Origin of the sequence: Actinoplanes sp. NPDC089786, assembly GCF_040684855.1 — a bacterium.
Taxonomy (GTDB): domain Bacteria; phylum Actinomycetota; class Actinomycetes; order Mycobacteriales; family Micromonosporaceae; genus Actinoplanes.
The window spans coordinates 1-112,601 of sequence record NZ_JBFBGU010000017.1 but is presented as its reverse complement, the minus strand read 5'-3'; the positions used below and the strand labels follow the sequence as shown (position 1 = coordinate 112,601).

Sequence of the window (112,601 nt, the reverse complement as noted above, 5' to 3'; positions counted from 1 at the left end):
CTGGCCGGCACCGGTGTCTGGCTCGACGTGAGCACGGCCGCCGGCCGCACCCGCAACGAGCTGGCCATGGGCGCCGACGCCCCCGGCGCCACCGCCGCGTCCACCGGCGCCCAGCTCGAGCTGCGCATCCGCACCGCGAGCGGCGACATCGACATCCGCCGGGTCACCGACTCGACCTCCAAGCTGGCGGCCTGACCATGAGCCGCCTGACCATGAGCGGCCTGACCGTGAGCGGCCTGATCACGAGCGCTCGCCAGGACCGCGACCCGCCCGCAGCACGCCTCGGGCACCGGGTCCTGACCTCTCGCCGCGCGAGCAGGCGTCACCGGCCGGGACGCTATCCGCTGGCCCGCGGCCCGACGCTCGGGTGACCGCATCGACCGCCCGCTTCCCGTTGTCGGGGGAGCGGGCGGTCGGTCAGTCGGCCGTGCTCAGCAGGTCTTCGGGCGGGGCGCTGGGCTCGGGGGCACGCTCGGGATAGGGCGGGGGAGTGCCGCCGAACTCGGGACACCGGGCCTGATGGCTGCACCAGCCGCACAGCTTGCTCGGCTTGGCCCGGAAGTCTTTGTCTTCCTTGGCGCGCTCGATCGCCTGGGACAGCGCGACCAGCGTGCGTTCGAACCGCTCCAGCTCCTCGGCGTCGGGGCTGTAGTCGCAGACCTCCTGATCCTTCAGATAGAGCAGGCGCAGAACCCTCGGAACGACCCCGCGGGTACGCCAGAGCACGAGCGCGTAGAACTTCAGCTGGAACAGCGCCCGCCCCTCGAACGCCTCTCGTGGCGCCCCACCGGTCTTGTAGTCGACCACCCGCAGATCGCCGCCGGGCGACACGTCGAGCCGGTCGATGTATCCCCGGATCAGCAGTTGATCGTCGACCAACGTGGACACCAGCGCTTCCCGCTCGGCCGGTTCGAGCCGCGACGGGTCCTCGACCTCGAAGTAGCCGCCCAGCAGGCCCTCGGCGCTGGCGAAGAACGCTTCGAGCCGCCCATCGGCGTCAAGCGGCATTCCGTCGAGCATCGGCTCCGCAGGCGCGGCGTCGGTGGCGGTCGAGGAGGCGGCGGGGGGCTCGATCTGGTCGAACAGCGTGGCGAGCACCGGTTCCTCGTCGACCAGGCGCAGCCATTGCGGCTCGATCAGCGCGGCCGCCGCCCCGGGCGTGCGTTCCAGCGGGGGCAGGTCGAACAACCGCTCGAGCACCGCGTGCACCAGCGTTCCGCGGACCTGGTCGGGAGTGGGCTGCTCGGGCAGCCGGTCGATGGTGCGGAAGCGGAACAGCAGCGGGCACGTCTTGAAATCGGCTGCCCGCGAAGGCGACAACGACGGGCCCGCGAACGTGGTCGCAGTCCCGGAGGATTCGGTCACCGTCATGCGACAAGGCTATCGGCCGGGTATGACAGAAATTCGCGCGGCAAGGCCTTGAAAAAGGGCGACCCCGCACGCAGGTGGAGCGAAGCGACCCTCGGCGGGAGCGACGGTCTGCACCACCCACCGACCTACGACCTCAAGCACTTGATTTTGATCTTCGTCCTCTTCCGTACCATCGAACCCGTGGATGACCGAGCTGAACAGCCTCGTCGCTCCGGGCGGGTGGTTGGCCGCGTGCTGGGCATCCCGCTCTACCTGAACGCGTCCATGCTGGTGCTGGCCGTGCTGGTCACCGTGGTCTACGGCGGCTTCGTGCAGGGGTCGCTCGGTCTGCCGGGGCCGGTCAGCTACCTGGTCGGCTTCGGGTTCGTGCTGTGCCTGCTCGGGTCGGTGCTGCTGCACGAGCTCGGACACGCGCTGACCGCGCGGCGGTTCGGCATCGGGGTGCGCGGCATCACGCTGGAGCTGCTCGGCGGCTACACCGAGATGGATCGTGAGGCGCCCAGCCCGCGGGTCGACGCGCTGGTGGCGCTGGCCGGACCGGCCGTGTCGCTGATCCTCGGCGGGCTGGCCGCGCTGGCCTACCACCTGCTGCCGGACCGGACCATCGCCGGCGAGATCGCCTTCCAGCTGGCCGCCTCGAACATCCTGGTGGCGTTCTTCAACGTGCTCCCCGGCCTGCCGCTGGACGGCGGGCGGGCGCTGCGCGCGCTGGTCTGGGCCATCGTCCGCGACCGCGCCCGGGCGACCGTGGTGGCCGGCTGGGCCGGTCGTGTGATCGCGGTGGCCACCGCGGTGGCCGTGCTGGTGCTCTACCGGCTCGAATTCATCACCCTGTTCGGCATGCTGTTCATCCTGCTCGTGGTGGTCACCCTGTGGCAGGGCGCGGGGCAGTCGATCCGGCTGGCCCGGATGACGTCCCGGTTCCCGCTGGTCGACCTCGGGCGGCTGGCCCGGCCGGTGCTCGGGGTGCCGTCGGGCACGCCGCTGGCCGAGGCCGAACGGCGCGGGGCCGCGGACGAGCGCGACCGGACGGCGCTGGGCGTGGAGGACTCGTCGGGGCGGCTGGTGGCCCTGGTCGACGTGACCGCGGCGGCCAAGGTGCCGGTCGATCGACGACCGTGGGTGCCGGTCGACGACGTGGCCCGGGACGTCGGCAAGCTGACCGCGCTCAAGTCCGATCTGACCGGCGAGCAGGTGGTGCGGGCGATCCAGGCCTACCCGGGTGCGCAGTACCTGGTGGTCTCCGGGGAGGATGTGGTCGGCGTCCTGCACGTGGCCGACCTGGCCGCGGTGCTGGAGCCCCGGAGAACCGTCGCACAGGCGAAAGAGAGATCGTGACCACCCAGCACCTGGCCGAAGAGTCCGAGACCACACCGTCGCACCGGGGCCCGTTCCGGCCCGGCGACCGCGTGCAGCTCACCGACCCGAAGGGCCGGATGCACACGATCGTGCTCGAGCCGGGGAAGGCGTACCACACGCACCGCGGCGCCCTGGAGCACGACGCGTTGATCGGGCTGCCCGAGGGCAGTGTGATCAGCTCGGCCGGCGGCACGGCCTACCTGGCCCTGCGGCCGCTGCTCAGCGACTACGTGCTGTCGATGCCGCGCGGCGCGCAGGTGATCTACCCGAAGGACGCGGCCCAGATCGTCGCGATGGGCGACATCTTCCCGGGCGCCAAGGTGCTGGAGGCGGGGGCCGGGTCGGGCGCGCTGAGCTGCTCCCTGCTGCGCGCCGTCGGGGCCGGAGGTGAGCTCCACTCGTACGAGCTGCGCGACGACTTCGCGGCCATCGCCCGCAAGAACGTGGAGGCCTTCTTCGGCGGCCCACACCCCGCCTGGCACCTGCACGAAGGCGACGTGGCTTCGGCCGAGGAGACCGATTTCGACCGGATCATCCTGGACATGTTGACGCCGTGGGAGGCCCTCGACATGGTCGAGCGGTCGCTCGTGCCGGGCGGCGTCTTCATCGGGTACGTGGCCACCACCCCGCAGCTGTCGGAACTGGTCGAGGCGCTGCGCGAGCGCGGCGGCTGGACCGAGCCCCGGGCCTGGGAGTCCCTGGTCCGCGACTGGCACGCGGAGGGCCTGGCGGTGCGCCCCGACCACCGGATGGTGGCGCACACCGCGTTCCTCGTCTCGGCCCGCCGGCTCGCCCCGGGTGTGACCGCTCCGCCCCGTCGTCGCAAGCCCAGCAAGGGCGCTGAGGCGTACGCGCTGCGTAAGGCCGCCCGGGAGGCGATCGCCGCGGAACGGGACGACACCGGGGTGTGACCGTCCGGAGCGTGTCGGGTAGTTTTCCTGCCGGGGCGGAACGTGTGACAAGCGGGAGGGACCGGGTGGGCGCGATGAGTTCTCCGCCGTTCGGCGGCAGCAACGAGATGCCGGCGGTCTTCCCGGACTGGTCGCCCTACCAGGACCTCGACTCCGCCGCCCGTGCCTACCTGCGCGACCCCGAGGTGGCCCTGGACGCCCTGTTCGGCGTGCTGCGGGGCGCCGAGGTGCTGTGTTTCACGCTGGAACGCTTCGTCAACGAGGTCAACGGCGTCTGGCAGGAGGTCGTCATCTGCGACGGCAGCCGCCTGGTGCTGTGGCACGGCGAAGACGTGGCGCCCGGCGACGGCCCGGTCGGCTCGATGACCTCGTCGCTGCGGGTGGTGCCGCTCTCCACGGTCACCGAGGTGGGCTGCCGGCGGCGGCTCACCCGCACCTCGACCGGTCAGGCGCGGGTCGACAGCATCGACGTCTATCTGCTGCTCAGCTCGGTCGACGACGCGGTTCCGCCACCCGGGATGGCCGAGGAGGAGACGCGGGCGGCGCTGCGGCACGACGCGCTGCGCTTCGGCAAGACGCTCGACGACGGTGGTCCGGGCCAGATCCAGCGGCTCGAAGAGTTCTCACGCGTGGTGGCGTCGCTCGTCGGGCGCCCCACTTTGTGATGAATGAGGCTTCCGTCGCCTCTTGTAGGCCTGTGAGATTTAACCCAGCGGCCGTTCACCGGACCGAAAAACGTTCTTGCTATGGCCGGCGGGCCGCCCTAGCCGGCATCGGGGCCGGCCACTTCGACGTCGTCGGCCTGGCGCACCACGTGGATGCAGTCGCCCGGGCACTCCTTGGCCGCGTCGATCACCTCGAGGCGGAGATGGGCCGGCACGCCCGTGCGGACACCGGGGGATTGCAGCAGCTCACCGGCACTGTCCTTGACATACGCCAAGCCGTCGATGTCGAACTCGAAGACCTCGGGCGCGTACTGCACGCACAGTCCGTCGCCGGTGCAGAGGTCTTGGTCGACCCAGACCTCCAGCTGTGCGGTCTCGGTCTCGGTGGTCACCGGTCGTCCCCCCTCGGAGCAGTCCCCTCCACCGTAACCGACCGGTGTGACAAGACGTTCGGGCGGCTTGGCGCAACGATCTTGACGCGGACACCCGGGAGAGCAAAGGTCTAAATCCGCCCTTCAGCGGTTAGTGTTATCTCTCAAGACGTTCGAGCCCCCGGGGAGGTGGGACGTGGCACGTAGCGACGAGGCGTCTGGCGCCGCACGTTGGGAGAAAGAAGCCAACGATCTCTCCAGCCAGGTTGCGTTCCTGCAGGAAGAACTCGCTCTGGTACGGCGCAAGCTGACCGAAAGCCCCCGACACGTCCGGCAGCTCGAGGAACGGCTTGCGACGACGCAGGCGCAGCTGGCCCGACTGACCGAGAACAACGACCGGCTCGTGGCGACCCTCAAGGAAGCCCGGGCTCAGATCGTCACTCTCAAAGAGGAGATTGACCGCCTCGCCCAGCCGCCCAGCGGCTACGGCGTTTTCCTCGCCGCCCATGAGGACGGCACAGTCGACGTCTTCACCGGCGGCCGCAAGTTGCGCGTCGCGGTCTCGCCGAGCCTCGAGGTCGAGGAACTCAAGCGGGGCCAGGAGGTGCTCCTCAACGACGCGCTCAACGTGGTCGACGCCTTCGGCTACGAGCGGGTCGGTGAGGTCGTCCTCCTCAAGGAGGTGCTGGCCGACCCGGCCGGCGGGCCGGGTGACCGCGCGCTGGTCGTCTCGCACGCCGACGAGGAACGGATCGTGCACCTGGCCGACTCGCTGATCGGCGGCACGCTGCGCGCGGGCGACTCGCTGATGATCGAGCCGCGGTCGGCGTACGCCTACGAGCGGATCCCGAAGAGCGAGGTGGAGGAGCTCGTCCTGGAGGAGGTTCCCGACGTCGACTACACCGACATCGGTGGCCTGCACTCCCAGATCGAGCAGATCCGCGACGCCGTGGAACTGCCGTTCCTGCACGCCGAGCTGTTCCGCGAACACCAGCTCCGCCCGCCGAAGGGCATCCTGCTCTACGGCCCGCCCGGCTGCGGCAAGACGCTGATCGCCAAGGCGGTGGCCAACTCGCTGGCCAAGAAGATCGCCGAGCGCCGGGGTGAGGAGAAGCACACCAGCTACTTCCTCAACATCAAGGGCCCCGAGCTGCTCAACAAGTACGTGGGTGAGACCGAGCGGCACATCCGCCTGGTCTTCCAGCGGGCCCGGGAGAAGGCCGGCGAGGGTACGCCGGTCATCGTGTTCTTCGACGAGATGGACTCGATCTTCCGTACCCGTGGCTCCGGTGTCTCCAGCGACGTGGAGAACACGATCGTCCCCCAGCTCCTCAGCGAGATCGACGGCGTCGAGGGCCTGGAGAACGTGATCGTGATCGGCGCCTCCAACCGTGAGGACATGATCGACCCGGCCATCCTGCGGCCGGGCCGGCTCGACGTGAAGATCAAGATCGAGCGCCCGGACGCGGAGGCGGCGAAGGACATCTTCGCCAAGTACATCCTCACCGGCCTGCCGCTGAGCTCGGACGACCTGGCCGAGCACGGTGGCAACCCCGACGCGACGGTCGCGGCCATGATCGAGGCGGTCGTGCTCCGGATGTACACGGAGACCGAGGAGAACCGCTTCCTGGAGGTCACCTACGCCAACGGTGACAAGGAGGTCCTGTACTTCAAGGACTTCAACTCCGGCGCGATGATCCAGAACATCGTCGACCGCGGTAAGAAGATGGCGATCAAGGAGTTCCTCACCTCCGGCAAGAAGGGGCTGCGCCTGCAGCACCTGCTCGACAGCTGCGTCGACGAGTTCCGCGAGAACGAGGACCTGCCGAACACCACCAACCCGGACGACTGGGCCCGCATCTCCGGCAAGAAGGGCGAGCGGATCGTCTACATCCGCACGCTCGTCTCCGGCGGCAAGGGCGCCGAGGCCGGCCGCTCCATCGAGACGGCCAGCAACACCGGTCAGTACCTGTAAAATTTGTGGGGAAAGAGCGGGCGGAAGCTTCTTCCGTCCGCTTTTTTCTACGCTGAGCGCGAAATATGCTGGTCGGGCACGCAGCGTGCTTCGGCGCGCACTGCCCGGCGCGTCAAGGGAACGCGAACCGTCTAGGCTCGATACAAGGGCACGGCAATGACGGCGGGTGGAGCAGCGGCATGAGCGTTCGACGGATCATGGGCACCGAGGTCGAGTACGGCATTTCGGTCCCCGGCCAGCCCGGCGCCAACCCCATGGTCACCTCCTCGCAGGTGGTCAACGCGTACGGCGCGCGACCCGAACTGACCCGCGGCGGGCGTGCCCGCTGGGACTACGAGGAGGAGTCGCCGCTGCGTGACGCGCGCGGCTTCACCTATTCCGGCGCCGCCTACGACCCGGCCGACGCGCTCGCCGACGAAGACCTGGGCCTGGCCAACGTGATACTGACCAACGGCGCCCGCCTCTACGTCGACCACGCCCACCCGGAATACAGCACCCCGGAATGCACCAACCCGATGGACGTGGTCCGCTGGGACAAGGCCGGCGAGCGGGTGATGGCCGAGGCGTCCCGCCGGGCCGCCACCATCCCCGGCGCCCACCGCATTCAGCTCTACAAGAACAACACCGACAACAAGGGCGCGTCGTACGGCTCGCACGAGAACTACCTGATGCGCCGGCAGACCCCGTTCGCCGACATCGTGGCCCACCTGACCCCGTTCTTCGTGACCCGGCAGATCTTCACCGGCGTCGGCCGGGTCGGCCTCGGCCAGGACGGCTCGGGGTCCGGCTTCCAGATCTCCTCCCGCGCCGACTTCTTCGAGGTCGAGGTCGGGCTGGAGACCACGCTCAAGCGGCCGATCATCAACACCCGCGACGAGCCCCACTCGGACGCCGACAAGTACCGCCGGCTGCACGTGATCATCGGCGACGCCAACCTGTCCGAGATCGCCACCTACCTCAAGGTCGGCACCTCGGCGCTGGTGCTGGCCATGATCGAGGAGAAGGTGTTCACCGGCGAGCTGGGCATCGCCGACCCGGTCAGCGAGCTCAAGGCGGTCAGCCACGACCCGTCCCTGAAGCACCTGATGCGGCTGCGCGACGGCCGCCGGCTGACCGCGCTCGACCTCCAATGGGCGTATTTCGAGCGGGCCAAGGCGTTCTGCGACGAGCGGTACGGCGCCGACATCGACGACCAGACCGCCGACGTGCTGGACCGCTGGGAGGACATCCTGGACCGGCTCGGCCGCGACCCGATGACCTGCTCCGACACCCTCGACTGGGTGGCCAAGCTGCGGCTGCTCGAGGGCTACCGCGAGCGGGAGGACCTGGGCTGGTCGTCGCCCAAGCTCCAGCTGGTCGACCTCCAGTACGCCGACGTGCGCCCGGAGAAGGGCCTCTACCACCGCCTGGTGGCCCGGGGCTCGATGAAGACCCTGCTCGACGACGACGCCGTGCGGCGCGCCATGGTCGAGCCCCCCGAGGACACCCGCGCCTACTTCCGCGGCCGGTGCCTCGCCCAGTACGCGTCCGAAGTGGTCGCGGCGAGCTGGGACTCGGTGATCTTCGATGTCGGACGGGAGTCGCTCGTCCGGGTTCCGATGATGGAGCCCGAGCGCGGCACCAAGAAGCACGTCGGGGCCTTGTTCGACAAGTGCGAGAGCGCCAAGGATCTGCTCGAGGTGATCACGAGCCGGTGAGGCGTTTTGTCGTACGGGCGAGGTAGGTTTTCAACATCCCGTTGAGGCGGGCGGGAACGAAGGGGGAGTCCGATGGCAACCCGAGACACCGGCGGCCAGTCCCAGTCCGGCAAGGGCAAGAGCGACCAGGAGATCGAAGACGTCACCACCGAGGCGAACCCCGAGGTGGCCGAGCGCCACGCGGAGATCACCGAGGACGTGGACGACCTGCTCGACGAAATCGACTCCGTCCTCGAGGAAAACGCTGAAGAATTTGTGCGCGGATATGTGCAGAAAGGCGGGGAGTGATCCTTAATGTCCGATTCGTCCAAGACGGGGGACGGCGTTCGGATGTGCCGCGATTGCGGCGGGATCAAACCACTCACCGATTTCCACGCCAGCCCGAAGCGGAAAGGCGGCCGCGGTAGCTATTGCAAGGACTGCTTCAACGAGCGGTCCAAGCGGAGCTACGCGAAGCGCGTCCAGGAAAAGTTTGGACGCCAGGTTCGCGAAGGGCGAACGGTGCCAGACGGGCACCGGTACTGCCCTGACTGTGAGGCCGCGAAGCCGTTGACGGACTTTCCCCAGAGCAAGGCGGGCAGAGGCGGCTATGGCGGCTACTGCAAGCCCTGTCACAACTTTCGGGGCAAAGCAAGTGTGGAGCGTCGTGGCGGGTCGCGGGAGTACCACCTCCGGCGTCGTTATGGCATTGGTCAGGTTGACTTCGACGAGTTGCTCGCGGAGCAAGGTGGCGTGTGTGCGATCTGTGGCGCGGCCGACCCTCAACACGTCGATCACGACCATCGCACCGGCTGGGTCCGCGGGATATTGTGCTTCAACTGCAACGGCGGTCTTGGGCAGTTCCGGGACAACCAGCTGTTCCTGGCCAGCGCGATCGAGTATTTGAAGGGAACCACGTGGCAGCGGATTTTGATCCATCCGGGCGTCTACCAGATGTGTTCTTCGAGCCGGGGACGTCCTCCTTCACGCAGTTCCTGACCAAGGCCGCCCCGGAGCTGCTGCCCGGGCGGCGGCCGGTGCCGCCGCAGCTGAGTGGCGGTGATCTGGCGCCGCACGGCACCACGATCATCGCGATCCAGACCGCCGAGGGCGTCATCATGGCCGGCGACCGGCGGGCGACGATGGGCAACCTGATCGCCAGCCGCGACATCGAGAAGGTGCACCCGGCCGACGCGTACTCGCTCATCGGCATCGCCGGGACGGCCGGCATCGGCATCGAGCTGATGCGGATCTTCCAGGTCGAGCTGGAGCACTACGAGAAGACCGAGGGCACGATGCTGTCCCTCGACGGTAAGGCGAACCGGCTGGCCTCGATGATCCGCGGCAACCTCGGCGCGGCGATGCAGGGCCTGGCCGTGGTGCCGCTCTTCGCCGGGTACGACCTGACGCCCGCCGACCCGGCCAAGGCCGGCCGGATCTTCAGCTACGACGTGGCCGGCGGGCTCTACGAGGAGACCGGGTACGACGCGGTCGGCTCCGGCTCGCTGTTCGCCAAGTCGGCGCTGAAGAAGAAGTTCCGGGCCGGCGTCAGCACCGAGGACGCGATCGTGCTGGCCGTCGAGGCGCTCTACGACGCCGCCGACGACGACACCGCGACCGGCGGGCCCGACCTCACCCGCAAGATCTACCCGGTCGTGATGACGGCGACCGCCGACGGCACCCACCGCCTCACCGACACCGAGATCACCGCGGTCGCCGAGCGGGTGGTCGCGGGACGCATGGAGAACCCGGGCGGCTGACCCCGCGCCGAGACAACCGAAGAAGGAGCAGCCACCCGTGGCCATGCAGTTCTACGCATCACCCGAGCAGGTCCAGCGGGACCGCTCGGAGTACGCCCGCAAGGGCATCGCGCGGGGCCGGTCCGCCGTCGTGCTCTCGTACACCGGTGGCATCCTGCTGGTGGCCGAGAACCTGACATCGCTGCGCAAGATCAGCGAGCTGTACGACCGGATCGGATTCGCGGCCGTCGGGCGGTACAACGAGTTCGAGAGCCTGCGCCGGGCCGGTATCCGGATGGCCGACATGCTCGGGCTGTCCTACGACCGGCGCGACGTGACCGGGCGGGCGCTGGCCAACGCGTACACACAGACGCTCGGCGCCATCTTCAGCGAGACCCAGAAGCCGTACGAGGTGGAGATCTGCGTCGCGCAGGTCGGCACCTCGCCGGAGGCGGACGAGCTGTACCGGATCACCTACGACGGCTCGGTCATGGACGAGCCCGGCTTCATGGCCATGGGTGGCCAGGCCGAGGCCATCGCCGCGGTGCTGAAGGACCGGCACGACGCGTCGGCCGACGCCCCGCAGGCGCTCAAGCTGGCCGTGGAGGCCCTGGGCAGCGTCGGCGGCGAGAACGGCAACCGGCGCGAGCTCGAGGCCAAGCAGCTCGAGGTGGCGGTCCTCGACCGCGCGCGCAAGGGCCGTGCCTTCCGCCGCATCACCGGGGCGGCGCTGACGAGCCTGCTCGAGGGCGGCAAGGACGTGCCCGAGAAGGAGCCCGGCGACGCCGGCGCTCCGGCTCCCGGCGAGGACAAGCCCACGACGAGCGCCGCTTCCGAGGGCGCCGACTCCAACGATGAGTGATCGTTTCTAGACCGCTTTGGGCAAGGCCGTAGTCGCCGGTCCGTCTTCGAGAGGAGGCGGACCGGTGTGCGCTCGCTGCGAGGTCACCCGGACACGAATATGCCGACAGATTCATAACGCCGAAATAGACGGTGTAAACGTCGGTTCCGTCGCCGGGAATTCAGTCGCTGCGCCGGTGACGCGCGTCCAATGTGAGGCCCGCTCGGGCCTGCTTTCGGTGACCATCTTGCTAGCATGATCAATTGCGGCCGCCGAGGGGGAGTTCCGTGCGCGTTCTACTCACCGGGGACAGAGGTTACCTAGGAGAAGTCACCAAGCGTGAGCTCTCGCGTTGCGGCTTGGAGATTCGCGGGTGCGATGCCGGCTGGTTCGACCCGCCCGGGACGCCCGGGGAGCGGTGTGATTTCCGCGACCTGGGTGAGGGCGAGCTCCGCGGCTTCGACGCCGTTGTCCACCTGGCTGCGGTCTGCAACGACGCCTCCGGCGAGATCGTGGCGACGGCGACCGAGGAGCTGAATCATGCCGCCACAACGGAATTCGCGCGTGCCGCGCGGAACGCCGGCATCCGCTCGTTCGTGCTCGCGTCGTCGTGCAGTGTCTACGGCGCGGCTGGGGACGTCTACGCCGATGAGCACTACGCACCGGAACCGCTGACCGCCTATGGCGCGAGCAAGCTGAATGCCGAACGCGACGTGCTTGCCCTGGGCGGTCCGGAATTCGGTGCCACCGCACTACGATTCGCGACACTCTACGGCTATTCGCCGTCATTCCGGAGTGACCTCATGGTTAACCGGATGGTGAGCACGGCATGGCGATTCGGGCGGATCAACACCAGCGGCACGGGCGCCGCCATCCGGCCGATGCTGCACGTCGCCGACGCCGCGGCGGCGATCTGCGCGACCGTTGCCGGCGACCCCGCCCTGGTCACCGGCAGGATCTTCAATGTGGGCCGGCCCGGCGAGAACTTCCGGGTCTCCGATGTGGCCGACCTGGTGTCCGGCACATTTCCTGAGGCGCAGATCGTGAACGTGGGATCCGAGGACGCGCGGACGTACAGCGTCGCTTTCGATCGATTCACCACGACCTTCCCGGAATGGAGGCCCAGGTACCGTCCCGCTGACGGCGTGGCCGACGTCGCGGCCGCCTACCGGCGCGGTGACCTCGCCTTTCCCGGCGCGGATCCGGAGGGGTGGGGGACGACCGACCGAAGAGATCACCTGCTCGCCCTCGTGCGGAGCGCTCAGCTCGACGAGCACTTCAGGCGCCCGAGCCAACTCGAAACCGGCACGGAACCATTGTTGCCTCAGAGTCCGTCGGGCGAGTGAATGTGCAGGTGGCGGCCATGATCTTCGGCACGGTTACGCATCGGAACGGCGAAAGCGCGGGTTGTGACTGCCAATCACGGGTCTGGGGCGGCTAGTGTTTCGGCATGGAGCGGCGAATTTTCGGCCTGGAGACGGAGTACGGCGTCACGTGCACGTACCGGGGGCAGCGGCGGCTCTCCCCGGACGAGGTGGCCCGGTACCTGTTCCGTCGCGTGGTGTCCTGGGGCCGCAGCAGCAACGTGTTCCTCCGCAACGGTGCCCGGCTCTACCTCGACGTTGGTTCCCACCCTGAGTACGCGACGCCCGAGTGTGACTCGGTCACCGATCTGGTCGCCCACGACCGGGCCGGTGAACGGATCCTCGAGGGGCTGCTCGTCGACGCCGAGAAGCGGCTGCACGACGAGGGCATCGCGGGCGAGATCTACCTGTTCAAGAACAACACCGACTCGGCCGGCAACTCGTACGGCTGCCACGAGAACTATCTGGTCAGCCGGCACGGCGAGTTCGGCCGGCTGGCCGACGTGCTGATCCCGTTCCTGGTCACCCGCCAGCTCATCTGCGGCGCCGGCAAGGTGCTGCAGACCCCGCGGGGCGCCGTCTTCTGCCTGTCGCAGCGGGCCGAGCACATCTGGGAGGGCGTCTCCAGCGCCACCACCCGCAGCCGGCCGATCATCAACACCCGCGACGAGCCGCACGCCGACGCCGAGCGTTACCGCCGCCTGCACGTGATCGTCGGCGACTCGAACATGAACGAGGTCACCACGCTGCTCAAGGTCGGCAGCGCGGACATCGTCCTGCGCATGATCGAGGCGGGCGTGGTCATGCGCGACCTCAGCCTGGAGAACCCGATCCGGGCCATCCGCGAGGTCAGCCACGACACCACCGGCCGCCGCAAGATCCGCCTGGCCAACAACAAAGAGGTCAGCGCGCTCGAGATCCAGCAGGAATACCTGGCCAAGGCGACCGAGTTCGTCGAGCGCCGGGGCGGCGACCAGACCGCCAAGCGGGTCGTCGAGCTGTGGGGCCGGGTCCTCAACGCGATCGAGTCCGGCAACCTCGACCCGGTCTCCCGCGAGATCGACTGGGTCAGCAAGCTCAAGCTGATCGAGCGCTACCAGGCCAAGCACCAGATCCCGATGAGCCACCCGCGGATCGCCCAGCTCGACCTGGCCTACCACGACGTCCGGCGCGGCCGCGGCCTGTACGCGCTGATGGAGAAGCGTAAGCAGGTCGACCGGATCGCCAACGACCTCGAGATCTACGAGGCCAAGGAGACGCCGCCGCAGACCACGCGGGCCCGGCTCCGCGGCGAGTTCATCCGGCACGCCCAGGAGAAGCGCCGCGACTTCACCGTCGACTGGGTGCACCTCAAGCTGAACGACCAGGCTCAGCGCACCGTGCTCTGCAAGGACCCGTTCCGGGCGTACGACGAGCGCGTCGAACGTCTCATCGCCAGCATGTGATGGCGTTGTCCGAGCAGAAGAAGGCGGCCAAGCCGGAACGCACCATCGAAGACGTGATGTGGGGCCGGGTGGAACGCCGGCGCGCACGGCTCCGCGACGAGATCAAGCGGAACCGCGCCGGCGGCCACAAGGTCCCCACCTGGGTCCTGGCCGCCGTCCTGGGCGTCATCGTGGCCGGCTGGCTCTACCTGATCATCACATCCTGACGGCCGCCCGGGACCAAGCCGAAGATCCACATGCGTGATCCGCACCGTACCCCCGAATCGCTTGCCTTGGTATTGATGTTGGCCGATATTGAGGCATGGCTACCGTCGTCCCGGCGCACCGCCGCCGCGCAGTTGTCGCCAGCACCGTCGGGACCACCATCGAGTGGTACGACTTCTTCCTGTACAACACGGCCGCGTCGCTGATCTTTCCGGCACTGTTCTTCCCCAACCACGCCCCCTTCACCGGCATCCTGCTGTCCTTCGGCACGCAGTTCGTGGGGTTCGTGGCGCGGCCGGTCGGCGCGGCGATCTTCGGGCACTACGGCGACCGGATCGGCCGCAAGGCCACCCTCATCGCCACGCTGCTGCTGATGGGTGTCACGACGACGCTGATCGGCGTGCTGCCGACGTACGGGTCCATCGGGTACGCCGCGCCCGTCCTGCTCGTCCTGCTGCGCATCGGGCAGGGCATCGGCGTGGGCGGCGAATGGGGCGGCTCGGTGCTGCTGTCGATGGAATGGGGCACACCCGGCCGGCGCGGGTTCTTCGCCAGCTGGCCGCAGGTCGGTGTGCCGCTCGGACTGGTCACCTCGACCGGCGTGGTCCGGCTGACCAGCGACTGGACCGGCCCGTCCTTCGACAGCTGGGGCTGGCGGATCCCGTTCCTGCTCAGCGTGGTGCTGATCGGCATCGGCCTGTACGTGCGGTTGCGGGTGATGGAGAGCCCCGAGTTCACCGCCGTCGTCGACACCGGCGCGGTGGCCCGCCGCCCGCTGGTCGAGGTGATCCGCACCGAGTGGCGCACCATCCTCGGCTCGGCCCTGGTCCGGCTCGGCGAACAGGCGCCGTTCTACCTGTTCACCAGCTTCGTCCTGACGTACGGAACCAAGCAGTTGGGCCTGAACCGCGACGGCCTGCTCGACGACATCCTGATCGCCGCCACCATCGGCGTCATCAGCGTCCCGCTCTTCGGCCACCTCTCCGACCGCTTCGGCCGAAGACGCGTCTACGGCGTCGGCATCGTGCTGACCGGCGCCTTCGCCTTCCCGTACTTCGGGCTGCTCGACACCAAGTCGTCCGGCCTGATCCTGCTCGCGATCGTGATCTCGCTGATCTTCCACGACATGCAGTACGGGCCGCAGGCGGCGCTGATCGCCGAACGGTTCGGGGCGAACCTGCGGTACTCGGGCGCCGGGCTGGGCTATCAGCTGGCGTCGGTGATCGCGGGCGGGCCGGCGCCGCTGATCGCCACGAAGATCCTCCAGGAGACGGGATCGAGTGTCGGCATCAGCTGGTACATCGTCGGCTGCTGCGTGGCCGGGTTGCTGGCGCTGGTGTTCCTGCTGCCCCGCACGGAAGCCGCCGGGTCAACTTCAGGATCAAGTGCGTGATGTCGTCGCTGGGTGGGTGGTGCTGACCGTCGCTCCCGCCGGGGGCGGGCGCGCGACTCCAAGGCCGCGGGCGGCCAGAACAGAGCCGCGCGCCCTTCATTCTGCGTGCGCGGCCGAGCTTCTCAAGAGCGGACGTGGAAACCGTGGCGGCGTCTTGGTGGAGAGCGCATTTCGGGGCCGCGTGGCACCCCGTGCCTCTGAGCGGGCAGGACGAGCGGGGCCAGCCGGAAGCGCGCTGGCCTGGGGAAACGACGGTGTTGATCTTTAAATCGGAGTGCGCGCACCGCCGCCGCCCCCACCCCTCTGGGTGGGCAGGAATGTAGCGGATGGGTGTGACGAATCGGGGGCGTTATCCACAGGCGTGACTCGGCGTAGCGTCGGATTGTGGTGCTGATCTATCCCGAGCCGGACCTTGCTGACGAGGTTGTGCGGCTGCGTCGGTGGCGGGAGAACGACGTTGATTGCGTGCGGGCGGCGGCTGAGGACCCGCGGATCCCCGAGGGCACTACGGTGCCGCGGAACTGTTCCGAGGCGGCCGGGCTGGAGTTCGTTTGGCGGCAGTGGAGGCGGGCCGAAGGTGGGGAGGGGCTGTCACTGGCGGTGGCCGACGTCGTGACGGATCGCTCACCCGGCGCGCTGACGTTCTGGTTCTGGCGCGGGTCAGATGAGGCTGGCCGCGTGTCGGCCCGCGGCTGCGGCGGCCAGGAAATACCAAGGGTCTTCCGGGTACGGGCGGCCCATCGTCGACAACGGCACGGGGGAGGCGAGCAGCGCCTGCTCCAGGCCGTCCGTGGGGACGGGGACGATGTGGTGGCGGGTCAGGGAGGACAGGCCGGTCGAGAGGGATGCGGGCAGGTCGGCCGGGGTCACGATGTCGGCGGGGGCCAGGGCCACCCGGCCGTAGGCGGTCAGGGAATGGTGGGAGATGCCCTGGTGGCGGGCGCGGCCGTCGCCCGAGGAGATGCGCAGGGAGCCGATGGGGTGGCCGCCGAGGGTGGCTGCGGCGTTGATGGCCTCGCCGACCGCCACGCCGGAGAAGCCCCAGGGGGTGCCGGTGCCCAGGTTGCCGGGGCCCTGGGTGACGATGGCCACGTCGGCTCGCAGGACGTGGCGGGCGGCCAGCAGGCCGGTGTGCACGGTGCTCGCCTCGAGGGTGCCGCCGAAGGACTGGCCGGTGGTGATCGTGCCGGCCAGGGAAGACGCCAGGCCGTCCAGGGTTCGGGAGAACCAGGCGGGCAGGGCGCCGCCGTCGAGCATCACGTAGGCGACGCGGGCGGCGGGACGGTCGGCGTGGATGGCGGCCAGGATCGCCGGTAGCGCGGAATGCAGGTCGGCCGTGACGACGGGCAGGCCGTCCAGGGAGTCGGCCGACTCCATCAGCCCTCGGTGGGGTGAGGCCTCCTCGTCGACGCCGAGCAGGATCGGCTGCAATGGCGTGTAGCGGGCCTTGACCAGGTGGCCGGCGTCGCGGGTGGTGCCGGCCGAGACCGGGTCGGCGGGCAGGCGGTCGGGGATGGCGACGACCATCGCGTACCCGCCTGTGCCCAGGCCCATCACCAGCGCGCCCACATTGAGCAGCACCCGGTCGCCGGTCACAGGCTTTCCGACCAGTTCTGGGTACGCCAGGGCGCGAACCGTGGCGCCGTCCACGTCGACGTCCAGTTCGACGGCGCCGTGCCACGCCCGGCGGAGGGAAAGGACCGTTCCGGACCGCCAGCGCACCATGAACCGGGACTTTATAGGTCGGTGCCGCCCTCGCGATGGTTGCGTCCGGCCGCTCCGCGCGTCGGGTCGAGGAAGACGTACCGGATGCCGGGGTAGCGGTGGCGGAGGCGTTGTTCGGCGTCGTCGGAGGCGGCCTCGATCTCGGCGCCGCTGACGTTGTCGTCGAAGTCGACCTTGGCCGCGACCAGGATGTCGCCGGGCCCGAGCTGCATGGTGAGCAGGGTCGGCACGGCCGTGACGACGGGGATGGCGGCCAGGTCGTCGGCGATCTGCTGGTGCATGCGCCGCGGCACCGCCCGCCCGACCAGCAGTGACACGTTGCTGCGGGCCAGCGTGCCGGCGACCAGCAGGAGCAGCAGGCCGATGGCGATCGAGGCGACGCCGTCCCACAGTTCGGTGCCGGTGAGCTGGGCCAGGCCGATGCCGACGGCGGCCAGCACCAGGCCGATCAGCGCGGCCGAGTCCTCGAAGTAGACCGCCTTGACCGTGGTGTCCGGGGTGAGCCGGAGGAACCGGGACGGTGTCGTCTGCCAGCGTTCCGACTCGTTGCGGACCTGGCGGCGCGCCTTCAGGAAGCTCGTGCCCTCGGCGATGAAGGACACCGCGAGCACGATGTACGAGATCAGATAGTGCCCGCTGTGCTCGCCGGAGATGATCGTGGTGACGCCGTGGTAGATCGAGAAGCCGGCGCCGCCGATGAAGGTGAACAGGGCGGCGATGAAGGCCCAGACGAAGCTTTCCTTGCCGTACCCGAACGGGTGTCGCTCGTCGGCGGGCTTGCCGCCGCGCCTCAGCGCGACGTAGAGGAAGACCTCGGTGACCGTGTCGGCCAGCGAGTGGGCCGCCTCGGACAGCATGGCCGCCGAGCCCGAGACCATGCCGGCGACCAGCTTGGCGACGGCGATGACCAGGTTCGCGAGCCCGGCGACGACGACCGTGCCGACGCTCTCGCTCTGTTGTTCCTCGACGGGTGCGGCCGCGCCGGCCAGGCCGACCGGCGTCGTGTTGCTTTCTGGCACCTGATCAGCATGCCCAGGCGCGTCGCCGGATAACCGCGCCGCCTCGGGGCTGCTAGCGTCTTCTCGTGTCGCGGACCCGCACCGAGCGCCTGGTGAACCTGGTGATCTGCCTGCTGTCCACGCGACGGTTCCTGACCGCCGCGCAGATCGCCGCGACCGTCCCCGGCTACGAGCACGACGCGGACGATCCCAAGGACCACGAGGCGTTCCAGCGCAAGTTCGAGCGCGACAAGGCCGAGCTGCGTGAGCTGGGCGTTCCGCTCGAGATGGCGCGGCCGAACGCGTTCGACGACGAGATCGGCTATCGGATCGCCCACCGGGAGTACGCGCTGCCGGACATCCTGCTGGAACCGGACGAGGCCGCCGCCGTGGGCATCGCCGCCCGGCTGTGGCAACACGCCGGCCTGGCCGCGGCCGCGTCGTCCGGTCTGGCCAAGCTGCGGGCCGCCGGTGTCGAGGTCGACCCGCAGGCCACCCTGGGCGTGGAGCCGGTGGTGACGGTCGACCCGGCGTTCGGGCCGCTGACCACGGCGGCGCGCGAGCGGCGGGCGGTGACGTTCTCGTACCGCGTGCCCGAGCGGGACGAGCCGGCCACCCGGCGGGTGGAGCCGTGGGGCGTGGTGTGCTGGCAGGGGCGGTGGTACGTGGTGGGGTACGACCGGGACCGCAAGGCCTCCCGCAGCTTCCGGCTCTCCCGCATCGTCGGCAACGTGCGCCTCACCGGGCGCCCCGACGCGTACACCCCGCCCGAGAACGAAGACCTCATCCAGCACGTGTCCCGCTGGTCCGGGCCGGTGGCCCACAACGGGCGGGCGACCGTGACGGTGCGGCCGGGGCGGGCGGCGGGCCTGCGGCGCTGGGCGGTCGCGACCAGTCCCGGGCCGGACGGCGACGTGCTGACGATCCCCTACTCCGACCCGGAGCGGCTGGCCGCGCAGCTGGTCGGCTACGGCGCCGATGTGCGCGCGGACGGCCCGCCGGAGCTGCGCGAGGCGGTCATCCAGCAGCTCAAGGAGATCGTCGCGCGACACGAGCACGTGGTGCCCGCGTGATGCCACCGCAGCAGCGCGGCACGACCCCGCCCCGGGCGTCCGGCGACCGGCTGGGCCGATTGTTGAGCCTGGTGCCGTACCTGATGGCCCGGCCGGGGATCGCGATGGCCGACGCGGCCGACGAGCTGGGGATCACCGAGCCGCAGTTGCGCTCCGACCTGGAGCTGCTCTGGGTGTGCGGGCTGCCCGGCTACGGCCCGGGCGACCTGATCGACATGGTGCTGGACGGCGACCGGGTGACGATCACCCACGACGCGGGGATCGACCGGCCGCTGCGCCTCACCCAGGACGAGGCGCTCGCGCTGGTCGTCGCGTTGCGGATGCTGGCCGAGACGCCGGGTACGGGTAACCGCGACGTGATCGAGCGCGCCCTGGCCAAGATCGAGAACGCTGCCGGTGACCTGGCCGGCGCGCCCGTGTCCGTACGCCTGCCGGCCGACGCGGAACGGCTCGACCGGATCCGGGCGGCGGTCGACCGGCGCCACGCTCTGCATTTGACCTACTACACCGCGGCCCGGGACGAGACGACCGAGCGCACGGTCGACCCGATGCGCATGCTGATGGTCGGCGGCAAGGCCTACCTCGAGGCGTGGTGCCGGCGGGCCGAGGCGACCCGGATGTTCCGGATCGACCGGATCGACGCCTGGACCGAGCTGGACGAGCCGGCCCGCCCGCCGGCCGAGGCGACCCCGGCCGACGTCAGCGACGGCGTGTTCCACCCGGGGCCGGAGTTGCCGCTGATGACCATGCGGGTCGGCCGCGGCGGGCGGTGGATCACCGAGTACTACCCGGTCGAGTCGGTCCGCGAGGACGGCGACGAGTGGGTGGTCACGATGCGGGTGACCGACCTGGGCTGGGCGCAGCGGCTGCTCAGCAGCGTCGGGCCCGAGGTGACCGTGACCGGCCCGGCCGAGCTGGTCGAGCGGATCCGCGCGCAGGCGACGACGGCCCTCGACCAGTACGCGTCACCAGGCAAGTAGTCTTACGGCCGTGACGATGTGGATCCTGATCGGGGCCGGCGTCCTCGGCCTCATCATCCTGGCCGTGGTGGCCGTGCCGCTGCTCGGCAAGCTGGGCAACCTGCGCCGGGCCGGTGAGCGCCTCCAGCGCCGCCAGGCCGAGGCGATGAAACTGCAGGCCAACGCCGAGCAGCTGCAGGAAACTCTGCTCGGGATGCAGCAACGGACCGACACGATGCAGGAACGGCTGGCCCTGATCAAGGCCGGCCATGGCGAACCGACCGGCAAACACGCCTGGGTAGAACGTCCCTGACGTGCGGTTAAGGCCGAGTTGTCAGGAACTTCATCCGCACCCGGCCAATACACAGCTACCGCGACCGGTTACATCGCCGAAACCACACGTACGATGGACCCCGGCACACCCCTGACATGATCCGACCGACTGGAGTTATCCATGGGCGCCCTCAAGCCATGGCACATCATTGTCTTCGTCGTCGTCCTCGTGCTGCTGTTCGGCGCGAAGCGGCTGCCGGACGCCGCGCGCTCGCTGGGCCGGTCGCTGCGGATCATCAAGGCCGAGACCAAGGGCCTGGTGGACGACAACAACGACACCGCTGAGAAGGCGGAGCCACAACACGCCCGCGAGCCGCTGCAGCCCACTGAGATCCACGACCCGCGCCGCAACGGCCAGGGTCCGGCTCAGGCGCAGCAGCAGCCGTACGTCGACCCGGTGCAGCAGCGCACCAACGACCGCTGATCGGTCGTGGCGATCTCCCTGCGCCGTCAGGGGCCGACCAAGTTCGAGCAGGCCTCCGACGGCTCCATGACGCTCATCGAGCACGTCCGGGAGCTGCGTAACCGCCTGTTCTTCGCCTCCATCGGCATCGTCGTCGGCCTGATCGTCGGCTTCATCGTGTCGCAGTGGGTGTTCCACATCCTCGAGGGGCCGTACTGCGGCCTGGAAAGCTCGTGGATCGACGGCAAGTGCCGGTTCGTCGTGCTCGGCGCCACCGACGGTCTGGTCCTCCGGCTGAAGATCGCGCTGTGGGTCGGTCTCATCGTCGGCGCCCCGGTCTGGCTCTACCAGCTGTGGGCGTTCATCGCCCCCGGCCTGCACAAGCACGAGCGCAAGTGGGCCTACGTCTTCGTGGCGATCGCCGCACCGCTGTTCATCGGCGGCGCCGTGCTGGCCTACTTCGTCATCTCGCACAGCCTCCCGTTCATCATGGAGGCCGGTGTCATCGGCGACACCACCCAGCTCGAGGTCGGGGCCTACATCGGCTTCGTGACCAGCATGATCCTGATCTTCGGGGCGGCGTTCGAGTTCCCGCTGATCCTGCTGATGCTCAACTTCACCGGTGTGGTCAGCGCGCGCCGGCTGCTGAGCTGGTGGCGGGTCGTGGTGTTCCTGTCCTTCGGCTTCTCGGCGATCGCCACGCCCGACCCGGGCCCGTTCGGCATGACGCTGCTGGCGCTGTGCATGGTCGCGCTCTATCTGGCGGCGACCGGGGTGGCGTTCATCAACGACCGGCGCAGGGGCCGCGACAAGGAGATCTACGCCGGGCTGGACGACGACGAGACGTCGCCGCTGGAAGACGATCGCACGCCGGTCGGCGCGGCCGATCGGGTGGACGGGCCGGCCTCCGTCGAGTCTCCGGAGCCGGTGGCCAAGCCACTGCCTCTGGAGCGCCGTTTCGACGACATGACCTGACCGGTAACCTCTCTGCCTGTGACACACAACACGATCGCGGTGCTGGCCAACCCCTCTGCGGGGCGCGGCCGGCACCGCGGCTTGCTTCCCCAGGTCGTCGAGCGGCTGGGGACCAGCGGCCTGGTGGTTCAGCTGGTCGACGCGACCACGGCCGAGGAGGCCGAGAAGGCCTGCCATCGGGCCGTGGCCGAGGGCGTGGCCGCGCTGGTCGCGGTCGGCGGCGACGGGACGGTGCATCAGGCGTTGCAGGCCGTGGCCGGGCGGGACGTGCCGTTCGGCGTGGTCCCCGCCGGCACCGGCAACGACTTCGCGGCCGGCACGGGCGTACCCCTCGCGCCGTTGAAGGCGGCCGAGGCGATCGCGGCCGCACTGACCGAGAAGCGTCACCACCGCATTGATCTGGGCCGGATCGAAGGCACCGACGGCGAGGTGCGGTGGTTCGGCGCGGTGCTGGCGGCGGGCTTCGACGCGATCGTCAACGAGCGCGCCAACCGGTTGCGCTGGCCACGCGGGCCGCGGCGCTACGACATCGCGATGGTGCTGGAGATGGCGCGGCTGCGGCCCCGGGTGTACGCGCTGGAGCTGGACGGCGTCGACCGCGGCTTCGAGGGCGTGCTGGTCGCGATCGGGGTGTGCGAGAGCTACGGCGGCGGCATGCGCATCCTGCCCGGCGCCGACCCCACCGACGGGCTGCTCGACGTGGTGGTCGCCGCGCCGATGAGCCGGTTCAAGCTGGCCACGCTGCGCCCGCGCCTGATCAAGGGCACCCACGTGACCGACCCGCTGGTCACCACCTATCGCGCGCGCGAGGTGCGGATCCACGCGGACGACATCGTCGGGTACGCCGACGGCGAGCGAACTGGCCCGTTGCCGGTGACCATCACCTGCGTTCCCGGGGCCGTCCGCCTGTTGAAGTAGTTCAAGTAGGCGGTTGTCCGTCCCCGACCGTGGTGGCGGTGGGACCCCGTCCCGCGATCGGGCCATCTCAACGGCATCAAGGGGCCGATCGCCCGCGGAGCGAAGCGGAGCCATCAAGCACAGCGGGCCAGGGCCAGGCTCGCGCCGAGGCCGTTGGTGTGGCCGGGCTCGGCGGCCGGGAGGACCAGGGCGGCGCAGCCGGCCTTGACGGCGCCGGCGTCGGCCGGGGTGTCGCCGACCATCAGGGTCCGCTCCGGATCAGCGCCGAGCATGCCGCACGCGCGCAGGAAGATGGCCGGGTCGGGCTTGCAGCGGCCCACCTCGTAGGACAGCGCGAACGCGTCGACCAGCGCGTCGAGGCCCCAGGCGGCGAAATGGGGGCGGATGTCGAAACCGATGTTGCTGACCACGCCGACCCGGATGCCGGCGTCGTGCAGGGTGCGCAGCGTCGGCTCGGTGTCCGGATAGGGCAGCCAGCCGTCGGGGCCGAGCAGGCGGTCGTACAGGGCGTCGGCGAGACCCTCGACGTCGGTCTGGACGGTCGACGCCAGGCCGGTGTAGGCGGCGCGGTGACTGTGTTCGTACAGGTCGCGGTCGGCCCAGTATTCGGCCAGATGGGGTGGCACGCGGTGGGGCAGGGGACCGCCGGCGCGGCCCGCGGTGACCAGGCGGTCGGCGAGAACGGTGGCCCGGCCCCGGTCGAGCGCGGCGCCGCACGACGCGGCCGCCGCGACCACCCAGGCGACCGGGTCTTCGACCTGGGCGAGCGTGCCGTGGAAGTCGAAGAGCACGGCATCAACGGGACGATGCTCAGTTTCCGGCACGCCTCGAACCATACCGACTGCCCACGACACTCCCGCAGGCAACCATCGGGATCGCAAGCTGTCACACATACGGCCTACTGTTGAGCCATGACGAGTCCCGCGGAGCGTTACGCGGAGTCGAGACGGCGGGCGGCCCGGGTCGCCGAGTTTCCCGCGCTGGACGACTTCATGCAGGACGTCGGGTTCGACCTGGACGATTTTCAGCGCGAGGCGTGTGAGGCCCTGGAGAAGGGCAGCGGCGTGCTGGTGTGCGCGCCGACCGGCGCCGGCAAGACGGTCGTGGGCGAGTTCGCGGTGCATCTGGCGCTGAACGGCGGCGGCCGAAAGTGCTTCTACACCACCCCGATCAAGGCGCTGTCCAACCAGAAGTACCACGACCTGGTGCAGCGCTACGGCGCCGAGCGGGTCGGCCTGCTGACCGGCGACAACGCGATCAACGGGGACGCGCCCGTGGTGGTGATGACCACCGAGGTGCTGCGCAACATGCTCTATTCGGGCTCGGCCAGCCTCAACGGGCTGGCCTACGTGGTGATGGACGAGGTGCACTACCTCGCCGACCGGTTCCGGGGCGCGGTCTGGGAAGAGGTCATCATCCACCTGCCCGGCTCGGTGACCCTGGTCTCGCTGTCCGCGACGGTCAGCAACTACGAGGAGTTCGCCGACTGGCTGGTCACCGTGCGCGGCGAGACGAGGGTCATCGTCAGTGAGCACCGGCCGGTCCCGCTGTGGCAGCACGTGCTGGTCGGCAAGCGGATGTTCGACCTGTTCCACGACGCCGACGCCGCCCGCAAGCACGACGTGCACCCCGAACTGCTGCGCTACTCGCGCGAGATGCAGCGGCGGCTCGAGCTGACCGACCGCGCCGCCGGTCCGCGTGGGCGCGGCCGGCGCTGGACGCCGCCGCCACGGGCCGAGGTGATCGACCGGCTCGACCGATCGGGGCTGCTGCCCGCCATCGTCTTCATCTTCAGCCGCGCCGGCTGCGACGCTGCGGTGCAACAGTGCCTGAGCGCGGGCCTGCGGCTGACCGGCGCCGACGAGCGGGCCGAGATCCGCCGGATCGCCCAGGCCAAGGTGGCGAGCATCCCGGGCGAAGACCTGACCGTTCTGGGCTACTGGGAGTGGCTCGACGGCCTCGAACGCGGCGTCGCGGCCCACCACGCGGGCATGCTGCCGGCCTTCAAGGAGGCGGTCGAGGAGTGCTTCGTCCGCGGCCTGGTCAAGGCGGTGTTCGCCACCGAGACGCTGGCCCTGGGCATCAACATGCCGGCCCGGTGCGTGGTGCTGGAACGGCTGGTCAAGTTCAACGGCGAGGCCCACGTCGACCTCACGCCGGGGGAATACACCCAGCTCACCGGCCGGGCCGGGCGGCGTGGCATCGACGTCGAGGGCCACGCGGTGGTGCTGTGGAACCCCGATGTCGATCCACGGCACGTCGCCGGGCTGGCGTCCACCCGCACCTACCCGCTGCGGTCGTCGTTCCGCCCGTCGTACAACATGGCCGTCAACCTGGTCGGGTCGGTCGGCGCCGACAAGTCACGTGAGCTGCTGGAGTCGTCCTTCGCGCAGTTCCAGGCCGACCGGTCGGTGGTCGGGCTGGCCCGGCAGGTGCAGCGCAACGCCGAGACGATCCAGTCGTACGACCGGGACATGACCTGCCACCACGGCGACTTCGAGGAGTACTTCGCGCTGCGCGTGGCGATCGCCGACCGGGAGAAAGCGCTGGCCCGGCAGGGCACCGCCCAGCGCCGGGCGGCCGTGGCGGCCTCGCTGCAGAAGCTGCGCATCGGCGACGTGATCCGGGTGCCGCAAGGGCGCCGGGCCGGGCTGGCCGTGGTGGTCGACCCGGGCGCGGGCGGGTTCAGCGAGCCCCGGCCGCTGGTCGTCACCCAGGACCGGTGGGCCGGGCGGGTGAGCGGCGGCGAGTTCAACGGCGAGGTCGAGGTGCTCGACCGGATCCGGGTGCCACGACACTTCAACCCGCGGTCGCCGGGCGCGCGACGTGACCTGGCCGCGCTGATCGCCACCACCGGCCTCGAACGCCACGGCGACGCGCGGCGCAAACGCAACAACCCCCAGGCGGGCGCGGCCGAGGACGCCGAGATCGCGCTGCTCAAGGTGCAGATGCGGCAACATCCCTGCCACGCCTGCTCCGATCGCGAAGACCACGCGCGGGTCGCCGAGCGGCGGCACCGGCTCGACCGCGACACCGACGCGCTGCGCTCCAAGGTGGCCGGCCGCACCGGCTCGCTGGCGCGTACGTTCGACCGGGTCTGCGCCATCCTCGCCGCCCGCGGCTACCTCACCGCCGACGGCGAGGTGACCGAGGCGGGCCGGATGCTCGGCCGGATCTGGACCGAGGCCGACCTGCTCGTGGCCGAGTGCCTGCGCCGCGGCGTCTGGGAGGACCTGACCCCCGAGGAACTCGCCGGCGCCGTGTCCATGGTGCTCTACGAGTCGCGCCGGGAGAGCGACGAGCGCGTCTCGGTCCCCAAGGGAGCGACGATGGCCGCGGTCGAGGCGTGCGCCAAGCTGTGGGGTGAGATCGAGTCCGACGAGGCCGAGCACGGTCTGTCGCTGACCCGTGAGCCCGACACCGGCTTCGTCTGGCCGATCTATCGCTGGGCCAAGGGCGAGCCGCTGGCCCGGGTGCTGTCCAGCGGCTCCACCAGTTACGACTCGGAGATGCCCGCCGGTGACTTCGTACGCTGGGCGAGACAGGTCCTCGACCTGCTCACCCAGCTACGCGACGCGTCCTCCGCCTCGCCCGGCGTCCGCGACACCGCCCGCAAGGCGATCACCGCGGTCAACCGGGGCGTGCTGGCCTATCAGACGAGCTTGTAACGGCCCGCCGGCCCGCCCGCCGCGGGCCGGCACCCGGTGACTCAGCACCGGCTGCCGGATCCCTTTGAGGAGGGCCGGCCCGGTCGGGACCCCCCCGTTGACGCGACCCGCCACCGCGTACGCCCCCGGCCCGATCTGCAACTCGCCCGGACCGGCCAGGCTGCACAACCGCTGCGCGAGGTTGACGGCGCGTCCCCACACGCCGTACCCCGCGGGCGGCCAGGACGGGGTCACGAAGACCTCGCCCCACTCGACCCCCGCGTGCACCGACGGACGAACGGCGCGGCTGCCACCGGCGGCAACCAGTGCCAGCCCCGCTCGTACCGCCCGGTCGGCCTCGTCGCCGGCCGTCTCCCGCAGGCCGAAGACACACATGAACCCGTCACCCAGCACCTGCTGGATCTCACCGCCGTGCCGTTCCGCGATCGCCACCAGGTCATCCATGAGCGGTCGCACCACCTGATAGACGATCTCGGGTTCGACCGTCTCGACCAGCGCGGTGAAGCCGGTCAGATCTGCGAAGAGCACGGCGGCCTGCCGCCGGTGCCCAGAACCGTTGTGCTTGTCGTGCTCCAGTCCGACATCCACGCAGAGTCAGAGACCTGACTGTCGGCCTTGATACATCGACTTCGGACGGTGATCAAGCCGCTCCGTAGGCGCTGAAGGTGCACCAGTTGACGTAGTTGGCCGCCTCCGTTCGGTCCAGATCGGAGCGCGCGGCGTGCAGGGCCCGGGCCAGCGTCTGCCCGCCGGCGAGGTGCTCGTGGAGGGTGTACATCAGGTCGACCGCGGCCACGTCGGGCACCGCGGCGACGCTGGCCACCACGCCCGCGGTGCCCCGGGCCAGCAGCGAGCTGATGAAACCCACGACCTCGTCCCCGGCGTACGCGACATCGGCGCCGGACTGGCAGGAGGCGAGCACCAGCCGGTGCGGTGCCACCCCGCTGGTGTGCAGCTCCCGCACGGTCAGCGGGCCGTCGCTGAGCACCAGCGAGGAGAAATGCGGGTTGTCCGCGCGCAGCCAGCCGTGGCAGGCCAGGTGCACCAGGGCCGCGCCGTCGAGCAGGCGCAGCACCTCGCCGGACGTGCTCTGCGGCGGGCTCAGCGCGGTCGCCGCCGGGTACAGCTCGCGCAGCCGCAGCACCTCGGTCGTCGCGCCGGGCAGGCTCGGCCCCTCGACCAGCACCGTCGGGCCCGGTCCGCCGTTCCGGCCGGCCCGCCGGGACATCCGGTCCGCGGCGGCGGCCGTTCGAGCCCACACGCCGGCCGACGGGGCCAGCGACAGAGGCTGGTCCCACAGCGCCGACCACGGGATGCCGTGCAACTGACCGACCGGGACCACGACCAGTTCGGCGTCCGGCGGCAGGCCGAGCGGGGCCAGCAGCATCCGGCGCAGCCGGGCCACCCGGGAGTCGGCGCTGAGCCGGGCCGCGGCCAGCGACGACTCGGGCAGCTCCTGGGTCATCCGGCGCAGGGCGAAGAACAGCGTGCGGACCTGGCTCAGCACCGCCGCCACCGGGCCGAGCCGGACCAGCCGGCTGTTGCGCGGCTCGACCACCACCGCGACCAGATCGCCCTTGAGGTTCGCGTACTCGACCAGCACCCGGCCGCCCAGCTCGGACCGCAGCCGGGCCGGTCGGATCGGGCTGGTCACCGCCTGGTCGCCGGCCCGGCGCCGCCAGCTCGCCCGGCGGATCCGGTCCTCGATGGTCTTCTGCTTGGCGACCAGCGGCTCCGGCGGCGCCAGCTGCCGGTCGCCCTCGGTGGTCAGGCTCTCCAGCTCGGCGTGCAGGCCGCGCAGCTCGTCCAGGTCGTCACCGTCGGCGCCGTCCGGGGGCTCGACCGCCAGCAGCGCGGCCGCCCGGGTGCGCTCCATCCAGTCCAGCGCGCGCGGCGCCGATCCGCCCCGGACCATCACCTCGAGACCGAGCTGCCCCAGCTCGGCGCCGTGTCCCGAGGCCAGCACGCGCAGCTCGACGGAGGCCAGGGCGGTCCGGTGCCGGGCCAGATCGGAAAGACCCCTACGGCAGTACGCGAGGACGCCCGCGTCGTCGGCCCGGATCGCGGCGGCGTTCGCCCCGGCCACGCTCCCGCGCATCCGGACCAGCACCGGGCTCTTGCGGCCCAGCTCGGCGGCCCGCTCCCAGAGGCCGACCGCGTCGGTGCGACGGCCCAGGCGGGCGGCCAGCCGGCCGGCGATCACGTACGCGTCCACCGCGTACGCCCAGGTCTCCTGCTCCTCCAGGGTCCGGCAGATCCGCCGGGCCTCGCGCAGGTCGCCGCCGCCGGCCGTGCCCGCCTGCAACCGTGCCTCCACCCGGACCAGCGCCGCCCGGGCCTTCCACGCCCGCCGGCCCTGCCGGTCGAAGCTGCGCGCGGCCGCCGTGGCCGCCTCCTCGGCGCGTTCCGGGTCGCCCGCCAGCAGGGCCAGCTGAGCCACCCGCAGCTCGGCCTCGGAGCCCATCAGCGGCACGCCGTGCTGCTCGAACTCGGCGGCGGCGGCCTGCGCGGCGCCGGCCGCCTCGGGGATCAGGCGCAGGTCGATGAGCGCGTCCGCGTACTCCACGTAGTGTTCGCCCAGCGGCAGCCCGGCGGCCTCGTGCGCGCGAGCGGCCTCGTCGAAGAGCCGGATGCCCTCGCCCAGCCGACCGGCGTGCACGGTCACCCAGGCCTGCGTCTCGCTCACCATCGCCACGTGGGCCGGCCCGACACCCGGGGCGGCCCGGCCGGCGTCGGCCAGCAACCGCAGCGCGTCGGCGTGCCGGCCGTGCTGCGACTCGATCATGGCTAGGTTGTTGCCGGCCACCACGCGCAGCCGCGCCGACAGCCCGTCGTCGGCCAGCAGGCTTCGGTACGCCTCGGCCGCCGGGCCCAGCCGGCCGAGGTTCTGGTCCAGCACCGCGCGCTGGAAGGCCAGCTCGATCGCCTGGTCCGCGGCCACGATCGGCCTGGCGTGATCAAGGTCACGGGAGGCGCCGGCCATGTTGCCCAGCTCCTGATTGACCACCGACCGAGTCATCAGGACCTCGGCCAGGACGTGGTCGAGCCGGTGTCGCCGGGCCACCGTCGCGGCCTCGTCGAGCAGGCGTTTCGCCTCGGCCGCGGCGAACAGCGCGCGGTGTCCCCAGGCCTGGGCGCGCAGTGCGAGGGCCAGTGCCGCGGGCGGACCGGACCGCCGCGCCCGCCGCACGAGATCGGCTGCGACCGGGCCGTAGCGGCGGGGATCCGAAATTATTCCCTCGTGGACACGCCTGGCGTGTATCACGAGGTCGACTGGCGTCTCTACTTCTGCCAAAAGACCAACTTCCGCCGTGCGAATGACCGGGGACACGCCATGAGATTCGAGCAAGACCGCCTGGGCTACGCGTTTGAGGGGGACTATCCCGAATCCTACGGGCCGGCCGACGCCGCCCGGCTCAGGGCGACGCTGGCGCAGCAGACCGGCCAGCTCGGCGCCGGCACCGCCGCGAACGACCAGCGCCTGCTCGGCATCCTGATCGGCCGGCGCTGCGGCGACCAGGCCCGGCCCCAGCTCGAGTTCCGGGGCCGCCGCGACGGCACGGTCAGCCTGCGGGCCCGCGGCGAGGTGGTGCTGCCGTCCGAGACGTGGGCCGCCGACGAGGCGAAATCGCTGTTCGGCGACTACGAGTCCGCGCGGGACGGCTCCGGGCGTACCCGGAATGTGCTGGTGCGGCGACCCGCCGCCGCGCCCACCGACCTCGACGCCGTGGTCTCCGCCAGCGAGGCGGCCAAGCTCGCCGCCTTCCCCAACTACCTGGCCACGATGGCCGCGGTGGGCAAAGGCGTCGGCGGTCCCGAGCCCACGCCCCCGCCGCCCGAGCCGACGCCCGACCCGGCGACGGCCGGCCTGGGCACCCTGACCGGCGGCCCCGAACTGGCCGCGCCGCCGGCCCCGGACAGCGTGGCCGGGCCCGCGACTCTGCCCCGCGGGTCCGGTCACGCTCCGATCAAGGTCGCGGTGATCGACACCGGCATTCCGCGGGCGACGCGCGACGACGGCTGGCTCAACGCGGTCGAGCGGCGCGACGACAACATCGACGAGCTCGACGTCCTGCCCGCCGGGCCGGACGGGCTGCTCGACTACCAGGCCGGGCACGGCACCTTCGTGGCCGGCATCATCGCGCGGGTGGCGCCCGGGGTCGAGCTGAGCATGTACCGCGCGGCCGACACCGACGGCTTCGCCACCGACTACGACATCGCCGAGGCGATCCTGCAGGCCCATGAGGACGGTGCCCAGGTGATCAACCTGTCGCTCGGCGTACGCACCGTCGACGACCTGCCACCTCCGGCCACCGAGGCCGCCGTCCGCAGGGTGCTCGACGAGTCCGGGGGCCGGACGGTGCTGATCGCGGCCGCCGGCAACCACGGCGACCAGGCCAAGGTGTGGCCGGCCGACCTGGACGGTGTCGAGTCGGTGGCCGGGCTGACCGCGTATCTCACGCCGGCGCCGTGGTCGTCCTACGGCGACAAGGTACGTTTCTCGGCGGTGGCCGAAGGCATCCGCTCCACCTACGTGAGCGGCGTCGAGTCGCCGGTTTTCGACCCTTCGCCCGACTCCTTCGGGGCCGACGCGTGGGCATTCTGGAGCGGGACGTCGTTCGCGGCGCCCCAGATCGCCGGCGCGGTCGCGCGGATCTGCCAGGAAGAGGGCCTGGAGCCACGCGCGGCCGTCGACAGGCTGGACGACTTCGGCAAGGCGATCGCCGGGTACGGCAAGGCGATGCGGATCCTGCAGGGGCTCGGTTGATCCCGTGCACGGCTCCGGACCAAGTGATGGACCGGACGGCTGGGGGGCCGTCCGGTCCACGTCGCGGCAGAGCGGGGACGACATGGCATCAGACACATCGGACATGCACGACTGGGACCTGTCCGAGCTGGTCAAAGCGAGCATCGATCACGATGAGGACGCGTGGAACGAGCTGGTACGGAGGTTCGCCGGACTGGTCGCGTACGTCATCCGGCACTACCGGCTCTCCGCGGCCGACACCCAGGACGTCAGCCAGCTGGTCTGGCTGCGCCTGGTCGAACACCTGGGACAGATCCGGGAACCGGCCGCCCTGCCGGGCTGGCTGGCCACCACGACGCGCCACGAGTGCGAGCGATACCTGCGGGTCAACGGCCGGAGCGTGGCCGTGGACCCGATGACCATGCGGGAGGACCGGTCCGCCGCGCCGGAGGTCGACGAGATGCTGCTGGCGGTGGAGCGCCGGCAGGTGCTGCTCGACGGCCTCGGCGAACTGGCCCCTCAACAACGTGAGCTGCTGCTGATGCTGTCCGCCGACCCGCCCTACTCATACGCGGAGATCAGCCGGATCCTCGGCATCCCGATCGGCAGCATCGGGCCGACCCGCAGCCGAGTGCTCGAAAAGCTGCGTGATACAGACGCCGTGCGGGCATATCTCGAGGCGGATCGATCCGCACAGATGGGAAGGTGTCCGTGATGCCCTGGCGTAACTGGAGCGACGACGACGAGCTGATGCGCGACATCGCCGACGCGGTACGCCCGGAGCCGCTCGAGCAGCAGATCATGGCGGCCGGTCGGCTGGTCTTCGCCTACCACGTGACCGACCTGGACAAGGCGCTGGCCGCGCTGACCTACGACTCCCGGGTGGACGGTCTCGCCGCGGTCCGCGGCCCGATCTCGGGCGCCCCGCGCAGCCTGGTCTTCTCCCTCGGCGAGATCCGGGTCGAGATCGAGATCAGCGACGAGGGCATCGAGGGGCAGCTGATCCCGCCCGAGCCGGGCCGGGTGTGGCTGCTCGACGCCAGCGGCCCGGTTGCCGAGACCACCGCCGACGAGGTCGGGTGCTTCTCGTTCCCGTCGGCCCGAACCGGTCCGGTGCGGATCGAGTGCGACGTGTCCGGGCGGCGGGTCGCCACGGAGTGGATCACCGCCTGACCTGCCCGCGGCGCTGGACATGACATTCGACCCTGTACGCGCTCACCCTCAGGTGAGCGCCGTCGTCGTCCCGGAGCGGGAGGTGTGGCCGACCGGGACCGTCCGTCGTCCGTCGTCCGTCGTCCGTCGTCCGTCGATCTTCGACGTAGGCGAGGGCGTCGTCCCCGGGCGGAGACCGGTCGCGCACGACGTACTCGTAGATCGTCCGGGCGAGCGCGAGATCGGCGTCGTCCAGGTCAGCCGCGGCAACCCCGCAGCGCGGCGTCGTCGTCCTACGAGTAGGAGACGCGTCAGCGGTACCTCGCTTGCAACCGGGGCATCCACTGTGTCAGGCCACCCCCTTCGAGCCGTGGCAAATGGTGAACGTTGGGTGGCCGAAGGTGTGGTTGCGTGCCCGGGGTAGCGGGCCGTGGTCTGATGAACATTGTGGGTGACGATCTTCAGGTTGCGCGGCGGGCGGCTCTGGCCGGCGCCGCGGTCGGGATGCGCTGGTTCGCCGATCTGGCCCGGCTGCGGCAGGAGATGAAGCCCGACGGGACCGTGGTCACCGAGGCGGATCGGGCCGTTGAGGCGGAGATCCGGACGGTGCTGTCGGCGGAGCGGCCCGATGACGCCGTGCTCGGTGAAGAGGGCGGGCAGTCGGGGGACGCTGGGCGGCGGTGGATCGTCGATCCGATCGACGGGACGGCGCTGTTCGTCGCCGGGGACGATCGCTGGCTGGTGCTGGTCGCGCTGGAGGACGAGGGCGAGATCGTCGCCGGGGTCGCGGTGATTCCGGCCCAGCGGCGGGTGTTCTGGGCCGAACGTGACGGTGGCGCCTGGGAGGCGCCGCTCGATGACCTCGGGTCGGCCCGGCGGCTCGCGGTGGGGGCGGCCGCTCCAGAGATCAGCGTGAGCGTGGGCGCGGCCGAGCCGGCGGCTCCGGATGTTCGGCTCAGCGTCGTGCCGCTGCCGTCGGTCGCCGAGGTGGATGTGGCGGCGATTCCGGGGCGGCCGTGGCGGCTGCACCCGCCGCTGCTCGTGGCCCGGGGTGATCTGGATGTGGCGGTGCAGAGCAGCGGGTACATCTGGGACTTCGCGGCGACCTCGCTGATCGTGCGGGAGGCCGGCGGCTACTACCGGACGCGGGCGGGGGACACCCGGCCCGGCCGTGGTCTGTCGATCTTCGCGCGGAACCCTGAGCTGGCCGCCGAGGCCGCCACCCACCTGGCGTGAACCGCGATTTCAGAAGGCCGCGGGCCGTGATGGCGGGGGCTCGGCTGCGGTGGAGGTGGCCGGGCCGCGATGAGGTGGGCCCGGGCGAGATGAGCCGCGGTGAGGTGGGCCGTGGTGAGGAAGGCTGACGGGCTCAGGGTGACGTCGGCTTGTTGAGGACGAAGATCAGGCTGATCAGGGCGGCGATCGACAGGGCCACGCCGATGATTCCGAAGACGCGGCCGAGCAGGGCGGGGGAGAAGCCTCGGGTGCGGGCGCCCCGGCGGCTCAGGAAGATCGCGATGATGCCGAGGACGCCGCCGAAGACGCAGAACGAGGTGGGCAGGCTCAGGATGCCGAGGATCAGGGCACCGCGGTCGGCGCCGGCCACGGGGCGTCGCGCGGGCGGGGCCACGGCGATAAGGGGGAGCCAGGCGTACTCCGGTGGGAGGTCGATGAGCTGGGCCACCAGCTCCGACGTGTACGTGGCCGAGCCGACCGCCGCGACCCGGCGGTCGTAGTCGCTCAGCGCCACGTCGCCGGCGTCGAGGGCGCGGTTGAGCAGGTCGAGCACTTCGAGGCGTTCCGCGCCGGCCACCCGTTCGTCCCTCATCGGCGCGAAGGTATCGCCGCGGGAGGCCTGCCGTGGCGAGATGGGCGAAGGTCACCCTGACGGGCGCGGCGCACTCGTCAGTTACCGACTAGTTGGTAACTAGGCGCCAGGTGCCGGCAGGAGCGCGTCGGCGACGACGGCCAGGGCGATGAGAGCACCCGCCGCCCCTTAGCTACCGACTAGTTGGTAACTAAGAGGGGTGCCCGGGACGTCAGCTGTGCGGGAGCGACCTCACCCCGTCGGCGCGTGAAGGGTGATGCAGGTCCAGGCGCCGACGTGGAAGCGGTCGCCGTCGGCCAGAACGACACCTCGGCCGGGCTCCAGGGGCAGGGAGTCGTCGTTGACGTAGGTGCCGTTGGTGGAGCCGACGTCGGCGACCAGCCAGCGGCCGTCCATGTTCTGGGTGAGGATGGCGTGGCTGTGGGAGACGCCGGGGTCGTCGGCCAGGTCGATCTCGGGGTCGGTGCCCTTGGAGGCGCTCTTGCGGCCGACCCGCACCTGGGGCGGCGGCAGGCGGACGTCGCGGGTCAGGTGGTCGGTGGGGAAGACGACGCCGTCGACCGAGTTGGCGTCGAACCACGCGCGGTCGGCGGTGATGGTGACCAGCCACTCGCCGGCGGTCTGGGCGGCGGCCGCGGCGGGGGCCAGGACCGGCACCCGGCCGGTGTTCGAGTCGTAGCCGCAGTCCTCGCAGAACCGGCCCGACTCGGGCAGCGCCGCGCCGCAGTTCGGGCAGGGCGGCGTGGCCGGCGGCGCCAACGTCTGTACCGGCAGCGGCGCCGTGGCCACGCCCATACGGACGCCGCAGACGTCGCAGAAGTCGTCGGTCGACGAGTCGTGACCGCGGGGACAGATCACGAGGACGACCGTCCGACCCGCACCGTCTTGGTGGACCGGGTGTCCAGGGCCATCTCGTCGGCCGCGTCCACCCGGCGGCGCAGCCGGACCGTGCCGGTCACCGCGTCGTCGATGTCGACCACCGTGGCCAGCAGCTCGGTGGTGGCGCTGTTGCCGCTCTCGTGCGCGAGCTGCGCGGCCCGGCCCAGCTTGATGGTGGCGGTGTGCTCGTCGCCGGCCTTGCGCGCCTCCAGCCCGGCCTGGATCGCGTCGGCCAGCTCGGCCTGACCGGTGTAGTGGGCGACCTGCCGGTTGATGCGGGTGGAGAGCCCGCTGTCGCTGGTCCAGACGGCCCGGATCAGGCACTGGGCGTGCACGTCGTCGCCCTCGACCACGGACACCCGCGCGGCCAGCATCTCGTCGCCGGCCTGGCCGGGATTCACCTCGACGCTGATGTGGTAGTCGCGGCTCTCGTTGCCCCAGGCGCCGAGCGGGTAGCGGCCGGCCCGGGGACCGTCCTCGACCCGTTTGCCCGACAGGTCGACGACCGACGGCTCGACCTGCTTCACGTACCGGATCTTGGTGTTGACCGGGGTCCAGACCTTGAGCTGGACGTCGGCCGAGGTCTTGCCCATGGCGTTGGTGATCATCTGCTCGAAGGCGGCGGTGAGGTCGGTCGGCCGGGCCACGATGTCGACCGTGCCCAGCAGCGCGCCGGCGATCTTGCGCAGCTCGGCGACCTTCCAGTTGGTGCCGACGCCGCGGGAGTCGCACTGGAACTTGCCGCCGATGCTCTCCAGCACCTTCTCCAGGTAGCCGGCGTGCTCGCCGTTGTCGCCGTCGGTGAGCAGGATGGCGTGCGCGATGTCGCCGGGCCGCTGGGCGAACAGCTGCGCGGCCAGCTTGAGCCAGGCGCCCATCGCGGTGCCGCCGCTGGCCTGGAGCCGGTCGATCGAGCGGATCGCGTCGGCGCGGCTCTGCGGGCTGGACACCGCGAGCTGCCCGGGCGCGGGGAAGAGCTGCTGGGCGGTGCTGACCCCGGCGATGATCGCGAAGTGCACGCCGTCGTCGAGGCAGGTCACCGCGGCCTTGGCGGCCTGGCGCGCGGCCGCCATCCGGCCCTCGGCCTGCATCGAGCCGGACGCGTCGACGATGATCACCTCGGTCGCCCCGGTGGTCCGCCGCCCGGTCGCCGAGCCGGTCGACGTGACCGTGACGATCGCGTTCACCTCGGTCCCGCCGAGCGGGAGGAACTCGTTCTGGAACGCCTCAGCGGTGTACGCCACGCGGACCTCCCACAGGTGTCAGGGCGACGGTGATGTTGTCCGCGCCGCCACGTTCGTTCGCGAAGTCGACCAGCGCCCGTGCCGCCGCGAGCGGGCCTCCGTCGAGGCTGCCACGGACCGCGTCGGCGAAGCCGGCCGGGTCGTCGAGGTAGTTCCACAGCCCGTCGCTGCACAGGACCAGCGTCCCGGGCGCGTCGAAATCTCTCGAGCCGGAGGAGGGCCGCAACGCCGGGGCGTCCGCCCCCAGCCAGGCGGTGATGGCGTGCGCCTGCGGGCTGAGCATCGCCTTCTCCGGGTCGGCGCCCAGATCGACGGCGTGCCGCGCCCACGAGTCGTCCTGGGTGAGCTGTTCGGCCGGCCCTTCGCCGGGCACGAAATAGGCCCGGCTGTCGCCCACCCAGGCCCAGCTGACCGTGTCGCCGCGAACCGAGGCGGCCACGATCGTGCAGGCCGGCGAGTCGTGATCGGTGCCGAGCGCGTTGACGGCCTTGCCGGCGACGACGATCGCGTCAGCCGGATCGGCCGAGCTGAGCGCCTCGCCGGCGGTGCGAGCGGCGAGCAGGGAGGCCTCGTCGGCCCGTGCCGACGCGGACACCCCGTCGCAGACGACCAGATCGACGTCGGCGGCACGGGCGGAGAAGAAGAACGCGTCCTCGTTGCGGTGATGTCGTTTGCCGCGGTCGGTGACCGCCGCCCCGAGCGGCCCGGCGTCGTCCTCGGCGTGGTCGCTCTCTCGTTCCGCCATCATCCCGCAGCTCTCGCAGTATCCGTCGTCACCGACGCCGCCCCCGCAGTGGGCGCAGGTGATCAGCCGCCGCCCGCACTCCTCGCAGAACGTGGCCCCGGCCGCGCGCTCGTCGTCGCACGCGGCGCACTCGATGGTGGTCATGTCCGGGTCCTCGGGCGCGAGGCGTTGGCCAGGTCAACCAGCCGGACCCGGTCCGGGCCGTGGGTGGCCCGGGCCATCTCCCGGTACGCGGACTCCAGCGCGAACCGCAGGTCGCGTTCGCCCGCGATGCCGTCGCCCCGGCCCAGGATCGTGCCCGGCACCGGCGTGCCGGCGCCGGACACCACCAGCGCCTGTTCGAGCAGTTCCGCCCGTAGTTCGGCCACCTGCGCCGCCTCCGCCTCCAGCTTGGTGATCATCTCGGCCGCCGCGGCCAGCGCGGTGACCGCCGCGGTGGCCTGTGTGTGCGGCCGGACCAGCGCCCGCACCGCGCCGACCTGGGAACTCCGGTAGGCCGCCGAGGTGCCGGGGACGCGATGGTATGCCTCCACCGCACCGTTGCGATCACCGGTGGCCATCCGGCACCGGGCCAGCCCGGCCGAGGCGGTCGTGTAGGCCGGGTCGGTGCGGCTCACCACGTCGTAGTAGCCGGCCGCCACCTGGTGGTCGCCGGCCAGCTCGAGCGCGAGGGCCAGGGCCAGCTTGGGCGCGAGCTCGCCGGGCAGCGCCGAGAACACCTCGTCGAACCGGCGCCGGGCCAGGCCCAGGTCGCCGGAGGCCAGCCCGAGCACGCCGTCGTACCAGGCCACCCGCCAGTCCGAGGGTGACGCCGCGCCGAGCGCGTCCCGGGCCCGCTTGGCGTGCGAGAACGTGTCGAGCCCGGGGTGGTCGTGCTGGGCCGAGGCGCCCAGGTCGATCATCGCCCGCATGGCCCGCAGCTGGACCTCGATGGTGTGCGCGGGCGCCCGCCCGAGCAGGGTGAGCACCTCCTGCGGGTCGGTGACGGTGACCGAGGCGAGGAACGCGGCCGCCGGGTCGGTGATGTCGACCAGCGGCGACGGCAGGAACCGCCACTCCGGGGCGTCGCTGCGCGGGTCGGTCCGCAGCTCGCCGGTGAACAGCCGGGATGTGGCCGGACGCGGGTCGCCCCCGGCGGCCAGCACCTCGCGCAGCACCCCGAGCATCTGCTCGCTCATCTCGCCGGCGTCGGCGAACCGGGCGGTCGGGTCGCCCTGGGTGGCCCGGACCAGCAGCCGGTAGAACGACTCGTGCCGGTGGTAGACGTCGACCGAGTCGGGGGCCGGGAGGCTGGTGGCGTAGGTGCTCTGGTAGCCGCGGAAGTCGGTGGTGAGCACGGCCAGGGTGCGGCCGATGGTGAAGATGTCCGACGCCGGGCTCGGGCCCTGGGTGGCGATCTCCGGCGCCTGGTAGCCGACCGTGCCGTACAGCGCCGAGTCGAGGTCGTCCTCCTGGACCACGCCGCCCAGGTCGATCAGCTTCACCTGGTCGCCGGTCTGGATCACGTTGTCCGGCTTGAAGTCGCAGTAGATCAGGCCGCGGTCGTGCAGGTAGCCGAACGCGGGCATGATCTCCAGCAGGTACGCCAGCGCCTGCTCGACCGGCAGCGGGTCGTGCACCCCGCCGTTGGCCGCCATCCGGTCCTTGAGGATGCCCTTGAGCGACTCGCCGCCGACGTACTCCATGACGATGTAGCCGGCGCCGTCGTGCTCGACGAAGTTGTAGATCTTGACGATGTTCGGGTGTTCGACCTCGGCCAGGAACCGGCGCTCGGCCACCGCGGCCGCGAGCGCGTCGTCGTCACCGGCGTTGAGCAGGCCCTTGAGCACCACCCAGCGGTCCGAGACGTTCCGGTCGATGGCCAGGTAGATCCAGCCCAGGCCGCCGTGCGCGAGCGGACCGACCACCTCGTACTGCCCGCCGACCAGGTCGCCCTTGACCAGCTTCGGGTTGAAGTCGAAGGCCTCACCGCAGTTGGGACAGAATCCTGAGGTACGCCCGGAGCGCCCGTTCCGCCCCCGGCCGACCTCCTTGTTGCACTTGGCGCAGTACCGCTTGTTCTCGGGCACCTCGGCCGGCGACATGACCGCGGTCGACGGGTCGGCCTGGGTGATCGGGGCGATGTCGACGAGCCCGCCCCCGAAGCGCCGGCGGCGGGTTCCGGTGCGCGTGGAGATCGCCCGGGTGCTGCGGGCCGATCGGGTCGGCGTGGAGACCGGCGCAGGCGTCAGCGCATGTGCCACAGCCACAGTCGGCGCCACCGCCGGGGCCGGGGCCGGCGCGGCCAGATCGAGCGTCGGCTCCTCGACCCGCGGGGTCGGCCCGGCCGGCATCGGGATGGCCACCACCGGCGGCGGGGGCGTGGCCTCGACCCGGGCCGGCGCCATGCCACAGGTGTCGCAGTAGCCATCCATGATGGAACCCGGACAGTTGCGGAGGCACCTCACGACGCGGCCTCCCGCAACGCGTCCTGGTAGGCGTTCACCGCGGCGCGCGCCGTCTCCAGATCGCACGGCGCGGTGTAGAGCGCCTCGCGTACTCGATCAGCCGCCGGGCCCAGCGACCCGTCGAGCCCGCGCCGTTTCGCCTTGGCCTCGTACGACTCGAACCGCCCGCGCAGCTCGTTGCGTGACGACAACAGCTCGCCGGCCCGGTCGGCGGTCGTGGCGACCTCGTCCAGCCGGGCCCGCGCCCGGCGGGTCCACTCGGCCAGCCGGGGGCTGATCAGCGCCCAGTGCCCGGCCGAGGCCAGCGCGTCCACCGCCATCAGGTCGGGCCGCAGGTCGGGGCCGACGGCCACGACGAACCCGGACCCGAACCGGTCGGTCGCCCGGGCGGCCGCCTCGGCCGCGTCCCGTTCCGCCGCGTCGATCTCGGCCAGCAGCTTGTGGGCCTCGGCCAGCCGCTGCGCCAGCATCTCCTTCAGCTCGCCGGCCGACGTGCGCTCGGCGTCGGCCCGGTCGACCAGGGCCCGGATGGCGGTCAGCTCGGCCTCGTCCACGCCCAGCGGGTCGGAACCCATCGTCTGGGTGAAGTAGCGCAGCCGCCGGTCGGCCTCCTCGAGCGCGGCCAGCCCCTGCTGGTCACGGCCGATCAGCCGGCGCACGTTCTCGACCGCCGCGGCGGCGTCGGCGCTGGCCGGGAGCAGGCGCTGCCACGCGTCGCCGGCCCGGGTCACCACGTCGGCGACCGTACGGAACGCGTCCTCCATCGTCGCCAGCAGCTCGCCCGGGGAGCAGGCCCGCCGCTCCTGCCCGGCACCGAGCAGCCCGCGCTCGGCCAGCGGCACCACCGACAGCGACAGCGTGATCGACCGGCCCAGCACCTGGTGGGCGAAGGCCGGGCCGCCCTGGTCGCGCAGCACCCGCGCCTCGGTGATCGCGGTGGTCAGCTGCTTGTAGCCGTCCCAGAGCCGGGTCAGCGACTCCTTGGCCTGCGCCCACGCCGAGGCGGTCCGCCCGGTCAGGGCGCGGGCGTCGAGGTCGCGTTTGGCCACGCTGTCGTCCAGCTCGACCAGGTTTTCCGCCACCCGGGCCACGGCGGCTTCGAGACGCGCCAGCTCGGCGCGAGGATCGGTGATCATCGGTACGCGGCCCGCGGCGGCGCCGGCGCCGTCCCGAAGTCGCCCAGCCACGTGTCGTACGTCCTCTTCCATCGGCCGTCGGCCTTGTTGCGCGCCAGCACCTGGTTCACGAACCGGGTGAACTCGGGGTACTGCTTCGAGATGGCCATCGCGTACGGCTCGGAGGTGAACTTCGGTCCGACCACCTTGGCATACGGATCCTGCGCGGCCAGCCCGGCCAGGATCGTGTCGTCGGTGGAGATCGCGTCGACCTCGTTCTGCTGGAAGGCGACCAGGCAGTCGGCCCAGCCGGCCCGCCCGACCGGCTGCGGCCGCGAGCCGACCTTGGCGATGTTCTCCAGCGAGGTCGAGCCGGTGACCGCGCAGACCCGCTTGCCCCCGAGGTCTTCGATGCCCTTGGCCGTCGAACCCTTGTTGACCAGCACCTGCTGCCCGGCCTCGTAGTAGACGGCGGAGAAGTCGACCTCGGCCAGCCGCTCGCAGTTCACGGTCATGGTGTCGGCGACCAGGTCGACGGTGCCGTTCGCGGCCAGTTGCACGCGTTGGTCGTACCCGATGACCTTGATCTGGATCTTGTCGGGGTCGCCGAAGATGGCCTCGGCGATCTGCCGGCCCATGTCGACGTCGAAGCCCTCGATCCGGCCGGTGAACGGGTTGCGCGAGCTGAACAGCAGGGTGTCCTGGCTGGTGCCGAGGATCAGCCGGCCACGCTTGAAGATCTCGGCCATGTGCGTGCCGGCGGGCATCTTCCGCGGCGCCGGCAGCGCGCCGGTGGGGCGCAGGCTGGCCCGGGCGTTGCACGACTCCTCGGGGGCGGCCTGCGGGGGAGCGGACGGCTGAGCCGCGGTGGGTGGCTCGACGCGGCCGCCGTCCCGGTCGGCCGTGCAGCCCGCGGTCACCCCGAGCAGCGCGACCGCGACCACCGCGGCCAGGGTGTGGCGGCGGGTCATCGATATTCCTCCAGCCGGGCGCGCAGGCCCAGCCAGGACAGCGCGCAGATCATCAGGGCGAGCAGCGGGCCGAGCACGGTCAGCGCGCCCAGGCCCCGGCCGGCCGCGCCGACCTCGCGGGTGAACAGCGCCATCCGGTCGTCCATGGCCGCGCCGATGCCGTCGTTGATGCCCTGGAAGGCGCTCGACGCCTCGGCGCCCACGGCCAGCTTGACCGCCGCGTCGTGCTGGCCGCTGTCGTCCAGCTCGCGGACCTTGCGGTGCAGGTTGAGATATCTCCCGTGGGCGACCATGGCGTCGCGGACATGCTCTTCGGCGGAGTCGTCGCCGATCGAGCCGGCGGCCACCTCGAGCAGCCCGTACGGCCCGGTCAGCCGCTGCGAGACGGTGCCGAAGTCTTCCTCGTAGGCCCCGCCGCTGCCCCGCGCGGTCAGCGCCAGCGCCTCGTCGCCGCGCTCCCGCAGCACGAAGATCCGGGCCTTGGACAGCAGCGTCACCGGCGTCGAGCCGTCCTTCTCGGCGGTGTCCAGGTGGGCCCGCTGGGCGAACAGCACACCCGACGAGATCAGCCCCAGCACCACCAGCAGGCCGGTCGCGGCCACCAGCGGGACGTTGAAGGTGCGCTTCGTGGTGCGGCTGAGCCGCAGCTGCACGTGGAGCAGGGTGGCGAACAGCACCGCCATCAGCAGCACGTAGAACGTCACCCATACGCTGCTGCGGGCCGACGAGTACCCATCTTCGACCTCCTGCTGGGCGATCCGGAGCAACCGGTCGGCCTGCGGCTGGAGCACCTCGCGGTTCAGGGCCGAGGCCTGTGAGAGGTACGCCGAGCCGACCGGCAACCCCTGCCGGTTGTTGGCCCGGGCCGCCGCCACCAGCGCCGCGTACCGGGTCACCCCGGTGGCCAGCTCGCGCACCGTGTCGGCCGACTCGCCGCCGGCCGGGGTGCGCCGGGCCGCCGACGTCAGCGCCGTGGTGACCCGGGTCAGGTCGTCCTCGTACCGCCGGGTCAGCGCGGCCGGCTCGAGCCCGCCGCCCAGGAACGCCTGCGCCGCGGTGGTGTCGGCGTCGGCCAGCGCCGAGTAGATCGTCTCGGCCTCGGTGAGCAGTGGCTGGGCCCGCCCGCCCAGGTCGCCCGTGCCCGAGTCGGCCGAGCTTGCCGCCACCCCGGCCAGCAGCCCGGTGAGCAGACCGAGCGCCAGCAGGGCGGACAGCATGAGCTGGAGCCGCCCGGGGGAGGTGTGCCGCAACTGGGCGACGCGCGTGAACCCGGGCCGGTCCAACTGAAGCGTGGTCACGCGTCCTCCGTCATGCGCGCAATGTTATGAGACCTGAGCCACCTCCCGGATTCGAGCACAGTGGCCTCGCCGCGCCCGCGAATCCGGGAGGTGGCTAGTCCAGCTCCCGTTTGAGAAGTTTGCCGGTGGCGGTCATCGGAAGCGAATCCACGAACTGGACGATCCTCGGGTACTTGTAGCTGGCCATCTGCTCCTTGGCCCAGGCGACCAACTCGTCCTCGGTCGTGGTGGCGCCGGCGACACGGATGACGTACGCCTTGATCTCCTCGCCGTGGCTCGGGTGGGGCACCCCGATGACCGCGGCCAGCGACACCGCCTCGTGGGTCATCAGCACCTCCTCGATCTCCCGCGGGTAGACGTTGAAGCCGCCACGGATGATCATGTCCTTGGCCCGGTCGACGATGTAGTAGAAGCCGTCCTTGTCGCGCCGGCCCAGGTCGCCGCTGCGGAACCAGCCGTCCCGCATGACCTCGGCGGTCGCCTCGGGCCGGTTGTAGTAGCCGCGCATGATGTTGTGCCCGCGGATGGCCACCTCGCCGATCTCGTCCGCGGCATCGACGGTGTTCCACTCCGGGTCGATCAGCTTCACCTCGACCCCCCAGATCGGGATGCCGATGGAACCCGGGCGGGGCTCGGAGTGCGGATCCGAGAACGTCGCGACGGGAGACGTCTCGCTCAGGCCGTACCCCTCCAGGATCTGCAGCCCGAACCGGTCCTTGACCTGGTGGATGATCTCCACGGGCAGACTGGACCCGCCACTGACCGCGACCCGCATGTTCCGGGCGATCCGCTCCACGTCGACGCCGTCGGACAGGGCGTTGAGCAAACCCCAATACATGGTGGGTACGCCCGCGAAGAACGTCACCGACTCCTGCTCCAGCAGCTTGACCGCCGCGGCCGCCTCGAACCGGGGCAGCAGCACCAGGGTCGACGCGGTGGCGAAACCGGCGTTCATGTTCACCGTCGAGCCGAACGAGTGGAACAGCGGCAGCACGGCCAGATGGGTGTCGGTGCCCGGGGACGCCTGGAACAGGCGGTTGCAGGTCAGCGCGTTCAGCACGAGGTTCGAATGCGACAATTCGGCGCCTTTGGCCTGTCCCGTGGTGCCGCTGGTGTAGAGGATGACGGCCGCGTCGGACTCGTTCCTCAGCACCGTCTCGGCGAGCGGCGCCTGACCCCGCAGCGCCTGGCCCATGGTCTCGGCGCCCTCGATCGGCGACGCGGCGCCCGGGTCGGCCGTGATCAGGAAGAAGTGCTCGCAGTCGTCGGTCTGGTCGAAGCCGGCCTTGCCCTCGGCGCCCATCGGCAGCTCGGGCGTGCCCTGGAAGCAGAAGTACGCCTTGGCGTCCGAGTCGGCCAGGTGGTAGGCGATCTCACGCCCCTTGAGCAGCACGTTCAGCGGGACGACGACCGCGCCGGCCTTGAGGATGCCGTAGTAGACGACCGGGAAGAACGGCAGGTTCGGGCAGGACAGGGCCACCTTGTCGCCCGGCTGGATACCCCGGCTGACCAGCAGGCCCGCCACCTGCTTGGCGGCCGCGTCGACCTGGGCGTAGGTCAGCCGGGTCGCGCCGAGCACGACGGCGTCCCGGCCACCGAACGTCCGGGCGGAGTCCTCGAGCAGGATCGACAGGTTGAGCATGGGGTTCCCTCCCGAGCTGTGACGACCGTCTCACTTCAGCATGTCATCCGTTCCTGGGAAAGGGCTGCTCTCCCGCGGCTTCAAGGTTCCCCGCTCCAGCAGCTCGGTGGCCGCCGCGACCAGCCCGCCGTAGGCCGCCCAGGTCAGGCTCCCGCCGGTCGACACCCGCCGGACCCCCGCACCGGCCAGCTCCGGCACGCTGGGGCCGTCGTGCAGCGCCAGGACATTCACGGGTACGTCCATGGCGCTGGTCAGCCGGCGGATGTCGTCCAGGTTCGTCAGGCCCGGCGCGTAGACGCAGGTCGCCCCCGCCTCGGCGTAGGTCCGCAACCGCGCGATCGTGTCGTCCAGATCGGCGACGCCGTACAGGTGGTTCTCCGAGCGCCCGGTGAGCACCATCCCGTGCCGGGCACACACCTCGGCCGCCGCGGCGATCCGTTCCGCCGCCCGCGCCACCGGCTCGATGGCGTCGGCCGTCGGGTCGTAGTCCTCGATGGAGATCCCGCTGGCGCCGGCCTCGGCCAGCGCCTCGACCACGGCGGCCACACCCTGGGGGTCGTCGGCGTAGCCCCGCTCGGCGTCCACCGCGACCGGCACGGTGACCGCGTGGGTGAGCGCTCGGACGTGGGCGATCAGCTCGTCGGCGGTCACGCTCTGGTCCTCACGGCCGAGCGTCGCGGCGAAGCCCGAACTGGTGGTGGCCAGCGCCTTGGCCCCGAGACTCTGCAGCAGCCGGGCCGACCCGGCGTCGAACGGGTTGGGGAGCACAAACGTCCCGCTGCGGTGCAGCTCACGGAACGTGGCCCGGGCATCACTGATCATCGGCTGAGCTTACGTAGCCCGCCGCCTCCCGTCACTCGCCCGTCCGACCCGTCGATGCACGTTCTGCGATGTGATTCGCCCCCGAGCAAGCACGGTCGCGGGGATGGCACCCGGGGTCTTGCTCTGTGTTGTGCGGGGCTTTGAGCGTGGCGGGAGGCTGTGGGTTCGCGCAGAAGGGTGAGTGGGCATGGGCGTGGAGGCGTCGCCGGAGGCGAGCCGACCCTCGGCGGGAGCTGCGGTCAGCACCACCCGCCTCGCCACGACATCTTGATCTTTCTCAGGTCAGTTCGTCGAGTTTCGCGGTCAGGTCGCGGTCTGCGGCGAGGTCGGGGGCGAGCAGCGTGAGGACATCGCGGGGGGAAGCGGCACGGTCCACATAGGGCTGGGCGCCGTCGTCCGTGATCGGGGCGCCCTGGCCGCGCAGGTGGGTGATCCAGGCGGCCAGGGCTCGGATGGCGCCCGTCGCGGGACGGCCGGCGGCACGTTCGCCGCGCAGGACCGGCAGGACGCGGATCGGGATCTTCTGGGAGCCGTCGGCGGCGATCTGGGCCAGCGTGTGACGGATGCGCGGGTTGGCGAAACGCTCCAGGAGCGCGGCCCGGTAGTCGGTCAGTTCGGCCGCCGGGAGGGGGACGTGGCGGACGGCCTCGTCCCACCACTCGTCCAGCCAGGCCCGGCAGGTCGGATCGGTCACGGCGTCGGCGATCGTGGTCAGGCCTCGGGCGCTGCCGGCGTAGGCCAGCAGCGAGTGGCCGCCGTTCAGGAGCAGGAGCTTGCGCAGCTCGTGCGGGGTCACGTCGGACACGAAACGGGCGCCGGCGGCATCCCAGGCGGGGCGGCCGCGGGGGAACTCGCCCTCCAGGAGCCACTCGGTGAACGGCTCGGTCACCACCGGGACCTCGTCCGGCCGGCCGGCGGCGGCCACCGACGCGACGTCCTCGGGGGTGGTGCGCGGGGTGATGCGGTCGACCATCGTCGTCACGAACGAGACGTTGTCGCGGATCCACGGGAGCAGGGCGGGCTCGGCGGCGCTGGCGAAGTCGAGGACCACCCGGGCCGTGGCGGCGCCGTTGCCGGGCAGGTTGTCGCAGCAGACCACGGCGATCGGGCCGCCGTAGGCCAGGCGGCGGGCGTTCAGGCCGGCGACCAGGCGGCCGGGAACCGTGACCATCGGGGCGCCGGCGCGGAAGGCGGCCAGGTCGGCGCGTACGTCGGGATCGGTGTCGTCCAGGCCGCCGCCACGGCCCCGGCGGTAGGCGGCCTCGGTCACGGTCAGCGTCACCACGGACAGCTCACGGCGGGTCAGGACGGTTCGCCAGCTCGCGATGTCGTCGCCGGGATGGGCCTCGGCCACCGAACCGATCACCTCGAGCCGGTCGGCGTCGGGGCCGCGGACGATCAGGGTGTAGAGCCCGCCCTGGCCGGTCAGGGCCGTCGCCAAGGGGCGGGACCGGCCGGTGAAGGCAGCGATGCCCCAGCGGGCGGCGTCGGGCGCGGTTGCCGTGTACCAGGCCTGGTGGGCGCGGAAGAAGTTGCCTAATCCGAGGTGGGCGATGCGGACCGGCGGCCGGATGTCGCGGGCGAGGCGTTCGGCGGGCATGATCCCCATCCTGCCGGAAATCGACCGTCGGCAGGGAGGCCCGCGGTCTTGCTCGTGGCCGGCATGCGACGAAAAGGCCGTCGATCGGGAGGCGGTCTTGAGTTGCGGGCGGATCGAGCGGCGGCAACCGGACAGGTCCGCCCGCAACATCGCGCCGGGCGGGGGCGCAGGGGTCAGGCCTACCGCACAGTCTGCGCCGGAGTTGTTTCGAACGCGATAAGTTGCGCCCATGACGTTCTCGATCGTCGCGCCGGCCGCCACGTGACCCGGGTGGCCATGTGGTCGGGCCCGCGCAACGTGTCCACGGCCCTGATGCGCAGCTTCGGGGCGCGGCCGGACACGCTGGTCGTGGACGAGCCGCTGTACGCGTACTACCTGTCGGCCACCGGCCTCGACCACCCGGGCCGGGCCGACGTGCTGGCCGGCCAACCGCGGGCGTGGGCCGACGTGGCCGCGTCGCTGACCGGCCCGCTGCCGGCCGGCGTGACCGTGCACTACCAGAAGCACATGACCCACCACCTGCTGCCCGAGGTGGGCCGCGACTGGATCGGCCGGCTGTCCAACGCGTTCCTGATCCGCGACCCGGCGCATGTCGTGGCCTCCTACGCGAAGGTCCGCGGCACCCCCGACCTGGCCGATCTGGGCTATGCCCAGCAGGCCGAGATCTATCGCGCGTACGGCGGACCGGTGATCGACGCGGCCGACCTGCTGCGCGACCCGGCCGGGGTGCTCGGGCGGCTCTGCGCGGCCCTCGGCATCCCCTGGACCGAGGCGATGCTGTCCTGGCCGCCCGGCCGGCGCGACACCGACGGGGTGTGGGCGCCGCACTGGTACTCGTCCGTCGAGTCGTCGACCGGGTTCGCGCCGTACGACCCGCGCCCGGCCGACGTGCCCGCACGCCTGCGGTCGCTGGTCGCCGAGGCCATGCCCTACTACGAGGAACTGGCCGCGCACCGCCTCTAGATCACCGGCACGCCGTTCTCGGTCGCGTGGGCCCGGTAGATCGCGGCGATCCTGGACGTCAGCGGGCCTACGGCGCCGTCGCCGATCCGGCGCCCGTCGATCTCGGTGACCGCGGCGATCTCACCCATGGTGCCGGTGCAGAAGACCTCGTCGGCCGTGTACATCTCGGTCAGCGACAGGTCGCGCACCACGGCCGGGATCTCGTGGTGCGCCGCCAGGTCGAGCACCGTCTGCCGGGTGATGCCCTCCGGGCAGGCCATCGCGTACGGGGTGAGCAGCGCGCCGCCGGCCACGGCGAACAGGTGCGTGGCGTTCGTCTCGGCCACGAAACCCCGCCCGTCGAGCATCAGCGCGTCGTCCGCCCCCGCCACGTTCGCCTCGATCTTGGCCAGGATCGAATTGATCAGGTTGTTGTGGTGGATCCTGGGGTCGAGCACATCCGGGCCCGGGCGCCGGACACTGGCCGTGACCAGGCGCAGGCCGCCCGTGTCGTACACCGGCGCCTTGAACTCGGCCAGCACGATCAGCGTGCCGCCGGCCTCGTTCAGCCGCGGATCCATGCCGCTGGTCACCTTGACGCCGCGGGTGAGCGTGAGCCGCACATGCACGCCGTCGGTCATGTCGTTGGCCCCAAGGGTCTCGGCCAGGGCGGCCACGATGTCGGCGTCGGCCGGGATGTCGGTGAACCCGAGCGCCTTGGCCGACCGCCGCAGCCGGGCCAGATGCTCGTACAGCCCGAAGACCTTGCCCCGGTAGAGCCGCAGCCCCTCCCACACGGCGTCGCCGCCCTGCACCACCGAGTCGAAGGGCGAGAGGCCCGGCTCATCCCGGTGCCGCAGCACCCCGTTGACCCAGTACCGCAGTCCGGCGTTCCGCTCGTCGTACCGCTGAAGCATGATCGTCATTCTGTCAGGCCGTTGCGGACGCCGATGCGGCCTTGTCCACAGCCGGCCCGGGCCGGCCGCGGTGGCCGGTAGGCTATGGGTCATGAGCTCGGAAGCTGTCGGCAGGTACATGCCCGCGGAGGTCACGCTTGATGACCTCACCGCGATGATGGCGGCGGACGAACACCACCGGTACGAAATAAGTCCCGAAGGAGTCCTCTCGGTAATGCCGCCTCCCGGCTATGCGCACGCCATCATCGCCACGGAGCTCATGGGCTGGCTGTTGGCGGGCGGGGTGCCGGCGAAGCAGGTCGCTCAGGCGGTCGGATTGCGGATTCTGGGCCGGCACGGCGGTGTCGGCGGGCGCATTCCCGACCTGGTGGTGTGGAGCAAGGTTCAGGCTGAGGCGGTCTGGCTGCCGGTGACGGACGTGTGGCTGGTCGTCGAGATCCTGTCGCCCGGGTCGGAAGGCACCGACCTGGTGACCAAGCGCGTGGAGTACGCCGCGGCCGGCATCCCGCAGTACTGGGTGATCGACCAGGACCAGGCGCAGACCGTCACCATGCACCGCCTGGACGGTGACCACTACACCGTCCAGGCCTCGATGCCGCTTGCGTGGCTGCTCAACTCCCAGCCGGGCGAGCACGGGCTCGGCTGACCCAGGTGTACTGCGCGTCCTTGGTTGTCGGCAGGTCCGGGTAGCACGTGACCCTCCGGTCCGAGGGCATGGCGGCCAGGATGGTGCGGTGGCCCTTCCCGGTGACGGACTCACCACCACCACCACGCGCAGGTGGTTCACGGCATTCGCAAGGTCTTCTGGCGGGGCAGATTTGCGGCGGGGCGGGTGGAATGATCGCCCGGTGGATGCGGAGACTCCCGGGTGGGACGCGATTGACGGGCGGCTGGCGGAGTTCTATCCGGGGGTGGAGCCGCAGCACTACGGGACGATCATCAAGTTCGCGCTGGGTGGGCCCGACCCGCTTGACGGCATCAGCTTCTACCAGCGGGTCGAGCCGGTGCCGCACTGGCACATCGTCGGGTACGGGCTGAGTGAGCTCTACGCCAAGGAGTCGTCGGAGGCGGACCGGTCGGGGTGGGGCTTCGAGCTCACGTTCCGGGTGGCGCGCCGGCCGGACGAGACGGATCCGCCCCTGTGGGCCGCCGGTCTGCTGCAGAACCTGGCCCGCTATGTGTTCAGCAGCGGCAACTGGTTCGAGGCCGGCCACCACATGAACGCCAACGGGCCGATCCGGCAGGACCATCCGACCGCCATGACCGCGCTGGCCTTCGTCGAGGACCCCGAGCTCGGCGCCATCGACACCCCGCACGGCAGGCTTCAGTTCCTGCAGGTGGTGGGGTTGACCTCCGATGAGTACGCGGCCGCGCGCCACTGGGACACCGCCGGTGTGCTGGGACTGCTCGCCGCGCGGCAGCCGCTGCTCGTCACCGACCTCGACCGGCCGTCGCTCACCGACGACCCGGCGGCCCGCGCGGCGATCGAGGCGGGGCGCGCCCGGGACGGCTCGTCGACCGGCATGCTGATGGTCGCCGGGTTCGCCTGGAGCACCGAGGCCGACCGGGTCCGGTTGCGCTTCAGCGACGTGACGGCGCCGTCCGTGGCCGATGCCGTCCGCGATCGGCTGCCGCACGGGCGGAGTCTGACCCTGACGGCCAACGGGGCTACGGCTGTGCTCCATCCGGCGGAGACCTACGCGGCCCGGTCCGATGGTGCGGCGCTCGAGCTGGACCTGCCGCCGGGCCTGGTGGGCGCGTTGCCGGGGGCGTTGAGGCCGGGGACGCACGTGTTGCCGGACGGGCTGATCGTGGAGGTCACGCCCGAGGCTGCTCGAGCCAGTTGACGATCGGCGCGGCGCCGTCCTCGGTGGACAGTCGTCGGGCCATGGCGCGCGCGTTCTGCCGGTAGCGCGGTTCGGTGACGGCCGCCCGGATCGCGGCGGCCAGTGTCTCCGCCGGTGACGTGCCGCCTCGGGGCGGGTTGGCCAGCAGGCGGTGGGGCACGGGCGCCGGGCCGGCGCCCAGCGCGTGGACGCGTCGCGCCCAGAACGGCTGGTCGGTGTAGCGGGGGACCGCCACGGTCGGGACGCCCGCCCGCAATCCCGCCGCCGTGGTGCCCGCGCCGCCGTGGTGGACCACCGCGGCCATCCGGGGGAACAGCCACTCGTGCGGGACCTCGCCGACCTCGATCCGTGTTCGGGTGCCGGACCCGCTCGGGCGAGCGCTCTGGACCACCGCTCGCACGCCGGCCAGGCGGGCGGCTTCGATGATGAGGGCCTGATCGGTGGCGCCGTTGCTGCCGAAACCCAGGAACACCGGGGGCGGGCCGGCGTCGAGGAACTCCAGCAGGTCGGCCGGCGGCTGCCAGCCGGCGGGCATTGCGGGCCACCAATAGCCGGTGATGCTCAGCCGGGCCGGCCAGTCGTGCGGGCGCGGGACCACCACCTCGCTGAAACCGTGGAAGACGTGCGGCTTGCGCCGGGAGCGGCCGATGCGGCGGCGGGCCTTGTCATGGGGCGCCGGGGCGCCGGGGCGGCGGCCAGGGCCAGCCCGGCCAGGCGGTTTCCCCGGGGGCCGAGGCTTCGGGGCAGGCCGAGGAGCATCGGCGGGTAGGCCGCGCTCGGATGCATCGGCTGCAGGAAGGCGCCCGCGCTCGGCACGCCCAGGCGGTCGGCGATGTCGTGGCCGAACGGCGCCACCGCGTTGACCAGGATCGCGTCGACGCCCTCGGCGGCGGCGGTGAGGGCGCCCTCGGCGGCGAGGTCCATGTAGGCGGTGAGCTGCCGGAATGAGGACCCGCTCCCTTCGCCGGCGAGCAGCGGCGCGAGGTCGCCGGGCAGCTCACGCCAGGTGCAACCCGAGGCTTCGACCACGTTCCGGTACGGAGGGTTCGCCGCGATCGCCACCTCATGCCCGGCCTCGCGCAGCCGCGCGCCCAGCCCCGCCGCCGGCGCCACGTCGCCCCGCGTCCCCGGCGTGATCAGCAGAACCCGCATCGCGACACCCTCCTCCTCCGAGTTTGCGAACATCGTTCTCGAACTAGGCTAGCACCCATGACCGACGGCCCGATCTGGAAACGTCCGGAGACCTCCGCCATCGGCCGCCCGGCCGAACGCAGCCGCGCCCAGATCACCGCCGCCGCGATCACCCTCGCCGACGCCGAAGGCCTGGACGCGGTCACCATGCGCCGCGTCGCGTCCGCGATGGGCACCGGGCCCGCGTCGCTCTACCGCTACGTGAAGACCCGCGACGAACTCCTCGACCTCATGATCGACGCGGTGGCCGCCGAGTACAGACTGACGCCACCCACGCCGAATCCCCGCGCGGACGGGCCACCCGAAGAGGGGTCGCGGGCAGGGGAATCGCCTGAGGCGGAGGCGGCTCTCGGGGGGTCGGCCGAGGGGGATTGGCTCGGTGGTGTGGTCGAGGTCGCTCGTCAGACCCGGGACCTGATGGGGCGGCATCCCTGGCTGACCGTCGCGATGCCGTTGCGGCCGACGGTGGGACCGCATTCGCTCGCGCTGGTCGAGCACGTGCTGGCGACGCTGGCCGGGCATCCCGCCTCGGGGGCGACCAAACTTCAGGCCTACGCCATCCTCAACGGGGTGATCGGGCTGATCGCCCGCGCCGAACACGCCGGCCTCGGCGACCGGCAGGCCGAGCTGACCGGCTACCTGCGGCAGATCACGCGGGAGGGCGGGCACCCCCATCTGGCCGCCGCGCTGGCCGACGGCCGCGGCCCGGACGGCTTCGACGACGTCGTCACCCGCATCATGACCGGTCTGCTGGGCCCGGCCGCGTGACAGGGTCCGGCGTTCGGGCGGTCGGGGCAGGACGTGCCGTACTCGGCGGGGCAGGCATCGGCGACGATCGGATCACGTGCGGAGAATTCGCACAGTCCGATGGTGGGCTGCGCCGACAGGCCCTTACCAGTAGGTTGCCGGGCATGACGGGGCAGAGTCCATATGAGACGGTAATGGGATTCATCATCGGGCCGTGGCTGGCTCAGGCCGTACGCGCGGCCGTCGATCTTTCGCTGGCCGAACACCTCGCCGACGGGCCGAAGACGGCCGAGGAGATCGCCGAGGCGGAGGGTGCGGATCCGGCGGCGACGGCACGCTTTCTGCGTGCCTGCGCTTCGATGGGGCTGGTCGCGTACGCCGAGAAGGGTTTTGCCGGAACCGAAACGCTGGCCGTGCTGCACCGTGACGCGCCCCTGTCGCTGCGGGGGCTCGCGGCGTCCCAGTCGAGCCCGTGGGCCTGGCGCACGTGGGCGCGCATCCCCGAGGCGGTGCGCAGCGGCGAGGTGCAGACCACGCAGGCGCTGGGCATGCCGTTCTTCGACTACCTGGCCGCGAACCCGGAGGAGGGCGCGATCTTCGGCGCGGCGATGGCCAGCATGTCGGCGCCGGTCATCCAGGACGCCGTCGAGGTGATCGACGTGGCCGGCGCGACCACCGTGGTCGACGTGGGCGGCGCGCACGGAACCTTCGCGCTGGCCATGCTGGCGAAGCACCCGGGGCTCGACGGCATCGTGCTCGACCTGGGCCACGCCATCCCGGGCGCGCGGGCGGCCGCCGTGGCGCAGGGCCTCGACGACCGGTTCACCGGGGTGCCCGGCGACTTCTTCCAGGCGGTGCCGGCCGGCGACCTCATGCTGCTGAAGTTCATCCTGCACGACTGGCCCGACGACGAGTGCGTCCGCATCCTCACCAACTGCCGTGAGGCGCTGCGCCCGGGCGGGCGGGTGGTGATCACCGAGATCGCGATCGACGACCACGCGCCGGGCATCGCCGCCCTGATGGACCTGGCCATGCTCGCGTCGGCGGGCAGCCGGGAACGGACGGTGGCCGAGTTCGACGAGCTGCTGACGGCGGCCGGCCTGCGGCGGATCCGGGCCACACCGGTCCAGCCGCCGTATGTGGTGATCGAGGCGATCGCGGCCTGACGGATGCGCGTCGAGAAGACCGCCGACGGTGTCGCGGTGATGCGGGCGATCGAGCAGCACGCCCGGACGCCGCTGTTCGACGACCCGCTGTCCGGCCGGATGCTGTCCGGCTGGCCGGCGGTGATGGCCGCGCACGCGCCGCTGCGGCGGCTCTTCCTGGGGGTGATGGAGCGGATCGGGCCGGGGCTGTACGGCGCGGTGGTCTGCCGTACGCGAGCCATCGACGACCTTTGCCGGGCCGCCCTCGCCGGGGGCATCGACCAGGTGGTGATCGTCGGGGCGGGCTTCGACACCCGGCCGTACCGGATGCCCGAGCTGGCCGCCGCCCGGGTCTGGGAGTTCGACCTGCCGACCGTCCAGTCGGCCAAGCGGGCGGCGCTGCCCGCGCCCGCCGGCCACGTCACGTACACCCCGGTCGACCTGGTCTCCCCGGCGGCGGCCGAGGTGCTGGCCGGCGCCGGCCTCGGCGACGCGCCCACGCTGCTGCTCTGTGAGGCCGTGACGATGTACCTGCCGGGCGAGGCGGTGGAGCGGTTCCTCGCGTACGCCGGGAGCCTGCCGCCGGGCAGCCGCCTGATCCTCACCTACCTGCCCCGCGACGCGGCCGACGCGAACGCCGACGGCTGGTGGTCCCGCCGCCTCCGCTGGCGCAGCGCCTTCCGCCCGGACGAGATCGCCGCCCGGCTCGCCGCCCACGGCCTGACCGTGCGGGACGACTTCGGGGCCGACGAGCACCGGAGCCGCCTGCTCGCCCCGATCGGCCGTGACCTGGCCGTCTTCCCGGGCGAGCGGATCGTGGTCGCGGAGAGGTTTATCTAACGGTCGGTTGTTCCGGATGAAACCGCGGGGAAACCCCGCCTTCCTCTACTGAATCTCGTTGGCAAGCCGCCGAATGGGGCTGACGAGGTGATCGCATGCACTACGGCGTCGCGGTGATCGGTGGGGGACAGGCCGGGCTCTCGATGAGCTGGCACCTGCGCCGGGCCGGCCTGGACCACGTGGTGTTCGAGCGGGACCGGGTCGGGCACGAGTGGCGGGACCGGCGGTGGGACTCGTTCTGTCTGGTCACCCCCAACTGGCAGTGTGATCTGCCCGGGTTCCCCTATCAGGGCGACGATCCGGACGGGTTCATGCTCGGCGCCGAGGTCGTCGACCTCCTCGAGAAGTACGCCGCCGCGTTCGATCCGCCGGTCGTCGAAGGCGTGGAGGTGCGGCGCCTACGGCGTACCCGGGAAGGCGTTTTTGATCTGGTCACCTCGGACGGGTCGTGCACGGCCGATCAGGTGGTCGTCGCGACCGGGCCCTACCACCGGGCGGCCGTGCCCCGCCTCGCCGAGCGGCTGCCGAGTCGCATCGCGCAGGTGCACTCGTCGCAGTACCGCAATCCGGAGCAGCTGCCCGAGGGTGAGGTGCTGGTCGTCGGGACGGGACAGTCGGGCTGCCAGATCGCCGAGGACCTGCATCTGGCCGGGCGGCGCGTGCACCTCGCGGTGGGGAGCGCGCCACGGGCGGCCCGGCGCTACCGCGGGCGGGACACGCTGGCCTGGCTGGCCGAGATGGGGCACTACACGCGGGGGATCGACCAGTTCGGCGACGCGGACGAGGTGCGGCTGCGGGCCAACCACTACATGACCGGGCGCGACGGCGGGCGGGACATCGATCTGCGGGCGTTCGCGCGGGACGGGATGCGGCTGTACGGGCGGCTGCTCGGCGTGGACGACGGCACGGCCACCTTCGGCGACGACCTCGCCCGGCATCTGGATCACGCCGATGCGGTGGCCGACGGCATCAAGGACGCCATCGACGCCTGGATCGCCGCCTCGCACATCGAGGCGCCGCACGAGGGCCGCTACGTGCCGGTGTGGCAGCCGGGCCGGTCGCCGCGGGCGCTCGAGCTCGGGGACGTCGCGGCGGTGGTGTGGGCGACCGGGTTCCACCGGGATCACCGCTGGATCGAGGTGCCGGTCTTCGACGGGCGCGGCTACCCGACCCACGACCGCGGCGTGACCAGCGAACCGGGGCTGTACTTCCTCGGGCTGCCGTGGCAGTGGACGTGGGGGTCGGGACGGTTCGCGGGCGTGGCCCGGGACGCCGAGCACCTGACCGGCCGGATCGTCGAGACCCGCCGGCGCCGGGTCGTCGAGGACGTCTCGTGGCTGGCCGGGACGCCGACCGAGACCTACCCCAGCCTCGACTGGTGGAAAGCGGCATGAACGACGGCCATCGGCACCTCGGCGTGCTCCCGGCGTACCCCTTCTATGGCGGCCCGCCGGTGAACCCGGACGTGACCGCCCGCGCGACCATCGACGAGCTGCTGAAAGACCTTGACCGCGAGGGTACGGAACGGGCGCTGGTGTTGCCCAACTACGGCGTGCCCGACCCGGCGGTGGCGTTCGGGTTCAACGAGCTCGTGGTCGAGGCGGCGCAGCGGGACGATCGGATCCGATGTGGACTATGGGTTTCAGCCTTGGATCTCGAGAGGACCGCCGCGGCTTTGAAACTCGCCGGAGAGAAGGGTGTGCGGGCGCTCAAACTCAGCTTCCTGCTCGGTGGCAGCGTGGACGACCCCGCACTGGACGGGATCTTCGCGGCTGCTCGCCGGCACGACCTGACGATTCACATCCACACCTCGCCCGGCGCGGGCTCCGACATCGACCGGGTCGGTGAGCTGGTCGAGCGGTACGGCGACCACACCCGGATCCACCTCGTGCACTTCGGCGGGGGCATGAGCGGCCACATCAAGCTGATCGGCGGGCGCTTCTTCGACTGGATCGCGGCCGGCAAACAGGTCTACACCGACCTGTCCTGGGCCATCGGCTTCGCCCCGCGCTGGCTCGCCGCCGAGATCGACCGGCGGGGCCTCGGCCACGACCGGGTGCTCTTCGCCAGCGACGAGCCGTGGGGCTCCCATGCGGGCGAATCCGCCCTGCTCAGAGACGCGGTGGCCGGCTCGGAACTCGAGAACGCAGTCTTCACGGCCAACTTCGAACGGCTCTACGGAGGAGAAAAATGACCGACCTGACCGACCTCGAGCAGAAGTCCCTCAACGAGATCCCGCACCCGGCGCTGTCCGAAGGATCGAGCATCTACGGCGGCACCAAGGTGTTCCCCGACTACAAGGCCGAAGAGGGCCAGAGCTACTTCACGCTGGTGCACGGCATCGCGCACGAGTCCTCGGTGAGCTTCGTCGCCGTGCTCCAGGCCACCCGGGCGCTGCGCAAGGGCTTCGAGTCGGCCATCTACTTCTACGGACCGGGCTCGCTCAACGCCCTGGCCACACGCGGGTTCCCGACCACGGGCACGTCCGCGTTCCCGGGCGAGCACAACATCAACAACTCGCTGAAGACGTTCATCGCCGAGGGCGGAAAGGTCTACTGCTGCCGGTTCGGGCTGTCCCTGCACGGCGCCCGCGAGGAGGACCTGATCGAGGGCGTCATCCCCACCCACCCGCTGGACGTGCAGGACGCGCTCATCCACTACGCGCGCAAGGGCGCGATCATCAACTCGACCTACATGTTCTGATGACCCTCGACACCCCTTTGAATGTGCGGGCCGACCTGGCGGTGCGCGGTGTACGGGTGCCGACACCCGTGCGCCGCCCGGCCGGGGCGGGACCGTCCGACGACGGGCATCTGGTCATCGACGGGCGCAACGCCACCCTGCCGATCAACCCGGCCAGCCCCTACTCGATCGACCGGGGCAAGATCTGGCTGGGCGAGATCGACACCGGGCTCACCCTGGACGTCGTCCGGCGGCCCCGGTTCTACGACCTGACCACGGCCGACGGGGTGCGCTACGAGCAGATCGCCCGGTTGCACGGCAAGGATGTCCTGGCCACCACGGTGGTGCAGACCTGCATCCGGTACGCCGAGGAGCAGCGCTGCCGGTTCTGCACGATCGAGGAGTCGCTGCGGTCGGGCAGCACGATCGCCGCCAAGACGCCGGCGCAGCTGGCCGAGGTGGCCCGGGCCGCCGTGGACCTCGACGGCATCACGCAGATGGTGATGACCACCGGCACGACGGCCGGGCCGGATCGTGGCGCCCGCAACCTGGTGCGGTGTGTGCGGGCGGTGCTCGACGCCGTGCCGGGGCTGCCGATCCAGGTGCAGACCGAGCCGCCCGCGGATCTGTCGGTCATCTCGGACCTGTCGGCGGCCGGGGCGGTGTCGATCGGGATCCATGTCGAGTCGCTCGACGACGCGGTCCGGCGGAAGTGGATGCCGGGCAAGGGGTCGGTGCCGGTGGCGGAGTACTGGGCGGCCTGGGATTACGCGGTGTCGGTGTTCGGGCGTAACCAGGTGTCGACGTACCTGCTTGTCGGGCTGGGCGAAGATACCGACCAGTTGGTAACTTGGGCGGCCCGCCTGATCGCTCACGGGGTCTACCCGTTCGTGGTGCCGTATCGGCCGGTGGCCGGCGCGATGATCAAGGCGCCGGCGCCCGCGCCGTCGGTCGTCCGTGACATTTCCGACAAAGTGGCGCGGCTGCTTCGCGACGCCGGGATGCTGGGCGCCGACCAGAAGGCGGGGTGCGCGGCCTGCGGGGCGTGCGGGGTGCTGCAGGCGGCCGGCGGATGACCGATCTTGTGCCCGCCCTGCTCGGGCCCGCGTTCACGATCCTGCCGACGACGGATCGGGCGGAGTATCACGCGCTGCGGCGGCGGGTCTTCGTCGACGAGCAGGGGCTGTTCGACGGTCACGACCTGGACGACCGGGACGACGACCCGCGCACGGTGGTGCTGGTCGCGCGGTCGGCTCGCGGGGAGTTCCTCGGTGGCGTGCGCGTTGGGCCCGCTGTGGACGGGCCGGACATCGGCTGGTGGCAGGGCGGCCGGCTGGTCGTCGAGCCCGGCGCGCGAGGCGGCTCTTCAACCGGCGGCGCGGGTGGCCTCGGTTCTTTGAGTGGCGGCGCGGGTGGCCTCGGCTTCTTGAGCGGTGGCGCCGTGGGCGGCGTGGGCGCGGCGGGTGGCGTGGGCGCGGCGGGTGGCGTGGGCGCGGCGGGCGGCGGCTCGGGCGGTGTTGGCTCGGCTCTGGTGCGGGCGGCCTGCGCGTACGCGGAGAGCGCCGGCGCGTTGCGCTTCGACGCGACGGTGCAGAGAGAGAAAGAACGTTCGTTCTCTCGGCTGGGGTGGCAGGGGGTCCGGGAGATCACGGTCGCCGGGCGGCCGCACGTGCTGATGCGCTGGCCCATCGGGCGGATCGCGGCGCTCACCACGGCCACCAAGCAGGCGCTGGGACCGCTTCTACAAGGCATGACACCGCTCGGGTACGCCGGGGACGACGGCGCCCCGGTGCCGGGATCGGATCTGATCGCCGCCTGCGACGCGATCGTCCCGTCCATGGTGGAGCGTGATCCGGAGTGGGCCGGATGGTGCTCGGTACTGGTGAATGTGAACGATCTGGCGGCCATGGGCGCGTCCCCGGTGGGGCTGCTGAACGCCGTCGGCGCTCGCGACGCCGCACATGCCGCCCGGATCCTCGGGGGACTGCGCCGCGCCGCCGAGGCCTGGGGCATTCCGGTGCTGGGCGGGCACACCCAGCTCGGGGTTCCGGCCGCCCTCTCGGCGACCGCTCTTGGGCGCGCCGCGCATCCCGTCCCGGGCGGCGGCGGGCGGCCGGGGATGCGCGTCCAGCTCACCGCCGACCTGAGTGGGCGCTGGCGCCCCGGCTATCACGGCCGGCAGTGGGACTCGACCAGCCACCGGACCAGCGCCGAGCTGCGGGCGCTGCACGGCATCGTCGCCGAGCGACGGCCCGCCGCGGCCAAGGACGTCTCGATGGCCGGCATCGTCGGCACGCTCGGAATGCTGGCCGAGGCGAGCGGATGCGGTGCGGTCCTGGATGTCGCCTCGGTGCCATGCCCGGACGGCGCGACCGTGGGCGACTGGCTCACCTGCTTCCCCGGCTTCGCCATGATCACGGCAAGCGGTGGTGCCTATACGCGCTCAGAGCAGGGTGGTGGTGCCTATACGCGCTCAGAGCAGGGTGGTGGTGCCTATACGCGCTCAGAGCAGGGTGGTGGTGCCTATACGCGCTCAGAGCAAAGGGGGCTGGCGACCACTGCTGGCTGCGGCGAGCTCACGTCACGGCAAGGGGTTCGGCTGCGCTGGCCGGACGGGGAACTGACCGTCGCCCTGGAGGGCGGCGTGACCGGAATGGGGCCGGCATGACCGTCATCAGGATGGCCGCGGTTGCCGACGAGTTCGATCGGGACCTGGACGGGGACTTCGCCCGGATCGAGAAGATTGTGGAGGCGGCGCGGGCTGAGGGCGTACAGCTGCTTGCGCTGCCTGAAGCCTGTCTCGGCGGGTATCTGGCCGACCTCGACGGGGATGCGGAACAGCCGCCGGCGTTGCGCGTGGACGGGCCCGAGATCGCCCGGCTGGCCGCCGTCGCGGAGGACATGGTGGTGTGCGCGGGGTATTGCGAGGCCGACGGCGACCGGCGCTACAACAGTGTGGTGTGTGTCGGCGGCGGTGCGGTGCTCGGCAATCATCGGAAGGTGCATCAGCCGCTGCGGGAGGACGCCAGCTACGACTCGGGTGACTCGTTCGCCGCGTTCGACACGCCGGTCGGGCGGGTCGGGCTGCTGATCTGCTACGACAAGGCGTTCCCGGAGTCGGCGCGGGCGCTGGCGCTGGACGGGGCCGAGATCATCGTGTGCGTGTCGGCGTGGCCGGGCAGCCGTACCGAAGCGGCGGAAGATCTCGCCGAGGATCGCTGGACGCGGCGCTTCGATCTCTTCGACCGGGCCCGTGCGCTGGAGAACCAGGTCGTCTGGGTGTCGGCCAATCAGGCGGGCACGTTCGGCTCGCTGCGCTTCGTGTGCTCGGCGAAGATCGTCGATCCGGGCGGCGACGTGCTGGCCACCACCGGGGTCGCGGCGGGCATGGCGGTCGCCGAGGTGGACGTGACGGCGGCGCTGACCGCGGCCCGGCGCTCGATGGGTCACCTGCGCGACCGCCGGCCGGAGGCGTACTGACCGATGGTCCGGATCGCCGCGGCGGCCGCGCACTTCGGCCGCGACCTCGACCACTGCCTGGGCCGCATCGGCAAGCTGATCGGCGACGCCCGGGAGGCCGGCGCCGCGCTGCTGGTGCTGCCGGACGCGGCGATCGGCGGCTACCTGGCCGACCTGCGGCACCCGGACCCGTCGGCGTTGCCGCCGGCGCTGAAGCCCGACGACCCGATCCTGACCCAGGTCGCCGCGCTGGCCCGCGACATGGTGGTGTGCGTCGGCTACTGCGAGGCCGACGACGACCGGCGCTACAACGCGGCCGTCTGCCTGACCGGCGACGGGGTGCTCGGCCGGCACCGCAAGGTGCACCTCCCGGCGGCCGAGGTCACCGCGTACGCGCCGGGCGACACCTTCGCGGCCTTCGACACCCCGGCCGGCCGGATCGGCATGCTCATCGACTACGACAAGACGTTCCCCGAGTCGGCCCGCACCCTGGCCCTGGACGGCGCGCAGATCGTCGCCTGCCTGTCCGCCTGGCCGGCCAGCATCACCAACGCGGCGCCCAAGCTCTCCCAGGACCGCCAGTCCCGGCTGTTCGACCTCTACGACTGCGCTCGCGCCGCGGAGAACCAGATCGTGGTGGCCTCCTCCAACCAGACCGGCGCGGTCGGCGGCATGCGCTTCCTCGGACAGGCCAAGGTGGTCGGGCCGGGCGGCAACATCCTCGCCCGCACCTGGGCCAAGGCCGGCCTCGCGGTGGCCTCGCTGGACGTCGCCGAGGAGATCGCGTCCGCCCGGCGGGTGCTGTCCCACCTCACGGAGCTGCGGCGGGACGCCTACCGGTGAGGATCGCGCTGCTCACCTATTCGACCCGGCCGCGGGGCGGGGTGGTGCACACGCTGGCGCTGGCCGAGGCGCTGGCCGCGCTCGGCCAGGACGTCACGGTCTGGACGCTGGCCCGCGGTGGTGGGTTCTTCCGCCCGGTCGATCCCCGGGTACGCCTGTGCGCGGTGCCGTTCGAGGACGTGCCCGGGGAAAGCGTGGGAGAGCGGATCCTGCGGTCGATCGAGGTGCTGCGGGAAGCATTCGATCCTTCCGCGTACGACATCGTGCACGCGCAGGACTGCATCAGCGCCAACGCGGCCGGCCGGTGCGTCCGGACCATCCACCACCTGGACACCTTCACGACCCCCGAACTGGCCGCGTGCCACGAGCGGGCGATCGTCTCGCCGTACGCGCATCTCTGCGTCTCGTCGGCCGTGGCGGCCGAGGTCCGGTCGGGCTGGGGCATCTCGCCGACCGTCATCCCGAACGGGGTGGACGCCGCGCGCTTCGCCGCGGCGACTCCCTTGCCGGGGTTCTACGTTCTCGCGGTCGGAGGTATTGAGCCCCGCAAAGGCTCATGGGATCTGGTGCGCGCGTTTGCCCGGCTGTCGGATATCTCGGACCTGCGCCTGGTCTTCGCGGGTGGGGAGACCTTGTTCGACTATCGCGACTACCGCGTGGCGTTCGATCAGCTCGCGGCCGACCTGGACGTTACGCCGGAGGTGCTCGGGCCGGTCGCCCACGACGAGCTTCCCGGGCTGGTGGGGGGCGCGGCCGCGTTCGCGTTCCCGTCCACCAAGGAGGGCTTCGGGCTGGCCGCGATGGAGGCGCTCGCCGGCGGGGTGCCGGTGGTGGCGCGCGACCTGCCCGTGCTGCGGGAGGTGTTCGGGCCGGCGGTGCTCTACGGCACCGGGCCGGATTCGCTGGCCGACTCGCTGCGTACCGCGATCGTGAAGCCCGACCCGGCCCGCGCCGCCGCCGGACGCGCCCTCGCCTTCGCGCACACCTGGACCGACGCCGCCCGCCGCCACCTCGACTTCTACCGCTCCCTCTGACGGGGAGCGGCCGGCGCCGTCAACGGGGGATGACGGGGCCGGCCACGCTGGTAAAGACGCGGGCCGGGCCCCTTCTCGTTGCATGGCTGAGACCGCCGGGACGAGCGACCGGGGCGAGGGCGTGTCACTCTTGGCTGGTAGGACGACCCGGAGCAGGCGGAGGACCACTATGAGTGACGGGGCGCGCGGACGGCGGGATGCCTTCGAGTACGCGGGCGCGACGGTGGAGATGGTCGATGCCGTCACCGCGCTGGCGGCGGCCCGGGTCAACCGGGTCGAGCTGCTGCGGAACGCCAGCTGGCCCGAGCCGGTCAAGAGGGTTGAGCTGGCCGTCTTCAGCGAAGGCGAGGTGCAGGTCTTCGGCGCCGAGATCTCCACCGCGGCCGATCGGTTCACCACCGAGAAGGTGCGGAAGCTGGTGCTGGGGGCCGACCCGATCGGGGTGCTGCTGTCCAAGCGGATCGCCGAAGGGGACGTGCTGACCGCCCGGCTCGTGGACGGGGTGGGCAGCGCGGCGGTGGCCGCGTACAAGAAGCTCGGTCTTGATCGCATGCCGCAACCGGCCACCCAGCGTGAGCCGGGAACGCTGGCCGACGCCGCGGTGGGGTTGCAGGCGGCCGTGACCTACGACGAGACCGGGACGCTGGTGCGGCTGCGGGCCGAGGTGCCGCGTGACGATGTGTCGCCGGCCCACCTGCAGGCCTTCGCGGGGCTGACGCTGCAGGCGGTGATCGAGATCGCCGGACCGGACAGCCTGCGCGGGCGGCGGTACGTGCTCAGCCGGGAGAACCTGCCGGCCCAGCCCACCACCACCCAGGAGGTCACGCTCGACCAGGTCGGCGGGCTGGCGCACATCGTCGCCGAGCTGCGGCAGATCGCGGTGTCCTTCCGGCATCCGGAGGCGATGGCCCGGTGGGGGGCGCGCCGACCGCAGGGGCTGCTGATGTACGGGCCGCCCGGCACCGGCAAGACCATGTTGTCGCGGGCGCTGGCCAACGAGATCGGCGCCGACTTCCGCGAGGTCCGCACCCCGGAGATCCTGGACAAGTGGCTGGGCGGCTCGGAGCGCAACATCAAGCAGATCTTCCGGGACGCGCGGCGCTACCGCGTGCCGACGCTGATCCTGTTCGACGAGTTCGACTCGATCATCAGCTACGTCGGGTCGGGTGGCGACGCGGCCGGTCAGGCCATCAACGCGGTGGCCGGCATCTTCAAGCAGGAGATGAACGATCTGATCGAGGCCAACCCGAACGTGATCGTGGTCGCGACCACGAACTTCCCGCAGCGGGTCGACGAGTCGCTGATCCGGTCGGGCCGGTTCGACGTGAAGCTGTCCGTGCCGAAGCCGGACGAGGCGGGCCGGGCCGAGATCTTCCGCAAGATGATCCGCGGCCTGATCTCGGCGCATGAGGCGCCCGGGTTCACCATGTTCGCCGACGAACTCGACCTGGCCGAGCTGGGCCGGGCCAGCCTGGGCATGACCGGGGCCGACATCAAGGAGGTGCTGCGCCGGGTGCAGCTGTCCAAGGCGATGCAGGACGCGCGGACCGGTGGCGAGGTCGGCCCGATCACCCAGGAGGAGCTGGCCGCCTCGATCACGGAGCTGCGGGGGCCATCGGCGCCGAGCGTGTGAACGACCGCCACGGCAACAGGAAGATGCTGGTCAGGAGCACGCCGGCCATCAGGGCGAGCGCGATCCGGGTGGAGAACAGGGTGGCCAGCACGCCGCCGAGCATGATCCCGATCGGCTGGGCCACCCGCTGGCTGATCGACCAGGCCGACAGCACCCGGGACATGTAACCGTCCTCGGTGGCCCGCATCCGGAACGTCGCGAACGTCGGGTTGAACGCGCCGGCGCAGAAGATCAGCAGGAACTGCGACACGGTGATCACGAGCAGCCCGGTGGGGCCGGCCGGGGCCACGGCCAGCAGGATCATGAACAGGGTGCGGCCGACGCCGAAGCCGAGCAGCTTCGGGCGCTCCTCGGTGATCCGCCGGGCCACGAACGCGCCGAGGATCCCGCCCAGGCAGGGCACGCCTAGGGCGATGCCGTACTCCCACGGCGTCATGTGCAGCTCGCGCAGCATCAGCACGGCCAGCAGCGGCGCGGTCGCCATCACGCTGCCACCGAAGACCATCGAGTTGAGCCACAGTGCTCGCAGCGCCCGGTGGCCCAGGATGTAGCGCCAGCCGGCGGTCAGCTCGTGCAGCCTCGGGGTGGGGTGCCGCGGCGGGGGCGGCGGCTCGGGGGCGCGCAGGCGGCGGATGCCCAGCGCCGACAGCAGGAACGACACCGCGTCGGCGGCCATCGACGCGGTGGCGCCGAGGGCCGACACCAGCACGCCGCCGAGCGGGGGACCGGCGCTGTAGACGGTCCAGAGGGTCATCTCCAGCCGCGCGTTCGCCTGGCCGCGCAGGCCGGGCGGGACCAGCGCCTTGAGGTGGGCGCCGCTCGCGCTCGCGAACACGATCACCCCGACCGCCTGCACCATCGCCACGACACACAGCTGGGCGTACGTGAGTAGGCCGAACGCCGCCGCGACGGGCACGCTGAGCAGCACCACGAACCGGGTCAGATCGACGCCGATCATGATCGGCCGTTTGCGCCGGAACTCGATCCACGGCCCGAGCGGCAGGGCCAGCACCGCGCCGGCGACGCCGGACAGCGCCGACAGCAGGGACACCTGGAACACCGGCGCGGCGAGGGCGATCGTGGCGACCAGCGGCAGCGCGCCGATCGCGACGCCGCTGCCCAGTTCACTGATCGAGTACGCCGCCCACAACCGTCGGAAGTCCGGACCCAGCGCCACCGGGGCAACCTATCGCCTCGGAGATGGCGGCGGGCGACCGCGATGAGCAACTGGTCGCCGTCGGACATATCGGCCGGGACGGGACCTAGTTGAGCGCTGAACCACTCCGCGTGACGATCGCGGTGGTGTTGACTCCCGGGGGCAGCGTGCCGAACGTGCCGCCCCGGTCCCCGCCGAGCCGGGTGGCGCAGAAGGCGTCGGCCACCCGCTCCGGCGCGTGCCGGACCAGCAGCGAGCCCTGGAGCACCAGGGCCAGCCGTTCGGCGACCTGCCGGGCCTGGCTCTCCGGTGGGTTGGCCAGCAGGTCCTTCAGCCCGGCCACGGCGTCGTCCAGCCGCCGGTCGGCGCCGGCCGCCGTGGTCACCTCGGCCAGGAACGCCTCCACCGCCTCCGGCTCCTTGCGCAGCGTACGGAGCACGTCGAGGGCCTGCACGTTGCCCGAGCCCTCCCAGATCGAGTTGAGCGGCGCGTCCCGGTAGAGGCGCGGAAGGCCGGACTCCTCCACGTACCCGTTGCCGCCGAGACACTCCAGCGCCTCACCGACCACCGCGGGTTGTCGCTTGCACACCCAGAACTTGCCCACCGCCACCGCGAGCCGCCGGAACGCGTCCTCGCCCCGGTCCACCGCCCCGGCCAGCCGCATCATCAGGGTCGTGGCCGCCTCGGTCTCCAGCGCCAGGTCGGCCAGCACCGCGGTCATCAGCGGCTGCTCGATCAGCGGGCGGCCGAACGCCGACCGGTGCCGCGCGTGGTGGATCGCCTGGGTCAGCGCGGCCCGCATGCCGGCCGCCGAGCCGATCACACAGTCGAGCCGGGTGGTGGCGACCATCTCGATGATCGTGCGGACGCCCCGGCCCTCGGGCCCGACCAGCCAGCCGACCGTGTTCTCGAACTCCGGCTCGCTGCTGGCGTTGCTGCGGTTGCCCAGCTTGTCCTTGAGGCGCTGGATGCGGAAGTCGTTGCGGGCGCCGTCCGGCAGCACCCGGGGCACCAGGAAGCAGGAGAGGCCGGCCGGCGCCTGGGCCAGCACCAGGAACACGTCGGACATCGGCGCGCTGGTGAACCACTTGTGGCCCCGCAACCGCCAGGAGCCGTCGGCGGTCACCGCGGCGCGGGTGGTGTTCGCGCGGACGTCCGAGCCGCCCTGCTTCTCGGTCATGCCCATGCCGGCCAGCAGGCCGCGCTTGGTCTGCGGGGCGCGCAGGCCCGGGTCGTACTCGCGGGTGGTGAGCAGCCGGCCGTAGGCGGCGGCCAGGCTCGGCTCGTGCTGCAGGGCCGGGATCACCGCGTACGTCATCGAGATCGGGCAGGTGTGTCCGGCCTCGACCTGCGACCACGTGTAGAGGGCGGCGGCGCGGGCGGCGTGGGCGCCCTTGTTCCCCGAACCCCACGCGGCCCCGGCCAGCCCGGCCTCGACCGCGGTCCGCATCAGCTCGTGCCAGGCCGGGTGGAAGTCGACCTCGTCGACCCGGTTGCCGTAGCGGTCGTGGGTGCGCAGCTTCGGCGGGTACGCGTTCGCCTCCTCGGCCCAGCGCTGCGGCTCGGCCTCGCCGGCCCGGCGGCCCAGGGCGTGCAGGTCGTCCAGCGACCAGTCCGCGCCCTCCCGCCGTACCGAATCAAGCAGCGCGACGTCCTCCGCCACGTCGTAGTCGACCAGGGCCGGTGGCTGGTTGAACACGTCGTGAGTCACCGGGCCAGCGTAGGCACGGTGGGTGGTAATCGCTCGGGTAGGGTTTCGGCAAAGTGATCTGGGAGGAGACGTGGCCACGGTGACGCCCATCGAGGCGGGGGGCGGCGGCGCGGTCGCCGACCTGCTCGTCGAGATGGACGACGCGCGCAAACTCGCCGCCGACGTGGCCCGGCCCGACCTCGTCGAACGACTCGAACGCGCGGCCCAGCGGCTGCGCGCCGACGACGTGGCGGTGGCCGTCGTCGGCGAGTTCAAACAGGGCAAGAGCACGCTGGTCAACGCGTTGCTCCGCACCGACATCTGCCCGGTCGACTCGGACATCGTGACCGCGGTGCCGACCGTCCTGCGCTACGGCCGGACCCCGGCGGTGTCGCTCCAGCTGGCGGCGACCGACGGGCGGCTGGAGTCGGTGTCCGTACCCTTCGAGACCCTCCGCCGGCACATCACCGAGGGCACGCCGGTCGACGGCCCCGCGCCGCGCAGCGTCGAGGTCCGCCTCGACCGCCGGCTGCTCGGCGCCGGCCTCTCCATCATCGACACGCCGGGCGTGGGCGGCCTCGACTCGGCCCAGGGCAACATCACCCTCGCCGCGCTGCCGCTGGCCGGCGCCGCGCTGTTCGTCACCGACGCCGCGCAGGAGCTGACCGCGCCCGAGGTCGACTTCCTGCGCCGGGTGCTGGAACGCTGCCCGCGCGCGTTCTGCGTGGTCACCAAGACCGACCTCTACGCCGAGTGGCGGCGGATCGTCGAGATCAACCAGGGTCACCTGGCCCGCGCCGGACTCGACGTGCCGATCGTCGCGGTCTCCTCCTTCCTGCGGATGCGCGCGCAGGCCAAGGACAGCATCGAGCTCAACCGCGAGTCCGGCTTCCCGCTGCTGGTCGACCTGCTGCGCCGGGACGTGCTGGGCGCGGCCGAGGCCGACTCGCTGGCCGCCGGGCGCGCCGAGCTCGGGTTCGTGGTGGCCCAGCTCCGGGAGCGGGTCGCGGTCGAGGAGGCGGTCGCGGCCGAACCCGGTGCGGCGCCGGCCATCGCCGAGCGGTACGTCGAGAAGCGGCGCCGCGCGCAGGCCGTGCTGACCGGCGGCTCGTGGCAGACCGTGCTCGGCGACGGCATCCAGGACCTCACCGCCGACGTCGACCACGACCTGCGGGAACGTCTGCGGCTGATGGTCCGCAAGGGCGAGGAGCTGCTGGACGAGTCCGACCCACGGGACACCTGGCGCGACTTCCAGGCGTGGGCCGCGCGGGAGGCCACCGCGGCCGCCGTCGACAACCTGATGCTGCTGGTCGGCCGCACCGAACAGCTGGCGCGGGATGTCGCCGAGCGGTTCGGCATCGAATACGACAGCCTCGACGTCGACCTGCCCGCGCCCGACCAGGCCCTGCGCAAGGTCGGCGACCTCGACGTCAGCTTCCACAAGTCCGGGATGCAGCAGTTCCTCGGCGCGTTCACGGCGGCCCGCGTGACCTACGGTGGCTTCTACATGCTCGGGGCGGTCGGCGCGCTGTTCAACGTGGCCGTGGCCGCCCCGCTCGGGCTGCTGGCCGGCGTGACCCTGGGCCGGCGGCTGGTCCGGCAGGAGAAGGAGCGGCAGGTGCAACATCGGCGGGCGCAGGCCAAACAGGAGCTGCGGCGGTACGTCGACGACGTCACGTTCCACGTCGGGCGCGACTCGCGCGAGGCGGTGCGGCGGACCCAGCGGTTCCTGCGGGACGAGTTCGCGGCGCGGGCGATGGCGATCGAGCGGTCGGCGGCGGCGACGGCTGCGGCCGTACGCGAAACCGCTGCTCTTCCCGAGGACCAGCGGCAGGCCCGGGCCGCCACGCTGGCCGACCAACGCCGGCGGCTGGACGACCTGGCGCCGCGGCCCTCACATCGGGACCACCTGGCATGAGCCTGCTCGACGAGGTGCGCGGCCTGCTTGACCGGGCCTTCGCCGAGGCGACCGACCCGACGCTGAAGCGGCGGCTGTTCGACGCGCGGCGCCGGATCGACGAACCGCTGCGGGTGGCCATCGCCGGCAAGGTCAAGGCGGGCAAGTCGACCCTGCTCAACGCCCTGGTCGGCGAGGAGCTGGCGGCCACCGACGCGGGCGAGTGCACACGCATCGTCACCTGGTACGCCGACGGCCCGACGTACCAGGTCACCGCCTTTCTCAAGGACGGGCACGCCGAGCCGCGGCCGTTCAACCGGGTGCAGGGCGCGGTGCAGATCAACCTGGGCCGGCCGGCCGACGAGGTCACCCACCTCGAGGTCCGCGTGCCCAGCGCCCGCCTGCGCCGGCACACGCTGATCGACACCCCGGGCATCGCCTCGCTCTCCACCGACGTCTCGCTGCGCACGATGGCGTTCCTGGAGGCCGAGGGGGAGCGGGCCGCGCAGACCGACGCGGTGATCTACCTGCTGCGTCACATGCACGGCAGCGACGTGCGGTTCCTCGAGTCGTTCCACGGCGACGGGCTGGCCACCGGCACGCCGGTCAACGCGGTCGGGGTGCTGTCCCGGGCCGACGAGATCGGCGGCTGCCGGCTGGACGCGATGGAGGCGGCCGGCCGGGTCGCCGCCCGCTACGCCACCGACGAGCGGCTGCGCCGGCTGTGCCCGGTCGTCGTGCCGGTGGCCGGGCTGCTCGGGGCGGCCGGGGCGACGCTGCGCGAGGACGAGTTCCGGGTGCTGGCCGCGGTCGCGGCCGAGCCGATGTCCGATGTGGTGGAGCTGCTGCTGACCGCCGACCGCTTCGCGTCGTCGGCGCCGGGTCATCAGCGGGTGCTGGGCCGGCTCGGGCTCTTCGGCGTACGCCTCTCGGTCCGGCTGATCCGGGAGAACGTGGTCCGTGACGCGGCCGACCTGGCCCGCGCGCTGACCGAGCACAGCGGCATCGACAAGCTCCGCGAGGTGTTCACCGCCCAGTTCGTGGGACGCAGCGAAGTCCTCAAGGCCCGGTCCGCGCTGGCCGTGATCGATGAGTGTGTGCCCGCCGAGTCGTGGCTGGCGGCCGAGGCGGAACGGATCCGGGCCAGCGCGCACGAGTTCGTCGAGCTGCGTCTGCTGCACCTGTTGCGGTCCGGCCGGCTGGCCGGGACGGACGCCCAGCTGACCGAGCTCGACCTGCTGTTCGGCGGGGCCGGCGGCGCCGCGTCCGACCGGCTCGGGCTGCCCGCGGAGGCGCCCCCGTCCCGCGTCGCGGCGGCCGCGAAGATCGCGCTGGCGCGGTGGCAGGCGGTCGGGGAACACCCGTTCTCGGCCCGCGAGTTGCGGACGGCGGCACGCGCCGCGATGCGTACGTGCGAAGGAATCCTCGCGGCGGTCAGGTGAACTTCCGACCGTGATGGTTTGATCGACGGGTGCCCGCCCTCCCGATGTCCGTGGTCGCCACGGTCATCCGCCTCACCCGCCAGCGCAAGTTCGCCACCGCCTCGCACGGCCGCCGGGTCCTCGCCGAGCCGAAGGCCGCCTCGGCCCCGCCCCGGTCACTGACCAGGCGGTTCGACGTGTCCTCGACGCGCGACCACGGCTTCGACGTCTACCGGGTCGCGCCCCGCGGAGCGCCGCCCGGTCCGGCCGTGATCTACCTGCACGGCGGGGCGTACGTGGCCGAGATCGTCAGCCAGCACTGGTCCCTGATCGGGCACCTCGCCGCCGAGACCGGGCTGGCGGTACACGTGCCGATCTACGGCCTGGCGCCGGAGCACCACGGGCTGGAGGCGCTCGATCTCGTCACCAAGGTCATCGCCGACGTGGGTCGCTGCTATCTGGCCGGCGACTCGGCCGGCGGCGGCCTGGCCCTGATCGCCGCGCAGGCCGCGCCCGGCCGGGTGGCCGGCCTGACGCTGATGGCGCCGTGGCTCGACCTGACCATGAGTAACCCCGGCATCGACCAGGTCGAGCCGCACGACCCCTGGCTGCGCCGCGCCGGCCTGCACCCGATGGCGGCCGCCTGGGCCGGCGACGTGCCGCTCACCGACCCGCGGCTGAGCCCGATCCACGGCGACCTGGCCGGCCTGCCGCCGACCCAGATCCTGGTCGGCACCCGCGACATCACGCTGCCCGACTGCCGCCTGCTCCGCGACCGGATGCCGGCCTCGGTGCCGCTCAGCTACCACGAGGAGCCGGGCGCCATCCACGTCTATCCGTTGCTCCCGGTCTCCTCGGCCCGCGCCGGCCGTTCCGCGATCGTGTCCCACATCCGTTCGTCGTTCTCGTCCGGCGGCGACGCGCCCGGCCCCAGCCCGGCCTGATCCGGCTCAGCCGGTCGGGGTCAGCCCGGTCGAGGCGCGGAACGAGCCGTCCATCTCGAACGGCACCGACTCGTGCTCGTGCGTGACCAGCCAGCGCCCGCCGACGCGGCGCAGGCCCAGCGTCACCCGGAACCACAGGGTGAAGCCCTCGGCCGTCCCGCGCGGCACCGCGGTCAGGGAGTCGAGGCTGACAGGTCCTCCTGTTTTCTTCCCGGTTCTTTCCCGGGACGTCGAAGCGGGCCGGGCCGGTTTCGACATGCTGGGCCGAGCGAAGGAGAGAAATCATGAAGTACCTGATCCTGATCCAGTCGAACCCGCGGTCCCTGGCCGTCTGGGAGACGCTCACCGACCAGCAGCGGACCGACTTCGGCCTCGGTCACCTGCGGCTGACCGAGGAGATGCGCGAGGCCGGGGTGCTGGTGGTCAGCGAAGGGCTGGGCGACCCGGCCCTGGCCACCCAGGTCTCGGTGCGCGACGGGCGGACGATCACCTCCGACGGCCCGTACGCCGAGGTCAAGGAACATCTGGCCGGCTTCTACCTGATCGACGTGGCCGATCTCGGCGAGGCGGTGACCTGGGCCGCCAAGGCGCCGGACGCCGCGTACACCCGGGTCGAGGTTCGCCCGGTCCTCGACATGAGCACCTGGGACCTGTGACCGTCCTGCCCGACCTGCTGCGCGAGAACGCGCCGAAGGTCCTGGCGGCCGTGGTGCGCCGCTACGGCGACTTCGAGGCGTGCGAGGACGCGGTGCAGGAGGCCCTGATCGCGGCGGCCCGGCAGTGGCCGGAGACCGGTGTGCCCGAGCAGCCACGGAACTGGCTGATCACCGTGGCCGGCCGCTGGCGGGTCGTGCTGCTGCGTAACGAGACGGCCCGGCGGCGCCGCGAGGAGGCGGTAGCACCACCGGACCGCGGCGGTCCGGGCCCACCTGCTGGAGCAGGCCGGCGACCGGGGCGGCGCGCACGAGCAGTACCGGCGGGCGGCGCGGCTCACGCTCAGCCGGCCCGAGCAGCACTACCCCGAGTCGAGGGCGGCGAGGCTGCGATGACCGCGGCTCAGCTCGGGGCGTCGCCGCGGCGCATGCCGAGGGCCTCCAGGTGGCCGGCCCGATCGAGGGCGACCCGCAACGCCCAGCGGGTCGAGGCCCGGTCCACGCCGGTCAGGGCGGTGAGCGGTGTGCCCGGCGGCAGGACGGCCACGTGGTCGAGGATGTCCTCGGGGTCGGACGCGGCGATGCGGGAGCGGTAGTCGTGCCACGGGCCGCCGTCGTCGGTGGCCGCGACGTAGGTGACGTCGAGGACGAGGCCGCCGCGTGGCAGGAGCTTGGAGCCCTCCGACAGCTCGCACACCCGGAACGCGAACGACAGGCTCCGCACCGGGGTGGGCAGGACGTCCACGGTCAGGTCGTACCCGCTGCCCACCTCGACCGGCTGCGTGTCCAGCACCGCCTGCACCGCGCGGTAGGTCCACTCGACGACCGCGCCGGCGCCCGCGTGGGTCAGCTCGAAGAAGTAGGTGGCGCAGCCCCAGACCGCCTCCTTGACCGCGGACTCGCGCAGCATCGCCCCTGGTCCGAGCGTTTCCACAGTGGCGTCCATCGGCGGATGGTCCCAGCGAACGGCACGCCCGCGACGGACAGGGAATGCGACGTCAGGTGGTCACGGCGCACTTGGGGGCGATCGGCTTCCACTGGGCGCAGAACTGCTGGGCCGCCTCGGGGGACGGGAAGCCGTCCTGGAGCAGCACCCAGAAGCCGGTGCCCTGGTCGGCGAGGTCGTTGGACTGGAGGCTGTCGACCAGCTTGACCGGCATGCCGGCCGTCGCCAGCCGCTGGCGGGCCGCCTCGGCCGCGCCCTTGCCGCCGTCGTCGCCCTTGTGCGGAAAGACGTCGACCAGCGCGTACGGGCGGGCGATCGTCACCGCGGCCGGTGGGGTGGCGGCGGCCGGAGGCGGGGAGTCGCCGCGGCGGCTGCCGGGCAGCGGGATGCGGATGCCCGAGAAGGCCACCGCGGCCGTGGCGCCCAGGGCCAGCACGATGGCCACCGTGGCGGCGGCCCAGGTGGCCACCCGCGGCTTGCGGGTGCCCTTGCTGGTGGCGGTGAGCAGGGGTGGCCGGTCGGGGTCGTCGGCGTCGAGGACCTCGGCCACCACGAAGTACGGTCTCGGCGTACCCATGAAGGGCCGTGCCGGTTTGGCCGTGATCGTCACCGTCACCGACTGGCCGGGCTCGAGCCGGACCGCCGCGGGCGTCGCCGAGATGTGGCCGGCCGGCGGGTCGAGCTCGGCGTTGACGCGGACCGGTGCGGCGACCGCGCCCTCGTTGACCAGCGTCAGGTCGTAGGTGGTGCGGGCCTTGGGGCGCTCGGTCATCGTGCCGACCACCGGGATCGGGATCGCGACCGTGAGTAGGCCGGTCGCGAAGCCCGCCGGTTCGCCGGTGCCACTCTCGGTGGCCTGCACCGTGAACGGCACCATCGACGTGCTCGGCGGCTGGTCGGCGGGCGGCGCGAGGATCACCTCGACCGTTTCGGTCCGGCCGCCGGCCACCACGATGTCGGGCTGCTCGACGTACGCCCAGCCGGAGGCGCGCCCGCGCGCGACGCCGACGCGGACGGCGATCGGGGCGGCGTTCAGGTTGTGCAGTTCGACGGGGACACGCGTGGCGACGCCGGGAGCCAGGGCGACGGGCGTCGGCTGGAGGGTGAGCTCGAGGGTCACGGGAGGTGGATCACGTCATCGGGCGGGTCCACGGCCGGCGTCAGCGGCACGGGCGCCGGCTGGGCGAACGCCTCCGGGTCGCTGATCGGGACCTGGGCGGCGCCGCTGAAGTAGACGCCCTGGCCACCGGCGACCGGGACACGGCCGGTGAACGGCTGCGTGGCGGTCTGCACGCCGCCGGGCTGCTGCACGCCGCCGGGCTGGGCGCCGCCGGGCTGCGGGTGCAGCATCGGGTTGTCGGCCGCGTCCAGCGGGTTCGCGCCCATCCGGTACTCCAGGCCGTCGCTGAACCCGTCCGAGTCGCTGTCGCTGAGCCGCGCGTTCAGGCCCATCGCCTGCTCGAGGCGATCGTCGATGCCGTCCTGGTCGGTGTCGGTCTGCAGCGGCGCCAGGCTGCCGTCCATGTGACCGTCCTGGTCGGTGTCCGGCGACAGCGGGTTCAGGCCCTGGGCCAGCTCGAACGCGTCGTTGAGCTGGTCGCCGTCGGTGTCGGCCTTGCGCGCGTCGGTCTTGTGGACGATCAGTTCCTGGGCGTCGTTCAGGTTGTCGCCGTCGGTGTCGGCGCGCAGCGGGTCGAGCCCCAGCCGGCGCTCCATCGCGTCGCTCAGACCATCGCGATCGGTGTCGGCCCCACCCAGCTGCGGCGGCGCCGGCAGCGGGTCGGGAACCGGCAGGGTCTCCGGGAGTACGGACGCAGCCGCCGGAAGCACCCCGGCGTTGGGGATCGGCGTCCCGGTGCCGTCCGAGATGCCGGGCAGCACGGCGGCGAACTCGAACCGGTTGCCTGCGGTCGACTCGCGGACCCCGGCCCGGCGGTTGGCCGCCTCGACCACCTTGCCGTCGCCCAGGCTGATCGCCACGTGGGCGCCCGGCGTGCGGCCGTCGCCGGCCCGCGGCTCACGGTCGAACGAGAACAGCAACGCCCCGGGCGTGTCCTTGGCCTTGTCGACCGGAATCAGCAGACCTTTATTCTTCAGGTCGAGATATTGCGCCGTGGCGCCGTCCGGGATGGTGGTTCCGGCCTGATGCGCCGCCCACTGGGTGAATTCGGAACAGTCGAAAACGTCCGGATCGTCATCGTTCAGCTTCACCTCGGCGCCGAAGACATATCGGTCGCCTACTTGCGCTTTGGCAACTTTCAGGAACGTATCGAGAGCCGCGTTGTCGCCGCCGCCGGCCGCTCCGCCCCCGCCGCCGGCCGCCACCAGCGACTCCACCGGCGCGCCGGGACTGTCGGTGTTGGAGGCGGACACCGGGTGGCCGTACCCGGGCGTACCGGTCCAGACCCCCCGCCCGCCGCCGTCGCCGAACGAGATCGCCGCCGCCTGGGCCTCACCCTTGTGCCGCAGGTAGCGGGCGCTGTTGCCGCCGTGCGTGACCGTCCAGGGCGAGATGTCGTCACCTTTGCGCGAGACCAGGAACGCGGCCTTGGCGTTGGTCAGCGGGTCGAAGAGATCGCCCTTGCCGTTCAGATCGGGGTGGGCGCGGGCGTTGATCTGCCACAGGCCCTTGGAGTCTTCGCCGTGTGGATTGTGGGCCCGGCTGTTGCCGCCCGACTCGGCCAACGCGATCGCGGTCATCGTCGCCGCCTCGTCCGGATTGAAGCCGGCGCGGCGCGCGAAACCGTAGATCTGTTCGGCCGAGTACCTGGGCATGTGAACGAGCGTAGGAGACGTCCTCCACTCTGTATAGGACAGGCCGGGTTGCATGGCTGTACGACGATCGGATTCACCGACTCAGCCGGATGTCCGACAGAACCGGTAGCCCTATTGTTCTGATCCACTTCGCCGGTGCAAGATGTGCTCGCGGCGCGGGGGGATGTGTCGCGTGACCTGGGGGAATTGTTAATCATGCTTGCGCAGCGGCCACCCACTGTCTGGATCGATGACAGCCATGCCATCGTCCGGCGCGGAATGGCCGCCTGCCTGCAACAGGCAGATTTCGTCGTACGCGGCGAAAGCTCGACCCTTTCCCCGGCCCCGGTCACCGCCGGCCTCGACCTCCTGGTCTTCGAGTACGCCGGTCCGACGCTGCGCCGCGCCGTCCGCCTCGCCGAGGGCAAGGGCGTGCGCCTGGTCGCCACCGTCCGCGACGTCAGCGAGCAGTCGGTCCGCGAGATCGTCGACGCCGGCGTGGGCGCCGTGCTGCCCCACCGCACGCTGACGCCCGACACCCTGATCACCAGCCTGCGTGCGGTCGTCGCGGGCACCGTCGCCCTTCCGGGCGACATGCTCGCCCGCCTCCTGCTCCATGTCACCCAGACCTCCCACCTCGGCCCGACCGGCCTCAACCCGCGCGAGCGCTCGGTGCTGCGGCTGCTCGCCGACGGCCTCGACACCCGCGGCATCGCCGAAGACCTCTGCTTCTCCGAGCGCACGGTCAAGAACGTGGTGCACGACGTGCTGACCAAGTTGAACTGCCGGACCCGCGCCCAGGCGGTCGCGGTGGCCACCCGCGAGGGCGTGATCTGACCCGGTGACACGACCGGAGGATCCCTGGGCCGTCCTGGCCGACACCCTGCTCCAACGCGAGGCGCTGGTCAGCCGGCTCGCCGAGGGCCGCCCGCCGCGCGACTTCGCCGGCCTCTACGTCGGCAACGAAGAGCTGGAACGCGCGCTCGCCGCCCTGCCCGGGCTGGACGGTCCGGGCCCCGACCGGGTCACCGCGGTCCGCGCCGGCCTGGCCGCCCAGGTGGCCTCGGCCCGCGAGGCGTTCGCCACCTGGCTCGGTGGTGACTCGCGGTTCGCCGCGGTCGCGCGCACCGCCGGGCTCAGCGCGCCCGAGGCCGAGGCGCTGGCCCTGGTCGTCGCGGTCGAGCAGTCCACGGCCCGGCAGCGGCTGGTGTCCTACGTGCAAGATTCGGTGCAGCTGCCCCGGCTCACCCTCGCCACCCTCGACCGGGTCTTCGAGGACGACTCGCCGCTGAAGCCGTCCGGGCGGTTGCTCCGCGCCGGGCTGGCCCAGCTCACCGGCGACGGGGCGTGGGCGGTGCTGGCCGTGGCGGCCGCGCCCCGGCTGATCTGGCACCTGCGCGGCGACGACGCGCCCGACCCGGCCCTGCCACCGGGCACCTCGATGCGCTTCGGCCCCAACACCTGGCGCGGCCTCCTCCTCGTGCATGGCGCCGACCGCGAGAGCCGGTTGCGCGCGGTGCCGTCCGAAAACCTTCTGGTGTGTACGCCGCCCGAGAACGCCGCGGGCTGGTCGGCGGTGGTGCGCGAGGCGACGATCGGCAACCTGACCGTCGTGCTGGAACCGGCCGCGCCGCTGAGCCCGGCCGCCCGCGACGAGATCGGCAAGGCGGCCCACCTCGGGTTCGTGCTCAGCTCGCCGGGCGAGCAGCCGCTCGAAGCGGTGCCCGACCGGCCGTGGCGCGAGGTGCGGGTCGCCGACGGCGAGGCCGACGCGGACGACTGGCGGCGGGCGCTCGGTCGTGACCCCGACCCGGCCTACCGGCTGAGCCGCGAGCAGCTGCGGCTGATCTCCGCCGTCGACCCCGGCCCGGCCGCCGACGGCGTCGCCACCCGGGTGCGCCGGCTCGCCGGTGGCCACCTCGACAACGTGGCCGTCCGCATCCGGCCCCGCCGCTCCTGGGACGACCTGATCCTCCCGCCGCCCGAGGCCGAGCAGCTCCGCGAGTTGTCGGCCCGGCACCGCGGCCGCGAGACCGTCTACGGCCGGTGGAAGTTCAGCCCGCTGCCGTCGGCCGGCGTGGTCGCGTTGTTCGCCGGCCCGTCCGGCACCGGCAAGACCCTGGCCGCCGAGGTGGTGGCCGGCGACCTCGGCCTCGACCTGTACAAGGTCGACCTGTCCGCGGTGGTCAGCAAGTACATCGGCGAGACCGAGAAGAACCTCGAGCAGATCTTCGGCGCGGCCGCCGCCGGCGACCTGGTGCTCTTCTTCGACGAGGCGGACGCCCTGTTCGGCAAGCGCTCCGAGGTGAGCGACGCGCACGACCGGTACGCCAACATCGAGACCGCCTACCTGCTCCAGCGGCTGGAGACCTACGAGGGCCTGGTCGTGCTGGCCACCAACCTGCAGAAGAACATCGACCCGGCGTTCCTGCGGCGGATCGCGGTGGCCGTCGACTTCGTCCCGCCCGAAGAGGCGGAACGCCGCCAGATCTGGACCCGGGCCTTCCCGCCGACCGCGCCGGTCACCGACCTCGACGTCGACTTCCTGGCCCGCCAGTTCAAGATCACCGGCGGCGTGATCAGCAACGCGGCCCTGGGCGCGGCGTTCCTGGCCGCCGCCGAGGACAGCCCGATCACCATGCGGCACGCCGTGCTCAGCGTGAAACGGGAGTTCCAGAAACTCGGGCGCCTGCGCACCGAGAAGGAGTTCGACCGCTACTTCGACCTGGTGAATCGAGACGCCGATGCTGCATCTGCTCGATGAGACGCTGGAGGCGTTCCTGCGCAAGGTGGTGCCGCTGCCCGCCCGCGACGTGGACATCGCCTTCGACGCGCCGGACGGTGAATGGTCGGCGGCGCTGTCCTCCAAGCCGACGGTCGACCTCTACCTCTGGGACGTACGCCCCAACCTGTCCGACCGCGACTTCGGCGAGACCATCGTCGAGGCCGACGGCCGCCGCTACCGCCGCGACCCGCTGCCCCGCGTCGACTGCCGCTACCTGGTCACCGCCTGGACCAGCGAGGTGCGCGACGAACACTCGCTGCTCGGCGACGTCCTGGCCGCGCTGCTGCTCCACCCGATGATCGAGGCCGAACACCTGCACGGCCCGTTCGCCGAGGTCCGGCCCCTGCCCACCCTCAAACTCCGCAGCGGCGACGGCAGCGAGAACTCGGACTTCTGGTCGGCGCTCGGCGGCCAGCTCAAGCCCGGCCTCGACCTGGTCGTCACGGCCACGATGGACGCCGCGCTACGCGGCCCGGCCGGCCCGCCGGTCGAGGTGGTCGAGTCCCGCGCCACGTCCCTCGACGAGATCCGCCGCCTGGCCGCCGGCAACGGCTCCGGAGACTCCGCCACCCAGTGACGCCGGGCTTCGCGCCGGTTCAGCAGGTCAGGGCGGCGCGGCTGAAGGTCGCGCTGAAGGTCTCGGGCTTCGCGCCGTTTTGGGCGCGGTTCAGGACGGAGAGGCCGACCCGCACGGTGCCGGGCAGGTCGATCTGCGCGCTCCCCAGATCTGAGTACGTGGGGTTGCCCGGCTCTCGCCAGCCGGCGCTGATCCGGTCGCCCTCGCGGCGCACCTGGAGCAGGACGTGGCCGGCGTCGGTCGGCACCACGCCCTTGGTGTTCTTGAACGGCGGGCGCGGCCGGACGTGATCGCCGCCGTCGCGGTACTCGAAGGTGATCGCGCCGATGTCGCCGAAGCCGCGCTCCAACCGGACGAACGACGTCGGGCTGTTCCACACCACCAGCCCGGCGCCCTGGTAGAACTGGCCGGGCTGAACCACCACCTCGGCCTCCAGGACGAAGTCGCCGGAGTGCTCGCGCACCAACATCGGCGCGGCCGTGTGATCGGCGTAGATGTCGGCGCCGTCCGGGGCCTCCACCGTCGCCCCGCCCCCGCCGATCGCGACCGTGGCGCCGGGCTGGGTGCGCTGCCATCCCGGGTCGAGCGCGCCGCCGTCGAACTCGTCGACGAACCCGCCGCACGCGCTGGTTGTGCTGATCGGCCCGGCGGCCTGGTCGTCGCCGCCGGGGTCGTCCCGTCCGGACCCGAACCACACGATCGAGATGACGATCGCGGTGACGACCAGAACCGCGACCGCCGCCGAGACGATCACCAGGGCGCGCCGGCTCACCGGACGCGGTCCCCCCGCCTCGCCGCCCGGCGGCTTGTCGGCCGGGGGCTTGTCGGCCGGGGGAGGAGGGCCGGCGGCGAGGTCGAGGCCGGCCCGGGTGAGGAAGACCGGCGAGTCGTCGGTATTGGGCAGGTCCGGTGGCCGGGACACGACCGGCTGCCTCGCGGCGGGCACGACCTCGGTCTCCGGGGTGGTCTTGAACATCTCGGTCGGGGCGTCCGAGGGATGAACCGGCTCGGTCCGCGCGTCAAGTGGCGCCGCCTCCGGCTTCCGCGAACCGTAGGTGTTACCCGGCCGTGGCTTCGGTGTCTCCGGTCGCGGCGGCGTGGATACCGACGGAGATGCACCGAACGCACCGACCGCGGGCCCGGTGAGCGCCGCAGGCGGGGTAGGCGCAGGCGCGGCGGGTGCAGGCACGGTGGGCGCGGCGGGTGCAGGCGCGGTGGGCGTGGGCGCGGTGGGCGCGGCGGGTGCAGGCGCGGCGGGCGCGGGCGCGGCGGGTGGGACGAGACGGGTTGGCTCGGCGGTTTCTGGCTGGGGCATAGGGGTCTGGGCGGCGACCCGGGCGGCGCCCAGGGCGATGCTGTGCTCCGGGTGGGGGTCGAGGACCACGGGACGGGCGAACTCGGTGGACAGCAGCTGGGACACCAGCGGCACCCGGGCCGAGCCGCCGGACAGCAGGAACGTGCTCACCTGCTCGGCGGGGACGCCGGCCGAGCGCAGCGCCCGCCGCATCGCGCCGACCGTGTCGGACAGCGCGGGGCGGATCATCGCCTCGAACTCGGCCCGGGTCAGCCGGACCCGGGTGTGCAGCTGGGGGAGGGCCACCGGGATCAGCACCTCGGTGTCCTCGGACAGCGCCTCCTTGGCCTCGACGCAGTCGCGGCGCAGCCGGGCCAGGGCGGCCAGCACCTCGGGGTCGTCGGCGGCGCCCAGCCGGTCGGCCGGCAGCGCCGCCACGACGTGCTCGAAGACCGCCTCGTCGAAGTCCATGCCGCCGAGCTGCTCGATGCCCTCGGGCTGGCCGAGCACCTCGAAGCCGCCGGGGGTGCGCCGGAGCACCGCCGCGTCGAAGGTGCCGCCGCCCAGGTCGTACACCGCGATGATGTCGCCGTCACCCACCCGCGAGCCGGCCGCGTACTCGATCGCCGCCGCCTCGGGTTCGGTCCGCAGCGCGACCGGCGGCAGATCGGCCAGCCGGGCCGCCTGCACCAGCAGGTCACGTTTGTACGGACCCCAGTTCGCCGGGCAGGTCAGCACCATCGAGCCGGGCGGCCCGCCCTGGGTGGTGACCGCCGCCCGCAGCATGTGCTCCAGCACCCGGGCGGTCAGCGCGTGGGCCGAGAACGGCGAGCCGCCGGCCAGGATCGGCACCGGGTCGCCGATCCGCCGCTTGAACTCGCGCACCAGCCGGCCGGGCAGGCTCTCACCGCGGCGGGCGGCGGCGTCGCCGATCACGGTCGTGCCGTCCGGCGCCACGAACACCAGCGACGGCAGCTCGGCCCGGCGCGCGCCCAGGCGCAGCACCTCGACCGAGCCGTCCCGAGAGATCGCTGCGGCGGTGTGGGTGGTGCCGCAGTCGATTCCCAGCGCGTACGTCATCCGGGAACCGTGAACGATTCGAACCGGTTGATCCCGTGCTCGTCCGCGGTGTAGCCGCCGACCGCGTAGATCGTCCGGCCGATCTGCGCCACGCCCAGCCCACCCCGCTGCGGGTCGAGCTTGGGCAGCGTCGCTCCCGCGCCGTCCTTCACACACCACCAGTCGGTGTACGCGATGCCGGCCGTCTCGCCGCCGAGCAGGCACACGCCGACCCCCGGCACGTCGACGCCGACGCCGCCGTCCATCGGCGGGTCGGTCTTCTCGCCGGTCGGTTCGAGCAGCTTGCCGCCGGAGATCCGGTCGATGGTGCCGGTCTTGTCGCCCCGCTCCACGTAGCGCCCGCCGAGCAGCACGATGTCGTTGCCCTCGTGGACCGCGACCAGCCGGCGCCGGGGGTCCTGGAGCCGGCCGATCAGCGTCCACTTGCCCTTGCGCAGCGCCCAGACCTCTTCGCTCATGGTCTTGGCGTCGCGGGTGCCGCCCGCGTAGATCAGGTCTTTCCCGTCGAAGGTGGCCGCGCCGTCGACCCGGGGCTCGGGCAGCGGCACGTCGGGCAGCCAGGCCTTGCGGTCGTCGCTGAGCTTGAGCACCTGGGTCGAGCCGTTGCCCTCCCACAGGCCGCCGAGCAGGTAGAGCGTGCGGGGTGTGGCCACCAGCTGGGCGTGGGTGGTGATCCGGGGCAGTTTCGGACCCTGCGACCACTTGGCCGACTTCGGGTCGTAGATGTACGTGGTGGTCAGCTTGGTGCGGGGCTCGTCGGTCAGGGTGCCGCCGGCCACCCACACCTTGTCCTCGAACGCGGTGACGGCCGCGCCCTCCAGCGCCACCGGCAGGTCGGCCAGCTTCTTCCACCCGGCCGGTTCCGGCGGCGCGACCGACGAGGCGGCCGTGCTCGGGGCGCCCGCGGCCGGGGTCGATCCGCCCTTGTCGTCGTCGGTCTTGCGCAGCAGGAACCAGCCCACCCCGCCGATGACCAGCAGCACGGCCAGCGCCGCGGCGGAGATCGCGAGGATGCGCCCGGTGTTCCGTGGCGTGCCCGGTCCGGCCGGCGCGGCGGCCGGCGGTGGCCGGGGCGGCGGCGGTTGCGCCGGGATGAACTGGGTCGTCGGCGCCTCCGGCGACGGAGGCGGCGGCGCGGGGTTCGCGCGGTAGACCCCGGGCTGTGTGACGGTCGCGTCGACCGCGGCCTGGCCCGGGTGGTAGGCCACCGGCTGGGCGGGCCCTTGCGCTTCGGTCGGATAAGGAGCGGTGGGGTACGGGCGGCCAGGCTGATGGGGTACGGGCACCGGTGGCGCCGAGGTCACGGGCGGGGCCGAGGTCACGGGTGGAGCGGAGGCGACCGGTGGCGCGGAGGCGACCGGCCGGACCGGGGCGGCGGCCGGCATCGGCACCGGGCCACCCGCGGCCAGCGCGGCGCCGAGCGCGATGCTGTGTTCCGGGTTGCCGTCGAGCACCAGCGGCCGGCCGAACTCGGTCGACAACATCTCGCTGACCAGCGGGATCCGTGACGAACCGCCGGCCAGCAGGATCGACCGGAGCTGCCCCGCGTCGACACCGGCCGAGCGCAGCGCCCGCTTCATCGACGCCACCGTCTCGGTCAGCGCCGGGGTGATCATCTGTTCGAACTCGGACCGGTTCAACCGAACGCGGGTGTGCACCGACGGCAGCGCCACCGGGATCAGCACCTCGGTGTCGGAGGACAGGTCTTCCTTGGCCATCACACAGTCGCGCCGGAGCTGGCCGAGCGCCTCGACGACGGTCGGGTCGGCCGGGTCGAGGGCGGTCGCCATCTCGCCGAGCTGGTCGACCACGTGGGCGAGCACCGCCTCGTCGAAGTCGAACCCGCCGAGCTGTTCGATGCCGGCCGGCTCGCCGAGCAACGCGAACCCGGTTTCCGTCTTACGCAGGACGGCCGCGTCGAACGTACCCCCGCCAAGGTCGTAGACCGCGACGATCTCGCCTGGCTGGACCCGCTCCTGCGAGGCGTACTGGATCGCCGCCGCCTCGGGCTCGGAGAGCAGCCGGACCGCGCCGACCTCGGCCATCGCCATCGCCTGCTGGAGCAGCTCGCGTTTGTACGGTCCCCAGTTCGCCGGATGGGTGACGCTGATCGTGGCGGGCGGGCCCTCCTGGCTGCGGGTGACCGTCTGGTGCACGTGTTCGAGCACCCGGGCCATCAGCGCGTGGGCCGAGATCGGGGACCCGCCGACCAGCACCGGCACCGGGTCGCCGAGCCGGCGCTTGAACTCACGGGCCAGCCGCATCGGCTCGCGGGCGCCCCGGCGCTCGGCGGCGTCACCGACCAGCACCACGCCGTCGTCGCGGAGGAAGACCAGCGACGGGATCTCGGCCCGGCGGCTGCCCAGCTGCACGATCTGGGCGTGGCCGTTGACGCGCACGGCCGCCGCCGTGTACGTGGTGCCGAGATCAACGCCGAGCGAATAGGTCACGCGGAAATTAAACGGCGTCGGCGTACGGATTCCCAAGCCTGATCGCACCGCCGGGGTGTCGCCTGCACCTTCGGCTGCACCGCCGCACCTTCTTTACACATGCGTAGGCGCGGGACGCTCATCCTCGGCGGCGAGGCCCGTGAGGAGGTGCGTGCGGTGACGAGGGTCCTGATGGGCGACTTCAGCGCGCTGCACCGGCTCGGCATCGAGGCCATCCTCCGGCAGGACGGCATCGAATTGATGGACGCGGGCGACGATGTGCTCGCCCGCCTGCTGGAGGCACTACCGGACGTGATCGTGCTGGACCTCGACCGGCGCGCCACCGTTGACCTGGTACGGGAGATCGTGCACCGCTTTCCCCGGGTCAAGGTGGTCGCCTGCTCGTCGATCCGGCCGACGGTGCGGGTGTTCCCGCCGCTGCACTACGGAGAGTTCTACGAAACAGATCTTGACCCCGCGCTGCTGACCAGCGCGGTGCAGGCCTGACAACGAAGGGTGTCACCCATGGCCGCGTCGTACGGAGCCCCGGGCGTTTACATCGAGGAGCAGCCGAGCGGCTCCATGCCCATCGAGGGGGTGGGAACCGCGGTGGCGGCGTTCGTCGGCTTCACCGAGCGCTACGACGTCGAGCAGGGGGACCCCACCGACCCCGACGGCGTCAAACCGCAGCTCGTCACCAGCTGGCCGCAGTACGAGAGGGTGTACGGCGGCTTCGTCCGCGGTGCCATGCTCCCGCACGCCGTGCGCGGCTTCTTCGAGAACGGTGGCAGCGCGGCGTACATCTGCCGCATTCCGAATTCCGCCAGCAACGGCGACGGGAGCAACGGCGGCAACCCGACGCTGACCCTGCCCGCCGCGGACAACCCACAGAACCCCAGCCTGCAGATCTCCGCGCTCAACCCGGGCACCAACCTCGAGGTCGAGGTGGTCCCGCCGCCCGCGCCCGCCGAGGGTGACGGCGACGCGGGCAACGCCGCCGGCGAGTACACGCTGCGCGTCTACGAGGGCGGCCAGCTGCGCGAGGAGCTGGGCGGCCTGCAGTTCAGCGGCCGCAGCGCCCGCACCGTCGAACGCACCGTGAACGAGCGCTCCAAGCTGCTCCGCATCGAGCTCCAGCCGCTCCAGGGCGCCTCACTGGCCGAGCGCACCCCGGCCGCCGGCCGCTACGCGCTGCAGTCCCCGCCGGTCTCGGCGATCGAGGTCAGCGTCAACGACCTGGCCGGCAACGAGTCCGACCGCACCGGCTACCAGGGCCTGGCCATCGCCGAGAACGTCACCATGGTCGCGGTCCCCGACCTGGTCACCGTGGCCACCAAGGACGATGGCTCGATCGACGAGGAGATGTTCCTCGGCGCGCAGAAGCAGCTCATCGACTTCTGCGAGGCCAGCCACAGCAAGATGGCCATCCTCGACGTCCCGCCCGGTCTCAACGCGACCCGGGCCCTCGAGTGGCGCAGCCGCCTGGCCCGCGACTCGGCGTTCGGCGCGCTCTACTACCCGAACGTGGTGGTGCCGAACCCGCTGGCCCGGCCCGGCGCGACCAACGGCGAGCTCTACCTGACCGTGCCCACCTCGGGTCACGTCGCCGGCGTCTGGGCGCGCACCGACGGCGCCCGGGGCGTGTGGAAGGCGCCGGCCAACGAGGCGGTCCGGGGCATCGTCCGGCTGGAGAACGACGTCACCAGCGGCGAGCAGGACCTGCTGAACCCGGAGGGCGTCAACTGCATCCGGTCCTTCGGCAGCTACGGCACCAAGATCTGGGGCGCTCGTACGCTGGCCAAGACCGACCCGAGCTGGCGCTACATCAACGTCCGGCGGCTCTTCAACTTCATCGAGGAGTCGATCCAGCGGGGCACCCAGTGGGCCGTCTTCGAGCCCAACGACTTCGACCTGTGGCAGCGCGTCAAGCGCAACATCACCTCGTTCCTGCGCGGTCTGTGGACCCAGGGCGCGCTCGTCGGCGCCACCCCGGAGCAGGCGTTCTACGTGCTCTGCGACGCCTCCAACAACCCGCCGTCGTCGGTCGACGAGGGCAAGCTGATCGTCGAGGTCGGCATCGCGCCGGTGAAGCCCGCCGAGTTCGTGATCTTCCGGATCAGCCAGTGGCAGGGCGGCGGCTCGGCCACCGACTGAGAACCGGCGTGGACCTTTCAGCGGAAGACCTGAGTAGGAGGTAAGAGATGCCTGACCTGTTGACCACGTTCAACTTCATCCTCGAGATCGGCGGGGTGGAGATGGCGAGCTTCCGGAAGTGCTCCGGCGTCGAGTCCGAGACGGAGACGATCGAGTACAAGGAAGCCACCAAGGACGGCAAGATGATCATCCGGAAGGTTCCGGGTGCGATGAAGTGGTCCGACATCACCCTGGAGCGCCGGATCGACGAGTCCAAGGCGCTGTGGGAATGGCGCAAGCAGGTCGAGGACGGCGACGTCGACTCGGCCCGCCGGGACGGCTCCATCGTCATCAAGGACTCGATGAAGGCCGAGGTGGCCCGCTGGAACTTCGAGCGCGGCTGGGTCTCCAAGTGGACCGGCGCCGAACTCGACGCCGGCTCCAACGAGGTGGCGACCGAGAAGATCGTCATCACGCACGAGGGCCTCCACCGAGCATGAGCTTGCAGACCGAATTCCCGTTCACGCTGCCCAAGGGGTACGTGGACGAGCACGGGACGCTGCACCGCACCGGCATCATGCGGCTGGCCTGCGCGCGGGACGAGATCGAGCCGCTGCGCGACGGGCGGGTCAAGGAGAACGAGGCGTACGCGACGGTCATCGTGCTGTCCCGGGTGGTCACCGAGCTGGGCACCGTCCAGCGGGTGACCACCAAGACGATCGAGTCGCTGTTCGTCTCCGACTTCGGCTACCTGCAAGACCTCTACCGGATCGTCAACTTCCAGGACACCAGCATCCTCGACACGCTGGAGCCCGGCGCCCCTTTCCCGCCGACGTCCGTGGAGGTGGGCTAGGGCACTACGCCCACGACGAGCTGTGGCAGGAGATCGCCTTCCTGGCGTACCACCTGCACTGGGACCTCGACCGACTGCTCGACCTGGAGCACGGGGACCGCATCCGCCTGCTCCAGGAGGTCGGCGGACTGAACGAGCGCGCATGGCAAGGAGTGCAGGGTGGCTAAGGCGCACACCGTCGACCCGCCGTTCGTCGGCAAGTTCACGTTCGAGATCGACGGCACCACCATCGGCGCGTTCACCGAGGTGTCCGGGCTGTCGGTGCAGATCGACGTGGAGGAGCTGGCCGAGGGCGGGCAGAACGCGTACACGCACAAGCTGCTGGGCCGGATGAAGTGGCCCAACCTGGTCTTCAAGCGCGGCCTCACCGACACCGACGCGCTCTTCGAATGGCTGATGTCCGCGTCCGGCGAGGGCCTGACCCGCGAGGGCAACAAGGTCACCCCGCGCGACGGCAAGATCAGCGTGCTCAACGCCAAGGGCGAGCCCATGCGTACGTGGACCATCATCAGCGCCAAGCCGGTGAAGTGGAGCGGCCCGAAGCTGGCGGCGTCGTCCCGCGACCTGGCGATCGAGGAGCTGGAGGTGTGCCACAGTGGCTTCCGCTCATCGAAGTAGCGGGCGGCCGCGGCTGCTCGGCCGGGTGGTGCGGCGGCTGATCGGGCGCCGTTCGCCGGGAGTGGGTTCGGGCGGGTCCGGGCTGGGCGTCCCTGGGCGCGTCGGCGATGGGCGCGTCGGCGATGGGCGCGGCGGTGACGGGCGCGGCGGTGACCGTTCTGGAAGGGGCGGCGTTGCCGGCTCGGGCGCGCTGGGGGCCGGCGTGGTCGGCGACCTGCCGGTGCGGGTGCCGTGGGGTGTTGTTCGCTGGTGGCAGGGCATTCAGGCCCGTCGCTCGGCGGCCGCCCGAAACTCGGTGATCTTGAAACGTAGCGCGGCCGCCGCCACCTCCCCCACCCCTGCACTGGGTGGGTCGAACGTAGCGGCCGGGTACGACAATTCCGGGTCTCTGTCCACAGGAGCGGTGGCGCGGCCGCCGATCGGGGCGGCGCCGGCGATGCTGCGATCGGTTCGGCGGCGGAGTGAGCCGCTGGCGGGGTCGCCGTCCTCGGGCGGGCTTCTGCGGCGGGTTGCCACGGGAACGGGACGAGACGGCGCCGGTCGGGGGCGGCTCGGCGGGGGGTTCGAGCTGGCCGGCGCGAGTCAGATGGGTCGGGCGGCGCTGGCCACTGCGCCTTCGGCCGGACCCGAGGTGAGCCCGGGCAACGCGATGCCGATGGGTCCCAGTGGCTTCGGGCCCGGTGGTTACGGGTCGGCCGGTGGACCCGGGCCGGCGGCGATCGGCACAACCTCGCGGACTGCGGCGATCGGCGTGACTTCGCGGACCGCGGCGATCGGCGCGGCCTCAAGGACTGCCGCGATCGGCGTGACCTCGTGGACTGCGGCGGCGGGCGCGGCCTCGGCCGGCGCCGTCTCGGCGGGCGTGATCCCGGCGGGCGCAGCAGGCGCGACCCCGACGGGTGCGGCCTCGTGGGCGGATGCGATCTCGCGGGCCGGCCGGGCAGCGTCCGCAGGCGGAGCGGATTCGATCTTGAAACGTGGTGCGGCCGCCGCCACCTCCCCCACCCCTGTACTGGGTGGGCACAACGTAGGCGGTGGGTACGACGACTTTGGGCGGCTGTCCACAGGGGCGGGCTCGCGGGGCGCGTTGCGTCCGACCGGCACTGCGGGCGGCGGGAGTCCGGCGCCGATTCTGCGTCGGCCGGACGCCGCCACCACGGCCGGTGGGCCGCTGGCGGCTCGGCCTGAGGCGGGGCCGTCGGTGTCGAACCCGGATGGGGTCGCCTACCTTCGGGTGATGGGGGCGGCGCCGCTGCCACCGGGGAACGTTCCGGATCCGAGCGGGGCGGTCAGCCTGACCCCGGCGCGCCGCGCCGGGCCGCAGCCGGGCGAACGGCCCGGGCCCGGCGGCCAGGCCGGGCCCGGAGGCGGGGACTCTTCGTCGCGCGTACCTGGAAAGAGCGCAACCCCGCGCCAACGCTGGGACCGCGCGGTCGCCGATCGGCCCCTCGAAGCTCCGCGGGCCCTTCCCGCGGGACTGCATGCGATGGCCGCGGCGATCAGTGGGCGGGCGCGGCCGCCGCTGTATACGACCGGGCCGAACACCCGGAACGCGCTCAGCCAGGCGGGGGCGCTCGGCGCTACCACCGGATCGGTGATCCACCTGCATGCCGCGCCTACGCCGGGGCCGAGCGTGTCGGCCGTGCTCGCGCACGAGCTGACCCATACCCGGAGCCCGGTGCGGCGGCCGCGGTTCTTCCTCGGGGGCGGGCTGAGCTCGCTGCTGGACGACGATGAACGCGGAGCGCTCGCGGCCGGTGCGCAGAGCCTGGTCGGCAAGGGCCGGGAGGCGGCGTCGGGGCTGGTCGGGGCGGGGCGCAACGCGGTCGCGGGGGCCAAGGACACCGCGGCCGGCTATCTCGGGCAGGGGCGGCAGATGGCCGATGGGCTGATCGGGCAGGGTCGGAACGCGTTGGCCGGGGCGGGGGAGACCGCGGCCGGCATCGTCGACCAGCTTCCGGTCGGCGGGTTGGGCGGGGTCGGCGACATGGCCACCCGGGCGGCCCGCGCGGCCGTCATCGAGGCGACGTCGGGGCCGATGGCCGCGGCCACCGGGATGCTCGACGACGCGCAGGGGATGGCGTCGGGCGCGATGAACACCGCGTCGGGCTACGTGGATCAGGCGAGTGGGGCCGCGGCGGGGCTGGCGGATCAGGCGGGCGGCTACGTCGACCAGGCGTCGAACGCGGCGGGTGGCGCCGTCAACCAAGCCACCGGCGCCGTCAGCCAGGCCACCGGCGCCGTCGGCGGCAAGGCGGAGGCGCTCGACCCGGACCGGGTCGTGGAGATCGTGGAACAACGTCTGCTGCGCGAGATCGAGCGTCGCGGCGGCCGATGGGCAGGAGTGTTCTGATGACCGCACCCAGCGCGCCGGCCAAGGCGTTCCTCAAGACCGAGCAGGGCGACCAGATCGACTGCCTGTTCAACCCGGCCGAGCTGACCATCAGCAAGTCGAACACCTGGAACGCCTCGGAGAAGAAGGGCGGCAACGCCCCGGAGCTGCGCTTCCAGGGCGGGCAGTCGGGCACGCTGACGCTGACCCTGACGCTGGACACCACCGACCAGGGGTCGGACGTCACCGAGCACACCAACAAGCTGCTCGACCTGCTCAAGGTCGACCCCGCGCTGGCCGGCTCGGACCGGCAGCGGAACAAGGCGCGGCCGCCGTGGGTGGAGTTCCACTGGGGCAAGCTGCACTCGTTCAAGGCCATCGTCGAGCGGCTCCAGCTCAAGTTCACGTTCTTCGCCAGCGACGGGACGCCGTTGCGGGCCAAGGCCGACATGACGCTCAAGCAGTGGAAGGACGAGGCCGAGCGGCCGCTGCAGAACCCGACCTCGCACACGCCGACGCTGCACACCGTGCACCGGCTGGCGCACGGCGAGACGCTGGACCGGGTGGCGGCCAAGCACTACGCCGACTCGACCCGCTGGCGGCTGATCGCCGAGGCCAACAACGTGGTCGACCCGCTCACCCTGGAACCCGGCCTGCTGCTGGTGATCCCCGAGCTTCCGGTGCGCCGCCGTGCCTGAGGCGGTCAAGCGCCTCGACGGCGTGGTGCTGACGGTGGACGGGCGGCCGCTGGCGCCCGACCTCTACCCGCGCGTCACGCTGGTGCGCGTCGAGGAGTCGGTGCAGCTGCCGGACTTCTTCGCGATCCACTTCGACGACCCACACTTCGAGATCTTCGACCAGGGTACGTTCAGCATCGGCACCCGTGTGGAGATCGCCTTCCGGGCCGAGGGCGACCCGGTGGTGGTCACCACCGGCGAGATCACCGCGGTGTCGGTCGAGCCGGGCGGCGCCGGGCGGCACGAGCTGGTGCTCAACGGCTTCGACCTGACCCACCGGCTGGCCCGCGAGCCCAAGTCGCGCAGCTTCCAGAAGGTCACCGACGCCGACATCGCCTCCCGGATCGCGGGGGAGTACGGGCTGGACGCCGACGTCGACTCGACCGGCGGCGCCCACGAGTACGTGCTCCAGGCCGGTGAGACCGACTTCGCCTTCCTGCGCCGGCGGGCGGCCCGGATCGGCTTCGACGTCTGGGTCAGCGAGCGCACCTTCCACTTCAAGAAGACGCCGCGCTCGGACGCGACCCCGCCGAAGCTGCGCTACGGGCAGAACCTGTCCCGGTTCGCGGTCCGGTTCTCGGCCGCCGAGCGCAGCGACGAGGTGCAGATCCGCGGCTGGGACCACCTGGGCAAGGCGCCCATCCAGGGCCGGTCGACCGAGACCGAGCTGGGCACCGACGCGCCGGCCGCCCAGGAGATGAGCGATGCCGCGAAGCGGGCGTTCGGGCGGGTGAAGCGCAACGCCGGCCAGTTCCCGGTGGTCGACCAGGCCGAGGCGGACGCGCTGGCCAAGTCCCTGCTGCTGCGGGCGTCGGGCGAGGAGGCGGTGCTGCGCGGCGAGGCGGCCGGTGATCCGCTGATCGGGGCGGGCGCGAACATTCAGATCGAAGGCGTCGGCTCCCGCATGACCGGAAAATGGCGCGTGACCAGTGTGGAGCACACCTACGGCGCCGGCCGGCCCTATGTGACCCGCTTCGTCTGCGGCGGAAAAGAGCCCGGCGGCATATCGGAAATGTCCGGAAAGGCGAGCGGACCACAATGGTCGGGCCTGGTCATCGGCGTGGTGACCAACAACGACGACCCGGAAAAGCTCGGCCGCGTACGCGTGAAGTTCCCGACGTTGAGCGCGGACGACGAGAGCGCCTGGGCCCGGACGGCGACCCCGGGCGGCGGCAAGGAACGCGGCCTCCAGTGGCTGCCCGAGGTCGACGACGAGGTGCTGGTCGGTTTCGAGCTGAACGACCACACCCGCCCGGTGGTGCTGGGCGGCCTGTGGAACCGCACCGACGGCATCCCGGAGCCGGGCGCGGCCACCGGTGGGAAGATCGAGAAGCGTCTGCTGGTCAGCCGCAAGGACTCGCGCCTGGTCTTCGCCGACGACGACCCGGCGAGCATCACGCTCAGCCTCGGCGGCACGTCCATCCTGCTCAAGCTGGAGAAGTCCGAGTCGAACCTCACCGGCGACCAGAAGCTGGTGCTGGCCGCCACCAACATCGAGATCAAGGCGACCCAGAAGCTCGCGCTGTCCGGGGCCCAGGTCGAGATCACCGCCTCCGGACCGCTGACCCAGTCCGGCAAGCCGATCAGGTTGAACTGATGCCACAGCCCGCCGCCCGCCAGAACGACCCGGTCCTAGGGACGGACACCCACATCCTGCTCGTCCCCTCGCCGGGCGGGCCGGTCCCGACGCCCACGCCGCTGCCGTTCAGCGGGCAGCTCATGCTGCAACTGTCCACCGACGTGCTGGTCAACGGCCTGCCCGCGGCGACGCAGGGGAGCGTCGCGCAGAACCTGCCGCCGCACATCCCGCCGTCGCCGTTCAGCAAGCCGCCCACCAATCAGGGCCGGGTGATGGTCGGCTCGCCGACCGTCCTGATCAACGGCAAGCCGGCGGCCCGGATGGGCGACCAGGTGGCCACCTGCAACGACCCGGTCGACCTGCCGGTCAGTTCGATCACCGCGGGCTCGGCCGACGTGATGTGGGGGTGAGCATGCGCGAGCAGGAGTTCATCGGCAGCGGCTGGGCGTTCCCGGCCGCGATCAACCGGACCGGAACCGTCCGCCTGGTCACCGGCGTCGAGGAGATCGACGCGGCGATCCGGATGATCCTGTCCACGGTGCCGGGCGAGCGGGTGATGCGTCCCGACTTCGGCTGCTCGATGTGGGAGATGCTGTTCGCCCCGCTCACCGCGGGCACGCTGGGCCTGATCGAGCAGTACGTCCGCGAGGCCCTGGAGCGCTGGGAGCCCCGGATCACGCTGGAACAGGTGCTGGCCCAGGGCGAGCAGAACACCGGTACGGTGCACATCTCGATCGGCTACCGGGTCCGCTCCACCAACGACGTGCGCAACCTGGTGTTCCCCTTCTACACCATTCCCCACGAGGAGCCCCAGCCGTGAGCCTTCCCGCGCCCGAACTGGACGACCGCCGGTTCCAGGACATCGTCGACGAGGCGAAACGGCGGATCAACCGGCTGTGTCCGGAGTGGACCGATCACAACGTCTCCGACCCGGGGGTCGCGCTGGTCGAGCTGTTCGCCTGGATGACCGAGATGACGCTGTACCGGCTCAACCAGGTGCCGGACCGGCTCTACATCAAGTTCCTGGAGCTGGTCGGCGTCGAGCTGTTCTCGGCCGTGCCGGCCCGGGTCGACCTGATGTTCACGCTGACCGCGCCGCGCGACGAGCCGGTGCGGGTACCGGCCGGCACCCAGGTCAGCACCGAGCGCCGGGACGACGAGGAGCCGGTCGTCTTCCTCACCGACTCCGAGCTGCTGATCACCCCGCCGCAGCTGGTGGCCTGCATGACGCACACCGGCGAGCGGTACTCGGACCACTGGGAAGACCTGCGCCGCGAGGCGTCGTCGGTGCGGCTGTTCCCGAATCTGCGGGTCGACGAGGCGGTGTACTTCGGCCTCAACGACTCGGCCGCGGGCAACCTGCTGCGGCTCGAGGTGCAGACCGGTCCCGAGGGCGCCGGCGTCGACCCGCGCCGCCCGCCCCGGGTCTGGGAGGCGTGGGACGGCCAGCAGTGGGTCGACGTCCGTGTGCTCAGCGACACCACGGCCGGCTTCAACTCCAGCGGCGAGGTGACGTTGCTGCTCCCGGCCCGGCACGAGGCCCTGGCCCTCGGCGCGAAGCGGGCGTTCTGGTTGCGCTGCCGGTTGGTCCAGGCCGAGGAGGGCCAGCCCGAGTACGCCAACCCGCCGGAACTCGAGTCGCTGTCGGCGATGGCCCTGGGCGGCGCCATCCCGGCCCATCACGCCGAACCGGCCCCGGCCGAGCTGCTCGGCGCCAGCAGCGGCCGCCCCGGTCAGACCTTCCAGGTGCGCCGGGTGCCGGTGCTGCCCCGCCGCTTCGACGAGACGGTCAAGGTGGTGCTGCCGCGCCGCGACCGGCACGGCGAGCCCGAGGAGGAGGAGTGGACCGAGGTCGCCGACCTGGCCGACGCGACCGTGCACGACAAGGTCTACACCTGGTCCGGCGCGACCGGCGAGATCCGGTTCGGCCCGCGGGTGCTCGACCGCGGTGGCCGGGTCTGGCAGCACGGCGCCATCCCGCCGATCGACGCGCAGATCTACGTGACCGGCTACCGCTTCGGCGGCGGCAAGCGGGGCAACGTGGCCGCCGACCGGCTCACCGTCCTGCACACCTCGATCCCGTTCGTCGCCTCGGTCACGAACCTCGACTCGAGTGTCGGCGGGGTGGACGCGGAGAGCGTGGACAACGCGAAGATCCGCGGCCCGCTGCTGCTGCGGGGCGGCCGGCGCGCGGTCACCGCCGAGGACGTCGAGCGGCTCACCCTGGACGCCGCCCCGAACGTGGCCCGCGCCCGGTGCCTGCCGCCCTCGGCCCCGGGCGAGCCGGCGCGACTGCTGGTGGTGCCCCGGCTCGACGTACCCCCGGAGAATCTGACCCTCGACGATTTGACCATCCCCGAGGAGCTCGAGGAGCAGATCAAGGCCTACCTCGAGCCGCGTCGCCTGCTGACCATGCGGATCCGCATCGAACCGCCCCGCTACCAGGGGGTCAAGGTGGTCTCCGAGGTGCGGGCCGGTCCGGGGGTACGCCCGGAGACCGTGCGCGAGCGCGCCGAGCGGGCGCTGTACGACTACCTGAACCCGCTGACCGGCGGCCCGAGCGGTCAGGGCTGGCCGTTCGACACCGATCTGCGCCTCGGCGACGTGTACGGCGTGCTGCACGGCTCGTTCGGCGTGCAGGGTGTCGAGGCGGTGCACTTCTTCTCGGCCGACCTGCGCCGCAAGCGCACGCTCGACCAGGTGGAGCAGCGGTTGCGGCTGCTGCCCGAGGCGCTGTTCATGTCCTACGAGCACCGGGTGGTGGTGCAGCAATGACCTGGCTGGTCTCCCAGTTGCCGCGGGCCATGGCCCAGGATCCGGTGATCAGGGACTTCGTGCTGGCCTTCCAGGAGGTGGCCGACACCGTCCGCGAGCGCATCGACAGTGTCGAGTACCAGATGGACACCGGCCTGGCCAGCCCCGAGATGCTCCAGTTCCTCGGCACCTGGCTGGGCGTCGAGCTGGAGCCCACCGACCCGGTGGAGTACCGGCGCTCGATGGTCCGCGAGGTCGGCCGGCTGCTCGGCTGGCGCGGCACCCGCTACGGGGTGGAGGCGCTGCTGGAGGCGGCCACCGGCGCCCGGGTCACGGTCGTGGACGTGGGCGGCGTCTACGGCCGTAACGACAACGTGCCCGCGGAGAACCCGGTGGTGGTCGTGCAGATGGACCACACCGGGCACCTGACCGAGCGGCAGGTGCTCGGCTTCCTGCAGAGCGAGCTGCCGCTGGGCGCTCAGGTGCAGCTGGACGTGCGGTTCAAGCGTGAGGACAAGGCCCAGGGACGGGCTCGACCGGGTGGTGCGAATGGCTAGGCAGATGCCGTGTCCGGACTGCGGTTCGCCGGTGCGGCCCGAGGTCGACCAGCTGTGCCCGAACTGCGGGTATCCGCTGATGTTCCTGCGGCAGGAGGTCACCGACGAGGCGCGGGCGGTTCCGCGTACGCCGGGGGAGCCGGACGAACGCACCGGCGTGTACCGCAGCCAGACCCGGGTCGACCCCACCCCGCAGCCCGTTTACGGCGCGCCGCCGGCCGCTGGGCCCGGGACACAGTGTCCGCAGTGCGGCTACCCGAACGAGCCGGCCCGCATCCGCTGCGAGCGTTGCGGCCGTGAGCTTCGGGCCGCCCGGCCGCACGGGGTGCGGCTGGGCCCGCCACCGGCGCCGGTCAAGAAGAGCAACTGGCTTCTCATCCTGCTGATCATCCTCGGCGTCCTGGCCGTGCTGTCGATCGCCAGCGCCCTGGTGGCGTACTTCGTCTTCTGGTCCTGACGCTTTATCGGAGCGGCGTGATCACCAGTTCGGTCAGCGCGACCGGCGGTGTGGCCGCGCCGTCGGCCGACCGGGGCTTGATCAGCACGAAGTCGATGCCGCCGCGGGCCTTGGCGTCGTTCTCGGACACGGCCAGCGACGCCTCGGTGGTCCGGGACAGGTCGGCGAACCCGACCTCCATCTCCAGGGTGTTCTTGGTCAGCGGCACCACGGTCAGCCCGCCGGCCGGCGCGCCCTGGAGGAAATCGAGCAGCACCGGCACGCTGTGACACTTGGTGGCGTCGTCCGGGTTGGCCGAGGTGAGGAACCGTTTCTGGTCGGCGTCGGTGACCACCGCCACCGCGGTCGCGTTCTCGCAGCCCGGCACGGCGATCGAGCCCGGGTCGGCGCTGGACAGGAAGCCCTGGTCGCGGAAGGTGTCCGAGGCCAGCACGCCGTCTTTGGGCTTGGTCAGGTCGACCCGGCGGGGGGCCTGCTGATTCTGGCCGGCGGGCGGCGATTCCTGGCCGCCTGACGGTGGGAGCTGGGCGGGCGCCGACTCCTGCCCGCCGGCTTGCGACGGCGCGGCCGCCGAGGGCTGCGCGCCCGGCGCGCTTGATTGAGCTTGTCCCGGCGGAGGGACCACGGCCGGCTGGGTCGCGGCGGCCGGGTTCTGCGGCTGGCCGTCCTTGTCGTTGTTGCGGTTCATCAGCAGCGCCGGCACCGCGATCGCCGCGGCCAGCACCAGCACGCCCGCGGCGATGCCCGCGACCTTGCCGAACTTGGACGCGATCCGCGGCTTCTGCACGAACGAGGCCGTGCCGGTGCCCGGTGTCGCCCCCGGCAGATCGGGCGTGGCCGTGATGGTGAGCTGGCGCTGCTGCTCGCGGTTCCACGGCAGCGGCGCCTGCACGGTCAGCAGCGCCTGCGCCGACGTCCCCGGCGGCAGATCGACCCAGCCCGGCTCGAAGGTCGCGGTGACCCGCCGTTCCGGATCGGTGGCGGCCAGGTAGAGCCGCACCGGCGCGTTTCCGCCGTTCGACACCTCGACGGTGTATCGCCCGGCCCGCCCGCCGGTGACCACCTCGGGGATGGCCTTGACCGTGATCGATTCGATCGAGGCCAGCTCGACCGGCACCTCGACGCAGCGCGACACGTCATGCCGGTACTTCGACCGCACCAGCGCGCCGAGCACATAGGTGCCGGCGGGCGCGGGCGGCTGCACCGGCAGCGAGATCCGCACGGTCATCGTCCCCGACTCGGACGGCCGCAGCTTGGCCACATCGGGTTCGGTGCGGACCTGGGCCCCGTCGGGCAGCCCGAGGAACTCGACACCGTAGTGCTCGACGATGTCACTGGCATTGCGCACCGTGACATCGAAGGTCAGCGCGTCTCCCGGCGACGCCTCCGCACGATCGGGCGCCACACTGACCCGCAGCGGCAACGTCATCGCGTCAGCGTCCCAGATCCGCCACCGGCCGACAATGACCCTCCGGGCAGGCTAACGGTCCTGCCGTACAGCCGTCGGCGCGGCGGAGCAACCTTTTCCGGGGCCACGCTCGTCACTTAGGGAGATCGCCCGGTAGCCGACTTGCGTGGGTTTGGCAATTTGTCGTGTGCGCTTCGTGCGGTGATGCGGGTTGTTGGTCAGATAGGGAGGCAGTGCGTGCGGCGGCTGGTGGGCGTGGTGGGTCTCGTGATGGCTCTGGGGGCGTGTAGTCAGGCGGTGGATCCGCCTCGGGCGGTGTCGGGGTCCGCGGCGGCGCCGCGGCCGGTTGTGGCCAGTGCGCCGCCGGTGAAGCCGAGCCCGACGGTTCCGACGGATCGTCAGGTGCCGCGGTCGGGGGCGGGAACGTACGCGGTGGCGGGGGGAGACGAGCCGGCGGTCGGGACCGGGCGCACCGTGATCACGTACCGGGTGGAGGTGGAGAAGGGCATCAAGTGGGGCTCGCTGGAGAAGGTGACGCCGGCGGACTTCGCGGCGGAGATCGAGCGCGTGCTGTCCGACAAGCGGGGATGGGAGGCGGCGGCCAAACATCCGATCACGGACAAGAAGCAGGGGCTCAAGAAGGCCTCGTGGAAGTTCAAGCGGGTCAGCGGGTCGAAGTACAAGTTGCGGATCCGTCTGGCCACCCCGGACACCGCGGATCGGCTGTGTGCGGCGATCGGGTTGAACACGGCCGGTAAGTACTCGTGCAAGTTCGAGAACACGGTGGTGATCAATCTTCGGCGGTGGTTGCAGGGCGCGCCGAAATTTCCGGTGACGGTCGACGAATACCACGCGATGGTGATCAATCATGAGATGGGTCATGCGCTGGGTTTCAATCACCAGGGTTGCCCGGGGAAGGGAAAACCCGCGCCGGCGATGATGCAGCAGACCATCAAGTTGGACGGATGCAGGCCGAACGTGTGGCCGTTCGCCGCTGACGGCCGGTTCATCACCGGGCCGTGGCAGCCGAGCTGATCGCGGAGGTACTAGCCTCCGATCATGCGCAGCAGACAGGCCGGTCGCCGGGTCGATCTCGTCCTCGGCCTGCTCGTGCTGCTGGGCGTGATCACCGGCGTGGCCGGCTGGTCGATCGACGGCGACTGGCCGCTGGACCCGATCCAGGTGCACGCGGCCGCCGCGCTGGCCATCCTGCTCGTGGCGCCGTGGAAGGTCACGGTGATCCGCCGCGGTCTCGGCCGGGCCGCCCGCGCCATGCCGACCAAGGCGCTGTCGATCACGCTGGCCGTGCTGATCCTGCTCACGGTCGCGACCGGCCTGATCCACTCCACCGGCCGGCTCGAATACGTCGGCCCGCTCACCCTCATGCAGATCCACGTCGGGGCCGCGATCGGCGCGCTCCTGGCCGTACTCCTGCATTTTCTGGGCCATGCCGTCCGCCCGCGCCGCACCGACCCTGACCGCCGCGCCCTGCTCCGCCTGGCCGCCCTCGGTGCCGGCGCCGCCGCGGCCACCGCCGTCTGGGACAGCGCCGCCGCCACCGACCGCCGCTTCACCGGCTCGGTGCCCAAGTCGCAATTGCGCGTGACCTCGTGGTTCGACGACGGCATCCAGCGCCTCGACCGCGCCGCCTGGACCCTCCGCGTGGCCGGCCGCACCCTCGACCTCGACGCCGTCCGCGCCCTGCCGCACGAGAGCTTCGCCGCGACCCTCGACTGCACGAGCGGCTGGTACAGCACCCAGCAGTGGTCCGGCATCCGGCTGAGCACGCTCCTGGGCTCCGGCGAGTGGCGGAGCGTCAAGGTCACCTCGGTCACCGGCTACGCCCGCTGGTTCGCCCCCACCGACGACATCTGGCTGGTCACCGCGCTCAACGGCAGCCCGCTCTCCTACGGCCACGGCTACCCGGCCCGCATCGTCGCCCCCGGCCGCCGCGGCTTCTGGTGGGTCAAGTGGGTCACCGACATCCGGCCGTCCGCGCGCCCGCCGTGGGCCCAGTCCCCGTACCCCTTGGGCTGACGATCTTTTCCGGGTACGCGCGCCGGAAAGGTCCCGCCACCACCCTCGGCCCAGGCGCGGGGAGACCTCCGCGATGAGCGCCGGGTTGTTCCCGTCCGGTCCCTCTTGGACATTGACCCCGAGCCGCCGCGTTGTCGTCGGCGGCGGCCGAGATCCGTTCCGCCATCGGCAACGACCCGCAGCTCGTCGAGTTCGGCAACATGACCGCCACCGGCACCCTGGTCGTCTACCGGTCCGGGCCGGCCGACGCCGCCGCGCTGACCACGATCAAGCAGGTCGCCGCGCGGACCGGCACCACGGTGATCGTCGCGCCGCGCAAGGTGACGCGGGCGCAGATCGAGGCGGCCACCAAGCGGATCGAAGCCGGCGTCGGCGCCTACCAGAGCCAGGGCATCGCGGTGTCCACCTTTGGTGGTTTCGCCGCCGACTTCGACGGCGTGCAGGTCAACATCGACCCGGGCGTCTCCAAGGTGCAGGATCTGAACGCCGTCCGGAGCCGGTTCGAGGCCGACCTCGGTGTCCCGGTGCGGGTGTCGCGCGCGGCCGGCATGAACGCAGCGGGCAGGTACGACGACACGTCACCGTTCAACGCCGGCGGTCTCATGGTCTCGAACACCGGAATCTGCAGCAGCGGCTTCGGTGTCACCTCCGGCGCCAGCGTCCACCGCTACATCAGCGCTCGTCACTGCACGGCCGGTCCGTACCGCACGGACAGCGGCAGCTACAGCATGGGCGACATCTCGCTGACCGGAACGGGCTTCAACGGCTCGGCCGTGTTCAGCGCCCAGGGCTCGGCACTCGTGTTCGACGGGACCAATGCTCCGCCGTCCGTCTCCACGCGTCTGCTCACCCAGCGGGATCCGGCGCTGAGCACCGTGGGCACCCCGGTGTGCAACCAGGGGGCCAACTCCGGCCAGCGGTGCGGCACGATCGCTCAGGTCGCGCTGAACTGGAACGACGGCTTCGGCACCATCCGGGTCAACTTCGTCACGAGTCCGAGCGACGCGATCAGCGGGTTCACCAGCTACGGAATCCGCTACGCGTGATCAGCGGCTGAGCCGCTCCCGGGCCAGGGTGGCGAAGACGAGGCGGTCGGCCCATTCGCCCCGGAACAGGTAGCTCTCGACATGACGGGCCTCCTGGCGCATGCCGATCCGGGCCAGCAGCCGGGCCGACGCCTCATTGCCGGCGTGACACCGCGCGTAGACCCGGTGCAGCCCGAACTCGCCGAACCCCCGGTCCAGCAACGCCGTCGCGGCCTCGGTGGCCAGGCCTCGCCCGCCGTGGTCGGGGTGGAAGAGATACCCGAGTTCGGCCGTGCGCTCCGCCTGGCTGCGCCAGACCAGTTCGACAATTCCGATCACCCCGGCGTCACCGGCCACGGCCAAGCTCAGGCAGTCACCCTCGGCGCGCAGCGCGTCTTCCCCGGTCATCGCGATCACCGACGCCCGTGACTGTTCCCGCGTGCGGGGCTCGGCCCCGAGCATCCACCGCACGACGTCGGCGCGGCGCTGAAACGAGTGCACGTCGTCGAGATCGTCCAGAGTGACCGGACGCAGGGTGAGCCGGGCCGTGCGCAGCGGTGGAAACATCAGCTACCGCCGCCGGCGGGGGTGGCGAGCGACTCGGCCAGGTTGTTCCAGGTCTCCTCGTCGTCGGCGGTGTCGCCGTGCGGCGCGCGGAACCGGTCGAGCCCGATCGCGATCTCGGTCAGGGGATGTGGCTCGCCGTGCGTCAGCACCAGCCCCGGCGGGTCATCGTGAACACCCGCGACCAGCCGGTCATAGCGTTCGAGCGCCCCGCCCAGCACTCCCGGATGGGCGGCGAGCAGGTCGTCCACCCGCCGCGCATAGCTCCCCGCCGAGCCCCGCAACCGCCCGAACCCCGCGTCGAGCGGCTCCCCGCCCCAGACCCGCCGGGTCCGCAGACCAGTAACGGTGACAAACCACCGCCCACCGTCGACGTCTTCAAGCTCCCAGTGATGTGCCCCGAACCCGACGGCCCGATAGTTCATCGCCGCGACGCCCAGCCCCCAACGATCGGCGAGCGCCGCCCGCCACGTGGTCTCGGCCAGATCCGAGGGAGGTGTCAGCACGCGACCACGATAGGCCCGCGCCCGGCCATCACCACCCGATTTGGTCGTCCACGAGAACCCGGAGTGCTGCGCCCCGATCGCGCCACTGGCCACGACGGTTCGTGCGGTGCCGCGCCGCCCGGAAATCAAAAGACCCGGGAACAAAGGCCCGGAACACAAGAAAGGCAAGGAGACGAACTCCCTGCCACCTCTAACGTATATCGCACCCCCGGCCTTGCGGCAAGACCCCGGTGGCGGCGCAGAATCGGCGGCCGAGCCCAAGAATCGGGGGAAACGCATGTTCGATGTCATCGTGGTCGGTGGCGGCCCGACCGGCATGATGCTCGCGAGTGAACTGCGGCTGCGGGGCGCCGGGGTGCTCGTGGTGGAGAAGGATGTCGAGCCGCCGCCGTTCGTGCGGTCGCTCGGGCTGCATGTGCGCAGCATCGAGATCATGGATCAGCGGGGGCTGCTGGAGCGGTTTCTGGAGAACGGCTCGCAGCATCCGATCCGGGGGTTCTTCGCGGGCATCGACAAGCCCGCGCCCACGGGGCTGGACACCGCCCACGGCTACGTGCTCGGGATTCCGCAGACGATCACCGACCGGCTGCTGGCCGAGCATGCGATCGAGGCCGGGGCCGAGGTGCGGCGTGGCGTCGCGGTGGCGGGGCTGGAACAGGACGACGACGGCGTGACCGTGCGGTTCGAGGACGGGGCGGGGGAGCGGGCGCGGTTCGTCGTCGGGTGTGACGGCGGGCGCAGCACGGTCCGGAAGCTGCTCGGGGTCGGTTTTCCGGGTGAGCCGTCGAGGGTCGACACGCTGCTGGGCGAGATGGAGGTGACCGCCCCGGCGGAGGAGCTGGCCGAGGTGATGACCCGGGTCCGGGTGACCGAGAAGCGGTTCGGGATCGGGCCGTCGGGCCGGCCGGGGGTGTTCCGGGCGGTGGTGCCGGCTACGGGCGTGGTCGAGGACCGGGCCGCGCCGCCGACGTTCGAGGAGTTCACGGGCCAGCTGCGGGCGTACGCGGGAACCGATTTCGGCGCGCATTCACCGCGCTGGCTGTCACGCTTCGGCGACGCGACCCGGCAGGCCGAGCGTTACCGGGTGGGGCGGGTGTTCCTGGCCGGGGACGCGGCGCACGTCCACCCGCCGATCGGCGGGCAGGGGCTCAACCTGGGGATTCAGGACTCCTTCAACCTGGGGTGGAAGCTGGCGGCGGCGATCACCGGCTGGGCGCCGGACGACCTGCTGGACAGCTACGAGTCGGAGCGGCATCCGGTGGCCGCCGACGTGCTGACCAACACCCGGGCCCAGATGCAGCTGACCACCGACGAGCCGGGGCCGCGGGCGGTCCGGCGGCTGCTGGCCGAGCTGATGGACTTCGACGACGTCAACCGGTTCCTGATCGAGAAGATCACCGCGATCGGCGTCCGCTACGACCTGGGCGAGGGCCATCCGCTGCTCGGCCGGCGGCTCGCCGACCGCCGGTTGAAGCACGGGCGCCTGTTCGAGCTGCTGCGCGCCGGCCACGGGCTGCTGCTCGACCGGACCGGGCGGCTGTCGGCCGAGGGCTGGGCCGGCCGGGTCGACCATGTCGCCGAGGATCTGGATGTTCCCGCGCTCCTGCTCCGCCCGGACGGGCACGTCGCGTGGGTGGGCGAGGACCAGCCGAGCCTCGACGTCGCGCTGGCCCGATGGTTCGGCACCGCCCAGGCTCAAGAGGCGGAGGAGGGCGATCGGCGCTGGAGGAACTCGTAGACGTCCTGGGCGTCGACGCCCGGGAACGTCCCCGGGGGAAGGGCCGCCAAGAGGTGGGAGTGGACTCGGGCGCTCGGCCAGGCGTGGCCTTCCCAGGTGTCGACCAACGATGACGGTGGGCGGCGGCAGCAGGCCGGGTCGGGGCAGCGCGAGACGGTCCGGCGGGTGGTGTCGCCGCCGCGGAACCAGCGGGCGTGCTCGTACGGGGTGCCGACGGTGACCGAGAACTCGCCGGAGCGGGTCGACTCGACGTGGACCGTGCACCAGTACGTGCCGGCCGTGGTGTCGGTGAACTGGTAGAAGCTGGAGTACGGGTCTTCGGACTGGAACACCGTGCGCGACGCCCAGCGGCGGCAGATGGGCTGGCCCTCGATGGCGCCGGTCACGTCGGCCGGGAAGCGGACGTTGTCGTTCTCGTACGCCTTGTAGACGATTCCGCTCTCGTGCACCCGGGTGAAGTGCACCGGGATGCCGAAGTGGTGGGTGGCCAGGTTGGTGAAGCGGTGGGCCGCCGTCTCGTACGAGACACCGAACGCGTCCCGGAAGTCGTCGATGGCGAGCGCCCGGTCGGCCTTGGCCTCGCGCAGGAACTCGACCGCGAACTTCTCGGGCATCAGCAGCGCCGCCGCGAAGTAGTTCGCCTCGACCCGCTGGCGCAGGAAGTCACCCCAGTCGACCGGATCGTTGTGGCCGAGCACGAAGTGACCCAGTGTCTGGAGCACCACCGCCCGCGGGTCGTGGCCCTTGCCGCTGGCCACCTGGGGCAGATAGATCCGCCGGTTCCGCAGGTCGGTGACCGACCGCGTCGAGTTCGGCAGATCCGACACCCAGTGCAGCGTGAATCCGATCTGTCCGGCGATATCGAGGATCCCGCGCTGGGACAGCGGCCCGGTCGAGTGCCGCACCGATTGCAGCACATCAAAAGCGGCCTTCTCCACCGAGGCGAAGTAGTTGTCCCGTGAGCGCATCTCCGTCCGAAGGGAAGCGTTGGCCCGGCGAGCCACCTCGGGCGTCGCGCTCTGCTCGGTCAGGACCCGGGACAACTCCCGATGCAGCCCGATCAGCGATTCGAGAGCGTCGGCGGGCAGGCGGCGGCCGGCGCGAACCGTCGGCAACCCGAGCGCGCCGTAAACGGAAGATTCCTGAAAATGCGCCAGCTCGATCTCCAGGGCCGCCCGCCGGGTCGGTGCCTCGGCCCGCAGCAGATCCTGCAGCGGCACCTCCAGAGCGGTCGCCATCGATTGCAGCAGCGACAGCTTGGGCTCGCGCTTCCCGTTCTCGATCAGCGACAACTGGGACGGCGCCCGGCCCACCAGGGCGCTGAGATCGTCGAGCGTCATGCCCTTGGCCCGGCGTTGATGCCGCAGCCGCTGCCCGAGAAGTGCGAGGTCCACGAAGTTAACGCTAACAGAAGAACGTGAAATCTTCTGCTCACAAACGTCTCCACAACGCCGGCCCAACCCAGCAACAGTGGGGTTCTTACCAAGGAGGGGATCGAAACAATGACCGACGTCAGAGGCGGTACCGCAGCGGACCTCACTCGGGCCTGGGCCGGCGATCCTCGTTGGCTGGGCATCCGCCGCGACTACACCGCGCAGGACGTGGTGCGGCTCCGCGGCTCGCTCCAGGAGCGGCACACGCTCGCCGAGCGCGGCGCCGAGAGGCTCTGGGAGCTCCTGCACGACGAGGAATACGTCAACGCGCTCGGCGCCCTGACCGGCGGCCAGGCCGTCCAGATGGTGCGCGCCGGGCTCAAGGCGATCTACCTGTCCGGCTGGCAGGTGGCGGCCGACGCGAACCTGTCCGGGCACACGTACCCGGATCAGAGTCTGTATCCCGCGAACTCGGTGCCGGCGGTCGTCCGGCGGATCAACAACGCCCTGACCCGCGCCGACCAGATCGAGGTCGCGGCGGGCCGGCACGAGCGGGACTGGTTCGCGCCGATCGTGGCCGACGCCGAGGCCGGCTTCGGCGGGCCGCTGAACGCGTTCGAGCTGATGAAGGCCATGATCGCGGCCGGCGCGGCGGGCGTGCACTGGGAGGACCAGCTGGCCAGCGAGAAGAAGTGCGGTCACCTGGGCGGCAAGGTGCTGATCCCGACCCAGCAGCACATCCGCACGCTCAACGCGGCCCGCCTGGCCGCCGACGTGTGCGGTGTCCCGTCGCTGGTCATCGCCCGTACCGACGCCTTGGCCGCGGACCTGCTCACCACCGACGTCGACGAGCGCGACCAGCCCTTCCTCACCGGCGACCGCACCGCGGAGGGCTTCTTCCGGGTGCGGAGCGGGCCGGCGGCCGCGATCGCCCGCGGTGTCGCGTACGCCGACTACGCCGACCTCTTGTGGGTCGAGACCGGCAAGCCCGACCTGGAGTTCGCGCGGGAGTTCGCCGAGGCGATCCACGCCGAGCACCCGGACAAGATGCTGGCCTACAACTGCTCGCCCTCGTTCAACTGGCGTAAGAACCTGGACGACGCCACGATCGCCCGGTTCCAGAAGGAGCTCGGGGCGATGGGCTACAAGTTCCAGTTCGTCACGCTGGCCGGCTTCCACGCGCTCAACCACTCGATGTTCGAGCTGGCCCGGGGCTACGCCGAGGGCGGCATGAGCGCGTACGTGAGGCTCCAGGAGGCCGAGTTCGCCGCCGAGGCGGACGGCTACACCGCGACCAAGCACCAGGCCGAGGTCGGCACCGGCTACTTCGACGCCGTGTCCACCGCGCTCAACCCCGACAGCTCCACGACGGCGCTGTCCGGCTCGACCGAAGCGGAGCAGTTCTGATGAGCAGCGTGGAAGAGATCGTCATCACCGGCAGCACGGCCGGGCGGTACGCGGAGATCCTGACCCCCGAGGCGGTCGCCTTCGTGGTCGCGCTGGACCGGGAGTTCGGGGCGCGGCGGGTGCAACTGCTCGACCGTCGGCGCCGGCGGCGCGCCGCGCGTACCGGCGAACTCGATTTTCTGGAATCGACCAGGCACATCCGGGCCGACACGTCGTGGACGGTCGCGCCGCCGGCCGAGGACCTGCTGGACCGGCGGGTGGAGATCACCGGGCCGCCCACCGCGTCAAAAACGATCAAGGCCTTGAGCTCCGGCGCCAAGGTGTGGATGGCCGACTTCGAGGACGCCACGTCCCCGACCTGGGACAACCTGATCGAGGGGCAGCTCAATCTCCTCGACGCGATGCCGATGAACAACGAGGAACACGCCACGATCATGGTTCGGCCGAGAGGCTGGCACCTGCCCGAATGCCACATCCGGATCGGCGGCCGGGCCATCTCGGCGGCCCTGTTCGACTTCGGCCTGTACCTGTTCCACTGTGGCCGCAAGCAGATCGAGCGCGGCAGCGGCCCGTACTTCTACCTGCCCAAGCTGGAGTCGCATCTGGAGGCCCGCCTCTGGAACGACGTCTTCGTCAAGGCCCAGGAGATGCTCGGCATCCCGCGCGGCACCATCCGGGCGACCGTGCTGATCGAGACCATCACGGCCGCGTTCGAGATGGAGGAGATCCTGTACGAGCTGCGCGAGCACTCGGCGGGCCTGAACGCCGGCCGCTGGGACTACCTGTTCAGCATGATCAAGAACCGGCCGGACGTGGTGCTGGCCGAGCGTTCCCAGCTCACCATGACGGCGCCGTTCATGCGGGCGTACACCGAACTGCTCGTGGCGACCTGCCACCGGCGCGGCGCCCACGCGATCGGCGGGATGGCCGCGGTCGTGCCCAGCAAGGACCCGGTGGCGGCCAAGCGGGCGCTCAACCAGGTGCGGCAGGACAAGCGCCGCGAGGTGGGGGACGGCTTCGACGGCTCCTGGGTGGCTCATCCCGGTCTGGTCGAGACCTGCCGGGACGTGTTCGACCAGTGGCTGGGCTTCGAGCCGCACCAGATCGTCCGCCGCCGCGACGACGTGCGGGTCACCGCCGCGCAGCTGCTCGACGTGAAGCGCCAGTACGGCGGGGTGAGCGAGGTGGCGCTGCGGACCTCGGTCAGCGTGGCCGTGCGCTACATCGCGGCGTGGCTCGGCGGGCAGGGCGCGGTCGCGCTGAACGGCCTGATGGAGGACGCGGCCACCGCCGAGATCTGCCGGACCCAGCTGTGGCAGTGGGTCTCGTCGGGCACCCCCACCGACTACGGCGTGCCGATCACGGCCGGGCTGGTCACCCGGATGCTCCGCGAGGAGCTCGACGTGCTGTCGGCGACCGGCGCGCTCGACGAGGACGCGGCCCGGCGGTACGGGCAGGCCCGTACCCTGCTGACCGTGCTCGTCACCGAGCGCACGTGCACCGAGTTCCTCACCCTGCCGGCCTACCTGCGCCACCTGGGCGGGGCGACCGCCCAGGTGGCGCTGGCCGCGTAGTTACTCGAGCTCCTTGAGCGTCTTGCGGGACCCGCGCTCGTGCAGCAGGTCGAGCACCTGCTGGTAGGTCGAGGCGAACCGCTCGTTCTCGGCCAGATCGCCGAACAGGTCACGGTTCTGGATGAACGTGCGATCCAGGGCCCGCTGCTTCAACTCGGGGGCCAGCCGGTCGACCACCTCGATCGGCCGGCCCTCTTCGTCGCGGCCCTCGGCGTAGCGGGCCCACGACGCGACCACCGCGGTGGCGCGCAGGATCGGGCCGCCGGTCTCCAGGTTGTGCCGGATCACCGGGAGCAGCCACTTCGGGATGCGGTCCGAGCTCTCCGCGCACAGCCGGGCCACGGTGTCGCGGACCTGCGCGTTGGAGAAGCGCTCGATCAGCTGGTGGCGGTAGTCGTCCAGCTCGATGCCCGGCACCGGCGCCAGCGTCGGCGACGCCTCCTGCTCCATGTAGGCGAGCAGGAAGTCGGCGAACAGCGGCTCCTGGGCCACGTCGTGCACGAGGCGGTAGCCGGCCAGGTAGCCGAAGTAGCAGAGCGCCTGGTGGCTGGCGTTGAGCAGGCGGAGCTTCATCAGCTCGTACGGCTCGACGTCGTCGACCACCTGCACGCCGGCCTCCTCGAACGGCGGCCGGCCCTGGTTGAAGGTGTCCTCGAGGACCCACTGGGTGAACGGCTCGCACACCACCGGCCAGCCGTCGTCGATGCCGAACCGGCTCCGGACCAGCGCGCGGTCCTCGTCGGTGGTGACCGGCGTGATCCGGTCGACCATGCTGTTCGGGAAGGCCACGTTGTCCTCGACCCACGTCCCCAGCTCCGGGTCACGCAGCGCGGCGTACGCGACGAAGCTCCGTTGCGCGGCGTGGCCGTTGCCCTGGATGTTGTCGCAGCTCATGATCGTGAACGGCGGCGTCCCGGCCGCCTTCCTCCGGGCCAGCGCCTCGACCACCAGCCCGAACGTGGTCTTCGGCTGGTTCCCCGGCTGCAGGTCATGCTGGATGTCCGGATTGTCGGACACGAACTCCCCGGTCACGGCGTTGATGTTGTAGCCGCCCTCGGTCACCGTCAGCGACACGATCTTGATCTCGGGGGAGACCATCTTCGCGATCACGGCCTCCGGGTCCTCCGGCGCGAACAGGTACTCCTTGATCGACCCGATGACCCGCGGCTCGAGGGTGCCGTCGGGCGCCTTCACGACCAGCGTGTAGAGCCCGTCCTGGGCGTCGAGCACGTCGCGCATGCCCAGGTCGGCGGGCATCACGCCGACGCCGCAGATCGCCCAGTCGAGCGCCTTGCCCTCGTTCATCAGACGATCCAGGTACATGGCCTGATGAGCCCGGTGGAAGCCACCCACCCCGAAATGCACGATTCCGGTCTGGAGCCGGCCGCGGTCATAGCCGGGCCCGGGCACCCCCTCCGGGAGTTCGGTCAGGTTCTGCTGGGTGAGCGGTGGCATCGGGTGTCCTCCCACTGCTGCGGTGCTGGTAGGCGTCCTCCTCAGCATTGCACCAACCACCGACGGTCACCGGGAACGACCTCTCGAGATTGCCGAAAACCCCTTCCGGGTACGGGCGCAGCACGGTCCCGTCACCACCCCTGAGCTGCGGAAACCAAGCTCTCCGCGAGGCGCTTCGGGTGGTGCCGGCCGGTCCGGCCAGAATCCCGCCGCCCGAGCCCCGCCGCCGCGCACAGCCCCCCGATTCCGCCGCCTTCGCGCGCCCGCCGGACCCGCCCGGTCGCACGCATCCTCGCCACCTATTCGGTCACGCTCGAATCCGTTTGCCGCCCGTCCGCCGCCGCTCCTACCGTCCGGCCATGCCCCACCACATCGGTCGCGACTACCTGCGATCCGCCCTGTCCGTCGGCGCCGTGACGGTGGTCGACGCCCTGCCGGCCCACGCCTACGCCAACCGCCACCTGCCCTCCGCCGTCAACCTCACCGCCGAGGACGCCGCCGCCCGCGCGCCGTCGGTGCTCCCGGACCGGGCCGCCGACATCGTCGTGTACTCGACCGACGCGCACTGCACCCGCGGCCCCGACCTGGCCGCCGCCCTGGAACAGCTGGGCTACACCAACATCAGCGTCTACACCGAGGGCATCCAGCCCTGGGCCGACGCGGGGCTGCCCGTGGAGCACGCGATCACCTAGGCCGTGCTCGCCGGCCCGACCGGGGCGGCGGAGCGCTTGGCCGGGTTTGCGACACGGCCTAGGCTTCGCCTTCATGACGCAGCCCTTCACCGTCGTGTTCCGTGGGTACGACCGCCCGCAGGTCGACCAACTCCTCGCCCTGGCCGACCAGGCGCTGGCCTCCGGCAGCGAGACCGCCCACGTCACCGCCCGGTCCACGTTGAGCGACCCGATGCTGCGCGTCACCCTGCGCGGCTACGAGCGTCCCGCCGTCGAGCAGGCCATCAGCGAGCGCCTGACCCGGCTGGGCGGCCCGCTTCCCGCGCCCGCGCCCACACCGGACGACGCGTCGCTCGGCTTCACCACGGTCCTGCGCGGCTACTCCCTGCCCGAGGTCGAGCAGTTGTTCGCCCGGGTCGAGCGGGCCCTCGCCGCCGGCGACACCGCCGCCGCCCGGCAGGCCCTGAGCACGGCCGAGTTCGCGATCGTCCTGCGCGGCTACGACCGGGGCGAGGTCGACGAGGAGGTCCAGCGCCGCCTCAAGGAACTGTGACGCTCAAGGAACTGTGACGACGGTCTGCTCGGCGGCCGCGGGCCGGGCGATGAGCGTCGGGACGTCCTGGTCCGGGAAACCGTGCAGATCCAGCCCGTTGAGCGCGAGGTCGAACGAGCCGCCGATGGTCAGCCCGCCCGCGAGGCCGGCGTAGAAACTCCGCGCGAACTGGATGGCCGCCTGGTCGAGCACCTCCCGCTGCATGCCGATGACGCACGGAACGTGCTGGGCGATGGCCGTCGCCTGCTCGCGGGTGTGGCAGGCGTTGAGCACCACGCACCGCAGACCGGCCTGGAGAACGCCGAACAACCGGCTCAGGGCCGCCGGTTTCACGAACCGGCCCCGGCCGCGCTCGTCGACGACCTGGATCCCGGCCGTCGGGTGACCGTGGCCGCTGAAGTGGGCGATCACCGGCCGGTGGGCCAACATCTCGTCGTGCAGGTCGTCCAGCCGCACCGCGTCGGCCGTCTGGACCCGGAGCCGATCCCGCCCGCGGGACCGCGTGACCGCCTGACCGATCGCGCGACGTTCCTCGTCGAGGCGCAGCGGCGGCGCCCCGGCGGCGTGGGCGCTCATCAGCAGGATGACCGCCTTCTCCGGGGTCCCGTTCTTGTCGCCGAAGACGACGTCGCCCCCGATCTTCGGGCCGTTGACCAGATCGCCGGCGACGTTCACGCGGTTGAAGTACGTCTGCATGGTGCTCTCTGACGGACCGGTCCGTCAGAGACGTACATGAGCAGAAGCAGCATCAGACGCAAGGACGTCGAGGTGCGGATCAGCCGGCGGACGCTGTGGGTCGACACCACCGCGTACCCGCTGGCGCATGTCACCAAGATTCAGCCGCTCGAGGTGACGGTGAAGCGGGGCCGCCTGCTCTTCACCTACCTGAAGGACACCGGGTCCTGGCTCGTGCTGGGCGTCATCGGCCTGGTCATCCTCGGCTGTCTCGGCACCTCGGTACCGGCCGAGGTGACCACCGGCTACGGGGTGGTCCTGCTCGTCGCCCTGATCGTGATCACCGTCCGGCTGGTCCGCCGCCTTTCCTTCGGCACCCTGCACGTGCTGAGCATCGGCATCGCGGGCACCCAGCGCGCGGCGGTCCTCAGCCGCGACGGCGCGGTGATCAGCCGCCTGGCCCAGCGGGTCGTGGACGCGATCGACGACCCGGCCCTGGAGTACGCCATCCACATCGAGAACATCGAGGTCGCCGGCGACATGGTCAACGGACCGAAGGCCGGCGGCGACGTCATCTTCGGCAACAAGACCGGGGCCTGAGCCGATGCGACCGGTCATCGACGCCGCCACCGGCCTGGTGGCCCAGGCCATCACCCTGATCGCCGTCTCGACCGTGATGATGTTGCTGGTCAAGCGCTTCGTCCCGGTCCTCGGCGCGGAACTGTGGCGCTGGTACTGGACGGCCCTCACCTGGCTGATCCGGGCCCCGTTCCGCCTGATCCGGGTGCTGCTGAAGAACATCACCCATCGCCCGTGACGCTTCGTGCCATCCGGGCGACCACGGCAGTCAAGGCCCGGCCCCTGACCGGCGGCTGTCACGGGGCCCAGCCACCGTAGCCGCCCTCCTTCCAGGGCGTCGTGAAGGCAACGAGAATCAGGAACACCAGCAACCAGCCCATGGAACCCCACCAGAGCGCCCAGACACCCACTACGGAGGCGCCCAGAAAGAACGGCAACGGGCCGAACATCGCGGTGACGGTCAGGCCGTCCAGGAAGCGACGCAGCGGGCCACGCGGCGGCGGCGTCCCGATAGCGATCGCCGCGGCGAACAGCACCGGGAACACGGCTCCCACCACGAACCACACCCATCGGTCGGCCTCGGGCGGCAGGACACCGATCAGGACGGCGACAAGCACGACGAACGCCACCGCAATTCCCCATGCCCAGCGCTTGCGGCGAAGTCGCCCGACCGTCATCGGTCCAGTATGGGTTCCGCAAACTTCCGGCGGAAGAATGAGCGGATGGAGCCACCGGGGCCGCCAGAACTGCCCCCCGAGGGCGCGGATATCAATCACCACGCCGCGACTGTGCACCCTCGACGATCTTGTCCGATCTCGACCCCTGCGTCGCGGTCGATCCGCTTGTAGATGGTCCAGGCGCTGACCAGAGGTTCGTTCGGCGCCGATCGGCTACCAGGTTCACCGCGGGGACGGCTCCAAATGCCGAGCCCTCGAACAGTCGGCATGCGTTGATCAGCACTGCGTATGTCACCTTGGCGGCGAGCGCGAACTCCTCGTCGTTGATCGACAAACCCATGCCCATCCCGCCCGGGATCGCGTCCCGCGCCGTGCCGCATGGCCCAGCCGAGGCCGTGCTAATAGCGCGATAGCAGCCGCCAGGTGCTCCCCGTGTTGTTCCTTGCCGCTACGGCTGAGTCGCGCGACGAAGGACGTTGCCTGCTAAGCCCCTGGCAGGAACTGTTTCCCGTAACTCTGGGGTAGCCAGGGTGAGGTCCAGGGTGCGGCGGTGGTGAGGTTCTGGGCGTCGGTGCGG

Annotated in this window: 107 protein-coding genes and 3 pseudogenes (1 of these 110 running past the window's edge); 73 read left to right on the top strand and 37 right to left on the bottom strand. The window is 71.7% G+C overall.

Features of this window, described 5'->3' with window-relative positions; translation table 11 throughout:
• Both AB0O15_RS34590 and AB0O15_RS34585 read left to right on the top strand, forming a co-directional pair.
• A protein-coding gene (locus AB0O15_RS34590) for a DUF4097 family beta strand repeat-containing protein (RefSeq protein ID WP_364327588.1) crosses the window boundary here: on the top strand, positions 1–195 show its 3' portion. The gene continues 636 nt to the left of window position 1, outside the view; only the last 195 of its 831 coding nucleotides appear in the window; its start codon lies beyond the left edge, outside the window; its stop codon occupies positions 193–195.
• Between the two features lie 2 nt (positions 196–197).
• The gene (locus tag AB0O15_RS34585) at positions 198–371 is read left to right on the top strand and encodes a hypothetical protein (protein ID WP_364327585.1); all 174 of its coding nucleotides are present in this window, start codon (positions 198–200) and stop codon (positions 369–371) included.
• Positions 372–417: 46 nt separating this feature from the next.
• Here AB0O15_RS34585 and AB0O15_RS34580 read toward each other — a convergent pair whose 3' ends face one another.
• Complete coding sequence (locus AB0O15_RS34580; protein ID WP_364327582.1) at positions 418–1,371, bottom strand: PD-(D/E)XK nuclease family protein; 954 nt, start codon at positions 1,369–1,371, stop codon at positions 418–420.
• Positions 1,372–1,635: 264 nt separating this feature from the next.
• Here AB0O15_RS34580 and AB0O15_RS34575 point away from each other — a divergent pair, with 264 nt between their 5' ends.
• The 3 genes from AB0O15_RS34575 (at position 1,636) to AB0O15_RS34565 (ending at position 4,306) form a co-directional block, all read left to right on the top strand.
• Positions 1,636–2,709: a site-2 protease family protein gene (locus AB0O15_RS34575; RefSeq protein ID WP_364327840.1), complete on the top strand. Its 1,074-nt coding sequence runs from the start codon at positions 1,636–1,638 to the stop codon at positions 2,707–2,709.
• Entirely contained in the window at positions 2,706–3,641 is a 936-nt protein-coding gene (locus AB0O15_RS34570; protein WP_364327579.1) for a tRNA (adenine-N1)-methyltransferase, read from the top strand. Before AB0O15_RS34575 ends, AB0O15_RS34570 begins: the two co-directional genes overlap by 4 nt.
• 74 nt (positions 3,642–3,715) lie before the next feature.
• The gene (locus AB0O15_RS34565; protein ID WP_364327576.1) at positions 3,716–4,306 is read left to right on the top strand and encodes a hypothetical protein; all 591 of its coding nucleotides are present in this window, start codon (positions 3,716–3,718) and stop codon (positions 4,304–4,306) included.
• 98 nt (positions 4,307–4,404) lie between these two features.
• Here the strand turns inward: AB0O15_RS34565 and AB0O15_RS34560 are convergent, their stop codons facing one another.
• The gene (locus AB0O15_RS34560) at positions 4,405–4,698 is read right to left on the bottom strand and encodes a ferredoxin (protein WP_364327573.1); all 294 of its coding nucleotides are present in this window, start codon (positions 4,696–4,698) and stop codon (positions 4,405–4,407) included.
• Between the two features lie 175 nt (positions 4,699–4,873).
• Between AB0O15_RS34560 and arc the strand changes: the two genes are divergently transcribed.
• The 10 genes from arc to AB0O15_RS34510 all read left to right on the top strand — a co-directional run bounded on the left by arc (position 4,874) and on the right by AB0O15_RS34510 (position 15,314).
• Positions 4,874–6,652 (top strand): proteasome ATPase, encoded by a 1,779-nt coding sequence (gene arc / locus AB0O15_RS34555; RefSeq protein WP_364327570.1) that lies wholly within the window; start codon positions 4,874–4,876, stop codon positions 6,650–6,652.
• Positions 6,653–6,831: 179 nt separating this feature from the next.
• Positions 6,832–8,349 (top strand): depupylase/deamidase Dop, encoded by a 1,518-nt coding sequence (dop, locus tag AB0O15_RS34550; protein WP_364327567.1) that lies wholly within the window; start codon positions 6,832–6,834, stop codon positions 8,347–8,349.
• Positions 8,350–8,421: 72 nt separating this feature from the next.
• A complete protein-coding gene (locus AB0O15_RS34545; protein ID WP_364327564.1) occupies positions 8,422–8,637 on the top strand; it encodes a ubiquitin-like protein Pup in 216 nt (71 codons plus the stop codon).
• A gap of 6 nt (positions 8,638–8,643) precedes the next feature.
• Positions 8,644–9,327: an endonuclease VII domain-containing protein gene (locus AB0O15_RS34540; protein WP_364327561.1), complete on the top strand. Its 684-nt coding sequence runs from the start codon at positions 8,644–8,646 to the stop codon at positions 9,325–9,327.
• Positions 9,246–10,088, top strand: a complete 843-nt coding sequence (prcB, locus tag AB0O15_RS34535; protein WP_364327558.1) for a proteasome subunit beta — start codon at positions 9,246–9,248, stop codon at positions 10,086–10,088. Before AB0O15_RS34540 ends, prcB begins: the two co-directional genes overlap by 82 nt.
• 37 nt (positions 10,089–10,125) lie before the next feature.
• Complete coding sequence (prcA, locus tag AB0O15_RS34530) at positions 10,126–10,929, top strand: proteasome subunit alpha (protein WP_364327555.1); 804 nt, start codon at positions 10,126–10,128, stop codon at positions 10,927–10,929.
• A 266-nt stretch (positions 10,930–11,195) separates the two neighbouring features.
• Complete coding sequence (locus tag AB0O15_RS34525; RefSeq protein ID WP_364327553.1) at positions 11,196–12,254, top strand: SDR family oxidoreductase; 1,059 nt, start codon at positions 11,196–11,198, stop codon at positions 12,252–12,254.
• Between the two features lie 104 nt (positions 12,255–12,358).
• Positions 12,359–13,717: a Pup--protein ligase gene (pafA, locus tag AB0O15_RS34520; protein WP_364327550.1), complete on the top strand. Its 1,359-nt coding sequence runs from the start codon at positions 12,359–12,361 to the stop codon at positions 13,715–13,717.
• A gap of 5 nt (positions 13,718–13,722) precedes the next feature.
• A complete protein-coding gene (locus AB0O15_RS34515) occupies positions 13,723–13,923 on the top strand; it encodes a hypothetical protein (protein WP_364327855.1) in 201 nt (66 codons plus the stop codon).
• Between the two features lie 95 nt (positions 13,924–14,018).
• Positions 14,019–15,314, top strand: coding sequence for an MFS transporter (locus tag AB0O15_RS34510; protein WP_364327547.1), 1,296 nt, complete (start codon positions 14,019–14,021; stop codon positions 15,312–15,314).
• A gap of 660 nt (positions 15,315–15,974) precedes the next feature.
• Here the strand turns inward: AB0O15_RS34510 and AB0O15_RS34505 are convergent.
• Together AB0O15_RS34505 and AB0O15_RS34500 are read right to left on the bottom strand one after the other, a co-directional pair.
• The gene (locus tag AB0O15_RS34505; RefSeq protein WP_364327544.1) at positions 15,975–17,039 is read right to left on the bottom strand and encodes a DUF3866 family protein; all 1,065 of its coding nucleotides are present in this window, start codon (positions 17,037–17,039) and stop codon (positions 15,975–15,977) included.
• A gap of 11 nt (positions 17,040–17,050) precedes the next feature.
• Positions 17,051–18,028: a cation diffusion facilitator family transporter gene (locus AB0O15_RS34500; protein ID WP_364327837.1), complete on the bottom strand. Its 978-nt coding sequence runs from the start codon at positions 18,026–18,028 to the stop codon at positions 17,051–17,053.
• A 95-nt stretch (positions 18,029–18,123) separates the two neighbouring features.
• Here AB0O15_RS34500 and AB0O15_RS34495 point away from each other — a divergent pair, with 95 nt between their 5' ends.
• From AB0O15_RS34495 to AB0O15_RS34470, 6 genes are all read left to right on the top strand, one after another.
• Entirely contained in the window at positions 18,124–19,110 is a 987-nt protein-coding gene (locus AB0O15_RS34495) for a WYL domain-containing protein (protein WP_364327541.1), read from the top strand.
• Entirely contained in the window at positions 19,110–20,090 is a 981-nt protein-coding gene (locus AB0O15_RS34490) for a YafY family protein (protein ID WP_364327835.1), read from the top strand. The genes AB0O15_RS34495 and AB0O15_RS34490 overlap by 1 nt, the downstream gene beginning before the upstream one ends.
• Positions 20,091–20,106: 16 nt before the next feature.
• On the top strand, positions 20,107–20,382 hold the full coding sequence (locus tag AB0O15_RS34485) for a hypothetical protein (protein WP_364327833.1): 276 nt from the start codon (positions 20,107–20,109) through the stop codon (positions 20,380–20,382).
• Between the two features lie 141 nt (positions 20,383–20,523).
• Positions 20,524–20,826: a Sec-independent protein translocase subunit TatA gene (tatA, locus tag AB0O15_RS34480; protein WP_364327538.1), complete on the top strand. Its 303-nt coding sequence runs from the start codon at positions 20,524–20,526 to the stop codon at positions 20,824–20,826.
• A gap of 6 nt (positions 20,827–20,832) precedes the next feature.
• Positions 20,833–21,780 carry a twin-arginine translocase subunit TatC gene (tatC, locus tag AB0O15_RS34475; RefSeq protein WP_364327535.1) on the top strand — a complete coding sequence of 316 codons (948 nt, stop codon included), beginning with the start codon at positions 20,833–20,835 and terminating at the stop codon, positions 21,778–21,780.
• A gap of 18 nt (positions 21,781–21,798) precedes the next feature.
• On the top strand, positions 21,799–22,698 hold the full coding sequence (locus AB0O15_RS34470; protein ID WP_364327532.1) for a YegS/Rv2252/BmrU family lipid kinase: 900 nt from the start codon (positions 21,799–21,801) through the stop codon (positions 22,696–22,698).
• A 113-nt stretch (positions 22,699–22,811) separates the two neighbouring features.
• On the opposite strand, the gene AB0O15_RS34465 is transcribed toward AB0O15_RS34470, so the two are convergent.
• Entirely contained in the window at positions 22,812–23,522 is a 711-nt protein-coding gene (locus AB0O15_RS34465; RefSeq protein ID WP_364327529.1) for an HAD-IA family hydrolase, read from the bottom strand.
• Between the two features lie 87 nt (positions 23,523–23,609).
• Between AB0O15_RS34465 and AB0O15_RS34460 the strand changes: the two genes are divergently transcribed.
• Positions 23,610–26,366 (top strand): DEAD/DEAH box helicase, encoded by a 2,757-nt coding sequence (locus AB0O15_RS34460; RefSeq protein WP_364327526.1) that lies wholly within the window; start codon positions 23,610–23,612, stop codon positions 26,364–26,366.
• On the opposite strand, the gene AB0O15_RS34455 is transcribed toward AB0O15_RS34460, so the two are convergent.
• Positions 26,265–26,954, bottom strand: coding sequence for an adenylate/guanylate cyclase domain-containing protein (locus tag AB0O15_RS34455; protein ID WP_364327523.1), 690 nt, complete (start codon positions 26,952–26,954; stop codon positions 26,265–26,267). The genes AB0O15_RS34460 and AB0O15_RS34455 overlap by 102 nt on opposite strands.
• A 52-nt stretch (positions 26,955–27,006) precedes the next feature.
• Complete coding sequence (locus tag AB0O15_RS34450) at positions 27,007–29,556, bottom strand: CHAT domain-containing protein (protein ID WP_364327521.1); 2,550 nt, start codon at positions 29,554–29,556, stop codon at positions 27,007–27,009.
• Between the two features lie 144 nt (positions 29,557–29,700).
• Between AB0O15_RS34450 and AB0O15_RS34445 the strand changes: the two genes are divergently transcribed.
• The 4 genes from AB0O15_RS34445 to AB0O15_RS34430 all read left to right on the top strand — a co-directional run bounded on the left by AB0O15_RS34445 (position 29,701) and on the right by AB0O15_RS34430 (position 33,501).
• Complete coding sequence (locus AB0O15_RS34445) at positions 29,701–31,134, top strand: S8/S53 family peptidase (RefSeq protein ID WP_364327518.1); 1,434 nt, start codon at positions 29,701–29,703, stop codon at positions 31,132–31,134.
• 103 nt (positions 31,135–31,237) lie between these two features.
• A complete protein-coding gene (locus AB0O15_RS34440; protein WP_364327515.1) occupies positions 31,238–31,828 on the top strand; it encodes a sigma-70 family RNA polymerase sigma factor in 591 nt (196 codons plus the stop codon).
• Positions 31,828–32,286 (top strand): hypothetical protein, encoded by a 459-nt coding sequence (locus tag AB0O15_RS34435; RefSeq protein ID WP_364327512.1) that lies wholly within the window; start codon positions 31,828–31,830, stop codon positions 32,284–32,286. The genes AB0O15_RS34440 and AB0O15_RS34435 overlap by 1 nt, the downstream gene beginning before the upstream one ends.
• A gap of 417 nt (positions 32,287–32,703) precedes the next feature.
• A complete protein-coding gene (locus tag AB0O15_RS34430; protein WP_364327509.1) occupies positions 32,704–33,501 on the top strand; it encodes an inositol monophosphatase in 798 nt (265 codons plus the stop codon).
• A 133-nt stretch (positions 33,502–33,634) separates the two neighbouring features.
• On the opposite strand, the gene AB0O15_RS34425 is transcribed toward AB0O15_RS34430, so the two are convergent.
• The 11 genes from AB0O15_RS34425 to AB0O15_RS34375 all read right to left on the bottom strand — a co-directional run bounded on the left by AB0O15_RS34425 (position 33,635) and on the right by AB0O15_RS34375 (position 46,856).
• Positions 33,635–34,093: a DUF1707 domain-containing protein gene (locus AB0O15_RS34425; protein ID WP_364327506.1), complete on the bottom strand. Its 459-nt coding sequence runs from the start codon at positions 34,091–34,093 to the stop codon at positions 33,635–33,637.
• A gap of 231 nt (positions 34,094–34,324) precedes the next feature.
• The gene (locus AB0O15_RS34420) at positions 34,325–34,951 is read right to left on the bottom strand and encodes an FHA domain-containing protein (RefSeq protein WP_364327503.1); all 627 of its coding nucleotides are present in this window, start codon (positions 34,949–34,951) and stop codon (positions 34,325–34,327) included.
• Complete coding sequence (locus tag AB0O15_RS34415; RefSeq protein WP_364327500.1) at positions 34,948–36,216, bottom strand: VWA domain-containing protein; 1,269 nt, start codon at positions 36,214–36,216, stop codon at positions 34,948–34,950. Before AB0O15_RS34415 ends, AB0O15_RS34420 begins: the two co-directional genes overlap by 4 nt.
• Positions 36,200–37,105, bottom strand: coding sequence for a protein phosphatase 2C domain-containing protein (locus tag AB0O15_RS34410; RefSeq protein ID WP_364327497.1), 906 nt, complete (start codon positions 37,103–37,105; stop codon positions 36,200–36,202). The genes AB0O15_RS34415 and AB0O15_RS34410 overlap by 17 nt, the downstream gene beginning before the upstream one ends.
• Entirely contained in the window at positions 37,102–39,375 is a 2,274-nt protein-coding gene (locus tag AB0O15_RS34405; protein ID WP_364327494.1) for a tetratricopeptide repeat protein, read from the bottom strand. Before AB0O15_RS34405 ends, AB0O15_RS34410 begins: the two co-directional genes overlap by 4 nt.
• Positions 39,376–39,404: 29 nt before the next feature.
• A complete protein-coding gene (locus AB0O15_RS34400) occupies positions 39,405–40,595 on the bottom strand; it encodes a hypothetical protein (protein WP_364327491.1) in 1,191 nt (396 codons plus the stop codon).
• Positions 40,541–41,494, bottom strand: a complete 954-nt coding sequence (locus tag AB0O15_RS34395) for a glutamate ABC transporter substrate-binding protein (protein WP_364327488.1) — start codon at positions 41,492–41,494, stop codon at positions 40,541–40,543. The genes AB0O15_RS34400 and AB0O15_RS34395 overlap by 55 nt, the downstream gene beginning before the upstream one ends.
• Positions 41,491–42,792 carry a hypothetical protein gene (locus AB0O15_RS34390; RefSeq protein ID WP_364327485.1) on the bottom strand — a complete coding sequence of 434 codons (1,302 nt, stop codon included), beginning with the start codon at positions 42,790–42,792 and terminating at the stop codon, positions 41,491–41,493. Before AB0O15_RS34390 ends, AB0O15_RS34395 begins: the two co-directional genes overlap by 4 nt.
• 94 nt (positions 42,793–42,886) lie before the next feature.
• A complete protein-coding gene (locus AB0O15_RS34385) occupies positions 42,887–44,434 on the bottom strand; it encodes a long-chain fatty acid--CoA ligase (protein WP_364327482.1) in 1,548 nt (515 codons plus the stop codon).
• A gap of 30 nt (positions 44,435–44,464) precedes the next feature.
• The gene (locus AB0O15_RS34380) at positions 44,465–45,256 is read right to left on the bottom strand and encodes an isocitrate lyase/phosphoenolpyruvate mutase family protein (protein ID WP_364327479.1); all 792 of its coding nucleotides are present in this window, start codon (positions 45,254–45,256) and stop codon (positions 44,465–44,467) included.
• Positions 45,257–45,533: 277 nt separating this feature from the next.
• Complete coding sequence (locus AB0O15_RS34375; RefSeq protein ID WP_364327476.1) at positions 45,534–46,856, bottom strand: mannitol dehydrogenase family protein; 1,323 nt, start codon at positions 46,854–46,856, stop codon at positions 45,534–45,536.
• Between the two features lie 276 nt (positions 46,857–47,132).
• On the opposite strand from AB0O15_RS34375, the gene AB0O15_RS34370 reads away from it, so the two are divergent.
• A complete protein-coding gene (locus AB0O15_RS34370) occupies positions 47,133–47,819 on the top strand; it encodes an HAD family hydrolase (RefSeq protein WP_364327831.1) in 687 nt (228 codons plus the stop codon).
• Here AB0O15_RS34370 and AB0O15_RS34365 read toward each other — a convergent pair.
• The gene (locus AB0O15_RS34365) at positions 47,816–48,715 is read right to left on the bottom strand and encodes an aminotransferase class IV (protein WP_364327473.1); all 900 of its coding nucleotides are present in this window, start codon (positions 48,713–48,715) and stop codon (positions 47,816–47,818) included. The genes AB0O15_RS34370 and AB0O15_RS34365 overlap by 4 nt on opposite strands.
• Positions 48,716–48,806: 91 nt before the next feature.
• On the opposite strand from AB0O15_RS34365, the gene AB0O15_RS34360 reads away from it, so the two are divergent.
• Positions 48,807–49,361, top strand: a complete 555-nt coding sequence (locus AB0O15_RS34360) for a Uma2 family endonuclease (protein WP_364327470.1) — start codon at positions 48,807–48,809, stop codon at positions 49,359–49,361.
• Between the two features lie 202 nt (positions 49,362–49,563).
• Positions 49,564–50,562, top strand: a complete 999-nt coding sequence (locus tag AB0O15_RS34355; protein WP_364327467.1) for a suppressor of fused domain protein — start codon at positions 49,564–49,566, stop codon at positions 50,560–50,562.
• On the opposite strand, the gene AB0O15_RS34350 is transcribed toward AB0O15_RS34355, so the two are convergent.
• Entirely contained in the window at positions 50,534–51,163 is a 630-nt protein-coding gene (locus tag AB0O15_RS34350) for a nucleotide disphospho-sugar-binding domain-containing protein (RefSeq protein WP_364327465.1), read from the bottom strand. The two genes, AB0O15_RS34355 and AB0O15_RS34350, sit on opposite strands and share 29 nt — an antisense overlap.
• Positions 51,124–51,714: a glycosyltransferase gene (locus AB0O15_RS34345; protein WP_364327462.1), complete on the bottom strand. Its 591-nt coding sequence runs from the start codon at positions 51,712–51,714 to the stop codon at positions 51,124–51,126. Before AB0O15_RS34345 ends, AB0O15_RS34350 begins: the two co-directional genes overlap by 40 nt.
• 57 nt (positions 51,715–51,771) lie before the next feature.
• Here AB0O15_RS34345 and AB0O15_RS34340 point away from each other — a divergent pair, with 57 nt between their 5' ends.
• From AB0O15_RS34340 to AB0O15_RS34285, 12 genes are all read left to right on the top strand, one after another.
• Positions 51,772–52,521 carry a TetR/AcrR family transcriptional regulator gene (locus AB0O15_RS34340; RefSeq protein WP_364327460.1) on the top strand — a complete coding sequence of 250 codons (750 nt, stop codon included), beginning with the start codon at positions 51,772–51,774 and terminating at the stop codon, positions 52,519–52,521.
• Between the two features lie 173 nt (positions 52,522–52,694).
• The gene (locus AB0O15_RS34335; RefSeq protein ID WP_364327457.1) at positions 52,695–53,666 is read left to right on the top strand and encodes a methyltransferase; all 972 of its coding nucleotides are present in this window, start codon (positions 52,695–52,697) and stop codon (positions 53,664–53,666) included.
• Between the two features lie 3 nt (positions 53,667–53,669).
• On the top strand, positions 53,670–54,485 hold the full coding sequence (locus tag AB0O15_RS34330; protein WP_364327454.1) for an SAM-dependent methyltransferase: 816 nt from the start codon (positions 53,670–53,672) through the stop codon (positions 54,483–54,485).
• A gap of 95 nt (positions 54,486–54,580) precedes the next feature.
• On the top strand, positions 54,581–55,879 hold the full coding sequence (locus tag AB0O15_RS34325) for an MSMEG_0569 family flavin-dependent oxidoreductase (protein WP_364327451.1): 1,299 nt from the start codon (positions 54,581–54,583) through the stop codon (positions 55,877–55,879).
• On the top strand, positions 55,876–56,679 hold the full coding sequence (locus tag AB0O15_RS34320) for an amidohydrolase family protein (RefSeq protein WP_364327448.1): 804 nt from the start codon (positions 55,876–55,878) through the stop codon (positions 56,677–56,679). Before AB0O15_RS34325 ends, AB0O15_RS34320 begins: the two co-directional genes overlap by 4 nt.
• Entirely contained in the window at positions 56,676–57,188 is a 513-nt protein-coding gene (locus AB0O15_RS34315; RefSeq protein WP_285689569.1) for an MSMEG_0572/Sll0783 family nitrogen starvation response protein, read from the top strand. Before AB0O15_RS34320 ends, AB0O15_RS34315 begins: the two co-directional genes overlap by 4 nt.
• A complete protein-coding gene (locus tag AB0O15_RS34310; RefSeq protein ID WP_364327445.1) occupies positions 57,188–58,243 on the top strand; it encodes an MSMEG_0568 family radical SAM protein in 1,056 nt (351 codons plus the stop codon). Before AB0O15_RS34315 ends, AB0O15_RS34310 begins: the two co-directional genes overlap by 1 nt.
• Positions 58,195–59,835 (top strand): MSMEG_0567/sll0787 family protein, encoded by a 1,641-nt coding sequence (locus tag AB0O15_RS34305; RefSeq protein ID WP_364327442.1) that lies wholly within the window; start codon positions 58,195–58,197, stop codon positions 59,833–59,835. Before AB0O15_RS34310 ends, AB0O15_RS34305 begins: the two co-directional genes overlap by 49 nt.
• On the top strand, positions 59,832–60,647 hold the full coding sequence (locus AB0O15_RS34300; RefSeq protein WP_364327439.1) for a carbon-nitrogen hydrolase family protein: 816 nt from the start codon (positions 59,832–59,834) through the stop codon (positions 60,645–60,647). The genes AB0O15_RS34305 and AB0O15_RS34300 overlap by 4 nt, the downstream gene beginning before the upstream one ends.
• A gap of 3 nt (positions 60,648–60,650) precedes the next feature.
• Positions 60,651–61,469: a carbon-nitrogen hydrolase family protein gene (locus AB0O15_RS34295; RefSeq protein WP_364327437.1), complete on the top strand. Its 819-nt coding sequence runs from the start codon at positions 60,651–60,653 to the stop codon at positions 61,467–61,469.
• Positions 61,466–62,503, top strand: coding sequence for an MSMEG_0565 family glycosyltransferase (locus AB0O15_RS34290; RefSeq protein ID WP_364327434.1), 1,038 nt, complete (start codon positions 61,466–61,468; stop codon positions 62,501–62,503). Before AB0O15_RS34295 ends, AB0O15_RS34290 begins: the two co-directional genes overlap by 4 nt.
• A 169-nt stretch (positions 62,504–62,672) precedes the next feature.
• Entirely contained in the window at positions 62,673–64,136 is a 1,464-nt protein-coding gene (locus tag AB0O15_RS34285; protein WP_364327431.1) for an ATP-binding protein, read from the top strand.
• On the opposite strand, the gene AB0O15_RS34280 is transcribed toward AB0O15_RS34285, so the two are convergent.
• Both AB0O15_RS34280 and AB0O15_RS34275 read right to left on the bottom strand, forming a co-directional pair.
• Positions 64,099–65,313 carry an MFS transporter gene (locus tag AB0O15_RS34280; protein ID WP_364327428.1) on the bottom strand — a complete coding sequence of 405 codons (1,215 nt, stop codon included), beginning with the start codon at positions 65,311–65,313 and terminating at the stop codon, positions 64,099–64,101. The two genes, AB0O15_RS34285 and AB0O15_RS34280, sit on opposite strands and share 38 nt — an antisense overlap.
• An 85-nt stretch (positions 65,314–65,398) precedes the next feature.
• Positions 65,399–67,003, bottom strand: a complete 1,605-nt coding sequence (locus AB0O15_RS34275; RefSeq protein WP_364327426.1) for an isovaleryl-CoA dehydrogenase — start codon at positions 67,001–67,003, stop codon at positions 65,399–65,401.
• A 70-nt stretch (positions 67,004–67,073) separates the two neighbouring features.
• On the opposite strand from AB0O15_RS34275, the gene AB0O15_RS34270 reads away from it, so the two are divergent.
• Genes AB0O15_RS34270 through AB0O15_RS34260 form a run of 3 tightly spaced genes read left to right on the top strand, consistent with a single transcriptional unit; the run spans position 67,074 to position 71,244 of the window.
• Complete coding sequence (locus AB0O15_RS34270; protein WP_364327423.1) at positions 67,074–68,900, top strand: dynamin family protein; 1,827 nt, start codon at positions 67,074–67,076, stop codon at positions 68,898–68,900.
• The gene (locus AB0O15_RS34265) at positions 68,897–70,321 is read left to right on the top strand and encodes a dynamin family protein (protein WP_364327420.1); all 1,425 of its coding nucleotides are present in this window, start codon (positions 68,897–68,899) and stop codon (positions 70,319–70,321) included. The genes AB0O15_RS34270 and AB0O15_RS34265 overlap by 4 nt, the downstream gene beginning before the upstream one ends.
• Before the next feature lie 29 nt (positions 70,322–70,350).
• Positions 70,351–71,244, top strand: coding sequence for an alpha/beta hydrolase (locus AB0O15_RS34260; RefSeq protein ID WP_364327417.1), 894 nt, complete (start codon positions 70,351–70,353; stop codon positions 71,242–71,244).
• A 6-nt stretch (positions 71,245–71,250) separates the two neighbouring features.
• Here AB0O15_RS34260 and AB0O15_RS34255 read toward each other — a convergent pair.
• Positions 71,251–71,508, bottom strand: a pseudogene (locus AB0O15_RS34255) (nuclear transport factor 2 family protein); the annotation flags it as partial.
• A 20-nt stretch (positions 71,509–71,528) separates the two neighbouring features.
• On the opposite strand from AB0O15_RS34255, the gene AB0O15_RS34250 reads away from it, so the two are divergent.
• Positions 71,529–71,900, top strand: a complete 372-nt coding sequence (locus AB0O15_RS34250) for a YciI family protein (protein WP_364327414.1) — start codon at positions 71,529–71,531, stop codon at positions 71,898–71,900.
• A pseudogene (locus tag AB0O15_RS34245) lies at positions 71,897–72,070 on the top strand (sigma factor); the annotation flags it as partial. The gene AB0O15_RS34250 and the pseudogene AB0O15_RS34245, both read left to right, overlap by 4 nt.
• Before the next feature lie 230 nt (positions 72,071–72,300).
• Here AB0O15_RS34245 and AB0O15_RS34240 read toward each other — a convergent pair.
• Genes AB0O15_RS34240 through AB0O15_RS34230 form a run of 3 tightly spaced genes read right to left on the bottom strand, consistent with a single transcriptional unit; the run spans position 72,301 to position 75,618 of the window.
• Positions 72,301–72,843, bottom strand: coding sequence for a hypothetical protein (locus AB0O15_RS34240; protein WP_364327412.1), 543 nt, complete (start codon positions 72,841–72,843; stop codon positions 72,301–72,303).
• Positions 72,844–72,895: 52 nt separating this feature from the next.
• A complete protein-coding gene (locus tag AB0O15_RS34235) occupies positions 72,896–73,963 on the bottom strand; it encodes a hypothetical protein (RefSeq protein WP_364327410.1) in 1,068 nt (355 codons plus the stop codon).
• Entirely contained in the window at positions 73,960–75,618 is a 1,659-nt protein-coding gene (locus AB0O15_RS34230) for an NlpC/P60 family protein (RefSeq protein ID WP_364327408.1), read from the bottom strand. The genes AB0O15_RS34235 and AB0O15_RS34230 overlap by 4 nt, the downstream gene beginning before the upstream one ends.
• A gap of 195 nt (positions 75,619–75,813) precedes the next feature.
• Here AB0O15_RS34230 and AB0O15_RS34225 point away from each other — a divergent pair, with 195 nt between their 5' ends.
• From AB0O15_RS34225 to AB0O15_RS34215, 3 genes are read left to right on the top strand one after another with little or no spacing between them, the layout of a single operon-like run.
• A complete protein-coding gene (locus AB0O15_RS34225) occupies positions 75,814–76,434 on the top strand; it encodes a response regulator transcription factor (RefSeq protein WP_364327406.1) in 621 nt (206 codons plus the stop codon).
• A 4-nt stretch (positions 76,435–76,438) separates the two neighbouring features.
• Positions 76,439–78,361, top strand: coding sequence for an ATP-binding protein (locus AB0O15_RS34220; protein ID WP_364327404.1), 1,923 nt, complete (start codon positions 76,439–76,441; stop codon positions 78,359–78,361).
• The gene (locus AB0O15_RS34215) at positions 78,342–78,959 is read left to right on the top strand and encodes a DUF4255 domain-containing protein (protein ID WP_364327401.1); all 618 of its coding nucleotides are present in this window, start codon (positions 78,342–78,344) and stop codon (positions 78,957–78,959) included. Before AB0O15_RS34220 ends, AB0O15_RS34215 begins: the two co-directional genes overlap by 20 nt.
• 19 nt (positions 78,960–78,978) lie before the next feature.
• On the opposite strand, the gene AB0O15_RS34210 is transcribed toward AB0O15_RS34215, so the two are convergent.
• Both AB0O15_RS34210 and AB0O15_RS34205 read right to left on the bottom strand, forming a co-directional pair.
• Positions 78,979–81,333 carry an Hsp70 family protein gene (locus AB0O15_RS34210; RefSeq protein WP_364327399.1) on the bottom strand — a complete coding sequence of 785 codons (2,355 nt, stop codon included), beginning with the start codon at positions 81,331–81,333 and terminating at the stop codon, positions 78,979–78,981.
• Positions 81,330–83,783, bottom strand: a complete 2,454-nt coding sequence (locus AB0O15_RS34205) for an Hsp70 family protein (RefSeq protein ID WP_364327397.1) — start codon at positions 83,781–83,783, stop codon at positions 81,330–81,332. Before AB0O15_RS34205 ends, AB0O15_RS34210 begins: the two co-directional genes overlap by 4 nt.
• Positions 83,784–83,882: 99 nt before the next feature.
• Between AB0O15_RS34205 and AB0O15_RS34200 the strand changes: the two genes are divergently transcribed.
• The 6 genes and pseudogenes from AB0O15_RS34200 (at position 83,883) to AB0O15_RS34175 (ending at position 87,366) form a co-directional block, all read left to right on the top strand.
• The gene (locus tag AB0O15_RS34200) at positions 83,883–84,269 is read left to right on the top strand and encodes a hypothetical protein (RefSeq protein WP_364327394.1); all 387 of its coding nucleotides are present in this window, start codon (positions 83,883–83,885) and stop codon (positions 84,267–84,269) included.
• An 18-nt stretch (positions 84,270–84,287) separates the two neighbouring features.
• Positions 84,288–85,916, top strand: coding sequence for a phage tail sheath C-terminal domain-containing protein (locus AB0O15_RS34195; protein ID WP_364327392.1), 1,629 nt, complete (start codon positions 84,288–84,290; stop codon positions 85,914–85,916).
• A 47-nt stretch (positions 85,917–85,963) separates the two neighbouring features.
• Positions 85,964–86,395, top strand: a complete 432-nt coding sequence (locus AB0O15_RS34190; RefSeq protein ID WP_364327389.1) for a phage tail protein — start codon at positions 85,964–85,966, stop codon at positions 86,393–86,395.
• Positions 86,392–86,748, top strand: coding sequence for a hypothetical protein (locus AB0O15_RS34185; protein ID WP_364327387.1), 357 nt, complete (start codon positions 86,392–86,394; stop codon positions 86,746–86,748). Before AB0O15_RS34190 ends, AB0O15_RS34185 begins: the two co-directional genes overlap by 4 nt.
• Positions 86,749–86,765: 17 nt before the next feature.
• Positions 86,766–86,915 (top strand): annotated as a pseudogene (locus AB0O15_RS34180) (DUF6760 family protein); the annotation flags it as partial.
• Positions 86,908–87,366 carry a phage tail protein gene (locus tag AB0O15_RS34175; RefSeq protein ID WP_364327384.1) on the top strand — a complete coding sequence of 153 codons (459 nt, stop codon included), beginning with the start codon at positions 86,908–86,910 and terminating at the stop codon, positions 87,364–87,366. The pseudogene AB0O15_RS34180 and the gene AB0O15_RS34175, both read left to right, overlap by 8 nt.
• Before the next feature lie 684 nt (positions 87,367–88,050).
• Here the strand turns inward: AB0O15_RS34175 and AB0O15_RS34170 are convergent.
• Complete coding sequence (locus tag AB0O15_RS34170) at positions 88,051–88,362, bottom strand: hypothetical protein (protein WP_364327382.1); 312 nt, start codon at positions 88,360–88,362, stop codon at positions 88,051–88,053.
• A 490-nt stretch (positions 88,363–88,852) separates the two neighbouring features.
• Here AB0O15_RS34170 and AB0O15_RS34165 point away from each other — a divergent pair, with 490 nt between their 5' ends.
• Genes AB0O15_RS34165 through AB0O15_RS34130 form a run of 8 tightly spaced genes read left to right on the top strand, consistent with a single transcriptional unit; the run spans position 88,853 to position 95,782 of the window.
• The gene (locus tag AB0O15_RS34165; protein WP_364327379.1) at positions 88,853–89,719 is read left to right on the top strand and encodes a DUF4157 domain-containing protein; all 867 of its coding nucleotides are present in this window, start codon (positions 88,853–88,855) and stop codon (positions 89,717–89,719) included.
• Positions 89,719–90,396: a peptidoglycan-binding protein gene (locus AB0O15_RS34160; RefSeq protein WP_364327376.1), complete on the top strand. Its 678-nt coding sequence runs from the start codon at positions 89,719–89,721 to the stop codon at positions 90,394–90,396. The genes AB0O15_RS34165 and AB0O15_RS34160 overlap by 1 nt, the downstream gene beginning before the upstream one ends.
• Positions 90,389–92,032 carry a VgrG-related protein gene (locus tag AB0O15_RS34155; RefSeq protein ID WP_364327373.1) on the top strand — a complete coding sequence of 548 codons (1,644 nt, stop codon included), beginning with the start codon at positions 90,389–90,391 and terminating at the stop codon, positions 92,030–92,032. Before AB0O15_RS34160 ends, AB0O15_RS34155 begins: the two co-directional genes overlap by 8 nt.
• Positions 92,032–92,424: a PAAR domain-containing protein gene (locus tag AB0O15_RS34150; protein ID WP_364327370.1), complete on the top strand. Its 393-nt coding sequence runs from the start codon at positions 92,032–92,034 to the stop codon at positions 92,422–92,424. Before AB0O15_RS34155 ends, AB0O15_RS34150 begins: the two co-directional genes overlap by 1 nt.
• A gap of 2 nt (positions 92,425–92,426) precedes the next feature.
• Positions 92,427–92,834, top strand: coding sequence for a GPW/gp25 family protein (locus AB0O15_RS34145; RefSeq protein ID WP_364327367.1), 408 nt, complete (start codon positions 92,427–92,429; stop codon positions 92,832–92,834).
• Positions 92,831–94,789 (top strand): putative baseplate assembly protein, encoded by a 1,959-nt coding sequence (locus AB0O15_RS34140; protein WP_364327364.1) that lies wholly within the window; start codon positions 92,831–92,833, stop codon positions 94,787–94,789. The genes AB0O15_RS34145 and AB0O15_RS34140 overlap by 4 nt, the downstream gene beginning before the upstream one ends.
• On the top strand, positions 94,786–95,325 hold the full coding sequence (locus AB0O15_RS34135) for a phage tail protein (protein ID WP_364327361.1): 540 nt from the start codon (positions 94,786–94,788) through the stop codon (positions 95,323–95,325). Before AB0O15_RS34140 ends, AB0O15_RS34135 begins: the two co-directional genes overlap by 4 nt.
• Positions 95,318–95,782 carry a hypothetical protein gene (locus tag AB0O15_RS34130; protein WP_364327358.1) on the top strand — a complete coding sequence of 155 codons (465 nt, stop codon included), beginning with the start codon at positions 95,318–95,320 and terminating at the stop codon, positions 95,780–95,782. The genes AB0O15_RS34135 and AB0O15_RS34130 overlap by 8 nt, the downstream gene beginning before the upstream one ends.
• A gap of 4 nt (positions 95,783–95,786) precedes the next feature.
• Here AB0O15_RS34130 and AB0O15_RS34125 read toward each other — a convergent pair whose 3' ends face one another.
• Positions 95,787–97,211: a hypothetical protein gene (locus AB0O15_RS34125; RefSeq protein WP_364327355.1), complete on the bottom strand. Its 1,425-nt coding sequence runs from the start codon at positions 97,209–97,211 to the stop codon at positions 95,787–95,789.
• Positions 97,212–97,427: 216 nt separating this feature from the next.
• Between AB0O15_RS34125 and AB0O15_RS34120 the strand changes: the two genes are divergently transcribed.
• The 3 genes from AB0O15_RS34120 to AB0O15_RS34110 all read left to right on the top strand — a co-directional run bounded on the left by AB0O15_RS34120 (position 97,428) and on the right by AB0O15_RS34110 (position 100,273).
• Positions 97,428–98,225: a DUF3152 domain-containing protein gene (locus AB0O15_RS34120; protein WP_364327352.1), complete on the top strand. Its 798-nt coding sequence runs from the start codon at positions 97,428–97,430 to the stop codon at positions 98,223–98,225.
• Between the two features lie 24 nt (positions 98,226–98,249).
• A complete protein-coding gene (locus AB0O15_RS34115; protein WP_364327349.1) occupies positions 98,250–99,227 on the top strand; it encodes a molybdopterin-dependent oxidoreductase in 978 nt (325 codons plus the stop codon).
• A gap of 131 nt (positions 99,228–99,358) precedes the next feature.
• Positions 99,359–100,273: a hypothetical protein gene (locus AB0O15_RS34110; protein ID WP_364327347.1), complete on the top strand. Its 915-nt coding sequence runs from the start codon at positions 99,359–99,361 to the stop codon at positions 100,271–100,273.
• Here AB0O15_RS34110 and AB0O15_RS34105 read toward each other — a convergent pair whose 3' ends face one another.
• Positions 100,274–100,819 (bottom strand): GNAT family N-acetyltransferase, encoded by a 546-nt coding sequence (locus tag AB0O15_RS34105; RefSeq protein WP_364327344.1) that lies wholly within the window; start codon positions 100,817–100,819, stop codon positions 100,274–100,276.
• Positions 100,819–101,322, bottom strand: coding sequence for a hypothetical protein (locus AB0O15_RS34100; RefSeq protein ID WP_364327341.1), 504 nt, complete (start codon positions 101,320–101,322; stop codon positions 100,819–100,821). Before AB0O15_RS34100 ends, AB0O15_RS34105 begins: the two co-directional genes overlap by 1 nt.
• Before the next feature lie 277 nt (positions 101,323–101,599).
• Here AB0O15_RS34100 and rox point away from each other — a divergent pair, with 277 nt between their 5' ends.
• Positions 101,600–103,060, top strand: coding sequence for a rifampin monooxygenase (gene rox, locus AB0O15_RS34095; protein ID WP_364327338.1), 1,461 nt, complete (start codon positions 101,600–101,602; stop codon positions 103,058–103,060).
• Here the strand turns inward: rox and AB0O15_RS34090 are convergent.
• A complete protein-coding gene (locus AB0O15_RS34090; protein ID WP_364327335.1) occupies positions 103,018–104,454 on the bottom strand; it encodes an XRE family transcriptional regulator in 1,437 nt (478 codons plus the stop codon). The genes rox and AB0O15_RS34090 overlap by 43 nt on opposite strands.
• A 108-nt stretch (positions 104,455–104,562) precedes the next feature.
• On the opposite strand from AB0O15_RS34090, the gene aceA reads away from it, so the two are divergent.
• Complete coding sequence (gene aceA / locus AB0O15_RS34085) at positions 104,563–105,840, top strand: isocitrate lyase (RefSeq protein WP_364327332.1); 1,278 nt, start codon at positions 104,563–104,565, stop codon at positions 105,838–105,840.
• Entirely contained in the window at positions 105,840–107,414 is a 1,575-nt protein-coding gene (gene aceB / locus AB0O15_RS34080; RefSeq protein ID WP_364327329.1) for a malate synthase A, read from the top strand. Before aceA ends, aceB begins: the two co-directional genes overlap by 1 nt.
• On the opposite strand, the gene AB0O15_RS34075 is transcribed toward aceB, so the two are convergent.
• Positions 107,415–108,869, bottom strand: coding sequence for a mannitol dehydrogenase family protein (locus tag AB0O15_RS34075; protein ID WP_364327326.1), 1,455 nt, complete (start codon positions 108,867–108,869; stop codon positions 107,415–107,417). It abuts the gene before it with no gap.
• Between the two features lie 359 nt (positions 108,870–109,228).
• Between AB0O15_RS34075 and AB0O15_RS34070 the strand changes: the two genes are divergently transcribed.
• Together AB0O15_RS34070 and AB0O15_RS34065 are read left to right on the top strand one after the other, a co-directional pair.
• Positions 109,229–109,561 carry a rhodanese-like domain-containing protein gene (locus AB0O15_RS34070; protein ID WP_364327323.1) on the top strand — a complete coding sequence of 111 codons (333 nt, stop codon included), beginning with the start codon at positions 109,229–109,231 and terminating at the stop codon, positions 109,559–109,561.
• Positions 109,562–109,634: 73 nt separating this feature from the next.
• Positions 109,635–110,093 (top strand): hypothetical protein, encoded by a 459-nt coding sequence (locus AB0O15_RS34065; protein ID WP_364327321.1) that lies wholly within the window; start codon positions 109,635–109,637, stop codon positions 110,091–110,093.
• Positions 110,094–110,096: 3 nt separating this feature from the next.
• On the opposite strand, the gene AB0O15_RS34060 is transcribed toward AB0O15_RS34065, so the two are convergent.
• Positions 110,097–110,789, bottom strand: coding sequence for a CHAT domain-containing protein (locus AB0O15_RS34060; protein WP_364327318.1), 693 nt, complete (start codon positions 110,787–110,789; stop codon positions 110,097–110,099).
• A gap of 36 nt (positions 110,790–110,825) precedes the next feature.
• Between AB0O15_RS34060 and AB0O15_RS34055 the strand changes: the two genes are divergently transcribed.
• Both AB0O15_RS34055 and AB0O15_RS34050 read left to right on the top strand, forming a co-directional pair.
• Positions 110,826–111,368 carry a DUF6232 family protein gene (locus tag AB0O15_RS34055; RefSeq protein ID WP_364327315.1) on the top strand — a complete coding sequence of 181 codons (543 nt, stop codon included), beginning with the start codon at positions 110,826–110,828 and terminating at the stop codon, positions 111,366–111,368.
• 4 nt (positions 111,369–111,372) lie between these two features.
• Positions 111,373–111,585: a hypothetical protein gene (locus AB0O15_RS34050; protein ID WP_364327312.1), complete on the top strand. Its 213-nt coding sequence runs from the start codon at positions 111,373–111,375 to the stop codon at positions 111,583–111,585.
• A gap of 58 nt (positions 111,586–111,643) precedes the next feature.
• Here the strand turns inward: AB0O15_RS34050 and AB0O15_RS34045 are convergent, their stop codons facing one another.
• Positions 111,644–112,126, bottom strand: coding sequence for a hypothetical protein (locus AB0O15_RS34045; RefSeq protein WP_364327309.1), 483 nt, complete (start codon positions 112,124–112,126; stop codon positions 111,644–111,646).
• Positions 112,127–112,601: the final 475 nt, after the last annotated feature.

Excerpts from the sequence above, each read along its gene's own strand:
- AB0O15_RS34585 (WP_364327585.1), top strand. The coding sequence starts at position 198 with ATGAGCCGCCTGACCATGAGCGGCCTGACCGTGAGCGGCCTGATCACG.
- AB0O15_RS34580 (WP_364327582.1), bottom strand. The coding sequence starts at position 1,371 with ATGACGGTGACCGAATCCTCCGGGACTGCGACCACGTTCGCGGGCCCG.
- AB0O15_RS34575 (WP_364327840.1), top strand. The coding sequence starts at position 1,636 with ATGCTGGTGCTGGCCGTGCTGGTCACCGTGGTCTACGGCGGCTTCGTG.
- AB0O15_RS34565 (WP_364327576.1), top strand. The coding sequence starts at position 3,716 with ATGAGTTCTCCGCCGTTCGGCGGCAGCAACGAGATGCCGGCGGTCTTC.
- dop (WP_364327567.1), top strand. The coding sequence starts at position 6,832 with ATGAGCGTTCGACGGATCATGGGCACCGAGGTCGAGTACGGCATTTCG.
- AB0O15_RS34545 (WP_364327564.1), top strand. The coding sequence starts at position 8,422 with ATGGCAACCCGAGACACCGGCGGCCAGTCCCAGTCCGGCAAGGGCAAG.
- AB0O15_RS34540 (WP_364327561.1), top strand. The coding sequence starts at position 8,644 with ATGTCCGATTCGTCCAAGACGGGGGACGGCGTTCGGATGTGCCGCGAT.
- pafA (WP_364327550.1), top strand. The coding sequence starts at position 12,359 with ATGGAGCGGCGAATTTTCGGCCTGGAGACGGAGTACGGCGTCACGTGC.
- AB0O15_RS34510 (WP_364327547.1), top strand. The coding sequence starts at position 14,019 with ATGGCTACCGTCGTCCCGGCGCACCGCCGCCGCGCAGTTGTCGCCAGC.
- AB0O15_RS34505 (WP_364327544.1), bottom strand. The coding sequence starts at position 17,039 with ATGGTGCGCTGGCGGTCCGGAACGGTCCTTTCCCTCCGCCGGGCGTGG.
- AB0O15_RS34490 (WP_364327835.1), top strand. The coding sequence starts at position 19,110 with ATGCCACCGCAGCAGCGCGGCACGACCCCGCCCCGGGCGTCCGGCGAC.
- AB0O15_RS34485 (WP_364327833.1), top strand. The coding sequence starts at position 20,107 with ATGTGGATCCTGATCGGGGCCGGCGTCCTCGGCCTCATCATCCTGGCC.
- tatA (WP_364327538.1), top strand. The coding sequence starts at position 20,524 with ATGGGCGCCCTCAAGCCATGGCACATCATTGTCTTCGTCGTCGTCCTC.
- AB0O15_RS34460 (WP_364327526.1), top strand. The coding sequence starts at position 23,610 with ATGACGAGTCCCGCGGAGCGTTACGCGGAGTCGAGACGGCGGGCGGCC.
- AB0O15_RS34445 (WP_364327518.1), top strand. The coding sequence starts at position 29,701 with ATGAGATTCGAGCAAGACCGCCTGGGCTACGCGTTTGAGGGGGACTAT.
- AB0O15_RS34440 (WP_364327515.1), top strand. The coding sequence starts at position 31,238 with ATGCACGACTGGGACCTGTCCGAGCTGGTCAAAGCGAGCATCGATCAC.
- AB0O15_RS34435 (WP_364327512.1), top strand. The coding sequence starts at position 31,828 with ATGCCCTGGCGTAACTGGAGCGACGACGACGAGCTGATGCGCGACATC.
- AB0O15_RS34430 (WP_364327509.1), top strand. The coding sequence starts at position 32,704 with ATGAACATTGTGGGTGACGATCTTCAGGTTGCGCGGCGGGCGGCTCTG.
- AB0O15_RS34425 (WP_364327506.1), bottom strand. The coding sequence starts at position 34,093 with ATGAGGGACGAACGGGTGGCCGGCGCGGAACGCCTCGAAGTGCTCGAC.
- AB0O15_RS34410 (WP_364327497.1), bottom strand. The coding sequence starts at position 37,105 with ATGACCACCATCGAGTGCGCCGCGTGCGACGACGAGCGCGCGGCCGGG.
- AB0O15_RS34405 (WP_364327494.1), bottom strand. The coding sequence starts at position 39,375 with ATGGATGGCTACTGCGACACCTGTGGCATGGCGCCGGCCCGGGTCGAG.
- AB0O15_RS34395 (WP_364327488.1), bottom strand. The coding sequence starts at position 41,494 with ATGACCCGCCGCCACACCCTGGCCGCGGTGGTCGCGGTCGCGCTGCTC.
- AB0O15_RS34385 (WP_364327482.1), bottom strand. The coding sequence starts at position 44,434 with ATGCTCAACCTGTCGATCCTGCTCGAGGACTCCGCCCGGACGTTCGGT.
- AB0O15_RS34380 (WP_364327479.1), bottom strand. The coding sequence starts at position 45,256 with ATGATCAGTGATGCCCGGGCCACGTTCCGTGAGCTGCACCGCAGCGGG.
- AB0O15_RS34375 (WP_364327476.1), bottom strand. The coding sequence starts at position 46,856 with ATGCCCGCCGAACGCCTCGCCCGCGACATCCGGCCGCCGGTCCGCATC.
- AB0O15_RS34370 (WP_364327831.1), top strand. The coding sequence starts at position 47,133 with ATGTGGTCGGGCCCGCGCAACGTGTCCACGGCCCTGATGCGCAGCTTC.
- AB0O15_RS34365 (WP_364327473.1), bottom strand. The coding sequence starts at position 48,715 with ATGCTTCAGCGGTACGACGAGCGGAACGCCGGACTGCGGTACTGGGTC.
- AB0O15_RS34360 (WP_364327470.1), top strand. The coding sequence starts at position 48,807 with ATGAGCTCGGAAGCTGTCGGCAGGTACATGCCCGCGGAGGTCACGCTT.
- AB0O15_RS34345 (WP_364327462.1), bottom strand. The coding sequence starts at position 51,714 with ATGCGGGTTCTGCTGATCACGCCGGGGACGCGGGGCGACGTGGCGCCG.
- AB0O15_RS34340 (WP_364327460.1), top strand. The coding sequence starts at position 51,772 with ATGACCGACGGCCCGATCTGGAAACGTCCGGAGACCTCCGCCATCGGC.
- AB0O15_RS34335 (WP_364327457.1), top strand. The coding sequence starts at position 52,695 with ATGGGATTCATCATCGGGCCGTGGCTGGCTCAGGCCGTACGCGCGGCC.
- AB0O15_RS34330 (WP_364327454.1), top strand. The coding sequence starts at position 53,670 with ATGCGCGTCGAGAAGACCGCCGACGGTGTCGCGGTGATGCGGGCGATC.
- AB0O15_RS34325 (WP_364327451.1), top strand. The coding sequence starts at position 54,581 with ATGCACTACGGCGTCGCGGTGATCGGTGGGGGACAGGCCGGGCTCTCG.
- AB0O15_RS34320 (WP_364327448.1), top strand. The coding sequence starts at position 55,876 with ATGAACGACGGCCATCGGCACCTCGGCGTGCTCCCGGCGTACCCCTTC.
- AB0O15_RS34315 (WP_285689569.1), top strand. The coding sequence starts at position 56,676 with ATGACCGACCTGACCGACCTCGAGCAGAAGTCCCTCAACGAGATCCCG.
- AB0O15_RS34310 (WP_364327445.1), top strand. The coding sequence starts at position 57,188 with ATGACCCTCGACACCCCTTTGAATGTGCGGGCCGACCTGGCGGTGCGC.
- AB0O15_RS34300 (WP_364327439.1), top strand. The coding sequence starts at position 59,832 with ATGACCGTCATCAGGATGGCCGCGGTTGCCGACGAGTTCGATCGGGAC.
- AB0O15_RS34295 (WP_364327437.1), top strand. The coding sequence starts at position 60,651 with ATGGTCCGGATCGCCGCGGCGGCCGCGCACTTCGGCCGCGACCTCGAC.
- AB0O15_RS34285 (WP_364327431.1), top strand. The coding sequence starts at position 62,673 with ATGAGTGACGGGGCGCGCGGACGGCGGGATGCCTTCGAGTACGCGGGC.
- AB0O15_RS34265 (WP_364327420.1), top strand. The coding sequence starts at position 68,897 with ATGAGCCTGCTCGACGAGGTGCGCGGCCTGCTTGACCGGGCCTTCGCC.
- AB0O15_RS34250 (WP_364327414.1), top strand. The coding sequence starts at position 71,529 with ATGAAGTACCTGATCCTGATCCAGTCGAACCCGCGGTCCCTGGCCGTC.
- AB0O15_RS34240 (WP_364327412.1), bottom strand. The coding sequence starts at position 72,843 with ATGGACGCCACTGTGGAAACGCTCGGACCAGGGGCGATGCTGCGCGAG.
- AB0O15_RS34230 (WP_364327408.1), bottom strand. The coding sequence starts at position 75,618 with ATGCCCAGGTACTCGGCCGAACAGATCTACGGTTTCGCGCGCCGCGCC.
- AB0O15_RS34225 (WP_364327406.1), top strand. The coding sequence starts at position 75,814 with ATGCTTGCGCAGCGGCCACCCACTGTCTGGATCGATGACAGCCATGCC.
- AB0O15_RS34215 (WP_364327401.1), top strand. The coding sequence starts at position 78,342 with ATGCTGCATCTGCTCGATGAGACGCTGGAGGCGTTCCTGCGCAAGGTG.
- AB0O15_RS34210 (WP_364327399.1), bottom strand. The coding sequence starts at position 81,333 with ATGACGTACGCGCTGGGAATCGACTGCGGCACCACCCACACCGCCGCA.
- AB0O15_RS34200 (WP_364327394.1), top strand. The coding sequence starts at position 83,883 with ATGCGTAGGCGCGGGACGCTCATCCTCGGCGGCGAGGCCCGTGAGGAG.
- AB0O15_RS34195 (WP_364327392.1), top strand. The coding sequence starts at position 84,288 with ATGGCCGCGTCGTACGGAGCCCCGGGCGTTTACATCGAGGAGCAGCCG.
- AB0O15_RS34190 (WP_364327389.1), top strand. The coding sequence starts at position 85,964 with ATGCCTGACCTGTTGACCACGTTCAACTTCATCCTCGAGATCGGCGGG.
- AB0O15_RS34185 (WP_364327387.1), top strand. The coding sequence starts at position 86,392 with ATGAGCTTGCAGACCGAATTCCCGTTCACGCTGCCCAAGGGGTACGTG.
- AB0O15_RS34165 (WP_364327379.1), top strand. The coding sequence starts at position 88,853 with ATGGCCGCGGCGATCAGTGGGCGGGCGCGGCCGCCGCTGTATACGACC.
- AB0O15_RS34160 (WP_364327376.1), top strand. The coding sequence starts at position 89,719 with ATGACCGCACCCAGCGCGCCGGCCAAGGCGTTCCTCAAGACCGAGCAG.
- AB0O15_RS34150 (WP_364327370.1), top strand. The coding sequence starts at position 92,032 with ATGCCACAGCCCGCCGCCCGCCAGAACGACCCGGTCCTAGGGACGGAC.
- AB0O15_RS34145 (WP_364327367.1), top strand. The coding sequence starts at position 92,427 with ATGCGCGAGCAGGAGTTCATCGGCAGCGGCTGGGCGTTCCCGGCCGCG.
- AB0O15_RS34135 (WP_364327361.1), top strand. The coding sequence starts at position 94,786 with ATGACCTGGCTGGTCTCCCAGTTGCCGCGGGCCATGGCCCAGGATCCG.
- AB0O15_RS34130 (WP_364327358.1), top strand. The coding sequence starts at position 95,318 with ATGGCTAGGCAGATGCCGTGTCCGGACTGCGGTTCGCCGGTGCGGCCC.
- AB0O15_RS34125 (WP_364327355.1), bottom strand. The coding sequence starts at position 97,211 with ATGACGTTGCCGCTGCGGGTCAGTGTGGCGCCCGATCGTGCGGAGGCG.
- AB0O15_RS34115 (WP_364327349.1), top strand. The coding sequence starts at position 98,250 with ATGCGCAGCAGACAGGCCGGTCGCCGGGTCGATCTCGTCCTCGGCCTG.
- AB0O15_RS34105 (WP_364327344.1), bottom strand. The coding sequence starts at position 100,819 with ATGTTTCCACCGCTGCGCACGGCCCGGCTCACCCTGCGTCCGGTCACT.
- rox (WP_364327338.1), top strand. The coding sequence starts at position 101,600 with ATGTTCGATGTCATCGTGGTCGGTGGCGGCCCGACCGGCATGATGCTC.
- aceA (WP_364327332.1), top strand. The coding sequence starts at position 104,563 with ATGACCGACGTCAGAGGCGGTACCGCAGCGGACCTCACTCGGGCCTGG.
- aceB (WP_364327329.1), top strand. The coding sequence starts at position 105,840 with ATGAGCAGCGTGGAAGAGATCGTCATCACCGGCAGCACGGCCGGGCGG.
- AB0O15_RS34075 (WP_364327326.1), bottom strand. The coding sequence starts at position 108,869 with ATGCCACCGCTCACCCAGCAGAACCTGACCGAACTCCCGGAGGGGGTG.
- AB0O15_RS34070 (WP_364327323.1), top strand. The coding sequence starts at position 109,229 with ATGCCCCACCACATCGGTCGCGACTACCTGCGATCCGCCCTGTCCGTC.
- AB0O15_RS34065 (WP_364327321.1), top strand. The coding sequence starts at position 109,635 with ATGACGCAGCCCTTCACCGTCGTGTTCCGTGGGTACGACCGCCCGCAG.
- AB0O15_RS34060 (WP_364327318.1), bottom strand. The coding sequence starts at position 110,789 with ATGCAGACGTACTTCAACCGCGTGAACGTCGCCGGCGATCTGGTCAAC.
- AB0O15_RS34055 (WP_364327315.1), top strand. The coding sequence starts at position 110,826 with ATGAGCAGAAGCAGCATCAGACGCAAGGACGTCGAGGTGCGGATCAGC.
- AB0O15_RS34050 (WP_364327312.1), top strand. The coding sequence starts at position 111,373 with ATGCGACCGGTCATCGACGCCGCCACCGGCCTGGTGGCCCAGGCCATC.